Annotated in this window: 109 protein-coding genes, 3 tRNA genes, 2 pseudogenes and 1 riboswitch (2 of these 115 cut by a window edge); of the genes and pseudogenes, 54 read left to right on the top strand and 60 right to left on the bottom strand. The window is 71.2% G+C overall.

The window, feature by feature from the left end; all coding sequences use genetic code 11:
- The 3 genes from HDA32_RS29775 to HDA32_RS29765 form a co-directional block, all read left to right on the top strand.
- A protein-coding gene (locus HDA32_RS29775; protein WP_179646301.1) for a helix-turn-helix domain-containing protein crosses the window boundary here: on the top strand, positions 1–342 show its final stretch. The gene continues 495 nt to the left of window position 1, outside the view; only the last 342 of its 837 coding nucleotides appear in the window; its start codon lies beyond the left edge, outside the window; it ends in the stop codon at positions 340–342.
- A 9-nt stretch (positions 343–351) separates the two neighbouring features.
- A complete protein-coding gene (locus HDA32_RS29770) occupies positions 352–549 on the top strand; it encodes a DUF397 domain-containing protein (protein ID WP_179646300.1) in 198 nt (65 codons plus the stop codon).
- 225 nt (positions 550–774) lie between these two features.
- A complete protein-coding gene (locus HDA32_RS29765) occupies positions 775–1,737 on the top strand; it encodes a cation diffusion facilitator family transporter (RefSeq protein ID WP_179646299.1) in 963 nt (320 codons plus the stop codon).
- 144 nt (positions 1,738–1,881) lie between these two features.
- Here HDA32_RS29765 and HDA32_RS29760 read toward each other — a convergent pair whose 3' ends face one another.
- Positions 1,882–2,904, bottom strand: a complete 1,023-nt coding sequence (locus HDA32_RS29760) for a sodium:calcium antiporter (protein WP_179646298.1) — start codon at positions 2,902–2,904, stop codon at positions 1,882–1,884.
- A 487-nt stretch (positions 2,905–3,391) separates the two neighbouring features.
- On the opposite strand from HDA32_RS29760, the gene HDA32_RS29755 reads away from it, so the two are divergent.
- Entirely contained in the window at positions 3,392–3,568 is a 177-nt protein-coding gene (locus tag HDA32_RS29755) for a hypothetical protein (protein ID WP_179646297.1), read from the top strand.
- Between the two features lie 88 nt (positions 3,569–3,656).
- On the opposite strand, the gene guaD is transcribed toward HDA32_RS29755, so the two are convergent.
- Positions 3,657–5,000 (bottom strand): guanine deaminase, encoded by a 1,344-nt coding sequence (guaD, locus tag HDA32_RS29750; protein WP_179646296.1) that lies wholly within the window; start codon positions 4,998–5,000, stop codon positions 3,657–3,659.
- 284 nt (positions 5,001–5,284) lie between these two features.
- Positions 5,285–5,674, bottom strand: a complete 390-nt coding sequence (locus HDA32_RS29745) for a VOC family protein (RefSeq protein WP_179646295.1) — start codon at positions 5,672–5,674, stop codon at positions 5,285–5,287.
- Between the two features lie 94 nt (positions 5,675–5,768).
- On the opposite strand from HDA32_RS29745, the gene HDA32_RS29740 reads away from it, so the two are divergent.
- Positions 5,769–6,566, top strand: coding sequence for a TetR/AcrR family transcriptional regulator C-terminal domain-containing protein (locus tag HDA32_RS29740; RefSeq protein WP_179646294.1), 798 nt, complete (start codon positions 5,769–5,771; stop codon positions 6,564–6,566).
- Positions 6,567–6,857: 291 nt separating this feature from the next.
- Here HDA32_RS29740 and HDA32_RS29735 read toward each other — a convergent pair whose 3' ends face one another.
- A complete protein-coding gene (locus HDA32_RS29735; protein WP_179646293.1) occupies positions 6,858–7,628 on the bottom strand; it encodes an SDR family NAD(P)-dependent oxidoreductase in 771 nt (256 codons plus the stop codon).
- A 54-nt stretch (positions 7,629–7,682) separates the two neighbouring features.
- Between HDA32_RS29735 and HDA32_RS29730 the strand changes: the two genes are divergently transcribed.
- Positions 7,683–8,036, top strand: coding sequence for an ArsR/SmtB family transcription factor (locus tag HDA32_RS29730; RefSeq protein ID WP_179646292.1), 354 nt, complete (start codon positions 7,683–7,685; stop codon positions 8,034–8,036).
- Positions 8,037–8,378: 342 nt separating this feature from the next.
- Here the strand turns inward: HDA32_RS29730 and HDA32_RS29720 are convergent, their stop codons facing one another.
- The 3 genes from HDA32_RS29720 to HDA32_RS29710 form a co-directional block, all read right to left on the bottom strand.
- Positions 8,379–9,356, bottom strand: a complete 978-nt coding sequence (locus HDA32_RS29720) for an aldo/keto reductase (protein WP_179646290.1) — start codon at positions 9,354–9,356, stop codon at positions 8,379–8,381.
- 69 nt (positions 9,357–9,425) lie between these two features.
- Positions 9,426–10,208, bottom strand: a complete 783-nt coding sequence (locus HDA32_RS29715) for a DUF2182 domain-containing protein (protein WP_218882653.1) — start codon at positions 10,206–10,208, stop codon at positions 9,426–9,428.
- 28 nt (positions 10,209–10,236) lie between these two features.
- Positions 10,237–10,893 (bottom strand): DUF1326 domain-containing protein, encoded by a 657-nt coding sequence (locus tag HDA32_RS29710; RefSeq protein WP_179646288.1) that lies wholly within the window; start codon positions 10,891–10,893, stop codon positions 10,237–10,239.
- A 140-nt stretch (positions 10,894–11,033) separates the two neighbouring features.
- On the opposite strand from HDA32_RS29710, the gene HDA32_RS29705 reads away from it, so the two are divergent.
- The 3 genes from HDA32_RS29705 (at position 11,034) to HDA32_RS29695 (ending at position 13,796) form a co-directional block, all read left to right on the top strand.
- A complete protein-coding gene (locus HDA32_RS29705) occupies positions 11,034–11,573 on the top strand; it encodes a hypothetical protein (protein WP_179646287.1) in 540 nt (179 codons plus the stop codon).
- A 765-nt stretch (positions 11,574–12,338) separates the two neighbouring features.
- Positions 12,339–12,893, top strand: coding sequence for a hypothetical protein (locus tag HDA32_RS29700; RefSeq protein ID WP_179646286.1), 555 nt, complete (start codon positions 12,339–12,341; stop codon positions 12,891–12,893).
- Between the two features lie 18 nt (positions 12,894–12,911).
- Complete coding sequence (locus HDA32_RS29695; protein WP_179646285.1) at positions 12,912–13,796, top strand: TIR domain-containing protein; 885 nt, start codon at positions 12,912–12,914, stop codon at positions 13,794–13,796.
- Between the two features lie 51 nt (positions 13,797–13,847).
- Here the strand turns inward: HDA32_RS29695 and HDA32_RS29690 are convergent, their stop codons facing one another.
- On the bottom strand, positions 13,848–14,585 hold the full coding sequence (locus HDA32_RS29690; RefSeq protein WP_312863386.1) for an XRE family transcriptional regulator: 738 nt from the start codon (positions 14,583–14,585) through the stop codon (positions 13,848–13,850).
- A 154-nt stretch (positions 14,586–14,739) separates the two neighbouring features.
- Between HDA32_RS29690 and HDA32_RS29685 the strand changes: the two genes are divergently transcribed.
- The 3 genes from HDA32_RS29685 (at position 14,740) to HDA32_RS29675 (ending at position 15,587) form a co-directional block, all read left to right on the top strand.
- Positions 14,740–14,829: transfer RNA gene (locus tag HDA32_RS29685), tRNA-Ser, on the top strand.
- Between the two features lie 65 nt (positions 14,830–14,894).
- Positions 14,895–15,098 carry a hypothetical protein gene (locus HDA32_RS29680; RefSeq protein WP_312863385.1) on the top strand — a complete coding sequence of 68 codons (204 nt, stop codon included), beginning with the start codon at positions 14,895–14,897 and terminating at the stop codon, positions 15,096–15,098.
- Between the two features lie 12 nt (positions 15,099–15,110).
- The gene (locus tag HDA32_RS29675; RefSeq protein WP_179646284.1) at positions 15,111–15,587 is read left to right on the top strand and encodes an NUDIX hydrolase; all 477 of its coding nucleotides are present in this window, start codon (positions 15,111–15,113) and stop codon (positions 15,585–15,587) included.
- Positions 15,588–16,079: 492 nt separating this feature from the next.
- Here the strand turns inward: HDA32_RS29675 and HDA32_RS29670 are convergent, their stop codons facing one another.
- The 3 genes from HDA32_RS29670 to HDA32_RS29660 are packed head-to-tail and all read right to left on the bottom strand — an operon-like array spanning position 16,080 to position 20,043.
- A complete protein-coding gene (locus tag HDA32_RS29670; RefSeq protein ID WP_179646283.1) occupies positions 16,080–17,072 on the bottom strand; it encodes a nitrilase-related carbon-nitrogen hydrolase in 993 nt (330 codons plus the stop codon).
- A 36-nt stretch (positions 17,073–17,108) separates the two neighbouring features.
- A complete protein-coding gene (locus HDA32_RS29665; RefSeq protein WP_179646282.1) occupies positions 17,109–18,734 on the bottom strand; it encodes an amidohydrolase in 1,626 nt (541 codons plus the stop codon).
- Between the two features lie 10 nt (positions 18,735–18,744).
- Positions 18,745–20,043: an MFS transporter gene (locus tag HDA32_RS29660; RefSeq protein WP_179646281.1), complete on the bottom strand. Its 1,299-nt coding sequence runs from the start codon at positions 20,041–20,043 to the stop codon at positions 18,745–18,747.
- A gap of 105 nt (positions 20,044–20,148) precedes the next feature.
- Here HDA32_RS29660 and HDA32_RS29655 point away from each other — a divergent pair, with 105 nt between their 5' ends.
- The gene (locus HDA32_RS29655) at positions 20,149–21,159 is read left to right on the top strand and encodes a LacI family DNA-binding transcriptional regulator (RefSeq protein ID WP_179646280.1); all 1,011 of its coding nucleotides are present in this window, start codon (positions 20,149–20,151) and stop codon (positions 21,157–21,159) included.
- A gap of 692 nt (positions 21,160–21,851) precedes the next feature.
- Positions 21,852–22,694, top strand: coding sequence for an SAM-dependent methyltransferase (locus HDA32_RS29650; protein WP_179646279.1), 843 nt, complete (start codon positions 21,852–21,854; stop codon positions 22,692–22,694).
- Between the two features lie 41 nt (positions 22,695–22,735).
- On the opposite strand, the gene HDA32_RS29645 is transcribed toward HDA32_RS29650, so the two are convergent.
- From HDA32_RS29645 to HDA32_RS29615, 7 genes are all read right to left on the bottom strand, one after another.
- On the bottom strand, positions 22,736–23,395 hold the full coding sequence (locus HDA32_RS29645; protein ID WP_179646278.1) for a TetR/AcrR family transcriptional regulator: 660 nt from the start codon (positions 23,393–23,395) through the stop codon (positions 22,736–22,738).
- Positions 23,392–25,416: a CocE/NonD family hydrolase gene (locus HDA32_RS29640; RefSeq protein ID WP_179646277.1), complete on the bottom strand. Its 2,025-nt coding sequence runs from the start codon at positions 25,414–25,416 to the stop codon at positions 23,392–23,394. Before HDA32_RS29640 ends, HDA32_RS29645 begins: the two co-directional genes overlap by 4 nt.
- Complete coding sequence (locus HDA32_RS29635) at positions 25,413–27,224, bottom strand: dipeptide ABC transporter ATP-binding protein (protein WP_179646276.1); 1,812 nt, start codon at positions 27,222–27,224, stop codon at positions 25,413–25,415. The genes HDA32_RS29640 and HDA32_RS29635 overlap by 4 nt, the downstream gene beginning before the upstream one ends.
- A complete protein-coding gene (locus HDA32_RS29630; RefSeq protein ID WP_246334540.1) occupies positions 27,224–28,105 on the bottom strand; it encodes an ABC transporter permease in 882 nt (293 codons plus the stop codon). The genes HDA32_RS29635 and HDA32_RS29630 overlap by 1 nt, the downstream gene beginning before the upstream one ends.
- Positions 28,102–29,061, bottom strand: coding sequence for an ABC transporter permease (locus HDA32_RS29625; RefSeq protein ID WP_179646275.1), 960 nt, complete (start codon positions 29,059–29,061; stop codon positions 28,102–28,104). The genes HDA32_RS29630 and HDA32_RS29625 overlap by 4 nt, the downstream gene beginning before the upstream one ends.
- On the bottom strand, positions 29,058–30,659 hold the full coding sequence (locus tag HDA32_RS29620; RefSeq protein WP_179646274.1) for an ABC transporter substrate-binding protein: 1,602 nt from the start codon (positions 30,657–30,659) through the stop codon (positions 29,058–29,060). The genes HDA32_RS29625 and HDA32_RS29620 overlap by 4 nt, the downstream gene beginning before the upstream one ends.
- Positions 30,660–31,225: 566 nt before the next feature.
- The gene (locus tag HDA32_RS29615) at positions 31,226–32,062 is read right to left on the bottom strand and encodes a pentapeptide repeat-containing protein (protein WP_179646273.1); all 837 of its coding nucleotides are present in this window, start codon (positions 32,060–32,062) and stop codon (positions 31,226–31,228) included.
- Positions 32,063–32,085: 23 nt separating this feature from the next.
- On the opposite strand from HDA32_RS29615, the gene HDA32_RS31245 reads away from it, so the two are divergent.
- Complete coding sequence (locus HDA32_RS31245; RefSeq protein WP_179646272.1) at positions 32,086–32,271, top strand: hypothetical protein; 186 nt, start codon at positions 32,086–32,088, stop codon at positions 32,269–32,271.
- Between the two features lie 205 nt (positions 32,272–32,476).
- Here HDA32_RS31245 and HDA32_RS29605 read toward each other — a convergent pair whose 3' ends face one another.
- Positions 32,477–32,959: a hypothetical protein gene (locus tag HDA32_RS29605; RefSeq protein ID WP_179646271.1), complete on the bottom strand. Its 483-nt coding sequence runs from the start codon at positions 32,957–32,959 to the stop codon at positions 32,477–32,479.
- The gene (locus HDA32_RS29600) at positions 32,956–33,348 is read right to left on the bottom strand and encodes a hypothetical protein (protein ID WP_179646270.1); all 393 of its coding nucleotides are present in this window, start codon (positions 33,346–33,348) and stop codon (positions 32,956–32,958) included. The genes HDA32_RS29605 and HDA32_RS29600 overlap by 4 nt, the downstream gene beginning before the upstream one ends.
- A 372-nt stretch (positions 33,349–33,720) precedes the next feature.
- Here HDA32_RS29600 and HDA32_RS29595 point away from each other — a divergent pair, with 372 nt between their 5' ends.
- Positions 33,721–34,461: a GntR family transcriptional regulator gene (locus HDA32_RS29595; protein WP_246334539.1), complete on the top strand. Its 741-nt coding sequence runs from the start codon at positions 33,721–33,723 to the stop codon at positions 34,459–34,461.
- 75 nt (positions 34,462–34,536) lie between these two features.
- Here the strand turns inward: HDA32_RS29595 and HDA32_RS29590 are convergent, their stop codons facing one another.
- Complete coding sequence (locus HDA32_RS29590) at positions 34,537–34,947, bottom strand: hypothetical protein (protein ID WP_179646268.1); 411 nt, start codon at positions 34,945–34,947, stop codon at positions 34,537–34,539.
- Between the two features lie 110 nt (positions 34,948–35,057).
- On the opposite strand from HDA32_RS29590, the gene HDA32_RS29585 reads away from it, so the two are divergent.
- Positions 35,058–35,621, top strand: a complete 564-nt coding sequence (locus tag HDA32_RS29585; RefSeq protein ID WP_179646267.1) for a DUF3558 family protein — start codon at positions 35,058–35,060, stop codon at positions 35,619–35,621.
- Between the two features lie 119 nt (positions 35,622–35,740).
- Here the strand turns inward: HDA32_RS29585 and HDA32_RS29580 are convergent, their stop codons facing one another.
- The 6 genes from HDA32_RS29580 to HDA32_RS29555 all read right to left on the bottom strand — a co-directional run bounded on the left by HDA32_RS29580 (position 35,741) and on the right by HDA32_RS29555 (position 43,038).
- Complete coding sequence (locus tag HDA32_RS29580) at positions 35,741–37,375, bottom strand: BCCT family transporter (RefSeq protein ID WP_179646266.1); 1,635 nt, start codon at positions 37,373–37,375, stop codon at positions 35,741–35,743.
- 289 nt (positions 37,376–37,664) lie between these two features.
- Positions 37,665–39,218, bottom strand: coding sequence for a tripartite tricarboxylate transporter permease (locus tag HDA32_RS29575; protein WP_179646265.1), 1,554 nt, complete (start codon positions 39,216–39,218; stop codon positions 37,665–37,667).
- Between the two features lie 180 nt (positions 39,219–39,398).
- On the bottom strand, positions 39,399–39,971 hold the full coding sequence (locus HDA32_RS29570) for a tripartite tricarboxylate transporter TctB family protein (RefSeq protein ID WP_179646264.1): 573 nt from the start codon (positions 39,969–39,971) through the stop codon (positions 39,399–39,401).
- A complete protein-coding gene (locus tag HDA32_RS29565) occupies positions 39,971–40,948 on the bottom strand; it encodes a Bug family tripartite tricarboxylate transporter substrate binding protein (RefSeq protein WP_179646263.1) in 978 nt (325 codons plus the stop codon). The genes HDA32_RS29570 and HDA32_RS29565 overlap by 1 nt, the downstream gene beginning before the upstream one ends.
- An 86-nt stretch (positions 40,949–41,034) precedes the next feature.
- Positions 41,035–41,817 (bottom strand): enoyl-CoA hydratase-related protein, encoded by a 783-nt coding sequence (locus tag HDA32_RS29560; protein WP_179646262.1) that lies wholly within the window; start codon positions 41,815–41,817, stop codon positions 41,035–41,037.
- Between the two features lie 6 nt (positions 41,818–41,823).
- Positions 41,824–43,038: a CaiB/BaiF CoA transferase family protein gene (locus tag HDA32_RS29555; RefSeq protein ID WP_179646261.1), complete on the bottom strand. Its 1,215-nt coding sequence runs from the start codon at positions 43,036–43,038 to the stop codon at positions 41,824–41,826.
- Positions 43,039–43,129: 91 nt separating this feature from the next.
- Here HDA32_RS29555 and HDA32_RS29550 point away from each other — a divergent pair, with 91 nt between their 5' ends.
- A complete protein-coding gene (locus HDA32_RS29550; protein ID WP_179646260.1) occupies positions 43,130–43,996 on the top strand; it encodes an IclR family transcriptional regulator in 867 nt (288 codons plus the stop codon).
- A gap of 134 nt (positions 43,997–44,130) precedes the next feature.
- Here HDA32_RS29550 and HDA32_RS29545 read toward each other — a convergent pair whose 3' ends face one another.
- Together HDA32_RS29545 and HDA32_RS29540 are read right to left on the bottom strand one after the other, a co-directional pair.
- A complete protein-coding gene (locus tag HDA32_RS29545) occupies positions 44,131–44,982 on the bottom strand; it encodes a fumarylacetoacetate hydrolase family protein (protein ID WP_179646259.1) in 852 nt (283 codons plus the stop codon).
- A 221-nt stretch (positions 44,983–45,203) separates the two neighbouring features.
- Positions 45,204–45,953 carry an SDR family oxidoreductase gene (locus tag HDA32_RS29540; RefSeq protein WP_218882651.1) on the bottom strand — a complete coding sequence of 250 codons (750 nt, stop codon included), beginning with the start codon at positions 45,951–45,953 and terminating at the stop codon, positions 45,204–45,206.
- Between HDA32_RS29540 and HDA32_RS31645 the strand changes: the two genes are divergently transcribed.
- Entirely contained in the window at positions 45,952–46,077 is a 126-nt protein-coding gene (locus HDA32_RS31645; protein ID WP_281370420.1) for a hypothetical protein, read from the top strand. The genes HDA32_RS29540 and HDA32_RS31645 overlap by 2 nt on opposite strands.
- A 126-nt stretch (positions 46,078–46,203) precedes the next feature.
- Here HDA32_RS31645 and HDA32_RS29535 read toward each other — a convergent pair whose 3' ends face one another.
- Positions 46,204–47,373, bottom strand: a complete 1,170-nt coding sequence (locus HDA32_RS29535) for a mandelate racemase/muconate lactonizing enzyme family protein (protein WP_179646257.1) — start codon at positions 47,371–47,373, stop codon at positions 46,204–46,206.
- A gap of 146 nt (positions 47,374–47,519) precedes the next feature.
- Here HDA32_RS29535 and HDA32_RS29530 point away from each other — a divergent pair, with 146 nt between their 5' ends.
- From HDA32_RS29530 to HDA32_RS29485, 10 genes are all read left to right on the top strand, one after another.
- Positions 47,520–48,230: a GntR family transcriptional regulator gene (locus HDA32_RS29530; protein WP_179646256.1), complete on the top strand. Its 711-nt coding sequence runs from the start codon at positions 47,520–47,522 to the stop codon at positions 48,228–48,230.
- Positions 48,231–48,373: 143 nt separating this feature from the next.
- Entirely contained in the window at positions 48,374–49,387 is a 1,014-nt protein-coding gene (locus HDA32_RS29525) for a tripartite tricarboxylate transporter substrate binding protein (protein WP_179646255.1), read from the top strand.
- Positions 49,388–49,559: 172 nt separating this feature from the next.
- The gene (locus HDA32_RS29520; RefSeq protein ID WP_179646254.1) at positions 49,560–50,087 is read left to right on the top strand and encodes a tripartite tricarboxylate transporter TctB family protein; all 528 of its coding nucleotides are present in this window, start codon (positions 49,560–49,562) and stop codon (positions 50,085–50,087) included.
- A 9-nt stretch (positions 50,088–50,096) separates the two neighbouring features.
- Complete coding sequence (locus HDA32_RS29515; protein ID WP_179646253.1) at positions 50,097–51,617, top strand: tripartite tricarboxylate transporter permease; 1,521 nt, start codon at positions 50,097–50,099, stop codon at positions 51,615–51,617.
- Positions 51,614–52,870 carry a nickel pincer cofactor-dependent isomerase, group 22 gene (locus HDA32_RS29510; protein WP_179646252.1) on the top strand — a complete coding sequence of 419 codons (1,257 nt, stop codon included), beginning with the start codon at positions 51,614–51,616 and terminating at the stop codon, positions 52,868–52,870. The genes HDA32_RS29515 and HDA32_RS29510 overlap by 4 nt, the downstream gene beginning before the upstream one ends.
- 283 nt (positions 52,871–53,153) lie before the next feature.
- A complete protein-coding gene (locus tag HDA32_RS29505) occupies positions 53,154–54,341 on the top strand; it encodes an Ldh family oxidoreductase (protein WP_246335349.1) in 1,188 nt (395 codons plus the stop codon).
- Positions 54,338–55,198: an ATP-dependent sacrificial sulfur transferase LarE gene (larE, locus tag HDA32_RS29500; RefSeq protein ID WP_218882650.1), complete on the top strand. Its 861-nt coding sequence runs from the start codon at positions 54,338–54,340 to the stop codon at positions 55,196–55,198. Before HDA32_RS29505 ends, larE begins: the two co-directional genes overlap by 4 nt.
- 4 nt (positions 55,199–55,202) lie before the next feature.
- On the top strand, positions 55,203–55,922 hold the full coding sequence (gene larB, locus HDA32_RS29495) for a nickel pincer cofactor biosynthesis protein LarB (protein ID WP_179646250.1): 720 nt from the start codon (positions 55,203–55,205) through the stop codon (positions 55,920–55,922).
- Complete coding sequence (larC, locus tag HDA32_RS29490; RefSeq protein ID WP_179646249.1) at positions 55,919–57,094, top strand: nickel pincer cofactor biosynthesis protein LarC; 1,176 nt, start codon at positions 55,919–55,921, stop codon at positions 57,092–57,094. The genes larB and larC overlap by 4 nt, the downstream gene beginning before the upstream one ends.
- 83 nt (positions 57,095–57,177) lie before the next feature.
- Positions 57,178–58,110, top strand: coding sequence for a dihydrodipicolinate synthase family protein (locus HDA32_RS29485; protein ID WP_179646248.1), 933 nt, complete (start codon positions 57,178–57,180; stop codon positions 58,108–58,110).
- A gap of 432 nt (positions 58,111–58,542) precedes the next feature.
- Here the strand turns inward: HDA32_RS29485 and HDA32_RS29480 are convergent, their stop codons facing one another.
- The 7 genes from HDA32_RS29480 to HDA32_RS29450 all read right to left on the bottom strand — a co-directional run bounded on the left by HDA32_RS29480 (position 58,543) and on the right by HDA32_RS29450 (position 67,363).
- Positions 58,543–61,389 carry a bacterial transcriptional activator domain-containing protein gene (locus HDA32_RS29480; RefSeq protein WP_179646247.1) on the bottom strand — a complete coding sequence of 949 codons (2,847 nt, stop codon included), beginning with the start codon at positions 61,387–61,389 and terminating at the stop codon, positions 58,543–58,545.
- A 237-nt stretch (positions 61,390–61,626) separates the two neighbouring features.
- Positions 61,627–62,529 carry a hypothetical protein gene (locus HDA32_RS29475; protein ID WP_179646246.1) on the bottom strand — a complete coding sequence of 301 codons (903 nt, stop codon included), beginning with the start codon at positions 62,527–62,529 and terminating at the stop codon, positions 61,627–61,629.
- On the bottom strand, positions 62,526–63,425 hold the full coding sequence (locus HDA32_RS29470) for a type II secretion system F family protein (protein ID WP_246334538.1): 900 nt from the start codon (positions 63,423–63,425) through the stop codon (positions 62,526–62,528). Before HDA32_RS29470 ends, HDA32_RS29475 begins: the two co-directional genes overlap by 4 nt.
- A complete protein-coding gene (locus tag HDA32_RS29465) occupies positions 63,422–64,828 on the bottom strand; it encodes a TadA family conjugal transfer-associated ATPase (RefSeq protein WP_218882649.1) in 1,407 nt (468 codons plus the stop codon). Before HDA32_RS29465 ends, HDA32_RS29470 begins: the two co-directional genes overlap by 4 nt.
- Positions 64,815–65,672, bottom strand: a complete 858-nt coding sequence (locus tag HDA32_RS29460) for a CpaE/TadZ family protein (protein WP_179646245.1) — start codon at positions 65,670–65,672, stop codon at positions 64,815–64,817. The genes HDA32_RS29465 and HDA32_RS29460 overlap by 14 nt, the downstream gene beginning before the upstream one ends.
- Positions 65,672–66,358: an SAF domain-containing protein gene (locus tag HDA32_RS29455; RefSeq protein WP_179646244.1), complete on the bottom strand. Its 687-nt coding sequence runs from the start codon at positions 66,356–66,358 to the stop codon at positions 65,672–65,674. The genes HDA32_RS29460 and HDA32_RS29455 overlap by 1 nt, the downstream gene beginning before the upstream one ends.
- Before the next feature lie 750 nt (positions 66,359–67,108).
- Positions 67,109–67,363: a hypothetical protein gene (locus HDA32_RS29450; protein WP_179646243.1), complete on the bottom strand. Its 255-nt coding sequence runs from the start codon at positions 67,361–67,363 to the stop codon at positions 67,109–67,111.
- A gap of 277 nt (positions 67,364–67,640) precedes the next feature.
- Between HDA32_RS29450 and HDA32_RS29445 the strand changes: the two genes are divergently transcribed.
- Positions 67,641–68,669: a LacI family DNA-binding transcriptional regulator gene (locus HDA32_RS29445; protein ID WP_246334537.1), complete on the top strand. Its 1,029-nt coding sequence runs from the start codon at positions 67,641–67,643 to the stop codon at positions 68,667–68,669.
- A 66-nt stretch (positions 68,670–68,735) separates the two neighbouring features.
- Here the strand turns inward: HDA32_RS29445 and HDA32_RS29440 are convergent, their stop codons facing one another.
- Positions 68,736–70,565, bottom strand: coding sequence for a MinD/ParA family ATP-binding protein (locus HDA32_RS29440; protein ID WP_179646242.1), 1,830 nt, complete (start codon positions 70,563–70,565; stop codon positions 68,736–68,738).
- Positions 70,566–70,795: 230 nt separating this feature from the next.
- Here HDA32_RS29440 and HDA32_RS29435 point away from each other — a divergent pair, with 230 nt between their 5' ends.
- Positions 70,796–71,779, top strand: a complete 984-nt coding sequence (locus HDA32_RS29435) for an NAD(P)H-quinone oxidoreductase (RefSeq protein WP_179646241.1) — start codon at positions 70,796–70,798, stop codon at positions 71,777–71,779.
- Between the two features lie 97 nt (positions 71,780–71,876).
- Positions 71,877–72,449: a bacterial proteasome activator family protein gene (locus tag HDA32_RS29430; protein WP_179646240.1), complete on the top strand. Its 573-nt coding sequence runs from the start codon at positions 71,877–71,879 to the stop codon at positions 72,447–72,449.
- 72 nt (positions 72,450–72,521) lie between these two features.
- On the opposite strand, the gene HDA32_RS29425 is transcribed toward HDA32_RS29430, so the two are convergent.
- The 9 genes from HDA32_RS29425 to HDA32_RS29385 form a co-directional block, all read right to left on the bottom strand.
- Positions 72,522–72,734 (bottom strand): hypothetical protein, encoded by a 213-nt coding sequence (locus HDA32_RS29425; protein WP_179646239.1) that lies wholly within the window; start codon positions 72,732–72,734, stop codon positions 72,522–72,524.
- Between the two features lie 111 nt (positions 72,735–72,845).
- Positions 72,846–73,145: a hypothetical protein gene (locus tag HDA32_RS29420; RefSeq protein WP_179646238.1), complete on the bottom strand. Its 300-nt coding sequence runs from the start codon at positions 73,143–73,145 to the stop codon at positions 72,846–72,848.
- A 324-nt stretch (positions 73,146–73,469) separates the two neighbouring features.
- Positions 73,470–74,738 (bottom strand): serine--tRNA ligase, encoded by a 1,269-nt coding sequence (gene serS / locus HDA32_RS29415; RefSeq protein WP_179646237.1) that lies wholly within the window; start codon positions 74,736–74,738, stop codon positions 73,470–73,472.
- A 299-nt stretch (positions 74,739–75,037) separates the two neighbouring features.
- Positions 75,038–75,985 carry a prephenate dehydratase gene (pheA, locus tag HDA32_RS29410; RefSeq protein ID WP_179646236.1) on the bottom strand — a complete coding sequence of 316 codons (948 nt, stop codon included), beginning with the start codon at positions 75,983–75,985 and terminating at the stop codon, positions 75,038–75,040.
- A 62-nt stretch (positions 75,986–76,047) separates the two neighbouring features.
- On the bottom strand, positions 76,048–76,920 hold the full coding sequence (locus HDA32_RS31240) for a DUF4446 family protein (protein WP_312863383.1): 873 nt from the start codon (positions 76,918–76,920) through the stop codon (positions 76,048–76,050).
- A gap of 64 nt (positions 76,921–76,984) precedes the next feature.
- Positions 76,985–77,821, bottom strand: coding sequence for a glycosyltransferase (locus HDA32_RS29400; RefSeq protein WP_179646235.1), 837 nt, complete (start codon positions 77,819–77,821; stop codon positions 76,985–76,987).
- Between the two features lie 15 nt (positions 77,822–77,836).
- Positions 77,837–78,193: an STAS domain-containing protein gene (locus HDA32_RS29395; protein WP_179646234.1), complete on the bottom strand. Its 357-nt coding sequence runs from the start codon at positions 78,191–78,193 to the stop codon at positions 77,837–77,839.
- 104 nt (positions 78,194–78,297) lie between these two features.
- On the bottom strand, positions 78,298–78,867 hold the full coding sequence (locus HDA32_RS29390) for an ATP-binding protein (protein WP_179646233.1): 570 nt from the start codon (positions 78,865–78,867) through the stop codon (positions 78,298–78,300).
- Between the two features lie 212 nt (positions 78,868–79,079).
- Positions 79,080–80,999: a PAS domain-containing protein gene (locus HDA32_RS29385; protein ID WP_179646232.1), complete on the bottom strand. Its 1,920-nt coding sequence runs from the start codon at positions 80,997–80,999 to the stop codon at positions 79,080–79,082.
- 175 nt (positions 81,000–81,174) lie between these two features.
- Here HDA32_RS29385 and HDA32_RS29380 point away from each other — a divergent pair, with 175 nt between their 5' ends.
- Positions 81,175–81,849, top strand: a complete 675-nt coding sequence (locus tag HDA32_RS29380; protein ID WP_179646231.1) for a methylated-DNA--[protein]-cysteine S-methyltransferase — start codon at positions 81,175–81,177, stop codon at positions 81,847–81,849.
- Here the strand turns inward: HDA32_RS29380 and HDA32_RS29375 are convergent.
- On the bottom strand, positions 81,846–82,178 hold the full coding sequence (locus tag HDA32_RS29375; RefSeq protein WP_312863382.1) for a rhodanese-like domain-containing protein: 333 nt from the start codon (positions 82,176–82,178) through the stop codon (positions 81,846–81,848). The genes HDA32_RS29380 and HDA32_RS29375 overlap by 4 nt on opposite strands.
- A gap of 58 nt (positions 82,179–82,236) precedes the next feature.
- Here HDA32_RS29375 and HDA32_RS29370 point away from each other — a divergent pair, with 58 nt between their 5' ends.
- Positions 82,237–82,803, top strand: coding sequence for an SSI family serine proteinase inhibitor (locus HDA32_RS29370; protein WP_312863381.1), 567 nt, complete (start codon positions 82,237–82,239; stop codon positions 82,801–82,803).
- Between the two features lie 121 nt (positions 82,804–82,924).
- Here HDA32_RS29370 and HDA32_RS29365 read toward each other — a convergent pair.
- Positions 82,925–83,007, bottom strand: a tRNA-Leu gene (locus HDA32_RS29365).
- A gap of 216 nt (positions 83,008–83,223) precedes the next feature.
- Here HDA32_RS29365 and HDA32_RS29360 point away from each other — a divergent pair.
- The 8 genes from HDA32_RS29360 (at position 83,224) to HDA32_RS29325 (ending at position 92,786) form a co-directional block, all read left to right on the top strand.
- Positions 83,224–83,985 carry an FHA domain-containing protein gene (locus tag HDA32_RS29360; protein ID WP_312863380.1) on the top strand — a complete coding sequence of 254 codons (762 nt, stop codon included), beginning with the start codon at positions 83,224–83,226 and terminating at the stop codon, positions 83,983–83,985.
- A gap of 261 nt (positions 83,986–84,246) precedes the next feature.
- Positions 84,247–84,726 (top strand): FHA domain-containing protein FhaB/FipA, encoded by a 480-nt coding sequence (locus HDA32_RS29355; RefSeq protein ID WP_179646229.1) that lies wholly within the window; start codon positions 84,247–84,249, stop codon positions 84,724–84,726.
- Positions 84,723–86,099, top strand: coding sequence for a Stp1/IreP family PP2C-type Ser/Thr phosphatase (locus tag HDA32_RS29350; protein WP_179646228.1), 1,377 nt, complete (start codon positions 84,723–84,725; stop codon positions 86,097–86,099). Before HDA32_RS29355 ends, HDA32_RS29350 begins: the two co-directional genes overlap by 4 nt.
- A complete protein-coding gene (locus tag HDA32_RS29345; protein WP_179646227.1) occupies positions 86,096–87,535 on the top strand; it encodes an FtsW/RodA/SpoVE family cell cycle protein in 1,440 nt (479 codons plus the stop codon). Before HDA32_RS29350 ends, HDA32_RS29345 begins: the two co-directional genes overlap by 4 nt.
- Entirely contained in the window at positions 87,532–88,980 is a 1,449-nt protein-coding gene (locus tag HDA32_RS29340; protein ID WP_179646226.1) for a peptidoglycan D,D-transpeptidase FtsI family protein, read from the top strand. Before HDA32_RS29345 ends, HDA32_RS29340 begins: the two co-directional genes overlap by 4 nt.
- Positions 88,977–90,497 carry a serine/threonine-protein kinase gene (locus HDA32_RS29335; RefSeq protein WP_312863379.1) on the top strand — a complete coding sequence of 507 codons (1,521 nt, stop codon included), beginning with the start codon at positions 88,977–88,979 and terminating at the stop codon, positions 90,495–90,497. Before HDA32_RS29340 ends, HDA32_RS29335 begins: the two co-directional genes overlap by 4 nt.
- A 45-nt stretch (positions 90,498–90,542) precedes the next feature.
- On the top strand, positions 90,543–92,348 hold the full coding sequence (gene pknB, locus HDA32_RS29330) for a Stk1 family PASTA domain-containing Ser/Thr kinase (RefSeq protein WP_179646225.1): 1,806 nt from the start codon (positions 90,543–90,545) through the stop codon (positions 92,346–92,348).
- A gap of 183 nt (positions 92,349–92,531) precedes the next feature.
- Positions 92,532–92,786 (top strand): cell division protein CrgA, encoded by a 255-nt coding sequence (locus HDA32_RS29325; protein ID WP_179646224.1) that lies wholly within the window; start codon positions 92,532–92,534, stop codon positions 92,784–92,786.
- A gap of 331 nt (positions 92,787–93,117) precedes the next feature.
- On the opposite strand, the gene HDA32_RS29320 is transcribed toward HDA32_RS29325, so the two are convergent.
- Both HDA32_RS29320 and HDA32_RS29315 read right to left on the bottom strand, forming a co-directional pair.
- The gene (locus tag HDA32_RS29320; protein WP_179646223.1) at positions 93,118–93,990 is read right to left on the bottom strand and encodes a rhomboid family intramembrane serine protease; all 873 of its coding nucleotides are present in this window, start codon (positions 93,988–93,990) and stop codon (positions 93,118–93,120) included.
- Between the two features lie 12 nt (positions 93,991–94,002).
- Entirely contained in the window at positions 94,003–94,530 is a 528-nt protein-coding gene (locus HDA32_RS29315) for a peptidylprolyl isomerase (RefSeq protein WP_179646222.1), read from the bottom strand.
- Between the two features lie 249 nt (positions 94,531–94,779).
- Between HDA32_RS29315 and HDA32_RS29310 the strand changes: the two genes are divergently transcribed.
- A complete protein-coding gene (locus HDA32_RS29310) occupies positions 94,780–95,352 on the top strand; it encodes a hypothetical protein (RefSeq protein WP_179646221.1) in 573 nt (190 codons plus the stop codon).
- 81 nt (positions 95,353–95,433) lie between these two features.
- Here the strand turns inward: HDA32_RS29310 and HDA32_RS29305 are convergent, their stop codons facing one another.
- The 3 genes from HDA32_RS29305 to HDA32_RS29295 all read right to left on the bottom strand — a co-directional run bounded on the left by HDA32_RS29305 (position 95,434) and on the right by HDA32_RS29295 (position 99,009).
- Complete coding sequence (locus HDA32_RS29305) at positions 95,434–96,081, bottom strand: DUF1707 and DUF4870 domain-containing protein (RefSeq protein WP_312863378.1); 648 nt, start codon at positions 96,079–96,081, stop codon at positions 95,434–95,436.
- 1,138 nt (positions 96,082–97,219) lie between these two features.
- Entirely contained in the window at positions 97,220–98,194 is a 975-nt protein-coding gene (locus tag HDA32_RS29300; RefSeq protein ID WP_179646220.1) for an SUMF1/EgtB/PvdO family nonheme iron enzyme, read from the bottom strand.
- 35 nt (positions 98,195–98,229) lie between these two features.
- Entirely contained in the window at positions 98,230–99,009 is a 780-nt protein-coding gene (locus HDA32_RS29295; RefSeq protein ID WP_179646219.1) for an aminotransferase class IV family protein, read from the bottom strand.
- Positions 99,010–99,570: 561 nt separating this feature from the next.
- On the opposite strand from HDA32_RS29295, the gene HDA32_RS29290 reads away from it, so the two are divergent.
- From HDA32_RS29290 to HDA32_RS29270, 5 genes are all read left to right on the top strand, one after another.
- A complete protein-coding gene (locus HDA32_RS29290; protein WP_312863377.1) occupies positions 99,571–99,831 on the top strand; it encodes a hypothetical protein in 261 nt (86 codons plus the stop codon).
- A 226-nt stretch (positions 99,832–100,057) separates the two neighbouring features.
- Complete coding sequence (locus HDA32_RS29285) at positions 100,058–100,789, top strand: GntR family transcriptional regulator (RefSeq protein WP_179646217.1); 732 nt, start codon at positions 100,058–100,060, stop codon at positions 100,787–100,789.
- 112 nt (positions 100,790–100,901) lie between these two features.
- The gene (locus HDA32_RS29280) at positions 100,902–101,318 is read left to right on the top strand and encodes a plasmid replication, integration and excision activator (RefSeq protein ID WP_179646216.1); all 417 of its coding nucleotides are present in this window, start codon (positions 100,902–100,904) and stop codon (positions 101,316–101,318) included.
- A 98-nt stretch (positions 101,319–101,416) separates the two neighbouring features.
- Positions 101,417–101,665 carry a hypothetical protein gene (locus tag HDA32_RS29275; protein ID WP_179646215.1) on the top strand — a complete coding sequence of 83 codons (249 nt, stop codon included), beginning with the start codon at positions 101,417–101,419 and terminating at the stop codon, positions 101,663–101,665.
- The gene (locus HDA32_RS29270; RefSeq protein WP_179646214.1) at positions 101,665–103,080 is read left to right on the top strand and encodes a cell division protein FtsK; all 1,416 of its coding nucleotides are present in this window, start codon (positions 101,665–101,667) and stop codon (positions 103,078–103,080) included. The genes HDA32_RS29275 and HDA32_RS29270 overlap by 1 nt, the downstream gene beginning before the upstream one ends.
- On the opposite strand, the gene HDA32_RS29265 is transcribed toward HDA32_RS29270, so the two are convergent.
- Positions 103,077–103,310 carry a hypothetical protein gene (locus HDA32_RS29265; RefSeq protein ID WP_179646213.1) on the bottom strand — a complete coding sequence of 78 codons (234 nt, stop codon included), beginning with the start codon at positions 103,308–103,310 and terminating at the stop codon, positions 103,077–103,079. The two genes, HDA32_RS29270 and HDA32_RS29265, sit on opposite strands and share 4 nt — an antisense overlap.
- Positions 103,311–103,360: 50 nt before the next feature.
- Between HDA32_RS29265 and HDA32_RS29260 the strand changes: the two are divergent.
- The 3 genes and pseudogenes from HDA32_RS29260 to HDA32_RS31975 all read left to right on the top strand — a co-directional run.
- Positions 103,361–105,056, top strand: a pseudogene (locus tag HDA32_RS29260) (replication initiator).
- Entirely contained in the window at positions 105,053–105,289 is a 237-nt protein-coding gene (locus HDA32_RS29255) for a helix-turn-helix transcriptional regulator (protein WP_312863376.1), read from the top strand. The pseudogene HDA32_RS29260 and the gene HDA32_RS29255 overlap by 4 nt, the downstream one beginning before the upstream one ends.
- Positions 105,290–105,319: 30 nt before the next feature.
- Positions 105,320–106,396, top strand: a pseudogene (locus tag HDA32_RS31975) (tyrosine-type recombinase/integrase); the annotation flags it as partial.
- 101 nt (positions 106,397–106,497) lie between these two features.
- Here the strand turns inward: HDA32_RS31975 and HDA32_RS29245 are convergent.
- The 3 genes from HDA32_RS29245 to HDA32_RS29240 all read right to left on the bottom strand — a co-directional run bounded on the left by HDA32_RS29245 (position 106,498) and on the right by HDA32_RS29240 (position 107,893).
- Positions 106,498–106,570 (bottom strand) — tRNA-Ala (locus tag HDA32_RS29245).
- A 203-nt stretch (positions 106,571–106,773) separates the two neighbouring features.
- Positions 106,774–106,896: a DLW-39 family protein gene (locus HDA32_RS30380; RefSeq protein WP_285761418.1), complete on the bottom strand. Its 123-nt coding sequence runs from the start codon at positions 106,894–106,896 to the stop codon at positions 106,774–106,776.
- A 232-nt stretch (positions 106,897–107,128) separates the two neighbouring features.
- The gene (locus HDA32_RS29240) at positions 107,129–107,893 is read right to left on the bottom strand and encodes a helix-turn-helix domain-containing protein (protein WP_246335340.1); all 765 of its coding nucleotides are present in this window, start codon (positions 107,891–107,893) and stop codon (positions 107,129–107,131) included.
- Positions 107,894–108,162: 269 nt separating this feature from the next.
- Here HDA32_RS29240 and HDA32_RS31640 point away from each other — a divergent pair, with 269 nt between their 5' ends.
- A complete protein-coding gene (locus tag HDA32_RS31640) occupies positions 108,163–109,074 on the top strand; it encodes a CPBP family intramembrane glutamic endopeptidase (protein WP_179646211.1) in 912 nt (303 codons plus the stop codon).
- A 3-nt stretch (positions 109,075–109,077) separates the two neighbouring features.
- Here the strand turns inward: HDA32_RS31640 and HDA32_RS29230 are convergent, their stop codons facing one another.
- On the bottom strand, positions 109,078–109,392 hold the full coding sequence (locus HDA32_RS29230) for a DMT family transporter (RefSeq protein WP_179646210.1): 315 nt from the start codon (positions 109,390–109,392) through the stop codon (positions 109,078–109,080).
- 22 nt (positions 109,393–109,414) lie between these two features.
- A riboswitch (guanidine-III (ykkC-III) riboswitch) is annotated at positions 109,415–109,484 on the bottom strand.
- Between the two features lie 179 nt (positions 109,485–109,663).
- Between HDA32_RS29230 and HDA32_RS29225 the strand changes: the two genes are divergently transcribed.
- Together HDA32_RS29225 and HDA32_RS29220 are read left to right on the top strand one after the other, a co-directional pair.
- Positions 109,664–109,972, top strand: coding sequence for a hypothetical protein (locus HDA32_RS29225; RefSeq protein ID WP_179646209.1), 309 nt, complete (start codon positions 109,664–109,666; stop codon positions 109,970–109,972).
- 425 nt (positions 109,973–110,397) lie between these two features.
- A complete protein-coding gene (locus tag HDA32_RS29220; RefSeq protein ID WP_179646208.1) occupies positions 110,398–110,937 on the top strand; it encodes a hypothetical protein in 540 nt (179 codons plus the stop codon).
- A gap of 76 nt (positions 110,938–111,013) precedes the next feature.
- Here the strand turns inward: HDA32_RS29220 and HDA32_RS29215 are convergent, their stop codons facing one another.
- Positions 111,014–111,614: the 3' portion of a winged helix DNA-binding domain-containing protein gene (locus tag HDA32_RS29215; protein ID WP_179646207.1), read on the bottom strand. Its footprint extends 536 nt past the window's final position; only the last 601 of its 1,137 coding nucleotides appear in the window; its start codon lies beyond the right edge, outside the window; its stop codon occupies positions 111,014–111,016.

Below are 111,614 nucleotides of genomic sequence, written 5' to 3'. Positions count from 1 at the left end.
TGGGCTGTCATCGACGAGGCGGCGCTACTGAGGTTCCGATCTGCCGAAGAGGCGTTTCGAGAGCAGGTTCAGCATCTGATCGATGTCGCCGAAGCCGACAATACGGTGACGATTCAGGTCCTGCCCTTCGCTTCCGGGATGCATGCTGGAGTCAGAGGACCGTTCGTGGTCCTGGACTTCGCCGAATTCGTGAACCCCGTGGTCTACCTGGAAACCGACACCGATGGGCTCTACCTGGAGGAGCCGGAAGAGGTGGACCGTTACCGGCGTCTCTTCGATCATGTAAGGACATCAGCGCGTTATCCGGACGCATCACTTCAGATGCTGAAGGACCTGCTCTAGGAAGCCGAGATGACCAACCTGTTCCCAAACGACAGCCTGCAGTTCTGCAAGTCGAGCTACAGCGACCGCAACAACTGCGTCGAGGTTGCCCGCTTCGAACATGGAGCCGCTGTCCGCGACTCAAAGAAGCCTGAGTGCGGTCACCTGGCGTTCGCCGCCACAGAGTGGCAGGCGTTCATCAGCGACCTCAAAAACGGCGCCCTGTAGGCGGCTGTCCGCAAGACAGCGTGAGACCCCCGGCGACGCCGGGGGCCTCACACAACCTATTCCCGCGCTCATGCTACCCCGCTGCGGAACCGCCCACCAGGCAGCGCATCCGGCGCGCGCCCATTTGACCTGCGGCAGGCGGGCGCGTCGTCCGCGGTCCCGCACCGGAACGGGTGGGCGTAAGGTCGTTGCCGTGTTCTCGACGAAGGCGGAGGGGGACCGGCCATGAGCGCCGAGGGAAGCACGAAGGCGGTGGTGACCGCGCTGGTCGCCAACATGGGGATCGCCGTCACCAAATTCGTGGCCTACCTGCTGACGGGCTCCTCGTCCATGCTGGCCGAGTCGATCCACTCGGTCGCCGACTCCGGCAACCAGGCGCTGCTGCTGATCGGCGGCAGGCGCGCCCGGCGGCAGGCGACGCCGGAGCACCCGTTCGGCTACGGCAGGGAGCGCTACATCTACGCGTTCATCGTCTCGATCGTGCTGTTCAGCCTGGGCGGGCTGTTCGCGCTGTACGAGGCGTGGCACAAGCTCAGCGATCCGCACCCGATCACCAGTTGGCACTGGGTGCCGATCGTGGTGCTGCTGGTGGCGATCGCCCTGGAGTCGATGGCGCTGCGGACCGCGGTCAAGGAGTCCAACGCCGTGCGCGGCAACGCGAGCTGGGTGCGGTTCGTCCGCAACTCCAGGTCCCCGGAGCTTCCGGTCATCCTGCTGGAGGACACCGGTGCGCTGTTCGGCCTGGTCTTCGCGCTCATCGGCGTGAGCATGACCCTGATCACCGGCAACGGCGTCTGGGACGGTCTGGGAACCGCCGCGATCGGGATCCTGCTGGTGGTGATCGCCGTCGTGCTCGCGCTGGAGACGAAGAGCCTGCTGATCGGCGAGTCCGCCACCCGCGAGCACACCCGGCTGATCGAGCGGGCGATCGCGGCCGGTGAGCGCGGAAGCACCCTCATCCACATGCGGACCATGCACCTGGGCCCGGAGGAGCTGCTGGTGGCGGCCAAGGTCGCGATCGACCACGACGACACGGCCGCCGACGTCGCGCGGGCCGTCAACGGCGCCGAGGCGCGGATCCGTGAGGCCGTCCCGATCGCCCGGTTGATCTACCTGGAACCCGACATCCTGCGGGGCAGCCCGTCGGCGGACCCCGACGAGCCGGCGTCCGGGACGACGCCGCTGTAGGAGGCCGGCGGCCTCTCACCGGCGTTCGACGGTCGGGTTCGCACAGGGGGTCGGCTGTCGCGGTGCGCACAAGCCGCCTGCGGCACAGCGGATCCGGGCCCCGGCGTTCCCGCCTCGTCCGCGAACGCAGCGGTCAGAGTTCGATCAGCCGATCATGGCGAGGAAGACCAGCCCGATGGCGTAGACGGCGAACATCGCCACCCCCTCGAAGCCGATCCCCTCGCGCTGGCGGCGGATCAGCCCGGCGGCGACGAGCAGGTTGAGGACCACGCCGAGGCCGATGACCAGGAGGACCTCTCGGTTGACGGCGGCGTAGATAGAGCCCTCGCGGTAGACGATGTCGGAGGCCGACAGGAACAGCATGTCGAAGCCGTTGCCGCCGATGATGTCGCCGATGGCCAGGTGCAGCGCCCGGATCCGCACGGCGTAGAGCACGGTGACGAGCTCGGGCATCGAGGTGACCACACCGGTGATGACGGCGCCGACGAAGCCGCCGGACAGTCCCGTCTGCTCGGCCACGGAGAGCCCGGCCTCGCCGATGACGTAGCCGGTGACGGCCACGACCGCGGCCAGCACGGCGAACTTGAGCCACATGGCGCGCAAGGACTCGTCCGGGCGCTCGGCCGCGGGGTCCGGTTCGTCGTGCCGGGTGAAGCGGGTGGGTTCGACCCGCCACATCGGGTTGTTGCCGACGTGCCGGGACAGCCGGAGCCAGTACCAGTAGACGAAGATCAGCACCAGCGAGGCCGGGTGCACTCCGGCCACGGTGATCTGCGGGCCCGCACCGGCGATGAGCACGATGCCGAACATGGTGGACAGGCCGACCGGGGCCAGCAGGTTCGGCAGCGAGGCCGCGGCGTGTTCGAGGTTGGCGCGCCGGTAGAACAGGTCGGCGAGCGCGATGAAGGTGGTCTGCAACGCGATCCCGCCCAGCGCGTTGTTCATCGCGAAGACCGCCTCCCCGCGCACGGCGCCGAGGACGCTGGTGATGAGCCCGGGCAGCGCGGTCACGGCGCCGATGAGGATGATGCCGGCCATGGTCTCGCCCCACCCGGTCCGGTCGGCGAGCCGGTCGACGAGCCGGGTGAACGGTCCGCCGCCCACGATCAGCACCACCGCCGCGACCACGAGCGTCACGGCGCTGAGCCACACCGGCATGTCCTGCATCGCTTCTCCTCGCTTCCCGGCGCCCGCCGACGGGCATCGCCTCGCACGCGAAAGGCCGCTCCCCCTGCGATCGGGCGGCCCTCCTTTTCGCCTGCTGCCCGAGAGACGGCGCTCCATGCCCACGCGGGCACCGGCTCCGGCGGACCCCCGTACCCCGACGCCCGGCCCTCCGGCGCCGCACCGGGTGCGCCGGGTGCGCCGGGTGCGCGCCGCGCGATCACCAAGGGTGGCCGCCATCGGCCATCGGCCGGGGTCCGGCCCGCGGCGGCACGCGGGCCGACCCCCGGCTGAGCGGCGCGTCCGTCCAGGTGACGGCGTCGATGACCCAAAAGGTCGTGCCGGTTCCGGCCATCGGGATGTTTACGTCCCGTGATCCGGGGAGGCTGATGCGTGGACGCCATGGGCGCCGCGCTGCCACGGCACCCACGGCGAGTCCCTGCAGGGATGGCGGAGAGACAACCGGCCAACCGACCCCGGGGAGTGACCAATGGGCGAGTGCTCTGATGTCGACTGGACGGCATTGAGCGACGACGACCTGCTCGAACACGTGCTGTCCGTGCTCGACCAGGATCCGCACCCGAAGTGGGTGGGCGAGATGTTCCGGGCGATCCGCGCCGCGGGGATCCCGACCCAGCGCGACGGCGCGCGGGAGGCGGTGCGCTGACGCCTTCCCTCCGGCCGGGGCCGGTCCCCGACGCCCCGGCCGCTTCGCAAGGCGCGGCGGGCGGCGGCCGGGGCCGGCCCGCGCCGCGTCACCGCCCCCGCTGCCTCTCGTGGGCGAGCCGGCCGGCGACATAGGTCGCCCGGACCGCCCGGTCGTCGCCCATGATCGACAGGACGAACATCGTCTCCTCGATCGACTCCGCCCGCTGGGTGCGGAACTCCATCAGCGGGGTGGCGCGCGGGTCGAGCACGACGAAGTCGGCCTCGCGCCCCGGGGCCAGCGTGCCGATCCTGTCGTCGAGGCCCAGCGCCCTGGCGCCGCCCAGGGTGGCGAGGTAGAAGGCCCTGAGCGCCGGGACGGGGTAGCCGCCCAGCGCGGCGACCTTGTAGGCCTCGTTCATCGTGACCAGCATCGAGAAACTGGTCCCCGCCCCGATGTCGGTGCCGAGGCCGACGTACACGGGGCGCCCGGGGTCCTTGGCCGAGCTGAGGCTGAACAGGCCCGACCCGAGGAACAGGTTCGACGTGGGGCAGTGGGAGAGCGCCGTGCCGGTCTCGTGGCAGCGGGCGAACTCGTCCTCGGTGAGGTGCACGCCGTGCGCGTACATCGCGCGCGGCCCGAGCAGGCCGTGGTGGTCGTAGACGTCCAGGTAGCCCTTTCGCTCGGGGAAGAGCTCCTTGACCCACGCGATCTCGTCGGTGTTCTCCGAGACGTGGCTGTGCACGTAGGTCCCCGGGTGCTCCTTCCACAGGGTGCCCGCTGCCGCCAACTGCTCGGGGGTGCTGGTCGGGGCGAACCGCGGCGTGATCGCGTACATGGCGCGCCCGCGGCCGTGCCACTTCTCGATCAGCCCCTTGGACCGCTCGTATGCCCTCTGCGGGGTGTCGAGCAGGTCCTCGGGGGCGTTGCGGTCCATGAGCACCTTGCCGGCGATCATCCGCATCCCCCGCCGCTCGGTCTCGGCGAACAGGCAGTCCACCGACAGCGGGTAGGTCGCGCAGAAGGTCAGCGCGCTGGTGGTGCCGTTGCGCAGCAGCGCGTCGCAGAAGACCTCGGCGACCTTCCCGCAGTACTCGGGGTCGTCGAAGCGCTGCTCGGCGACGAAGGTGAACTCGTTGAGCCAGTCGATCAACTGCTCGCCGAAGGCCCCGATGATCTCGGTCTGCACGTAGTGGACGTGGGTGTCGATGAAGCCGGCGGAGATCAGGCACCCGGGGTAGTGGGCGGGCTCGACGCCGTCCGGGAGCCGGTCCCTGGTCTCGCTGTACGGGCCGACGGCGTGGATCAGCCCGTCCGAGCAGATCAGCAGCCCATCGGGTTCGTGCACGAAGGCCGCCTCGGGGCCCACCAGAAAGGGGTCGTCGCGGAAGTAGATCAGTTCCCCGCGCACGGCGGTCGTTGCGGCGCGTGCGTCACCGCTGGTTCCGGTCATCGGCCCTCCCCTTCGACCGCGGCGCGGTGATCGCGCCGCGGATCGGCGATCCCCTCGTCGGCACGGACAGTGCCGATCCACTACCAAGCGTAACGATCGGAGCCGGGAGGCGGCGGTGAACACCGGAACCGGACGGGAGCCGTTCCCCCCCGTGGCCGGACCGGGGCGGACCGGGGCGGACCGGGGCGGGTCGACCGGGCCGGGCCGAAGGTGCCGGCGGGCCGGTCGGCGGTGGTGCCCCGCTGCGGCCGCACCGGGTGGCGCGGCCGCGGCGGGGCGGGCGGTCAGCCGCCTTCGGGGGTGGCCCACTCGACGAGCTGGACGACGACGCCGTTGGGGTCGGTGACCTGGAACAGCCGCTCGCCCCACGGCTCCTCCCGCAGCGGCATGGTGATGGCGACCCCCTCGCCGCGCAGGCGGGCCTCCTCCGCGGCGAGGTCGGTGACGACGAAGGCGACGATGATCCCGTCGGCGTGCCGGTCGCGGAAGCCCTCGGGCAGGACCTCGATGCCGCGCCTGAGCAGGACGACGCTCATGGCGGCGTCGTCGCGGCCGAGGGAGGCGAAGCCGTCGGCCGCCATCACCTCGCGGAAGCCGAAGTGGGTGGTGAAGAACGCGCTGGACGCGGCGACGTCGTCGACGGTCAGCGACACGGCGGAAGAAGTGACCTGCACGGTGGGGCTCCTCGGGTGTTCGCGGGTGGGACGAGCAATCGATGTACGAAGTACAGAGTACTAGGTACAACGTTCTGTGTGCGAAAATGTTCCCGTGCCCATCGAACGCAGTAGCGCAGGCGATCCCGCCCGTACCCTGGAGCTGCTGTGGCGGGAGCCCGGCCGCGGCACGTCGGGGCGCGGCCCCAGGCAGGGGCGCACGGTCGACGAGGTCGTCGACGCGGCGATCGGGATCGCCGACGAGGCCGGCCTGGAGTCGGTGACGATGCGCAAGGTCGCCCAGGCCCTCGGCGTCGTCCCCATGTCGCTCTACACCTACGTGCCCGGCAAGGCCGAGCTCCTGGACCTCATGCTCGACACCGTCTACGGCCGGATGCCGCGCACCGACCGGACCGGCGAACCGTGGCGCGCGCGGGTCGAGGGGGTGGCGCGCGAGAACCGGGAGCTGTTCGAGCGGCACCCCTGGGCCGCTCGGGTCTCGACCGTGCGGCCGCCGCTGGGGCCCGGCGTCATGGCCAAGTACGAGCACGAGCTCGCGGCGTTCGACGGGCTGGGGCTCACCGACGTCGAGATGGACGCCGCCCTCACCTACCTGCTCGGCTTCGTCCAGACCACGGCCAGGATGGCGGCCGACGTGCGCGGCGCCCGGCACGACAGCGCCATGGACGACGAGCAGTGGTGGGAGGCCAACCAACCACTGCTCGCCCGGGTGTTCGACGAGACCAGGTACCCCGTCGCCGCGCGCGTGGGCGGCGCCGCCGGAGCCGCCCACCAGGGGGCCTACGGCCCCGACCACGCCTACGAGTTCGGGCTCCGCCGCGTCCTCGACGGCCTCGGCGCCCTCATCGACGCGCGCGCGGGCAGCGGGACCGACCAGTCCCGCCGACCTTGACCTTGAGATTCAACCTCGATCACCGGGGGTTGTGAAGGCCCGCCCCAGGAGGGATGGCGTGCGGGTGGGCGATTTCTGTCCAGGGGCCTTCGGCCACGCGAGAGGATCGCCCAGTCACCGCGGATCCCACCTGCGGCTGAGGTCACAAGACCCCCTGAGGCCGGGGACGGCGTGCACCGTCGTCCAGTCACCGCGGATCCCACCCGGGGCTGATGTCAAAGACCCCCGGTGGCCGAGGTTGAGACCCGAGTCGACCTTGTGGAGGTCAAGACCGCCGGGACGACAGCCGAGTCAGGTCAGCTCAAGTCCTCCGTCGACCGTAAGGATCTGGCCGGTCAACCAGGCCGTGTGCGCGTCGGCCAGGCGCAGGATCCAGGCGGCGACCTCGACCGGCTCGCCGCGCCGCCCCAGCGGGATGCGGTCGGCCTCGTCGCTCTTGATCCGCTCGATCGCGTCGTCGGGCAGACCTGCGGCCGCGAGGGCCTCGCTCTCGGTGGGGCCGGGGGCGACGGCGTTGACCCGGATCCGGTGCGGAGCCAGTTCCAGCGCCCAGCTGCGGGTGAGCTGCTCCAGCGCGGCCTTTGAGGCGGCGTAGTGGGCGGCGCCCGGCATGGGGCGGTGCCCGTAGGTGCTGGACACGTTCACGATCGCGCCCCGCGAGGCCCGCAGGTGCTCCAGCGCGGCGCGGGCGAGCAGGCTGGGCGCGGTGACGTTGAGGCCCATCAGGTCGGCGACGCGCGAGGCCGTGACCTCGGCCAGCGGCATCGGGGCGGTCGCCCCCGCGTTGTTCACCAGCACGTCGACCCGGCCCCACCGCTCGACCGCGGCGCCGACGACCGATTCGGCCGCGTCCTCCTCCCGGAGGTCGGCGGGGAAGGCGGTGATGCCCGGGTGCAGCCGCGCGGTGTCCGCGAGGGCCTCGGCCCGGCGCCCCACGCCGAGGACGTCGGCTCCGGCCCGGGCGAACGCGACGGCGGTGGCGCGCCCGATCCCGGATCCGGCCCCGGTCACGATCGCGGCCCGGCCGGCGAGGTCGCCGGCCGCCGGTTCTGCTGCGCTCACGGTGACTCCTTCGTTCGAAGTTCATCGAATACCGAATGAAGTTATCATGGGAACATGAAGGAGCAGCGCCACCCCGACATCGCCGAGATCACGCTGACGCGCCTGCTGACCGCACTCGGCGACCCCGTCCGGATCGGACTGGTGCGGGTGCTCTCCGACGACCGGGAGCGGGGGTGGGGGGAGCTGCGCGCGCCCGTCGCCAAGTCCACGCTGAGCCACCACCTGAAGGTGTTGCGCGACGCCGGGGTCACGCGGACCCGCCAGGAGGGCACCCGCTGCTTCGTCCGGCTGCGCCGGGCCGACCTCGACGATCGGTTCCCCGGGGTGCTGGCCGCGCTGCTGGCCGCCGCCGAGGCCGACGGGACCGGCGACGAGGTGAGCGCGGCCGACCAGTCCCGCCGATCTTGACCTTGCGGGGGTCGAAATCGCTCGAATAAGCCCGATAAGGCCAAGAAGCGCCGGCGAGAGAACCCGGGCCACGCGGCTTCCGCAGACCTCAGTACTCGCAGTGCCCGCGGGCAGCTGTGTCGCGGTCCGAGCACCGAAGTCCGGCACGGTCGATGTCCGGGACTCGCGCAGCCCCGACCTCGGACACCTCTCGTTCCCGGCCGAGAACGGCGCGCGTTCCCCGCGGACGTGGAGTCCTGTGCCAAGACATGCGGCGGCCCCTCGGAACACGGGTTTCGAGGGGCCGTTCTACGCGGCGCGGCACCGGTGGCCGACCGCCGATGCGGACCCACCCGTCCGCGGTCACCAGCGGTGGTGCACCTGGGGGCGGACCAGCTCGTCGTAGATGTCGCGCACCGCGGCGTGCACCGACTCGGGCAGCGGGGCGAACCCGGCGGCCGCGGCGTTGCCGCGCGCCTGCTCGGCGTTGCGGGCGCCCGGGATCACCGTGCTCACGCCCGGCTGGTCCAGGATCCAGCGCAGCGCGAACTGGGCCATGGTCATACCTTCGGGGATCAGCTCCCGGATGCGCTCCACCGCGGCCAGGCCGGTCTCGTAGTCCACGCCGGAGAACGTCTCGCCCACGTCGAAGGCCTCGCCGGCGCGGTTGAAGGTGCGGTGGTCGTCGTCGGCGAACGTGGTGACGGCGGTGTACCTGCCCGAGAGCAGGCCGCTGGCCAGCGGGACCCGGGCGATGATGCCGACCCCGGCCGAGCGGGCCGCGGGCAGCACCTCCTCCAGGGGCTTGTGGCGGAACGCGTTCAGGATGATCTGCACGCCGGCCACGCCCGGGCGCTCGATGGCGGCCAGGGCCTGGGCGCAGGTCTCCACGCTCACCCCGTAGGCGCGGATGCGCCCCTCGGCGACCATCGCGTCCAGGTCGTCGAACACCGCGTCGACCGAGTACACGGCCGTGGGCGGGCAGTGCAGCTGCACCAGGTCGATGGTGTCCACGCCCAGGTTGGCGCGGGAGCGGTCGTTCCAGGCCCGGAAGTTCTCCGGGTTGTAGGCGGCGGACTCCTGGTCGACGCGCCGCCCCATCTTCGTGGCCACCGTCAGTTCGGGATGCTCCTTGAGCACTCGCCCGACCAGCCGCTCGCTGCGGCCGTCGCCGTACACGTCGGCGGTGTCGATGAAGGTGACGCCGGCGTCGACCGCCGCGCGCAGCGCCGTCAGCGCGTCGTCCTCGCTGACGTCGCCCCACGAGGCGCCGATCTGCCACGCGCCGAACCCCACCGCGCCGACGTCCCTGCCGGTCCTACCGAGCTTGCGTTTCTCCATGGGGACCGATCCTACGCCCGCGCGCCGATCCGCCTGGAAGCGCTCCCATTCGATCGGCGAACGCGGCCGCTACGCCGCCGCCGTCACCAGTCCGGGCGCGACCAGCAGGAGCGCGCCCATGCCGGCCAGCAGCGCGCCGAACGCGCGGCCGAACAGCTCACCGCCGGGCAGGACCTTCTCCACCACGATCACCGCGGCGATGCCGGCCATCCAGGCCAGGCTCATCACCCCCGCGGCCAGCAGGACCGCCATCAGCGCCCAGCAGCAGCCGAGGCAGTAGCCGCCGTGGCCGACGCCGACCAGCAGCGCCCCTCTCCTGCTCCGGACGGCCTGGTCCGCGTACCTGACGACCAGCGCCAGCGGCGACCGGCAGCGCACCAGGCACCACCGCTTGAGCGGCGTGAACTGGTAGGCGCCAGCGATGAGCAGCACGGCGGCCCCCGCGCGCACGGCGATCGCGTCCCCTCCCATGGCGACGGCGTCGAATCCGCGCACGACGAGGTAACCGAGTACCCCGACCGCACCCCACACGAGCAGGTAGCCGACCGTCAACGCGGGCAGGGTGCCGGGTCTGGCGCGCGCCCTGATGAGCCGGCTGACCCCCACCATGAACGGGGCGATGCCGGGCAGCATCATCGCCGCCATCATCACGACCCAGGTGAGCAGGAACAGGCCGAAGGCGATCAGCGGCGACCGCGGATCCGGCTCCATCGGGTGCGCCCCGGTGAGGATCCCCATCCGCATGCCGGGCATGGCCAGGCCGCCGGTGAGCAGCCAGGCGGCCGCCGCCAGCGCGAGCAGGGTCCCGGCCAGGAGCAGCTCGGCCCTCGACCACGTGCGCGGCGGGGGCACGCCGCGCACCTGCGTCCGCCGGACCACCTCAGGACCCGTCCGGCCCGGACCAGTCGAACGGGATGAGCTTGCTGGAGCGGCCGGAGCGGTCCCATTGGAAGCCGAAGGCGTCGGCGCGGTCGGTGGTGGCCATGCCCCAGGTCGCGGCGCCCTGCCCCGGCCCCACCTCGGCCCCGGGGAGGTTGTGCACCTGCACCCGCGCGCCCTCCGCGGCGGTCGGGCCGGTCAGCGCCTCGACCACGGCCTCGGCCCTGCCCGGCACCCGCACGCTCCACGCGGCGAGGTCGTCGGCGATCGAGGCCTCGATCGGGGCGTACTCCATTCCCCTCATCTCGGGGTCGAACATCGCGCCGAACTGCGCCGGCCAGCCGCCGGCCTCGCCGCCGAAGATGGTCTGCAGCGCTTCGCGCTGTTTCTCGTCGGCGCGCTCGTCGATGAAGACGGCGGCGTAGCGGTCGGTGGCACCACTCCACACGTTGCCGGTGAACGAGCCGAGCATCGCGACGTTGAGGCCGTCGAGCCGGGTGCCGCCGTAGTCGCCCTCGCGGACGTGCCACAGCAGGACGCCGTCGCAGTCGCCGTAGGTCGGCGGCCGGGCGAACGAGCAGGGGCACGGGACCTCGCATTTGCACGCGTCGAACCAGTCGCCCTTGAGGTGCCATTTCTGGGCCGTGGGAGTAGTCATGGCGTCCCCCCGATGTGCGCCGAAACGGACTACCCTCCGATTGTCCTCCCGCACCCCCTCACCTGGGAATACGACCGGAGAGCTTTCCGCCGTCGAGAAAGGCGTTGCCGCGCCGGGGCCGGGCGGCGACACTGGGCCGCATGCTGTTTCCCCCGCGCGCCGTGCGCGGCGTCCGGGTCCACTACGCCCGGCCGAGCTGCCAGGGCGGCACCGCCGACGTCTCGGTGGACTTCGAGCCGCTGCCCGATGGCGCGCCCGGGTTCGAGTTCGTCGACGCCGTGGACTGGTCCCGGTCGGCCGACGATGCCGTGCCGCCGGAGGAGCTGCGGGACTGCGCCGACGCGGTCGGCGAAGGCGTCCTGCTCACCCTCTCGGGCGTGCCGTGGACGGAGATGGTGCTGAGCGCACCGGGGACCGTGCGCGGCCACCGGTTCCGCTTCCCGCCCGGCGACGCCGACGCCCCCGGGACGTTCGCCCACGCGCTCGCCCGGGGCGTCCCGCTGCTCGGCGAGGCCGACCGCCCGCTCATCGCCACCAGGGTGGTGCTCCGACGGGCCCGGCACAGCATCATCGACTCCTTCCCCGGCGTCTTCCGTCGAGCCGGACACCAGGCGGCACGCAAGGCGATCAGCCGGACCGACGGGCTCCCCTTCACCCTCGCTCCGGGCGACCGTGCGTGAGCGCAGCGACCGATCGGGGAGGCGCGGCGGCCGGTCGGGATGGACACGTCGGACGGTCAGCCGCGGACCCGCCCGGTCGGCGGGCGGAGATCGTGTTCGCCGACCGCCCTGCCCCTGGACACGCGGAAACCCCCGGCGATCCGACGTCTTGCCTGTTCGGCGGGGGTTTCCTGTGCTGGTGGCGGAGGGTGTGGGATTTGAACCCACGAGGCCCCGTAAGGACCTAGCGGTTTTCAAGACCGCCTGTCACTGAACCAGCGGACACATGCTGACCTGCGCGGACTTTGCTTTTCGGCGGTCCGGTGACTCCAACCATTCCGCACATGTTCCGCGCTCCCTGATTCCCGTTCTTCGGTCGGCTCCGCGCGGCGAGTCGGGAGGAAGCAGAGTGGGGCAACCTTCGGCACCCACGGTACGCCCCGCCCTCGGCAACCACAGCGGCGGGCAACCACGGTCCTCGGTCCGAGGTGCTCGGTCGCGCCGGCGCCTGAGCACAGACAGTCAGGGCCGCGCGACCGAGTGCCTCGGGACCTGAGGACGCCGGCAACCATGGCCTGATGCGGCCAACGGATCGCCTGCCGGAAACGTCAATTTTGGCGATGCTGGAGCGAATCACACCGTGATGGGATTCCTCCGGCACCGGCCTGCCCCACGTGCCTCCGGCCGGGTGCTCGGGACCGGGCGTCAGCCCGCAGCCCGAGCACCCGGCCGGGAGCACGCCGGCGCCTTGATCTCATATAGCCAGATTCGGCAAAGAAAACGCACATGACGCCAGTATGGGTAACTCTTACCGTCGCTGCTGCAGCGGCTTTAGCTGCCGTGGTCTCCGCTATAATCGCAGCGCTTTCCGCTCGGACCACAAAAACTAAAGAATTAGAAGCAGGCAGGGTTCGTGATCTTGAGTCTAGGATCTCAGAGAAAAAATATGATACATACAAGCCCGCTATTGATGTATTTGGAAGGATGTTAGACAAGGACGGAAGAGAAAACCTGGACCTTAAAGAGGTAAACAAGAAAATATTGGACTTTAGAACCTGGATCACCATCTACGGCTCGGACGGCGCAGTTAGAAGCTTCAATAATTTCATGCAGGCGAGCTTCAATTCGGCACCCCCGACTATACTACTTAGGTTGTTCTCTGACTTCGTGCTCGAGGCAAGGAGGGATATCGGCAATCCCGATACTGATTTAACAGTAAACGACGTTCTAGCTTCTCGAATAAAAGATCTTTACTCTGGATCGGATCTCGGCAACATCCAGGACTCCATTGAAGACCTCTCGGAGTCCTACGGCTGGACCCCTCCCTGGCTTAAACACTAACTGATTTTGGAGATTCAAATGCCAGCTAAGCTTCGAATGTCGCGAGACGATGTACACCGGGAGATTCAAGATTCTATTGATCGATATTCAAATTGGCGCTACTCTCCTCACACAAGCAAGGCCGAGCGAGAAACTTTCCTAGCAGCATATAGAACTTGGGATGAATTCAATAAACGCCTCTTGGATCGCGCTTTCACCTCTGTCTCACTCTTTGAATCCAGCCCTAGGTCTGAATACTCAACTCTTCAAGACATTAAGTTGGACACACTTGAATCTCTTGACGATGAGAACATGGCGCTTCTTCTACATAATGCAGACGAGAAGAAGAGGCGGCTTGAGTCCATCCTGTCCTCACTCTCTCTTTACGAAGAAGAGGTCCCGACTGAATCAACTAGTAACGCCGACAATGACAACGAACCAAATACGAGGGAAGAGTCCCCAGAAAAGTCCACTATATTTTTGATCCATGGGCGTGACACCTCTTCACGAGAGACTGTTCACAGATTCGTTTCCGAAATCACTTCAGCGCAAGTTGTCACCCTATCAGAGATGCCAAATAAGGGGCAGACTATTATTGAAAAGTTTTCTACACACATGAAGAAGTCTTCTTACGCAATTGTCATCGCTACAGGCGACGACGAAGGCCGCCTGAAAAGCACTGATGACTTTAATTTGCGTGCACGACAAAACGTAATATTCGAACTTGGCTTCGCTTTTGCATCTCTCGGGAGGGAGAATGTTGCCGTTCTCTATCAGGACGGCGTTGAGCTTCCTAGTGATGCATACGGGATTGCTTACACCGAGCTTGACGCGAAGGGGGCATGGAAGCTCGAGCTGATGGGAGAGCTCAAGGCCGCAGGAATAGATATTGACACCGAATCATATTTCCGCAACAAGAGGTAGAGATCACGTTTGTTTCATCTCTTCTCACAATTCCAGCTCGGCAGTGCTGACCTAGCCACTACTGTCATTGGCCACTTTCCAGGTGCGTTCGAAGCTTTGCAGGTAGGTTGCTGCCATGTCGCGGCTCGCTCGGCCGTCGATGTGGAAGACCGGGGTGGTCGATGCCGGGGCGCCGTAGACGTGTTGGTTGATGAGCAATTGGTCATCGGCGCGGTAGATCGAGTTGTACAGGACCGTTTGGTGTAGCCGGAGATCGATGCCCTCGACGCCGAGCAACGGACGGTAGAGCACGAGGGCGTTGCGGACTTTGGCCGGCATGGCGTCGCCGATAACCTCTTCCTCTCCCCATTGCCGGACGTGTGGGCTGTCCGGGTCGCCGAGGAGGATGCGCACTTTGACTCCGGCGCGTGCTTTGCGTTCGAAGAGGCGCAGGATTCCTGTGTCGTCTGCTAGGAAAAGGCCGCTGTAGACAAGTACGCCGATCTCCTCCTCGGCAGACTCGAAGAGCTCGCGCCATACTTCGTGCGGGACGGTCCAGCGGTGTGGGTAGACGCGCTGTGTCCCTGTCGCGGTTGCCGGGGGCACTTCGGCTTTCTTGGCCTCGGTCTCGGGCCAGAGCTTGCCCTCTGGGACTCCGACGAGATCGGCGATGGCCCAGCGGTGGCGGGGATAGGGCTTCTGGCCGGTGATCCAGCGGCGGACGGTCTTGGGGTCCACGCCCAGGCGGGCCGCGGCTTCGGTGTCAGTCAGGCGTGCGGCGGCCAGTGCCTGGCGTAGAACCTCGTTCACGTCGGCGACCTCCGGCGGGAACCTCCCCGGCGTCCTCTTCCACTCCACGTGAGGCAAGGCGGGCCGGCATCGATCCGGAGATCGTCGCGTGGCAGCAGGAGCCTGCATCGGTGGGCTACCATCTTGGGCGTGGGGATCCCTGCGGTCCCCCACTGGAGGGTTCGCATAGCGGCCGAGTGCGGCGCTCTTGAAAAGCGCTAGGTCGGTAGCCCCGACCTCGTGGGTTCAAATCCCACACCCTCCGCACGATCGCGCGGTAGCCCGTGCCCACTGGATCCCCAGTGGGCACGGGCTACCGCGGCTTAGAGGGTGGAGTTCCGTCTTCACGGCACGGTCCTGTACAACTCGATCTACCGCGCCGATGATCAGATGCTCGTGAACACCCACGTCTACGGGGCTCCCGCTGCCAACGCGCCGGTCTTGCACCTGCGCAAGATCGTCGGCGGCGGCATGGTCAACACCTACGCCGAGAGCTTCGAACGGGTGTGGAGCCAATCCGCACCGCTCGACTGAAGGAGAGCGACCTTGGCACGTCGCATCGACTACTACGACGACCCCCGGGCCCCGGCAGCCAACAGCCTCGTCCCCTCGGTGAACGTGATCGTGGCCAACGACCGCGACGAGATCCTGATGATCCGCCGCTCCGACAACGGCAACTGGGCCGTCCCCGGCGGAGCCGTCGACCTCGGCGAGTCCGTTCCCGAGGCCGCGATCCGCGAGACCCGCGAGGAAACCGGGATCGAGTGCGAGATCACCGGGATCTCGGGGATCTACAGCGACCCCAAACACATCATCCTGTACACGAGCGACGGCGAGGCCCGCCAGGAGTTCTCCATCGTCCTCTTCGCGCGCCCCGTCTCCGGCGAGCCCACGCCCAGCGACGAGTCCCGCGAAGTCCGCTGGGTGCCCAAGGCCGACATCGCGGACTACGACATGGACCGCTCAATGCGGCTACGCATCAGCCACCACCTGGACCGACACCAGACACCCCACATCGGCTAGCCGGCCGCGCTTACCCGTTCCTGAGACACCGCGGACGGGCCTGACCACGCCGCCAAGCAGCTGGCCCGGTCGAGGGCCCGCCACTGGTCCAGGAGAGCAGGTCCATGCGGGGCCCAGTACCCAGCCGCGGCCCGGTGCGGCGCAGCGCCATCGGCCCGCCCGTTTACGGCGGGGCCAAGGCGTGGACGAGGGCCGCTTCGACCACGCCCAGTCCACCAATAGCGAGGTGTCCTTCGTGGAGCCCAGCTCACCGGCGGCAAGGTGAACGACGCAGTTTTCTCATCGAGCTTCGACTACTGCGTTCGCGGGAGTGGGGCGGATCTCCAGAACTCAGACCTGCTGTGCCGCCGGGCTACGTGCACTGCGACAGCCAACCTCCCTGCGGGAACCCGACCGTCAAACATCAGTGAGCCGGATCCGACCCACGGTGAGGTCTTCGCCCACCTGGCCGAGGTGTACGGTGCGGAGGCGTCCAAGCGGCCGTCTTCAACATCACCGAGTCGATGATGGAGCGCACGGCCGCCTGGCAGAACCTGTCAGGCGGCCGGAGGCGGCGGTCAGCGAAGAGTACGTGTCGGGCCGACGGGTGTCGAGGAACGGGAAGAGCTCCAGCCAGTCCCGGCGCTGTTCGAGGTCGAGGGTGGCGACGAGTGCCGCGTCGCCCTCGCGGGGCGCCTGCACCAGGATCCGGCCGTAGGGGTCGGAGACGAAGGACGACCCGTAGAAGGTGACGAGGCCTTCTTCACCCCAGCGGTTGGGCACCACCATGAACAGGCCGTTCGCGATTCCGTTGGCCGCGATGACTTGGCGCCACAGCGGCTCGGTGTCGAAATCCGGATGGTTGGGCTCGGAGCCGATGGCCGTCGGGTAGGCGAGGACGTCGGCGCCGGCCAGGGCGTAGGCACGGGCCACCTCGGGGAACCACTCGTCCCAGCAGGTCGGAAGGCCGAGTCGCACCGGTTCCGGCCGGTCCGCAGCGAGGTCGATCACGGGATACGGGTTCGGCTCGGCCGGACCGGGCCGGAAGTAGTGGTCCTCGTGGTAACCCGCGGTGCGCGGGATGTGCAGTTTGCGGGTCGCGCCGAGCAGCTCCCCTCCGGGCGCCACCAGGATCGCGGTGTTGTATCCGAGCCCGTCGCCCATATCGGCCCGCTCGTACAGCGACGCGTGCACAGGGATACCCGCTTCGGCGGCGAGGTCAGCGGCCAGCTCGTGCGTCGGACCGCCCGGTAGGGCCTCCGCTCTCTCCATCGGGGTGCCGTCGGGCCGGGCATCGGCCGGATACCGGGACAAGGTCAGCTCCGGGAGGAAGACGACCTGCGCCCCGGCGTCGCGGGCGGTGAGCACGCCGTCGCGCAGCACCTCCCGGTGCTCAGCGGGGGTGTCGCGCCAGCGGATCTGGACCAATCCGACGGTCAGCGGCAGCCTGGCCGCCGAGCGGGTCCGGGCAGGGGATGGGAGGGATCTTCCGAGGATCGACTGCATCGGGGACGTCCTTGTCGCGGGTCGGGAAGCGATCGTTTAAAAATCGGAGTGCTGGAGACGGCCTTCGACGACGGTGGCCCGCACCGGGTTGGCCGCTTGCCGCTCCGGGGAGAGGAGCAAAGGGTTCTCCGCGAGCACGGTGAAATCGGCCAAGTACCCCTCTTTGATTCGGCCTTCGAAGTCCGCGTGGCCGGCCGCCCTGGCGGCGTGTGTCGTATAGCCTTCGTGCGCCATCAGCGCGGTGAGCCCCTGCCCGGGCTGTACCGGTGCGACCTGGGGTCGCTCCACGGGGCGGCGCAGCTGGGCATCGGCCATCATCGCCCGCGGATCGACCGGGGTCACCGGCCAGTCGGAGCCGAGAGCCAAGGTGACGCCGAGGTCGCGCAGGTCCCGGCAGCGCCAGCCCCGAGCGGAGCGCTCCTCGCCCAGCCGCACCGACCAGTTGTCCGTGCGGTCCGCCCGGGTGTGGTGGGTGGCGTGCACCGGCTGCATGCTCGCGACGACACCGAGTCGAGCGAACGCCTGCACGATGTCGTCCGGAGCCGTCTCGATGTGCTCGATCCGGTGCGGGGCGAGGTTCCGGGCGTCTCCGGCCCCTTCAATCGCCGTCAAGGCATGCCGAACGCCGGCGTCACCGATCGCGTGCGTCGCCGTGGGTACGCCTGCGCGGATGAAGAACTGCAGCGCCTCCGTATAGCGCAGCGGGTCTTTCCAAGCTGATTCCTGGTTCTCGCCGTAGACGTCTGGGTGTTCGAGCCACGCCGTCCCGTTGTCGACGGTCCCGTCGACGAAGAACTTGACGCCTTCCACCGTCCAGCGCCGCCCGTGCAGGCCCTGCAGCTCATGCAGGTCCCGCCGGTCCGCCTCGTCCATCTCGGGGGTGCACCATGGCGACAGCCGAAGCCGGACCGGCAGGTCCGTGCGCGCCTCGATGGCTTCGAGTATCTCCCGGCTCCCGTCCGCGAAGTCCATCACGTGTGCGCCGGTGAGGCCGCCGGCGGACATCCCGCGCAGCGCGTCGAGGACCGCGGCGACATCGTGTTCGAAGGTGAACTCCGGCAGTACCGGCTCCATCAGCCCCATCGCACCGGATTCGAGCAGAAGCCCGCTCGGCGCACCATCGTCTGCAAGCTCGACCGAGGAACGGTCGGGGAAGGTCTCCTTACCGGTGATTCCGGCGAGCGCGATCGCGCGGGGACTGGCCACAGCGGAATGGGCATCACGCAGCCGCAGATAGACGGGTCGGCCTTCCAGAGCGTGCTCGAACACCCGCCCATTCATCGGCCCATCGAACACGTTCGGATCGAGCCCCCAGCCGAGGAGCCACTGCTGCTCCCCCAGCGGTTCGGCCTCGCGCAGCATCGCGACGACGGCGTCCAGAGTCGGCACGTCGGTGAGGTCAACACCTCTCGCCATCCCGGTCACCCCCGCAACCGGGTGCATGTGCGAGTCGGTGAATCCCGGCAGGATCGCCGCCGCACCGAAGTCGACGACCTCCGTTCCGGGGCCGCGGTAGGCCGCGAGGATCTCGTTTCCGCCCACGGCGAGGACGCGGCCGTCGCGGACGGCGACGGCTCGGGCGTCGGGGCAGTGCTCGTCGAAGGTCTCGATGTGGGCGGCAAGGTAGATAGCGTCGGCGGTGGCGTTCGGGTTCCCGGTCATTGGAAGGACCTCAATTCGGGTTGGCGGCGGATTGGGGAGCGGGCACACGGTCCTGCTGACTGCCGCCGTACTCGCTCACCCCGCTGCGCCGCGAGATCAGCAGCAGGATCACGCCCGCGATGACGCTGGGCACGGCGACGGTCAGGCCGAACACGAGATAGGAGACGCTGCTGATCAGAGCGCCGCCGACGACGGGGGCGAAGGCGATCCCGACGATGTAGACGCTCTGCACGAGAATGCCGACCCGGCCGGACAGCGCCATCCGGGCTGCCAACCCGAACACCAGGGACAACACGGCTCCGTACATGACGCCCCAGATGATGAGGGCTGCGCCGTAGGCGACCGGGTCCGTCGACGTGACGATGAGGAACTTGCACACCGTGCTGACGACGAGGATGGCCAGGATCGACCATGACCGCCCGATCTTCTTGAGCGCGATCGGCGTGAGCAGGGCGCCGGCGAGCCCACCGACGATCTTCAGCGAGAGCAGCTGCGACGACGTGCCCGCACTCAGCCCGACGTGGACGGTCGCTAGGTGCTCGGTCATCGAATAGACCATGTCCTCGGTCAGCGACCACGCTCCGAAGACCAGCGCGAGGGCGATGGCCGACGCGCCGAAGGGATGATCCGCGCCCCTCACCTTAGGGGTGCTCGTGGGCAGGTTGGGGAGAGCGCCGGCCAGGCAGGTTCCGACGATTCCGAAACAGGCCAGTACGAGCAGGACGTTTCGCAGGTCGTTGCCAAGGAACGGCACGATGGCCAGGAGAAGTGCGGCGGTCAACCGATTGACGATCACCACCGTGCTGGTCGTCTTATCGGGATCGACGGTGGCGGATGACGCCGCGGTTCCCGCCGCGATCACGGTGCCGCAGCCGATCCCGCCGAGAACGATGCCGATGGTCACCGGAACGGCCTGCGATGCCATCGCCGCGAGTCCGAATCCGGCGGCGATCGTCAGCAGGCCGACCCGGGCTATTCGCGGCCGGTCGCCTGTTCCTACGAACCTGTTCGCGGTGAAGAGGGCGAGCGCCGTGCCCAGGGACATGCCGGTGGCCACGGCCCCGGCCTGAGTGACGCTCATGCCGAGGTCGGCGACCAGTCCGCCGATGATGACGGGTACCAGGTTGGCCGCGAGGTACGCGATCACCGAAGTGCCGAGGAAACTGGTGACCACACGCGGTGTCAGCGACGCAAGTGCATGGTTCATGGCACTCTCCCGTGGCTCCGGGTGTCGGGAAAGCCGGAGGCCAGCCCATGCGGGATCGATCCCGCAAAGTGGTGGAAGCGTAAAGGGCGGAGTGTGATTCACGCAACCCCTCTTCCGAGTGCCACGGGAAGACGCCCCGGAGGGGCGAGGAGCCCGCCCCGAAGCCGGCGGCGTCGACCGCTCCCCGGACGGTGTTATCTTCTCGGTATGGCTCGTCCACGCCTCATCGACGTTGCGGCTCGCGCGGGCGTATCCCGCACCGCGGCCTCAGCGGCGCTGGGCGGCTACGGACGTGTCGCCGAGTCCACCCGGGCGCGGGTCAAGGAGGCCGCCGAGGCTCTCGGCTACGAAACGAACAGGGTCGCCCGTGACCTGCGCACCCGGCGGGCCAGCGCGATCGGCCTTTACCTCCCCAACGGCTCCTCCGGGCACGCCTACTACATGGAGTTCGCCTTCGGCGCGGCCGAAAGGGCACGAGCGGCGCAGTATCCCGTGGTCCTCCTGGCCGCAGGAGAGTCGGACTCCGCCCTCGCACGCGACCTCGTCGGCGGCTACGTCATCGTCGACCCCCTCGACGATGACGACTTCGTCCATCGGATCATCGGCCAGGAAAAGCCCGTGATCAGCGGTGAGGCCCCGGAGAACCCGGAGTCCGTCACGGCGGTCGTGGCCGCCGACCACCACACCATGATGGGCCGGGTGCTCGACCACCTCGATGCTCAGGGCGCACGGCGGCCTGCTCTGATATCCCCCCCGCAGACTTCTTCCTGGGCCCGGCAGATCAACTCCGCTTACGAAAACTGGTGCCTCGCGCACGCGAGGAAGTCGGCCGTCACCGTGGCCCCCTTCATCGCGGACCCGTCCGCTATCGGTCCTCCGCTGCAGAACCTCTTCGACGGGCCGGAGAAACCGGATGCCATCGTTTGCGCGCAGGACGAAATCGCGGCGGCCGTCGCCGGGATCCTCGGCGGATGGGGGTACGTGATAGGGACGGACCTGCTGCTCGTGTCCTATGTCGACAGCCTGTCGAACCGCCTCAATTCGCCCCCCATCACAGCCGTCGATCTGCGCCCGCGTGAGCACGGCGCCCACTGCGCCGAACTCCTCCTCGACGTGCTGCGGGACGAGGCACCACGGGACGGCGCACCGGCCATCGTGGCACACGACATCGAGTTGTACGTGCGCACGTCGACCACCGGCTCGCCTCGCACATCCTGACCCGGTTCACCAGGAGAGAGTGACCCTCTACTACTGACGTTGCGGCACGCGCACCACTGACATTCGCGAGACCGTCAACACATTCAGAACAGTCCCGCCCGCAGCGACCACACAGATCAACATGCTCTTCACCGGCGTGTCGGATGAGCGTGTGCACGGTGACGGGGCTGGCCGGGTGTGGTCACGACGCATGTCGGGCCGCACCGCGAGGCCCGGCGCCACTGGCGTGTGATAGTGGCGGAGAGTCTTCTTCGATCCGTGCGAATGCCGCCTGATCTGGACCCATGGAGGCTGGCAGTCACGGCTGGCTGCCCGGTCCTGGGAAGTGACTATCGGGAAGGCGGACGGTAGCGGGCCCACTTGCCGCCAGCGATCTGCGTCCACGGCTCCGCCGTGCCCGGCGCGAGCCCGAGTAGACGCCGGTCTTTTCAAAATCGCCGCACTCGGCCGCTATGCGAACCCTCCCGGTGAGGGATCCTCGGATCCCTTCGCCTGAGAAGGTAGCTCACGTGGTCGCCGCTTCGCGGCCCGCTTTCGCCCTTCGGTCATGCGGGGACGCCGGCGTCACCTCGCGGCGGGTCCGCGCATCGAGGCCGGTCCACTCTTGTGGAAACGGCCTCTTTTCCGGTTGTCCGGGCATCAGCCTGCTATACGATTCGATTGCCCCCCTGAGGTACGGAAGAGGCTGCTATATGGCGCATGACGGCGAGGACCAGCGCGAATTCCCTCGGACGACACAGCCCAGATTCGCCGACATCGACGTGTCCACCCCCACCACGGCGCGAATCTACGACTGGATGCTGCACGGGAAGGACAACTTCGAGGCCGACCGGCAGGCCGGCCGCGCCTTTCTCGAAGTCGCCCCGCAACTCCGCCCGATCGCCCACGACAACCGGGCGTGGCTGGCACGGGTCGTCACCTGCATGAGCACGGAGATGGGCATCGACCAGTTCCTCGACATCGGGTCGGGGCTCCCCACGGCGGAGAACACCCACCAGATCGCCCAGCGCGCCAACCCCGACGCCCGCGTGGTCTACGTGGACAACGACCCCGTCGTCCTGGCGCACGGCCGCGCGATCCTCGCCGACAACGCCAACACCACCGTCACCACCGCCGACATCCTCGATCCCAAGGCCGTCACCGACAGCCCCGACACCCGACGGCTGATCGACTTCTCCCGGCCCGTCGGCGTGCTCCTCATCGCCCTGACCCACTGCCTCAAGGACGAACCCGACCCCGGCGGCCTCATCGGGCAGGTGGTCGACGCGCTCCCCTCCGGCTCCTACGTCGCCTACTCCCACATCGTCTCCACCGACGCCGAGGCCGCCGAGCAGCTCACCGGCACCGTGCTGCAGGCCACCCACGGCCGCTGGGGCCGCGTCCGGCGCCCGGAAGAGGCCGTCGCCTACATCGAACGGCACGGGCTCGAACCCGTTTCACCGGGATTCGTCGACATCCGGACCTGGCGCACCGACGACCCCGACGTTCCGGAGGAACCCATCTGGGAGATCGGCGGACTCGCCCGCAAGCCCTGACGCGCCGGTGACCGGAGCCGGGGCGGGGCGCGGGGACGCCGTCACCGGGGCCGCAGTTCGCTGGCGAGGAAGCGGTGCAGATGGCATCGGGCGGCCTCGGCGTTCAGCGGCGGGGCCCCGCGTATCCAGCGCAGGGCCAGGCCGTCCACCAGGGCGACGAACCGCACCGCCGTCTCGTCGGCGTCGTCGCACTCGAACTCTCCGGCGTCGCGTCCCCGCATGATGAGCGACCGGAGCTCCTCCGACCAGTCGAGGTAGCGTTCCGACTGCCGCCGGGCGAACTCCTCGTCCCGGTTGCCCGCGGCCCAGTAGTCGAACCACAGCCGCCAGTGGCGCTCGGTGTCCTCGGTGAACAGCGCGTCGATGAGCATGCGCAGTCCGTCCGCCGGGCTCGGCGTCTCGCGCATGGCGGAGGTCAGCGGGGCGTAGTAGCGCTCGATCTCCAGCACCATGGCCTCGGAGAGGATCTCGCGGACCCCGCTGAAGTGGTAGGTCACCGTCCCCACCGACACCCCGGCGGCCGAGGCGATGTCGCGCACCCCGACGTCGTTGACGCCCTTGGCCGCGATCAGTGGGAGCGCCGCCTCCAGCACCAGGCGCCGCCGGACCTCGGTGGGCTGGCGGGTGCGCGACTCCGGGGCGACGGCCCGCCTGGGCCGGCGCGCCCGCGTTCCCGCGCTCTTGGGGCTCTCCTCGCTCATCCGGCGGTCCTGGGGATCTCGCGCTCCCACTCCCGCTGCGCGACCACCTCGTCGCCGGAGCAGGCGGTCAGGTCGCTGCGGACGATGAAGGCGTCCGCGGTGGCCCGCAGTTCGGTCCTCGTCCGCACGGACGTCTCCCACCCCTCCCGCCGCAACCGGATGTGCCACTGCGAGTCTGCCACGGCGCTCAAGGGGTCGCCGCTGCGGATCCGGTAGGTCTCCAGGGCCTGCTCGGTGTACTCCAGCCCGTCGGGAAAGGTGCGGGAGCCGCCGTAGTTGGGGTCGACCTCCAGGGTCCACTCTCCCCTCTCCACGTCGTGGCTCACCCTCCTCTCCGGGCGGCGTTCGCCTTCGGCCACGGTCACGGGGATCGGCCGGGCCTGCTCGGGGGCTTCGAAGACGACGGGGGCGCGGCCGGCGTCGGCGGCGGGATCGCGTTCGGGAAGCGCGAGCGCACTCCGCGCGGCCCACAGGGTCAGGCGCGCGGGTTCTCCGTGCGGCCAGACCCACGGCCAGTAGGCGGTGGAGACCGCCACGCGGATCCGGTGCCCCGGCGGGAAGGCGTAGCCGGTGCCGGACAGCTCGACCGCCACCTCCTCGGGGCGGCCGGGCTCCCACGGCTCGCGGCGGTCCCGGCCGTTCCTGCCCGCGAGGTTGAGCACACCGCGCGCGACCAGGGTGGAGGCGCCGTCGGGGGCCACGTCGCACAGGCGCACGACCACGTTGGCGCGCGGCACGTCGCAGTCCATCCGCAGCCGGACGCGGGGCCGCCCGAGGACCTCCACCCGCTCCTCCAGGGGCGCGGAGTCGAAGCAGGCGGACCGGCCGTCGTCCTCGCGCTGGTCGGGAGGCAGGTCGGTGGCGTTGCCGAACGGGAAGAAGCGCCCGGCGTCGACGCCGGTGTGCTGCGGGCTCGCCACGGTGACCGTGCCGTCGTCGGCGGCGGCGTGCGGCCGCAGTGCGCCGTCGAGCGCGCGGTCGCGCCACGTCACCGACCGCGCGGGCCAGGCGTCGTCGCCGACCCAGCGCCCGGGGCGCTCGGCGTAGTGGGTGCGCGGCGGTACGGGCTCCTGGATGTAGGAGCGCAGTAGCGGGACGTCCATCGCCCCGTTGTCGGCGTCCTTCAGCCAGTGGTCCCACCAGCGCAGCGTCTCCTGCAGGAAGCCGATGGCGGGGCCGGGGGGCCGCTCGATGTCGGGGTACTGGTGCGCCCACGGCCCGATGAGGCCGCGCACGGGGCCGGGCAGGTGTTCCACCAGGCGCAGCACGGTGTCGCGGTAGGGGTCGGCCCAGCCGCCGACCGCCAGGACCGCGGCCCGGATCGAGTCGTAGTCCTCGCAGACGCTGCCGTGCCGCCAGTAGTCGTCACGCTCCTGGTGGGCCAGCCAGGTGTGCAGGAACGGCTCGATCTCCCCCAGCCGTTTGCGCCACATCGGCAGCCAGTCCTCCCCGGTGACCCGAGGGTCCGGTGGGCGCGCGGTGAAGGCCAGCATGGTCCCCGACCAGGCGGCCATGTCGATGCCGAGCACGGCGCCACCGGTGTAGTGCACGTCGTTGTCGTAGCGGTCGTCGGTCGAGCAGACGGTCACGATCGCCTTGAGCGGTTCCGGCCGCAGCGCCGCGACCTGCAGGGAGTTGAACCCTCCCCAGGAGATGCCGAACATGCCGACCCCGCCGGTGCACCAGTCCCGCGCCGCCAGCCATTCGATCACCGCAACGGCGTCGTCGAGCTCCTGGGGGGCGTACTCGTCGTGCATCACCCCTTCGGAGTCGCCGCTGCCGCGGATGTCCACCCGCACCGATGCGTAGCCGTGGCCGGCGTACCAGGCGTGCCGCTGGGAGTCGCGCGGGGCGGTCCAGTCGCCCTTGCGGTAGGGCAGGTATTCCAGCAGCGCGGGGACGGGGTCGCGGTCGGCGTCGACCGGCCGCCAGATCCGCGCGTGCAGCCGTGTCCCGTCCCGCACCGGTATCCACGTCTCCTCGACGCGCACCTCCCGGTCGAACTCCTCCCGGTACCTCACCCTTCTCCCTCGCTTTCCGTGTCCCACCGCCGGATGCGGTGGCCGCCTCCGCGGTCGATCCAGTCGTCGTCGCCGGCGGCGCCGGGATCGGCGACACCGCACGCGTCCTTCGCCGGGCCCGGGTCGGCGCGTCCGGGGCGCGCCGCCGCGGGGTCCGGCTCCAGTACGGCGTCCAGCAGCCGCCGCGTGTAGGGGTGGTTCGGCCCCGCGAACACCGCCTCGGTGGGGCCCTCCTCCACGATCCGGCCGTGGCGCAGCACGGCGACGCGGTCGGCGATCCCCCGCACCACGGCCAGGTCGTGGCTGATGAACAGGAACGCCAGGTCGCGCTCGCGCCGCAGGTCGTCGAGGAGGCGCAGCACCGCGGCCTGCACCGACACGTCCAACGCGGTGGTGATCTCGTCGGCGATCACCACGTCGGGTCCCCCGGCCAGCGCCCGCGCGATGCCGATGCGCTGGCGCTGGCCTCCCGACAGCTGCGCGGGCAGCCGGTCGGCCAGGTCCGGATCGAGCTCCACGTCCCTGATCAGGGCCCGGGTCCGCTCGTCGATGTCGTCCCGCCGCGCGCCGCCGAAGAAGCGCAACGGCCGCCGCACCGCCTCGCGGACCGCACGGCGCGGGTTGAGCGAGGTGTCGGCGTTCTGGAACACCAGTTGGACGCGGCGCCGCAGGGGCAGCGGACGCCTGCGCGCCGGCGCGGAGAGATCCCCCGATGCCGCACCGTGGCAGCGCATGCCGCCCGACATCGGCGCGTGCAGGCCCGCCAGCGACCACGCCAACGTCGACTTCCCGCTGCCGGACTCCCCGACCAGGGCGAGCGCCTCACCTCGGCGCAGCTCCAGCGTGACGCCGTCCACGGCCGGCCGCGCCGCGGAGCGGTCCCGGCGTCCGCGGCCGCCGCCGTAGCCGATGCGCACGTCGTCGAGGCTGACCACGGCAGGCGCCTCGTCCCTGGGCGGACGGGACCGGATCGTCCGGGACCCGTCCTGGGCGACCTCCACCAGGCCGCCGTCGCCGATGCGGGGAACGCTGGCGAGCAGCCGCCGCGTGTAGGGGTGCGAGGGCGAGGCGAACAGGGTCCCGGCGTCGGCCGCGTCCACGACGCGGCCCTCACGCATCACCAGGACGTGGTCGGCCATCCGCGCGACCACCCCGAGGTCGTGGCTGACCAGGACGGTCGCCAGAGCGAGTTCACTGCTCAGCGTCCGCAGCAGCTCCAGGACGCCCTTCTGGGTGATGACGTCCAGGCCGGTGGTCGGCTCGTCCAGCACCAGCACCCGGGGCCGCGCCGCGATCGCCATGGCGATGGCCACGCGCTGCTGCTGGCCGCCGGAGAGCTGGTGGGGGTAGCGCTCGGCGATGACGGCGGGGTCGGGGAGCCGCACCTGCGCGAGCAGGTCGATCACGGCGGAACGCCTGCGCGCGCGGTCCCGGCCGCGCAGGGCCTCGGCGATCTGGCGCCCCACGCGCATGGACGGCGTGAGCGCGTGCCCGGCGTTCTGACCGACCATGGCCACCGTCCGGCCGCGCAGCCCGCGCAGTTCCCCGCGGTTCAGCGCGAAGACGTCGCGCCCGGCCACCCGCACGCTTCCTCCCGTGACCCGCGACCCGTGCCGCAGATGCCCCAGGAGGGTGCCCGCCACGGTCGTCTTGCCGCTGCCGGACTCCCCGACGATCGCCAGGGTGCCTCTGGAGGCGACCTCGAAGGAGACCTCCTGGGCGACCGGCACGTCCGAACCGCCGGAGCGGTAGGCCACCGACAGCTCCCGCACCGAGACCGCGGGGGACGCGTCGCCGTTCGCGGCCATCAGGCCACCTCCTTCACGCGGTCGACGCCCCAGGCCTTGGCGAGCCCGTCGGCGGCCAGATTCAGACCGATCACCAGTGTGGCCAGGGCGGCGATGGGGGCCAGCGTCGCCATCGGCGCCACGGTGATCGCCGTGCGGTTCTCCGACACCATCAGCCCCCAGTCCGGGCTGGGCGGGTTCGCGCCGAACCCCAGGAACGACAGCGAGCTGATGAGCAGCACGACCCAGGAGGTCCGCATGGCGAACTCCACGCACACCACGTCGGCGATGTTGGGCAGCACCTCGCGCAGGAGGATCGACCGGGTGCGCTCGCCCCGCGCCCGCGCGGCGGTGACGTAGTCGGCGGGGACGACTCCCTGCGCCGCCGCCCGCACCACGCGGGTGACCTGCGGGGCGTAGATGACGGTCACCGCGAGCACGATCACCGCCGCGCCGGCCCCCAGCACCGACACCACGACCAGCAGCGCGAGGATCGGCGGGATGGCCAGCACCGCGTCGAGCAGGCGCATCACGACGCCGTCCAGCCGACCCCCGCGCAGCGCGACCACGCACCCGAGCACCGTGCCCAGGCCGACGGCGCAGACCGTCGCGGCGAAGGAGACGGTGAGCGCGTACCGTCCGCCGTGCAGCGTCCGGGACAGCACGTCGCGCCCGTACTGGTCGGTGCCGGCCCAGTGCTCCCAGCCGGGGCCGAGCAGGGCGGCGGAGGCGTCGTTGTGGACCGGCGAGTAGGGGGTGAGCAGCGGGGCCAGCAGCGCGACCAGCAGGTGCAGCGCGATCAGGGCCAGGCCGGCCGTCGCCGAGCGCGAGGAGCGCGCCGCGCGCAGGGTCCGCCGCATCGCCCCGGACCGATGCGGCCCGGTCTCCTTCGGCGTGGTCAAGACGTGCTCCTTTCCCGGGTGCGCAGCCTCGGGTTGAGCGCCATCGCGCCCAGGTCGGCCGCGAGGTTGCACACGACGTAGATCAGCGCGCTCAGCACCGCGATCGCCTGGAGCACCGGCAGGTCGCGGCTGTAGACGGCCTCCAGCATCAACTGTCCGATCCCGGGGTAGTTGAAGACGTTCTCCACCACGACGACCCCGCTGACGAGCCAGGCGATGTTCATCGCGATGACGTTCAGGGTGGGCAGGAGGGCGCTGGGCAGCGCGTGGCGCGTGACGATCCGCCAGGTGCCGAGCCCCTTCAGCCGCGCGGTCGTGACGAACTCGCCGGCCATGACGTCGATGACGCTCGTGCGCGCCATGCGGACGATGTAGGCGGTCATCACCACCGCCAGCGCCATCGCGGGCAGCCAGACGGCGGGGAGCAGGTCGGTCATGGGCGCGCCGGCCTCGTCGAGGACCACCGCGGGCAGGACCGGAACGGTGATGGACAGCAGGAGCACCAGCAGCGTGGCGACGACGAACTCGGGCACGCTCATGCCGATCAGGCTCACCCCGGAGATGAGCAGGTCGGGCCAGCGGTCGCGGTACAGGCCGGCCACGACCCCCAGAACGATGGAGGCGGTGATCGCGGTGAACACGGTGACCACGGCGATGAGCAGCGTGTTGCGCAGGTGCAGCCCCACTTGGGCCGACACCGACTCGCCGGAGGTCAGCGACGTGCCGAAGTCGCCCTGCAGGGCGTTGCCCACCCAGGCCAGGAAGCGCTGTGCGGCGGGCTGGTCGAGATCGAGTTGGGCGCGCAGAGCGGCGACCGCCTCGGGGGTGGCGTCCTGGCCGAGGACCTGGGTGGCGACGTCACCGGGCAGGGCCTGGACGGCGAGGAAGACGAGGACGGCGGAGAGGGCGATGGTGGTGGTCGCCGACAGCAGCCGACGGCCGATGAAGGCGATCATGACTGCGCCCGCAATCCGATGTTGAGGTAGTCGAATTCGAAACCGGTCTCCCGGTAGTTGAGGACGTCGCGGGAGATCCCGACCAGGCGGTCGGCGAACATCGGCGTCATCGCGCCGCCGTTGTCCACGATGTGGCGTTGGGCGTCCTGGTAGAGGGTGCGGCGTCGGCCGGTGTCCCGGGTCCGCCGCGCGTCGTCCAGCAGCGCGTCGAACCCCTCGTCGGACCAGGCGGTCTCGTTGTAGCTCGACCCGCTGCGGAAGATCTGGTTGAGCATCTGGTCCACCGGCCTGCCCGTGTACCAGTACGTCGCGCACAGCGGCTTCTTCATCCAGATCCGGGTGTAGTAGGAATCGGCCGAGGCCGTCCGCACGTCGACGGTGATACCGGCTTCGGCGGCGGACTCCTTGTAGGCCAGTGCCATCGGGGTGAACACGGGGTCGTAGCTGGAGGTGTGCAGGTCGATCCTGAGATCCTCGCGACCGGCCTCCTTGAGCAGGGCGCGCGCCCTCTCGGGGTCGCGGTCGACGCTGTAGTCGGTCCAGGAAGGGTCGTTCGGGGGAACCGGATTGTCGTGCCCTTCCACGCCGGTGCCCTGCAGGGCCGTCTTGAGCACGGCCGTGGGGTCGTAGGCGAGCTTCATCGCCTGGCGCACCCTGGGATCGGTGAACGGCTCCTGCGTACACAGCATCGGCAGCACGTACCACTGGGCGTTGGTGGACCTGGCGATGGTGGCGCGGGAGGAGGCGCTGATGACGCGTGCGGTGGCGAAGTCGAGGTTGGTCTGGGAGAGCAGGTCCACCTGGCCGGCGAGCAGGGCGTTGGTGCGCGCCTGGACGTCGGCCACCGAATAGAACTCGATGGCGTCGAGGACGGGGCGGCCCTCCCAGTGCTCGGGGAAGGCCGTCAGCCGGCCGCGGCCGGCCGGGGCGAACGACTCCAGGCGGAACGGACCGGTCCCCACGCCGCCGCGGCCGATGGAGCCGCCGCTGCCCTCGGGGATGACGTAGCAGTTGTAGCCGGTGAGAAGGCTGGGGAACTCGAAGTTGGGGGACGACAGCTCGATGACGAGCGTGCGCTCATCGGGCGCTTCGACGCTGCCGGGGTCCAGCAGGGGTCCCAGGACGCCCGCCTGGGGTGAGGCGACCTCGGGATCCACCAGTCTGCGCACGGTGTAGGCGGCGTCGGCGGAGGAGAACGGCCGCCCGTCGTGGAAGGTCACGTCCTCGCGCAGCCGGAACGTCCATGTCGTGCCGTCGGGGGAGGAGTCCCATTCGGTGGCCAGATCCGGGGCGACTTCGCCGTCGGGACCGACGCGGACCAGGCGGCTGTAGAGGGCGCCCAGGTACTCGTAGGCCGACAGGGAGCTCGCCGGGTCGAGGGTCTCGGCCTGGGAGGCGGGCGGCCGGGCGATCCGCAGCAGCCCGCCGGGGGCCGGCGTTCCCGTGGCCGCGGTGGAGGAGATCGCGGTCGCGGCGCCGCCCTGCTGGGAGCAGCCCGTGGCCAGGAAGGCCGCGCCCAGCGCTCCGAGGCCGCCGAGCAGGACTGATCGCCGCGGCGGCCCCGCGTGCCCGGGTCCCTGACCCCTCGTATCCGACATGCGTCTCCCTCACTCGCGTGGCTTCGAGCGGTCGGTGCAGTTAATCGTTCAGATGAACGATTGAGTTCGACGACGGAACGATAGTGAGGTGCGTGAACGTCTTTCAAGTGGCGGATCAGGGGAATCCCGCTTCGGGGCGGCCCGCGGGCGGCCTCCGCCGCCGACGCGCCGACGGCGGTCCGGAGCCTCCCGTATCGGCGTCGTCATCCCAGGTCAGAACGCCATAAACAGGGCCACGGCAGCGGGGCGCGCCCGCGGTGCCACCGGCCGCTCCCGGGGTCGGACGGCACGGAATTCGTGAATCGGGTCACAACGGGCTCAGATCAGACCGGTGGACCGCTGAATCGCGCGGGGCCGGAGTCCCTGCCGAGGTCTGCGGAAGTCGGGTGGTGTGGTCGACGGCCGGAGTGTCCGGGCGGCGGGCGGCCTTGGACGGAACCCGTCACCCGGCCGACCACACGGCCGCACAGCACACCTCGGCCGCCGACCACCACCCCCACGCGACCAGGAAAACCTCAGTAGGTTTCGGGGCGCCACTCGTTCCGGCATCCATCATGCGCGGGGGGCTACCAGTGCGCGGGGCGGGTGAGGGTCGGGGGCAGTCCGGTGGCCGCGTCGCCCTTGGCCGCGTTGAGCTGGGACTGGGTGAGGAAGATGCTCCCGGTCAGATCGGCGCCGCTCAGGTCGGCGTCACGGAAGTCCACCCCGATCAGGTCGGCTTCCCTCAGGTCGGCGCCGCTGAGGTCGGCCGCGATGAGGTAGGCCCCGCGGAGGTTGGCGCCCCGCAGGTCGGCGCCCCTGAGCCGGGCCCCGATGAGGTCGGCTCCCCTGCGGTTCTTCTTCCCGCGGCCAGGGACGCCCGCCCGCACCAGTTCGCTGGTGCGCAGCAGCAGGGCGTTGACGTCGTGCCGCAGCGCCGCCACGTCCAGCTCCGCGAGTGCTTCGGCGCTGCCGCGGGTGAGGCGGTCGACGTCGTCCAGCGCGCGGCGGAGGTCGCCGTGGACGGGGCGGGCCCGCGGCAGCTCCAGGGCTTCGCTCAGGTACCAGAGCAGCTCGTGGAGCTGCCGCATGACGGGAAACACCTGGAACATCGGCCCTGCGGTGTCGGGCGCCCGCCGCCAGTCCCGCCCGCCGAAGGTGACCTGGGAGACCTTCTGCCCCGCGCCGAAGCAGTCGAAGACGGCGCAGCCGGGAAAGCCCCGCTCGCGGAGGTGCGCGTGGATGCCGCAACCGAAGTCGGCCTGCAGGTTCGAACACGGCTGCCCGGCGTCCTTGTCGACCGCGAAATCGGCCGAGGCGGCGAAGGGCAGGGCGACGCAGCACAGCCCGAAGCAGTTCGCGCAGTCGGCTTGCAGATCGAGCCCGCCTCCGCCGGTGGAGGGGGTCTGGTGCTTCCGGGACAACGTGGGTGGTCTCCTGCCGCAGGGTGAGCACGACTTCCCGCCGCGCTCCGGGACGGGCCTCCATTCTCGCCGATCGGGCGGTGCCGAACGGCCCCGGACGGGTCCGGGTGCGCCCGTGGGAGGAGTGGCTGGCCGACAGCGGCGTCGGCGAGGCCGACCGGACCGACGAGCCCGGCGTCCCCGGCTCGCCGCACGGCGCCGACGCCTGACCCCGGCGTCCGCGACCGATGTTCGACGATCGCGTTCGCACAGGGGGTCGGCTGTCGCAGTGCGCGCAGCGTCGGCGGCACGCACAAAGCCGCATCCCGACCGCCGCATCACCCACACCCCCGGCCACGCCCCTCCAAGACCCGCACGGACACGTTGCCGGGCGGCACCGCGCGACCGGTGGGCGGTCCGGCCGCGCGGCGGCCCCTACTCGCCGGGCTTGAGCGGCGCCAACGGCCGCCCGTAGGCGGGCGGCGGGTCCTGGAGCTGGGCCTCCAGCAGCCCCGCGTCGTCGCCGTGCAGCGTCGGCGCCCACGGCGAGCCCGGCGTCCGGTTGGTGGCGACCCAGGCGGCCGACCGGCCCCGGTCGTCGCGGGAGCGCCAGACGCGCCAGTTCGGGTACTCGCGGTTCAGCCGCTCCAGCGTGCCGTCGTCGGCGACCCAGCCCGCCGCGTCGCGCATCGTGGCGTGGTCGGGTCCGGTCCGGCCGGGAACCGCGCCGTACCAGCGCGGGCGGCCGCTCGCGGACTCCGCTGCGCTGCGGCGGCCGACGCGGCCGAGCAGGAACCCCCGACCGGGCGTCTCGGAGGTGGTGACGAGGTGGTGCACCGGTTCGCCGCCGCGCGTCTCGGCGGCCTCGCCGGGGCCGGGGTGGATCCACACGCCCCGGGCGACGCGGACGGGGTTCACCGCGCCGCCTCCGTCCGGACCCGGGCGGCGGCGTAGGGCCGCACCACTGACGGACGCGCCCCGGTTGCGAGCACGAGCCCGAAGACCTCCAGGTCGTCGCAGGCAACCCGGTGGCCGTCGGCCCGGTGGCGGGCGCGGTAGGGCAGCGGATCACCGGCGAAGGTCACCTCCCAGCGGGAGGCGTGCCGCTCGGCCACGGCGGCGAACCCGGCGTAGTCCGGAATCCGCGGGACGGGCGCCGGGACGTAGGGCCGGGGCCGCGCCTTCGCCGAGGAAGGGGACGCCGGAGCGGCGGACCGGACGCCCCGGGCGTGCCGACCGGGCCGGTGGACGGTGAGCGTGACCGGCAGGAGCAGCAGCCACGGCAGCAGGAGCAGTGGGAATCGCATGGGACTCCTCGGATCGGGCCGGATGGGAGGTCCGGCGAACGTCATCAGGAGGTCTCGGGCACCGCGCGATCGGTGACCGCCAAGCCGCTGACCGCGCGGTGGTCCGAAGCGCGGTGTTCGGGAGGCTGGGGCAAACTAGCCATGTGACCGCCAATCGCTCTGCCAGCTTGGGCACCCCCCACAAGCCTCGACTTTAGGGGGCCTAAACACCGTGCGTGACGACAGTAACCCGCCTTTTCCGCGCGCGCAATAGGGGGTCTAAAGTTTGGGCAAAGCAATCGATAACGAGGGATCGCCTTGGACGCAAGGACGCTGCACGACATAGCCGCCCTATCGGATCCGCTGGAGAGAGCCCGGGCCGCGTCTGCGGCCATGGCCACCTTGCAGGGGCAGAGCGTCGAGCTGTCCCGTATCCGCAGGGGCGCCATCGTCGAGGCGCAGGAGAGCGGACTCCTGCAGGAGGACATCGCCCGGCACCTCGGTGTGACACCGGGCCGCGTGAGTCAGATGAAGAAGGCCGGCGCCGACCGGTCGGAGCACCAGGCTCCGACCGGCCCCGTCGGCCCGCGGCCGCGGGTGCTCGTCGAGCGCGCGCTGCCGACACCGCCGACCGTGCGCGGATCCAAGTCGCTCTATCTGACCGAGGCCGAGCGGCAGGGGCTCAAGCCCGAACGGAAGATGCTGTACGTGGGGCGCGAACCGGCGAACGAGCACGTCGCCGCAGGACTGCGCGTCGAACCCGGTGAGGACGTCATCGCACGCCGGAAGATGTTCTGGGCCAATGACGTGCCGGTCCGGATCTCGACGTCGTACTTCCGCCTCGACGTCGGGGAGAACACCCGCCTGGACGGCGAAGGGTTCGTGCTGCCGACGCTGCAGGCCGCCATCGAGGACCTGGGCCACGCGTTCGGCCACGCGACCGAGACGCTCACCGCACGTCCGCCGACGCCCTACGAGGCCGACCTGCTCGACGTGCCGGGCGAATGGGTCGTGCAGGTGCTGCGGGTGAGCGTGAGCACCGATGACGTACCGATCCACGCTTTGGAGACCATCTGTGCGGCATCGCGGCACGTCTTCCCGATCGGGCAGGTGGCAGGCTCCGACCAGTTCTGATCCCGAACACGAAACGGCCCCCGGAGTGTCTCCGGGGGCCGTTTCGACGTCCTGATGACGTTTCCCACGGCCATGCTATTCCTCTGCCAAGAACGGCGGTCGTCCTGGGTCGGTCGGCTTTCGCCACTCCCGGACCGGGCGGGCGCGGCGCAGGGCCTCGGCGAGGTCCCGGTGCGCGGCGGGGTCCACCACCGGGGGAAGGCGGTCGAAGAGGGCCGGGCGCACGTCGAGCAGCGACAGGGCGCGAGCGCCGTCGCCCATGTGCAGCAACAGCTCACAGCGCACCTGTGGCGAGATCTCGGGCCGGTGCGCCAAGACGTGCTCCAGCGCAGGGAGCAGGTGGTGGCGCCCGTCCGGCGCGATCCGAGCCGCCAGCCAATCGGGGTCCAGGCGCTGATTCAGCCCGCTGTCCCGGGCGTCGAACTCCAGCTCCAGCAGGACGGCCGTGGTCACCGACCGGAAGCGGCCGTCGATCCGTTTCGGCATGGGGACAAGCATCGCCGACCCCGATGTCCCGTTGACAGAGGAAAGGTGCGCCGAGCCCGAAACAGCCGGATCGAGGGCTTTTCGCCGTTCTGAGGAGTAGGCTCCCGCCTATGCCCCCCAACCAGACGGGACGGCGCTTCAACCTGGTGGCGATCCTGTCCTCCATGCTGGTCGTGCTGGCCGGATGCTCCTCGGCCCAGCCCTCTTCCTCGCCCTCGCCGTCACCCTCGGCCTCGCCGTCACCGGATCCGACCGAACTCGCCCCCGGCCTGTCCAGGTATGCGGGGTTCCCGTGCCAACTGCTCGACGAGCAGGAACTCGCCGACTTCGGGATCGTCTACGCCCCCCGCGAGATCGACCTGTCCGAAGGGCCCGCCACGTCGTGTTACTGGGTGACCTCGACCGATATCCAGCTCGGCTTCATTCCGTATCCCTCGGACGAGGCACGGAAGAACAAAACGGGTGATCCGGACGCCCGGCAGATCGAGATCGCCGGCTACTCCGCGGTCCAGACCGCCGACGAGGAGTCCTGCTACCAGAACATTGCACTCGGCCCCGACGACTCGTTCAGCACCTTGGTCAGCCGGGTCGAAACCGATGCCCCGGAGGACACGTGCGGAATCGCCACCTCGTTCACCGAGCTGGTCATCCTCAAGCTCCGCCGGATCTCCTAGCCCCGTCGCCAAAACGGTCGGGTGGCCGGTTCCGTCATCGCCGATCTTGAAGTTGTGCACCCTGAAACCGCCGAAATAACGTGCACGACTTCGAGATCGGCGGAGGTGCGCCTGATGGGTCATTCCCGACCTGCGGGTACGGGCACGGGCTCCTCTTCCTTCTCCTTCTTCGGGGCGCGGACCGCGGGATCGGAGCGCAGGTCCTTCCAGAAGGCGGCCAGGAGACCGGCGAGCACGATCAGGAACGGCGCGGAGGAGACGATGACCATCTGCTGCAGGGCTGCCAGCCCGCCGGAGAGCAGCAGGATGATCGCCAGCAGGCCCGTCATCGCCCCCCAGATGACCAGCACGCGGCGGCGGGGGCGCTGATCGCCGTCGGAGGTGAGCATGCCGAGCACGAACGTGTTGGCGTCGGCCCCGGAGACGAAGAACATCGCGGCGATCAGCACCAGCAGCGCCGTCGTCACCTCCGGCAGGGGCAGTGTGGCGAGCAGAGCGGGGAAGGCGTCATTGAGGTCCGCGGCGGCCGCCGCGCCGATGGCGCCCCCTTGGTGCAGGTCGGTGACGATCGCCGAACCGCCGAACACGGTGAACCAGGCGAAGAAGGCCAGGCTGGGGACGAGCAGCACCACGCCGATGAACTCGCGGATGGTCCGGCCCCTGGAGATCCGGGCGAGGAAGACGCCGACGAACGCGCCCCACGCGACCCACCAGGCCATCATGAAGTACGTCCAGGACTGCATCCAGCCGAGGTCGCCGAAGGCCGCTCCGCGCGTGCTCATGCGCACGAAGTCGCTGATGTAGGTGCCCACCGACTCGAGGAACAGGCTGGCGAGGAGCACGGTGGACCCGGCGGCGGCGACGAAGACGAACAGGACCACGGCCAGGGAGAGGCTGGTCTCGCTGAGGAAGCGGATGCCCCGGTGCAGCCCCGACACCGCCGACGCGGTGAACAGCAGGGTCGTGACGATGATGATCGCGATCTGGACGGTGGAACCGGACGCCGACCCGGTCACCCCGGCCAGGCCGCTGTCGATCTGCATCGCGCCCAGCCCCAGCGACGTGGTGGTGCCGAACAGCGTCGCGAACACGGTGAAGACGTCGATCGCCTTGCCCGCCGGGCCGTGGACCCGGCGGCCGAGCAGCGGGGTGAACAGGGAGCTGATCAGCCCCGGCCGCCCCTTCCGGTGCGTCGAGTAGCCGATGGCCAGGCCGAACACGGCGAAGACGGCCCAGGCGTGCAGTCCCCAGTCGTAGAAGGAGTACTGCAGCGCGAGCACCGCGGCGTCGTCGCCGCCCGGCTCGGCGAGGCCGTGCGGTGGCGTCGTGAAGTGGGAGATCGGTTCAGCGACGCCGTAGGAGACCAGGCCGATCCCCATGACCGCGCACAGGATCATCGCGATCCACGTGTGCGTCGTGAACTCGGGGCGGTCGGTGTCCGAGCCCAGCCGTATCCGGCCGTAGCGGCTGAACGCGAGGAACACGAGGAACACGAGCAGGAGCAGCGGGACGGTCAGGTAGACCCAGCCGAACTTCGCGGTGATCCAGTTCATGGCCGTGCTCATGGCGGTCGTCTGCGAGCCGGGGGAGAGAACGCCCCACAGCACGAACAGGGCCGACAGCGCCACGGAGAGCCAGAACACCGGGCCCAGCCGATTCAGCCGGTTCGTTAACGGGGGACCCGTCTGCGGTTGCACGATGCTGACCTCCGGAGGGCACTCGTGAAGGCACGGACCGGGAAGGTCGGCGCACATGGAAAAAGCACGGCCCACTACGCCGTGCGAGGAGAAACGCGGGGGTGAGGGAAGCCGGGCGCGCGGTCGGATGCGGCGGACCGCGCCGGTCGACGGGCCTGGACTCCGAGGAACCGCGTTGAAGGTCCCCGGTGACGTGCGGTGGCCATCGGCCCGTTATCAGCCATCCAATCTACCAGCGGTTTCGCGGAAGTGACGCGCCGGCGGAGCCGAACGCGTCACACACCGCGGCCGGAGGGGCGGAGGCGAAGAGCCGGTGGGGCACCTCGCCTCCGGGACGCTCCGGCGCTCAGTCGCGCGTCGCCTCCTGGGAGTCCTTCTTCCGGAGGGACGGGGACAGGCGGGTGAAGGCGCGTTTGGACGCCGGGCCGATGGCCGGGGCGGCCAGGAGCAGGGCCATGATCGCGAGCAGGATGAGCGAGGGGGTGCGCTCCAGGAAGATCCCCAATCCGCCGCCGGAGACCAGCAGGCTCTGGCGCAGGGTCTCCTCGGCGATCGGCCCCAGGACCAGGGCGATCACCGTGGCCGCCGGGGACAGTCCGTACATGCGCATGAAGAAGCCGAGGACGCCGCAGACGAACATGATGCCGACCTCGACGACGCTGGCGTTGACCGCGAAGGTGCCGAACGCGCAGAGGACGATGATCAGCGGGGCCAGCGTGCGGAAGGGCACCCTGGTGACGGATGCGAACAGCGGGATGCAGAAGATGTTCACCACCAGCAGCATCACGTTGCCGAGATACATGCTGGCGATCAGCCCCCAGGCGAAGTCGGGGTTGTCGCGCATCAGCAGCGGCCCCGGCTGCAGCCCCCACATCAGGAAGCCGCCCAGCAGCACCGCCGTGGAGGCCGAGCCGGGGATGCCCAGCGTCAGCAGCGGAACCATCGCGCCCGTGGACGCCGAGTTGTTGGCGGCCTCGGGCCCGGCCAGCCCCTCCATGGCGCCCTTGCCGAACCGGTCGGGACGCTTGGACAGCCCCTTCTCCATGCTGTAGGAGATCAGCGACGCCACCGTCGCGCCGGCGCCGGGGATCACGCCGAGCACGAAGCCGAGCGGGGTGCCGCGCAGGATCGGCCCGCGCGACTCGCGCCACTCCTGCCTGGTCGGCCAGAAGGGGCCCGAGCGGCGGCTCAGGGTGATGTCGGCGGCGCCCTCCCTGTGCCCGCCGCGGTACAGCGTCCACAGGATCTCACCGAGGCCGAACAGGCCGATGGCCACCGGAATGAAGTCGACGCCGTTGATGAGCTCGGTCGAGCCGAACGTGTAGCGCTGCTGGCCGCCGCCGACGTCGATCCCCACCGTGCCGATGGCGAACCCGAGCACGACCGACAGCAGGCCGCGCAGCCAGTTCCTGCCGACGAGGACGACGAGGGTGAGCAGGCCGATGACGATGAGCAGGAAGAGCTCGGGCGGCCCGAACGACGAGGCCAGCCCGGCCATCAGCGGGGCCGCGATCGTCAGGATGACGACGGCGATCGTCCCGGCGACGAAGGAGCCGACCGCCGCGATGATCAGGGCAGGGCCGGCGCGCCCTTGGCGGGCGAGCGGATAGCCCTCCAGGGTCGCCGGCACGCTCGCCGAGTCGCCCGGGGTGTTGATCAGCACCGACGTGATCGTCCCGCCGTACATCGCGCCGTAGTAGACGGCCGCCAGCATGATGATCGCGGTGGTCGGGTCCAGGCCGAACGTCAGCGGGAGCAGGATCGCCAGCCCCGCCGACGGCCCGAGGCCGGGGATGGCGCCGACGAACATCCCCACGAGCACGCCGACGCAGAGGAACAGCAGGTTCGTGGGGGTGAGCACGCCGGCGATGCCGTTCACCAGGTTGCCGAAAATGTCCATGGCGGGCTCCGTGGGCTCTGATCGAACTTCGACCGCCGCATTCGCGGGGTGAGGTGGAGTGGGATGAGGTGGGGTTTCCAGGGCTCGGATCTGCCATGCCGCCGGCGCTGCGCGCACTGCGCCGACCGACCCCCTGTGCGAACGCGGCCGCCGAACATCGGTGGGGGTTCGCCGGCTTCGCTAGAAGAGGGGGAGCAGGCCGGATGGCAGGGGGGCGTTGAGCCAGAGGACGAACACCGCGTACAGCGCCGCGGGGAACACCGCTCCAAGGACGACCGCGCGCACCGGGTGCCCCCGGTCGCACAGCATCAGCACCGCGATCAGGAAGAGCGATCCCGTGACGACCGCGCCCACCGGGACCAGCACGGTGACGAACGCCGCCAGCGCCAGGCACACGGCGACGACCGTCCAGGGGTGGCGCCGCTCCGCCTCCGCGGGCGTGCGGGCCGCGGTCTTGGGCAGCGCGCTGCCCACCGCGGCGAGCAGGCAGATGGCGAGGCCGAGGAGGCCGAGGACCCGCGGGAAGAACCCGGGGCCCACCCGCCCGGCGGCCGTGCGCCACTCCATCCCGAACGCCATGACCGTGTAGGCGCCCAGGACCAGGGCGAGGACGAGGTAGAAGACGGTCGCCCCGGAGACCCGGGGGCGGGCGCCCGCCGCGCGCCCGCCGCCGGCCGCCCCGCCGGCGTCCCGGTCCTCCGGAGCCGTGCGCTGGAACGGGATGCGCACCCAGGTGGCGGATGTCTTCGCCATCAGATGGCCCCCTGCTCCCGCAGCGCCTTCTCGAACTCGGTCCCGGTGGTCTCCAGGTAGGCGGTGAAGTCGTCGCCCCACCGGACGTCCTCGGTGAGGTGGTTCTTGTCCAGGTACTCCTGCCACTCGTCGGTCTCGACGACCTGCCGCATCGTCTCGATCCACCAGTCGCGCGCGTGGTCGGGGGCGTCGGGCGGCAGGATCAGCCCGCGGGGCATCGAGACCAGCCCCTCGTAGCCGAGCTCCTTCCCGGTCGGCACGTCGGGCAGGGCGTCGAGCCGCTGCTGCCCGGTGAAGAGCAGGGCGTTGACGTCGCCGCTCTCGACCTGGCCCATGATCGACCCCGGGTTGGAGACGATGGCGTCGACCGCGCCGGAGGACATCGCCGTCTGCAGTTGCCCTTCGTCGTTGAAGGGCACGTACTCGATCTCGTATCCGGCCTGGTCGGCCAGTGCGGCCTGCACGATGAAGTCGACGTTGACGGTGCCGATGCCGCCCACAGCGACGGTGCCGGCGTCCTCGGCGTGCTCGACCCAGGCGTCCCAGGTCTCGGCGCCGTCGGACCCCGGGGTCAGGAACAGGCAGTCGTCGGTGGCGAACAGGCCGACGTGGGTGAAGTCGGCGTAGGTCCACCCGGTCTCGGCCTGCAGCGGGGTGGTGATGAAGGAACCGGACGTCGTGGAGATGACGTAGGGGTCCCCGGCGTTGCTGAGGAGGTGCCCCCACCCGGTGGCCCCGCTGCCGCCCTCGCGGTTCTCCACGGCGATGTCCTGCGGGTAGAGCTCGTGCTGGTTGAGGATGTCGACCATGGTCCTGGCCATGATGTCGTTGCCGCCCCCGGGGCCGAAGGCGATCGTCCAGTCGAGTTCGCGGCTCGGGTAGTCGTCGGGGTTCTCCTGCACCGACGTTCCCGCGCCGCAGGCGGTCACGGTGGCGAGCAGCGTCACTGCCGCCAGCAGTCGTCGTTTCTTCGGCATTGCATTGCCTCCTCGGCCGCACGGTGCGCGTGGTGAGCTCGTCGTGGGAGGTGCGGAAAAGGGCCGGGTGCGCCCGGACGGGCGCGTCACGACCAGGTGAAGCGGGGCGGGCGCTTCTCGAGGAAGGCGCGCACGCCTTCGGCGTAGTCCTCGGTGTCGAACGAGGAGTTGCGCAGGTCCGTGGTCTCCTCGTCGTCGGCGCGCTGCCCGGCGACGATGCGGCGGACGATCTCCTTGGCCGCGCGGACGCTGAACTGGGCGCGGGTGCCCACGAGTTCGGCGAAGCCGTAGGTCTGCTCGGCCAGCTCATCGGGCTCGGCGACCACGTCGGCCAGCCCTGTGCGCAGCGCGTGCCCGGCGTCGACCTGCCCGCCCGAGAACAGGATCCACTTCGCCTGCGCCGGCCCCACGAGGTCCACCAGGCGCCTGGTGGATTCGAGGCTGTAGACGAGGCCGAGCTTGGCGGGGGTGATGGCGAACCGCGCGGCGGTGTCGCAGAACCGCAGGTCGCACGCTAACGCCAGGCCGCACCCTCCGCCGACGCAGTACCCGTGCACCATGGCGACGGTCGGTTTGGCCATGTCCTCCAGCGCGTGCTCCGCTGCGGCCACCTGCTCGTTGTAGGAGCGCGCGCTCTCGGCGTCGGCCCGAACGTCGCGGAACTCGCTGATGTCGGCGCCCGCCGCGAAGGCCTTCGTACCCGCGCCTCGCACGACCAGGACCTTGACCAGCGGGTCCTCGTCGATGCCGCGCAGGATCGCGGGGAGGTCGCGGTACATCTCCAACCGGATGGCGTTGCGGCTCTCCGGCCGGTTGAGCGTCAGCGTCGCCACGGAGCCCGAGCGCTCGACCTGAAGATCATCGGACATGGGTGCCTACCTCCCGTGCATTTCGGGGTGTTCGTCGAATGCGACGCCGTCGGCGTAGAGCGACGCGATCTCCTCACCGCTCAGGCCCGCGTCGGCGAGGACGTCGCTGGTGTGCTGGCCGAGCCAGGGCGCGGGGCCCCGGACGTCGAACTCCAGGGAGCCGAACTTGGCCGGCGGGGCGATGGTGCGCATCGGCCCGATGATCGGGTGCTCGACCTCTGTGATCATCCCCCTGGCGATGACGTGCGGGTCGGCGAGCGCCTCCTCGTAGGTGAGGACCGGTCCGCCGGGCACGCCGGCCTTGTCCAGGACCTCGATCCATTCGGCGGTCGGTCGGGTCGTCGTGATCGCCTCGATCTCGGATTCGAGCTCGTCGATGTGGTCCATGCGGGCCTGGAGCGTGGCGAACCGGTCGTCGTCCAGCCAGGCGGGCCGGTCCAGGGCGTCCAGGACGAGCCGGCGCCACAGGCGGTCGTTGTTGGCCCCGATCGTGACGTAGCCGTCGGCGGTCCGGTAGGCCTGGTAGGGGGTGGAGCGCCGGTGGCGGGTGCCGGTGGGCGCGGGCGCCTCGCCGCTGCCGAAGTAGGCGCCCGACTCCCACACCGTCCAGGCCAGGCCGGCGTCGACGAGCGAGATGTCGATGTACTCGCCCTCGCGGGTCGCGCGGCGCTTGAGCTCGGCGGCCAGGATCGAGTAGATCGCCGTCGCCCCCGCGGCGATGTCGTTGACGGCGATCCCGACCTTGGCGGGGCGGCCGTCGGGGTGGCCGGTCATGCGCAGGAGGCCGACCGCGCCCTGCGCCATGATGTCGAAGCCCGGGCGGTCGCGGTAGGGACCGGTCTGGCCGAACCCGCTGATGGAGCAGTACAGGACGGCCGGGTTGACCTCGCGGACGGATTCGTAGTCGATCCCGAGCCGCCCGACCACGCCCGGCCGGAAGTTCTCGATGACCAGGTCGGCCCGGGCGGCCATGCGCAGGAAGGCGTCCCTGCCCCGCGGGTCCTTGAGGTCCAGCGACACGCTGCGCTTGCTCCGGTTGGGCATCCCGAACGGGTAGCTCTCCCCGTTGACCTTCGGTGCCAGTCGGCGCGAGTCGTCGCCGGTCCCGGGCTGCTCCACCTTGACGACGTCGGCCCCCAACTCGGCGAGCACCATCGTGCAGTAGGGACCGGAGAGGAAACGGGTGAGGTCGAGGACCCGGAATCCGTCGAGCGGCTTCATCCGCACACCAACTTCCCGTAATGTGGGATAACATCCTGTATATTAGGAAAATACGATTGACGAGACGGCACCGTCAATGGGTCGGGAGAAGATGAGCGAGAAAACGGAACGCGGAACCGCGCGCGGCGCGCGCCAGGAACCTCGGGAAGGGGCCGCCGCGCGGTCGAGGGTGCAGTCGATCGACCGCGCCGTGCTGATCCTGCGGTGCTTCAGTCCACGCAGGCCCGAGATGGGCATCAGCGACCTCGCCCGCGCCACCGGGCTGTCGACCAGCACGACCCACCGCATCCTCGCGTCGATGCAGCACAACGGGCTGGTCCGGCAGACGCGGCAGCGTCAGTACGCCCTGGGGCCGCTGCTCGTCCAGCTCGCCAGGAGCGGGGCCTTCCCCACCACCCTGCGCGACGCGGCCCTGGGCGCGATGCGCGAGCTGCGCGCGCTCGTCGACGAGACCGTCGGGCTGCACGAGCTGCTGCCGGGCAACGAACGCGCAGTGGTCGACCAGGTCGAGAGCCACCACGCGCTGCGCCGCACCTACACCGAACTGGGGGTGCCGATCCCCCTGGTCTACGGCGCGCCGGGCAAGGCCATGCTCGCCTTCCTGGACCCCGCGGCGGCCGAGCGCGTCCTGGCCGGGCCGATCGATCCCGTGACGCCGACGACCATCACCGACCCGGAGCGGCTGCGGTCGGAGCTGGAGGAGGTGCGCGGCGAGGGGTACGCACTGTCCTTCTCCGAACGCACGCCGGGCATCCGCACCGTGGCCGCCCCCGTCTTCGACCACGAGGGCGGCGTGGTGGGCAGCATCAGCGTCAGCGCCCCGGAGGCGCGGATGCCCACGGAGCGCATGCGGGAGATGGGGCCGCAGGTGCGGCGGGTCGCCTGGTCGGTGTCGGAGGTGCTGGGCTGCGCGCGCGAGGCCGTGGCCCGGCGCGCGCAGTCCGCATGGCCGGTGTGAGACCGCCTCACTGATGTTCGACCATCGGTTCGCAGAGGGGGTCGGCTGCCGCAGTGCGCGCAGCGCAGGCGGCACAGCGGATCCGGACCCTGAAAATCCCACCTCGCCCCGCGAACGCGGCGGTCAAAGTCCGCTCAGGATCCCTGGACCACGGGGTTGGCCAGTTCCCCGACGCCGGGGATGCGGCAGCCTGCGACGTCGCCCGGCTTGAGCGGGACGGCGCCGGGGGTGCCGGTGGAGAGGATGTCGCCGGGGAACAGCGGCATGACCTGACTGTGGAACCCCACCAGGAACGCCGGCGAGTAGCGCATGTGCGCCACCGTGTTGGTGCGGTGCTCCGCGCCGTTGATCAGGGTCGTGACCGTGAGGTCGGCGATCCTCCCCGCCTGCGCCAGCGCCTCGGAGAGGGGAACGATCGCCGGCCCGAAGGAGAAGAAACCGGGGAAGTTCTTGCTCCGGGTGAGGAAGCGCGGGTTGCGGGCGAGGATGTCCTCCGCTGTCTGGTCGAGGACGGTGCACACGCCCCAGACGTGCTCCAACGCGTCCTCCTCGGCGGCGTCGCGGCACTCGCTGCCGATCACCAGCCCGAGCTCGGCCTCGGCGGTCACCCGCTCGCTCTGCCGCGGGAGGGGGATGGGATCGCCCGGCCCGATGACGGTGTGGTCGCCCTTCATGAAGGAGGCGGGCTCCTCCGGGACGGACTCGGTGAGGTCGGAGGCGTGCTCGACGTAGTTGAGGCCGATGCCCCAGATCTTGCGCGGCCGGCGGTAGGGCGCGCCGAAGACCGCGTCGCCCACGGGGGCGAACGCCGCGTCGGGCGCGGAGCGGACCGCGGCGGCGAAGTCCCGCTCCGGCACGTGCTCGATGATCCCCATCGTGGTGGCGGGCGCGTCCGGGAACAGGTCCCGGACCGCGGCCATGCCGCGCTTCTCGTCGACGGCGACGGGCGTCTCACCGTCAGCGCCCTTGATGGTCGCGAGGTACATGGTTCTCCTTCTCAGGTCCAACTCAGGTCCAAAGGGGTCTGTGATCTCAGCTCAAGGTCGGAGTCCGCGGTGACTGGGCGATCCCTGTGGGGGCCTTCGGCCGCACGAGAGGATCGCCCACCCGCACGCCCTCCCTCCTGGGGCCGGCCTTCACGACCCCCAATGGTCAAGGGTTGAAACTCAGGTTCGAAATCTACGGTGATAAACGTGTCGAAATACCGCTAGGGCAGGGTCGGGACGAGGCCGCCGTCGACCAGGAGGCTCTGGCCGGTGACGTAGCCGGCCTGCTCGCCGGCGAGGAAGCCGACCATGGCGGCCAGCTCCTCCGGTCGGCCGTAGCGGCCCGCGGGGATCGCCGCCTCCGAGGCGCTGCGGACCGCTTCGGCGGTGCCGCCCTCGCGGTCGGCCCTGCGCTCGTCGAGCAGGCGCACGCGCTCGGTGTCGATCCGGCCGGGGGAGACCATGTTGACGGTGATCCCGTCCGGCGCCAGGTCGGTGGCCAGCGACTTCACCAGCCCCGCGAGGGCGGGGCGGAACACGTTGGACAGCACGAGCCCGCCCAGGGGGCGGCGCACGCTCGACGAGCCGATGACCAGGACGCGGCCGAAGCCGCCCCTTCGCATGGCGGGGACCGCCGCCCGGATGGCGGTCACCGCGCTGCGCAGCGTCAGCGCGTAGGCGGTGTCCCAGTCGTCCATGTCCACGTCGCCGAAGTCGCCGGCCGGCGGCCCGCCGGCGTTCACGACCAGGACGTCGAGGCCGCCGAACCGGTCGACGGCCCCGTTGACCAGCCGGTCGACGTCCTCGGCTGCGGCGACGTCGGCGCGTTCGCCGGTGACGGGCCCCAGCCCGCCCAGTTCGGTCACCGCCGCGTCCAGCCGTTCGGGGTCGCGGCCGCAGACGGTCACCGCGTGTCCGGTCCGCAGCAGTTCGCCGGCGCAGGCCAGTCCCAGCCCGCGGGTGCCGGCCATGACGACCGCCGACCGGCGGGCGGTGTTGGCGGCGTTGGCGGCGTTGGCGGCGTTCACCATCGTGGTCCTCTCTCTCGTCCTCGTCGTCCTCGTCGTCGCCGAAAAAGCCCTCATCGGGTTGTGACCGCTGCGTTCGCGGGGCGACGTGGGACTTTCAGGGCCGGATCCGCGCTGGATCCGCTGTGCCGCCGGTGCGCTGCGCGCACTGCGACGGCCGACCCCCTGCGCGAATCCGGTCGTCGAACATCGGTCAGGCGGCGCTGACGGCGGCCGGTGTCCCGGGCACCGTGTAGCGCTCCACGGCCTCGGGGTCGAACCCGAACCCGAGCCCGGGGGTGCGCGGCAGCACCAGCTCGCCGTCGCGCACGGCGAGCTGGGTGTCGATGAGCGCGCGGAAGTTGAGGACCCGGTCATCGGGGAAGAACTCGACGAACGTGCAGTTGGGGGTGGCCGCGACCAGGTGGGCGTGCAGGTCGTGGAACCAGTGCGGGGCCACCGGGACGCCGTGGGCCGACGCGGTCGCGGCGATCCTCCTGAACTCGGTGATCCCGCCGCAGACGGCGGCGTCGGTCTGCAGGATCGCCGCGGCCTCCCGCTGCAGCAGCTCCTTGTGCCGCCAGCGCCCGGCCTCGATCTCGCCCGTGGCCACCGGCACGCGGGTGGAGCGCGCCAGGCGCGCGTGGTTGTCGATGTCGTCGGGGCTGAAGGGCTCCTCGATCCAGTACGGGTCGTAGGGCGCGAGGCGTTCGACGGCCCTGAGCGCGCCGGGCAGGTCGGACCAGGCGTTGTTGGCGTCGAGCATGAGCAGGACGTCGTCGCCGACCGCGGCGCGCGCCGCGGCCACCCGCGCCTCCTCCTCGGCCGGTGACAGCCGCCCGACCTTCATCTTCACGGCGCGGAACCCGCTCTTGACGTAGCCGGCCAGCTCCTCGCCCAGGTCCTCGGGCGTCTTGCCCTCCAGGTAGTAGCCGCCGCTGGCGTAGGCGGGAACGGTCTCGGCGTGGAACCCGCCGAGCAGGCGGTGCAGCGGCAGGCCGACGGCGCGGGCGTTGCGGTCCCACAGGGCGATGTCGAGGGCGCTCAGCGCCCGCATGACCGAACCCGTGCGGCCGTGCAGCAGCGCCTCCTGGTACATGTCCTGCCAGATCCGCTCCACCAGGAACGGGTCCCGGCCCACCACGGCGGCGGCGAGCAGTTCGGTGACGGCGGCGCGGACCACCTCCCCGCCACTGCTGCCGGCGTAGCAGAAGCCGTGGCCCCGCACGCCGTCGTCACCGGTGACGGTGACGAGGACGTAGTCCCTGGCGGTCACCTGGCGCGTGGCGAACGACGTCGCCTGCTCCAACGGCACCCTGGCCACGCGCGCTTCGACGGTCGAGACCGTGGCGGCCCCGTGACCGCCGGACCCGTGATCGGACATCGGCATTTCCTCCGTATCGCCTGGTCAGCGGCTGATCTTCGGACGCGGTGCCGGGGACTTCCCCCTCCCCATCCGGCGACCTCTTTTGGAATTTGGTATTCCAAATGCCCTTGTTGGTATCCGGAACGCAATGTACCGTGCATCACATGGACGCGCTAGCCCCGATGCGTGCACACGGGCCACTGAAGAACCTGCGGATGAGCGAGACCGCCTACGAGGCGATCGAGGGCGCGATCGTGCGCTGCGAGCTGCCGCCGGGCACACCGCTGGTGGACCGGCAGCTCTCGGAGGCGCTCGGCGTCAGCCGGACGCCCATCCGCGACGCGATGCAGAGCCTGGAGGCCGCCGGCCTCGTGGTGCGCGTGCGGGGCAGGTACTCCGTCGCCGGCTTCGACCTCGACGACGTTCGGGAGCTCTACCAGGTGCGGCGGCTGCTGGAGCCGCTGGGCCTGGAGCACCTGGCCGAGACCTGGGACGAGGAGGTCGTCGACGAACTCGCCGGGTTCTTCGACGCGGCCCCCGCGCCGGGACCGCCGGGGCCCTACGAGGAGTACCTCGCGCGCGACCACGCCTTCCACAAGCGCATCGTCGCCCTGGCCGGGAACTCCAGGCTGACCCGCTTCTACGCGGTCAACGAGAAGCAGATCAACCGGATCCGGCACTACCTGGCCCCCGGATACGAGGGCCGGATGACGGAAGTCGTCGACGAGCACAAGGACGTCTGCGGCGCCATCGGAAGAAAGGACCTCGCGGCGGCCCGCGCGGCGCTCATCGGCCATCTCGAAGCCGGTGAGGCCACGATGATCAAATTCCTCGCGCAGCAGCAGGAGCGGACCGGGAACGACGGGAACGACTAGCCCGGCACCGGGCTGCGGCCCGGCCCTCTCCCGCTGAACGCGCCGCCTTTCGCACGGCTCCCAGAAGAGGCGTGCCTTTCCCCAAGGAGGCGAGATTTGGCGTGCCCGAAAAACGGACGAAAGCGGAATCGGGACCCCCGGCGATGAACCGCCGGCGGTTCCTGCGGATCGGCGGACTCGGCCTCGCCGGGGCCGCGGCCGGAGGGGGCCTCCTCACCGGCTGCGGGTCGGCGGGCGGCGCGGGGAAGTACCCGGAGCGCCCCATTCAGATGATCATCGCCTACGCGCCCGGCGGCGGGACCGACGTGGGCGCCCGGATCCTGCAGCCCTACCTGGAGGAGGAACTGGGCGGCGAGATCCAGATCGTCAACCGCCCCGGCGGCGGCGGTTGGGCCGGCTGGAACGAGATCGCCCGCGCCGATCCGAACGGCTACACGCTCGGGTTCATCAACTCCCCGAACTTCATGACCGGCTACCTCGACCCGCGGCTGGGCCGCCAGGACCTGGGACTCGACTCGTTCACCCCGATCGCCAACCAGGTCACCGACTACGGGGCCGTCGCGGTCCACCCCGACGACGACCGGTTCGACGACATCGGCGGGTTCATCCGCCACGCCACTGAGAACCCGCTGGTCGTCACGTCGACCGGGGTGGGCAGCGACGACCACTTCGCCTCCCTCGCCCTGAGCGACCGCTACGAGGCGAGGTTCGACGTCCTGCACAACGAGGGTTCCTCCGACAGCCTCTCCGACCTGCTCGGGCGCAACACCGACGCGGTCTTCGCCAACGTCGGCGAACTCATGTCCCACCACCAGGACGGCAAGGTCAGGGTGATCGCGGTGATGAAGGACGGCGAGCAGCGCTCCCCCTACCTGCCGGACGTGCCGACGCTGGCCGAGGCCGGCTTCGGCGGCGTCGAGTCGTGGTCCTCCCGGGGCATCGCGGGACCGGCGGGCCTGGACCCGACGGTCACCGAGAAGCTGAGCGCGGCCTGCCGCAGGGCGATCGACAACCCCGAGCACATCGAGCAGCTCGGCGCGCAGGGCCTGGAGGTCGACTACCGCGCGCCCGAGGAGTACGCCGAGATGCTCGAGGAGGACGACGCGTTCACCCGCCGCCTCGGCGAGAAGTACATCTGGGGCCCCGAAGGGCTCTGACCGCCGCGCCCGCCGCGCCCGCCGACGCACCGGACGACCCGAACGTCGGCCTCCCGCTGTCCCGCCCGGGACGGCCGGACCCGGGGACGCCGGTCCCCGATCCATCCGGCCACGATCCGCCGCCCGCTTCCGGCCCGCAGCCACGGGGCCGATGTGAGGAGCTGACCCAGCCATGTCGACCGAATCGACGACCCGGCCGCGCCCACTGCGGTCGCCCACCCCCGACACGATCCTCGGCCTGGTCCTGACGGCCATCGCCGCCTTCTTCCTCGTCTACACCTTCGAACTCTCGGCGCAGGCCGCGGCCTGGCCCCGCGCCGTGCTCGCGCTGCTCGCAGTGCTCGGCGTCGCGATCGCGGTGCGCGGGATCCGCTCGGGCTCCGCGCCCGCGGCCGGGGACGGCGCCGCGCCCGCGCGGGACGACGACGGCGCCGCACCGTCCGAGCAGGGCGAATGGGAGCGCGGCGTCCTGCGCCGCCCGGCGCTGACCCTGGGCGTCGTCGTGGTGTACGTGGGGCTGCTGGAGGTGATCGGCTTCCTGCCCGCGACGGCCCTGTACCTGCTCGGCCACCTCTGGTTCGGCGGGGTGCGCGACTGGCGGGTGTTCGCGGGCGTGGTGGTCGGCCTCATCGCCTTCATCCACCTGCTGTTCGCCTACGAGCTCAACGTCCCGCTGCCCACCGGTCTGCTGTTCGAGTAGGGGGCTGACATGGACTCGACACTGCTCATGGCCGCGCTGGCCAACCTCTTCACCCCCGAGGTCCTGTTCGCGATCGTCGCCGGGGTCGTCGGCGGCATCGTGATCGGCGCGCTCCCCGGCCTGAGCGGGACGATGGGGATCGCCCTGCTCGTGCCGATCACCTTCGGGATGGACCCGGTCGCCGGCATCTCGATGCTGGTGAGCATCTACGCCGCCGCCACCTACGGCGGCTCCGTCTCGGCCATCCTGATCAACACGCCGGGCACCCCGGCCGGTGCGGCCACCGCCCTCGACGGCTACCAGATGACCCGCCAGGGCAAGGGCGCGAAGGCCCTGGCCGTCTCGGCGATCGCGTCGATGATCGGCGGGCTGGTCAGCGCCTTCGCGCTGCTGCTGGTCGCCCCGCCCCTGGCCGAGATCTCCCTCGCCTTCTCCGCCTCCGAGTACTTCCTGATCGCGGTCTTCGGACTGCTGATCATCGGCAGCCTCTCGGCCGGCTCCCTGCTGAAGGGGTTCGCCGCCGGAACCCTCGGGCTGCTGACGGCGACGGTCGGGATCGACATCCTGACGGGATACCCGCGCTTCACCTTCGGGACGACGTCGCTGCAGTCGGGGATCGAGCTGGTGCCCGCACTGATCGGCCTGTTCTCGCTCTCCCAGGTGCTGGTGATCGCCGAGGGCCGGGACGGCGGCCCCTCCGCGATGGCCGAGGCCCTGCGGGGCCGGGCGCTGCCCACGCTGCGGGAGCTGAAGCGGATCGGCGGCACGGTCCTGCGCTCCTCCGGCATCGGCGTCTTCGTCGGCATCCTGCCGGGCGCCGGCGGCGACATCGGCTCGTGGGTCGGCTACAACGAGGCCAAGCGGTTCTCCCGCGGCGCCGACAAGGAGGAGTTCGGCAAGGGCTCGATCAAGGGCGTGGCCGCGGCGGAGAGCGCCAACAACGCGGTCACCGGCGGGGCGATGATCCCGCTGCTCACCCTGGGCATCCCGGGCGGCTCGGCGACGGCGGTGATCCTCGGCGGCCTCCTCATCCACGGGATGCAGCCCGGCGGCGGCCTGTTCACCGATCAGGCCGACATCACCTACGCGATCATGCTCGGCTTCCTGCTCGCCAACATCCTCATGGGCGTGATCGCGATCGCCGGGGCCAGGTACTTCGTGCACGCCACGCGGGTGCCGATGCGCGTCCTGGTGCCCGTCATCGTCGCGCTGTGCGTAGTGGGCACCTACGCGGTCAACAACAGCGTCGCCGACGTCTGGGTGATGCTGTTCTTCGGGGCCGCGGGATACCTGCTGCGCAAGGTCGGCGTGCCGCCGGCGCCGGTGGTCCTGGGGCTCATCCTCGGCGCCATCGCGGAGAAGGGGCTGCGCCAGTCGGTGGTGATGGCCCAGGGCGACGTGCTGGCCTACTACCTGTCCCGGCCGCTGTCCGTGGTGCTCATGGCCCTGATCCTGATCTCCCTGCTGACCCCGGTGCTGGCGCGGCGGCTGCGCCGGCGCATCCCCGAGTCCGAGGAGGTCAGGGCGTGAGGAACGTCCCCATGTGCCGGATCCGCCGGAACCTGCCTTCGGCGGCCCTGCCCGATCCGCGGGCGCGGGCCTACGACGAGGTGTCGGCGCTGCTGCGGCGGTGCGGCACGCCCGCCGGGGCGCGCGTGGCGATCACGGCGGGCAGCCGGGGGATCGACGGCGTCGTCGGCGTCCTGCGCGCGACCGTCCGGGCGGTGGCCGACGCCGGCGGCCACCCGTTCCTGTTCTCCGCGATGGGCAGCCACGGCGGCGGCACGCCGGAGGGGCAGCGCGACGTGCTCGCCGGCCTCGGCATCACCGAGGACGCGGTGGGCGCACCCGTGAGCTGCTCCGACCGGGTCGTGGAGCTCGGGGAGACCGGCGCCCCGCTGCCCGGCCTGCCCGTGTTCTTCGCCGAAGAGGCCGCGGCGGCCGACGCGGTCATCGCCGTCAACCGGATCAAGCCGCACACCTCGTTCCACGGCCCGCACGAGAGCGGCCTGCTGAAGATGCTGACGGTCGGCTCCGGCCGCGCGCGCGGCGCCGCCATGGTGCACCGGCTCGGCTGGTCGAACATGGTGGCGGCCATCGAGGCGATCGGCGCCGTGGTCCTGGACCGGCTCCCGGTCATCGGCGGGCTCGGGCTGGTCCAGGACCCCTACGAGCGCCTGGCCGCCGTCGAGGCGATGGCGGCCGACGACATCGCGGAGCGGGAGTCCCGACTCCTGGAAAGGGCGCGCGCGCTGCTGCCCCGCCTCCCGGTCGACGACCTCGACGCGCTCGTCGTCCGCGAGATGGGCAAGGCCTACAGCGGCTGCGGCATGGACACCAACGTGATCGGGCGGCTGCGCCTGGAGGGGATGCCCGAGCCCGAGCGGCCGCGCGTCCGCTGCCTCGGCGTCCTCGACCTGGCCGAGGACTCGCACGGCAACGCGACCGGGGTGGGGCTCGCCGACTTCACCACCGAGCGCCTGGTGCGCGCGATCGACCGATCGGCGACCTACCTGAACTGCCTGACCAGCGGCGGTCCGCAGCGGGCCGCCGTACCGATGGCGTTCCCCGACGACGCGGCCCTGCTGGACGCGATGGGGCAGATGCTGCGGCCGCAGCGGGAGGCCGACGTCCGCATGGCGGTCATCGACAACACCCTCAGCCTCGACTCCCTCTGGGTGTCGGAGGCGGTGCTGCCCGAGGTGGCCGCGGTGGAGGAGATCGAGGTCACGGACCGGCGCCCGGGCCCGGCCTTCGACGCGGCCGGAAGGCTGCTCCCGTGATGGGCGCACTCTCATCGATCTCGGACTTGAGTCGCGACCTCGGCCCCAGGGGGCCGGTGAGGTCCGCCCGAGGCCGCTTTCGGTACGGGCCGACACCGTGGTTCCGGTCTGGCACGCACGGTGGCGGCGTGGGTGGCGCGGCGCCGGGGCGATCCCTATGGGGGCCTGGCGGCCACGCGAGAGGATCGCCCAGTCACCGCGAATCCTCCTACGGCCGAGGTCGAAGACCCCTATGGCCAAGATTGAAATTCAGAGTGAGAAATCCAGGAAAGCGAGTGTGAGCATGTCGGTCGGACGGGAACGAGGAGCGGCCGCCGGGGCCGGGACTGCGGCGGCCGACGCACTGCCGGGTGTCGAGCCCGCCGGGCTGGAGGAGCTGGTCCGGCGGATCTTCGTCGCCGCGGGGCTGTCCGAGCAGGACGCCCGGGCGGTCGCCGGCCACCTCGTGCTGGCCGACCTCAGGGGCGTCGACTCCCACGGCGTCAGCCGGACCGCCATCTACGTCACCCGGCTCCGGCAGGGGCTGGTCAATCCCCGCCCCCGGCATCGGACGCTCACCGAGACCCCGGTGAGCGCGCTGCTGGACGCCGACAACGGCTCCGGGATCGTGGCGGCCGAGCAGGCGATGCGGGCCGCCGTCGGCAAGGCCGCGGAGACCGGGATCGGGATGGCGAGCGTGCGCAACTCCAACCACTGCGGGATGCTCGCCCACTACACCGGCATGGCCGCGCGGGAGGGGCTCATCGGCTTCGCGACCACCAGCGCCCCGCCCGCCATGGCCCCCTGGGGCGCCAAGGAGGCCTTCTTCGGGACCAACCCGCTCTCCTACGCGGTCCCCACGCCCGCCGGGCGCCCCGACATCGTCTTCGACATGGCGACCAGCCACGTCGCCAAGGGCAAGATCATTCTCGCCGGCAAGAACGGCGAGCGGATCCCGCTGGGCTGGGCGCTCGACTCCGAGGGCCGCCCGACGCACGACCCCGCCTCGGCGCTGCGGGGCACCATGCTGCCCCTGGGCGGGGCCAAGGGGTCCGGGCTGGCGCTGCTCGTGGACGTCCTGTCGTCGCTGCTCTCCGGCGCCCACCACGGCCCGCACATCCCGCCGCTCTACGACAACCCCGACCGCGCGCAGGGGATCGGGCACTTCTTCCTGGCGCTGCGGCCCGGCGTCTTCGTCCCGCCCGAGGAGTTCACCGCGCGGGTGGCCGGGCTGGCCGACGAGTTGAAGGCGCTGCCCGCGGCCGAGGGCCACGACCGGGTGTACCTGCCGGGCGAGCCGGAGGCCGAGCGCGAGGCGCTGCGCCGCGAGCACGGGATCCCGCTCTCCGCCGAGGTGCGCGCGGAGCTGCGCGAGGTCGCCTCGGGGCTCGGCGTCGCGCGCTCCAGCGTCGACGCGCTCGACGGCGCCCGCCCGCCGGGCGGTCCCGACCGCGGGAGCGCGTCCGACCGGGAGAGGGGGGCCGCGCGGTGAGCGACGCGATGAACGACACGGTGGACGACGCGGGCGGCGCGCTCGCACGGCTGCGCGAGCGGCTCGCCGGGGAGCACAGGGTCGTCGTGGCGTTCTCGGGCGGAGCGGACTCGGCCCTGCTCGCGTTCGCGGCGGCCGACGCGCTCGGACCCGGCGCGCTGGCCGTCACGGCCGTCTCCCCCAGCCTCGCCGCCGCGGAGCGCCGCGCGGCCCGGGAGTTCGCCGCCGAGCACCGGATCCGACACCTGGAGGTCTGCACCGACGAGGGGACCCGCCCGGAGTACGTCGCCAACGGCGGCGACCGGTGCTTCCACTGCAAGTCGGCGCTGTTCGACGCCGTGGGGCCGCTGGCCGGCCTGCTGGACGCCTCGGTGGCCGTGGGGACCAACCTCGACGACCTCGGCGACCACCGCCCGGGGCAGCGGGCGGCCGCGCTGCGCGGTGTCATCACCCCGCTGGCCGACGCCGGATTCACCAAGCGGATGGTCCGCGAAGCGAGCGCGCGCCTGGGCCTGCGGACGGCCGAGAAGCCGGCCGCGCCCTGCCTGGCCTCGCGCGTCGCCTACGGCGAGTCCGTCACGCCCGAGGTGCTGGCGCGGGTCGAGGCCGCCGAGGAGGCCGTGCGGGCGCTCGGCTTCGCCACCGTGCGGGTGCGCGCGCACTCCGGCGGGACCGTCGCGCGGATCGAGGTGCCCGACGCCGAGGCCGCGCGCGCCGTGGAGCTGCGCCACCGGATCGACCCGGCCGTGCGCTCCTGCGGCTTCACCTTCTGCTCCCTGGATCTGGCGGGCTTCGCGACCGGCCGGTTGAACGCCCTGCTCCCGCTGGTCGGGACCGGCCGGCCGACGGAGGGATGAGCGGATGGACCCGAACCGCAACGGACAGGCTCCCGGCCCCGGTCCCGGAGAAGGGTTCGTCGACCTGGGCTTCGCCCGCGTCGACACGCAGCGGGAGTCGCGGCAGGGCGTGGCGGAGTGCGTGTACGCGCCGGGCAAGCGGCCCGAGGAGGTCACCGCGATCGTGGCCGAGCTGCTCGCCCACGGCGAGGGGCCGGTCCTCGTCACGCGCGCCGATGAGGTGACCGCCCGCACGGTGCTGCGGGAGCACCCGCACGGCGACTACGACCCCGAAGCCCGGCTGCTGTCCTGGCGCCGGTCGGCGCGGCGGCCGTTCCGGCTGGCCGTGCTGACGGCGGGGACCTCCGACGGGCCGGTGGCGGCCGAGGCCGCCGCCGTGGCCCGCGCCGTCGGCCTGCGCGTCGACCTCCACCGCGACGTCGGGGTGGCCGGCCTGCACCGGCTCCTCGACTGCGTCGACCAGGTGGGCGAGCACGACGCGGTGATCGTGGTCGCGGGCATGGAGGGCGCGCTGGCCAGCGTCGTCGGCGGCCTCGTGGCCCAGCCGGTCATCGCCGTGCCGACGTCGACCGGCTACGGGGCCGGACTGGAGGGTGTCACGGCCCTGCTCGCCATGTTGAGCTCGTGCGCGGCCGGGCTCACCGTCGTCAACATCGACTCCGGGTTCGGCGCCGCGATGGCGGCGCACCGGCTGTGCGCGGCCATGGAGAGGAGCCGGCCGTGATCCTGTGGCTGCACCCCTTCGCCGGGATCTCGGGCGACATGCTGCTCGGCGCCCTGATCGACCTGGGCGCACCCGTCGCCGACGTCACCGCGTCGATCGAGGCCACGGGCCTGACCGGGTGGCGGTTGGAGGCGCGGCGCGTGCAGAAGGAGGGGATCGCCGCGACAAAGGCCGACGTGCGCGTCGAGGATGCGGCGACGTCCCGGCGGGCCGGGGAACTCATCGAGCGCGCCGAGCTGGCCCGGCCCGAACCCGTCGCCCGGATCGCCGCCGAGGCGATCGCGTCGATCGCGCGGGTGGAGGCGCGGCTGCACGGCGCCGAGCCCGAGGAGGTGCACCTGCACGAGATCGGCGGCCTCGACACCGTGGTCGACACCGTCGGGGTCGCGGCGGCGCTGCACCTGCTCGGCGTCGACGAGGTCGTCTCCGCGCCCCTCGTCCTGGGCCGGACCACGATCGGCACCGCGCACGGCCGGCTGCCCGCCCCGGCGCCGGCGACGCTGGCCCTGCTGCGCGGGGTGCCGGTGACGGGTGAGGAGATCGAGGCCGAGACCGTCACCCCGACCGGGGCGGCGCTCCTGGCGGCCACGGCCGCGGAGTACGGTCCGCCACCGCCGATGCTGCTGCACGGCACCGGGTACGGCGCGGGCGACCGGACACTCCCCGACCGGCCCAACGTCCTCCAGGCCACGCTCGGCGAGCGCATCGGCGCGGGGCACGCGGGGCACGGCCCGACCGCCGAGGAGCGGTACGTGGTTCTGGAGACCAATGTGGACGACGCCACCGGCGAGACGCTCGGCCACGTCGTCGAGCGCGCGCTGGAGGCCGGCGCGGCCGACGCGTGGGTGGCGCCCATCGTCATGAAGAAGGGCCGCCCCGCCCACACCGTGCACGTGCTGTGCCGACCGGAGCGGGTGCCCGAACTGGAGGCGCTGCTGCTGCGCGAGAGCGGCAGCCTGGGCGCGCGCCGCACGCCCACGGGCAGGGTCGCGCTCCCCAGGCGCACGACGACGGTCGTCCTCGACGGCTGCGAGATCCGCGTCAAGCACGGCCCGTGGCGCGCCAAACCCGAGCACGACGACGCCGTCAGGGCCGCGAAGGCGCTCGGCGTCCCGCTCCGCGAGGTCGCCGAGCGCGCGCTGCGGGCGCTGCCGCCCGAGCCCGGTCGGTGACCGGCCGGGCGAGACGGAACCGGCGAAGCCCCAGCCCCCGACACACGAACGAAGCACCGCGAGGCACCACCGGGAGGAGACCCGTGAAGATCAGCAACGACGCGCGCGGCGTGTACGCGATCGCGCCGACCCCGTTCCACGACGACGGCGCGGTCGACGAGAAGTCGCTCGACCGGCTCACCGACTTCTACCTGGAGTCGGGCGTCACCGGCATCACCGTGCTGGGCCAGCTCGGCGAGGCGCCCAAGCTGGAGCACTCCGAGGCGCTGGCCGTGGCCTCCAGGGTGATCTCCCGGGCCGGCGTGCCGGTCGTCGTGGGCGTCTCGGCGCCCGGCTTCGCCGCGATGCGCGCCCTGTCCGACGCCGTCATGGACGCCGGTGCCGCCGGCGTCATGATCGCGCCGCCCGCCTCGCTGCGGACCGACGACCAGATCATCGGCTACTACCGCAACGCGGCGAAGGCGATCGGCCCCGACGTGCCCTTCGTCATCCAGGACTACCCCCTGACCTTCTCGGTCGTGATGGCGCCGAAGGTGATCCGGGCGATCGTCGCCGAGAACCCCGGCTGCGTCATGCTCAAGCACGAGGACTGGCCCGGCCTGGAGAAGATCTCCGCGCTGCGCGGCTTCGAGGCCGACGGCTCCATGCGGCGGCTGTCCATCCTGTGCGGCAACGGCGGCCTGTTCCTGGACTTCGAGACCGAGCGCGGCGCCGACGGCGCCATGACCGGGTACTGCTTCCCCGACATGCTGGTCGAACTCGTCGAGCTGGCCGCCCGGGGCGAGCGGAACGCCGCGCACGACCTCTTCGACGCCCACCTCCCGCTGCTGCGCTACGAGCAGCAGCCGGGGGTGGGATTGGCGGTGCGCAAGTACGTCTTCATGCGCCGGGGCATCCTCGCCTCCGAGGCCCAGCGCGCCCCGGCGGGCTCGCTGTCCGCGGCCGCGCGCGGCGAGGTCGACCTGCTGCTCTCCCGCCTGGCCGCCAAGGACCCCCGCGCCCGCATGGACGGATAGCGGCGCTTCGCCATGGGCGCGCATCGACGTTCATGGCGTCCTCGCTCCGGGGCGTGAAACCTCGGCCCCAGACCGGAGCTCCGCGGTGACCAGGCGATCCTCTCGCGTGGCCGAAGACCCCCGAGGGATCGCCCCGGCGCCGCGCGACTCACGCCGACACCGTGCGCACCAGGACGCGACCGCGGTTTCGGCACGCGGTGAAAGCACGGGCCGCCGTGCCCACCCGCCCCGGCCGTCAAGCGCTTGAAACACCGACCACGGGAGGTCTGGACCGAAGGCGGCGGGACTGCTTCGCGCGCGGGTGGTCGATTTCTTTCAGGGACCTTCGGCCACGCGAGAGAACGGCCCACCCGCACGCCTGCTCCGGCCTGGAGTGGGCCTTAGAAACCCCCTGAGGCCGAGGTCTCGAGACCCCCGATGGCCAGGCCTCCTTCACCCCCACCTGGGGCGGAGCCGCTCCACGAGGCGCCGGGTCTCCGGGTCAGGGGCCAGGGCGAGCCGGTCGAGGGCCGCGGTGAGCCCCTGGACCGCGCGGTCGACGGCCCCGGGGTCGCCGGCCCGGTGTTCGAGGCGGACGAGGTCGCGGTGCAGGAGTTCAGCGGCCGGATCGTTCTCCAGCGCCGCGGTCAGGACCTCGCGGGCGGCGTCGAACTCGCCGCGGGCCGTGTGGCGGGTCGCGAGGACGTGGGCGACGTCGGCGACCGCGGCGGTGATCGCCGGTTTGAGCGGTTCGGCCCAGGCGTAGCGCTCGGGGGCCGCATCGGCGAACGGCGCGCCGCGAACCAGGTCGAGGGCCTGGTGGAGGGCCGCGGTACCGGCCGGACCGGCGTTGTCGACACCGTAGCGGGCGAGCGCCTGGAAGTCGGTCCAGTCGCAGCCGATGGTGTCGGCCAGGGCGTAGACGCCGCCGGTGAGGTTGGGGAAGTACGGGCGCTCGTCCCCGTCGCGGCCGAGCCACGAGCGCAGCCGGCTGAGGCCGGCGGCGCGGGTGGAGGCCGACCACGGCCCGCGCGGCCCGCCCAGGGTCCGGGAGATCTGGTCGGGGGTCCGGCCGGGCTTGAGCTTGAGCAGGCAGGCGAGCTCGACGAGGGCCCGGCGCTTGCCGGCTTCGAGCTTGCGGGTGTCGACGCCCGTGATGCCGATGGGGCCGAGGATGCGGATGCAGGGCGCGGCGGGGTCGGCGAGCGCGGGGAGCGGGGGAGCCGGTTCGCCGGGGTCGGTCCGCTCCTCCTCCGGGTCCGCCGGGTCGGCGGGGTCGTGCGGACGCTCCTCTTCGGCGTCGGCGTCGGCGCCGTCGGGCTCGGGCGGGACCGCCTCCCACCCCTCGGCCGGGGCGCTGCGGGTCCGGGCCGCGGCGCCGAGCACCGCGGCCACCTGGTCGCTCTGCTCGGCCGTCATGCGCTGCAGCAGGACGGTCCGTTCGGTCCCGGGCAGCGTCACCACCGCCTCGGGGGCCGCGTCGAGCGTCCAGTCGGTGGGCAGGTGCCGGTCGTCGCCCGCTGCGGCGACGATGCCGAGTGGCAGGTCGGGCGCTGCCGAGGCGATGTCGCGCAGGCGCCGCAGGTCCCCGCGGGCGATCGGCCGGGCGGAGAGGATGATCTCGGTCGGGCGCTCCTCCCCCTGCTCGGCGCCGTCGTGGAGGTCGCGGGCGAGGAGTTCGATCCGGTCCAGGCAGGCGCTGACGGTGCCGGTGTGGCGCAGCCGGTCGGGCCGGTCGGTGCGCAGGAGGGCGGGCAGTTCGTCGCCGAAGCCGACGGCGGTGACGCCGATGCGCCCGGCCCACGCCGATGCGGCGAGCTCCAGCGCCAGGGCGGTCAGCACTTCGCGGACGTGCTCCGGCGCACCGGTCAGGTTGACGGCGGCCGCCCGGGTGAGGTCGACGAACAGGTGCGCGCCCGCGGCGTCGCGGCCCAGGGTGACCAGGCCGGGGCAGGGGCCCGGCACGGCGGCGGCCTCCCCCCGCCCGAGGAGCGCCTCGTCGCCCGGGTCGAGCCGCCAGGTGCAGCCGTCCACCGCCTGGAACGGGGCCAGGGGCTCGGCCCCGGTCTCGTCCTCGTCCTCGGCGGCGAGCAGGAGCTCGCAGTCGCGCGGGGTGACGCGCGCGCCCAGCAGCGGGGGCAGCGGACGCCCGGTCCTCGCCGCCCGGGCGGCGAGGGAGCGCAGGGCCTGGTCGAGCAGGCCGACGCCCGCCGGGTCGGCGGCGTGGCGCATGGTCTCCTCCGCGGCGACGAGCGCGTCGTCGGTGGGCTGGACGATGCGGTGGCCGGGGCGGCGGCGCCGCTGCTGGAGCAGCCTCCGCGCGTCGAGGAGGCCCAGGAGCCCGACGGCGAGCGGCGCGCTGTAGCCGGCGACCTTCACGGCCGGAACGGCCTGGTCGGTCTTTTCCCCGGTCGGCTCGGTGCGCCTCCTCCTGTTCCCGCGGCGGTCGGGCGCCGCGTTCGCGCCCGTCCCCGCTGCGGCGGGGGACGCGGGGGCGGGAGCGCCGGCGCCGGTCCGCCGGGCGCCGTCGGGGGCGGGCGGTTCGGCCCCGTCCGGGTCGCCGTCCTCGTCGCCCTCCTCCGCCGGGTCGTCCTCGTCCCGGTCGTCGGTGGGCAGCAGCAGCGGCCAGCCCGGTTCGAGGAACTCCTCGCCGGTGAGGACCGTGCCGTCGGGCATCTCCCTGCCGACGTTGAGGTCGATGATCTCGGAGTAGCGGGCGCGGTCGCCGAGCTGCTCCTGGGCGATGCCGATGTAGGTGTCGTGCCGCCGGGTCGTGTAGGTCCCGGGGTCGTCGGCCGGCTCCCCCGCGTCGGCCGCGGCAGCGGGGGCGCCGGTGCGCGCTCCGGTCGCGGCGGCCTCGACCGGTGTCGCGGCCAGGATGGCCTCCGAGGCGGGGACGACGTCGGCCAGGCCGGCGCCCCTGCCGAGGCCGACCGCGACGGCGGGGACCAGCTTGGCCGCCGCGACCTGCCCCCACCGCAGCCCGGGGAGGCGCGGCGTGGGCCGGTTGCGCGCCTGCGCGGCGATCTCGGCGGCGACGCACGCGGTGAAGGCCGCCCAGGCCGCCCAGGCCGCGAGTACGGGGAGCAGCCGGACGAGGGCGCCGGCGTCCGGCGACGTCAGGGCCGCGGCCACGGCGTCCCCGGCCGGGACGCCCGCGGGCAGGAGCGGGCCGGTGAGGGCCGGAAGCGCCCAGGGAACGCCGATCAGGAGCGCGGCCAGTACGGACAGTGCCGCGCCTGCGCGCAGAAGGTCGCCCGCGCTTCGGCGCGCGCGCGGACGCTCGGGTGCTGTGGTCATGGCCATTCCTGGAAGGTGCCGGGGACGATGCGGACGGCCGCCCGCCGTGGGCGGCGGTCGGCCCGGATCACGGTGCTCTCCAGCGGAACGCGCCCACGGGGCCGCGGGGGGCGGGGTCCGCGGCCGTGGCCCCGGGCGGCCCCGGCGGGACGCACCCGCAGGGCCGGGTCCGGGCGCACGGGGGCGGCGGTGTCGGTGCGGCGTTCACGAGGTCTCCTCCTTGACGGGGCGGCTCTTTCAGGCGGCGAGCAGTCCGGCGACGGCCGGGTAGACCAGCAGCGCGGCGAAGCACAGGCCGAGTGCGGCGACGGGGACGGCCATGCGCTCGCTGGCCTTGTCGGCCCGGCCGCGCCGGTGGCTGAGGGCCTCGCCCCGCAGCCCGCGGGCCCTGGCGAGCAGGGCGTCGGCGACGGCGCCGCCGTCGGCCGAGGTCGCCATGATGTCGGCGCAGTCGGCGAGCTCGCCCACCTCCACCTGCTCGGCGAGGTCGCGCAGCCCCTCCCAGGCGGGGCGCCGCTGCAGCCGGGCGCGGTCCAGCGCGGAGCGGATGCGCCGAAACATCCAGGTGTCGGCGACCCGGGCCGCCTGGTTGAAGGCCTGCTGGGACGCCGGGCCCGCGCGGTACTCCAGCGCCACGAGCACCAGGTAGGCGTTGACCGCGTGCCGGAGCCGGGAGCGGGCGTCCTCCACCCTGGCGCGGGCGTCGACGTCGGGCAGCACGAATCCGGTGGCCCCGGCGGCCAGCACCGCCCCCGCGGTGACCGCGAACGGCACGGCGACGCCGAGCAGCGCGAGCAGGGCGACCGCCGCACTGGGCAGGAGCAGCCCGATCGAGGCCCAGACGAGCTTGCGCACACCGTGGGCGGCCGGGGTGCGCCCGAGGAGTTCGAGGTCCCGGTGGGGCAGCCGCGTCAGGGCCGCGGCCCGGTCGCCGTCGAAGCGCGGCATCCGCGCGGCCAGCCGCGACCACGCCCGCCGTTCGCCCCGGTCCTCCTCCGCGGTGCGGCCGTGCTGCCGGGAGGCCCGGTCGGTGTCGAGCGCGGCGCGCAGGTCGGGGCGCTTGGGGGCCAGGGCGACGAGGACGCAGGTGATCCCGGCTCCCGCGCCCAGCCCGGCGAGGGTCATCATGGGCAGGCTCACCGGAGCACCGCCGTCGCGTCCGACTGCGGGACGGGCGCGTCGAAGAGCCGGGGCTCGGGGGGCGTGGCGGTGATGCGCCGCATCCACACCAGCGCCCCGGCGGACGCGCACAGGACCACGGCCAGGACGAGCTGCCCGGACGCGGTCGCGTAGGGCTCCATGTAGCCGCCGGTCATGGCGAGCACCGCGAAGGCGCCGAAGGCGACCACGGTGACGGCCCGGACCCTGGACCTGGGGCGCGCCCGCTCGGCCTCGACGGCGCGCAGGGCCGCGACCTCTTCGGCGACCCATTCGGCGAGTTGCCCGAGCGCCTCGGCCACGCCCGGCCCGCGCCGCCGGTGGGCCAGCAGCAACTGGGCGACGACCTGGTCGCCGGTGAACCCGGCGAGCTCGTCGGCCAGGGCGCGCAGCGCGACCGGGGTCGTCTGCCCCTGGCGCAGCCGCGCGGCGAGGCGCTGCAGCTCCGGCCGGATCGGGGCCGGAACACCGGCGGCGCCGGCTTCGAGTGCCTGCTCCAGGGTGGCGCCCGCGGTGAGGCGGCCGGCCAGGCCGCGCACCCACTCCTCGATCGCCGCGAGGCGGTCGACGCGTTCGCGCGCCTCGCGCTCCCCGCCGAGCAGGAACGGCAGGCCCAGCACGGCGAGCGGCAGCGCGGGGAGCAGGACCGGCCAGCCCGTCACCATCCAGGCGAGCGCCCCGGCGAGGACGCCCGCGAGGGCACCGACCGTGATCCGCGACGGGCGCGCGCTGCGCCGGTCCGGTGCGGGCCCGGCCGGATCGCCGGCCTCGCCCGGCCGCGGCGGCGCGGTGACCTGGCCCAGGCAACCGACGATGACCAGGCCGATCCCTCCGGCGACCCCGATGCCGATCACCGCGGCGACGGTCTCGGGGGTCATGACGACGCCGCCGGGCTCACCCGCGCGGCGGGGGCGCTCTTCCACTGGTCGTTGCCCGGCCGCAGCCATTTGGGGGGCAGTCCGGCCCGCACCAGGTCGCCCTCCAGCGGGCCCGGGTCGCCGGTGGCCACCGCCCGGCCCTCGTCATCGGGCAGGTACACCTCGGTGATCGCCGGACGCCCGTCCGCGCCCGGCTCCAGCGCGACGACCTCGCGCACGAACCGGTGCCGGCAGCCGCCGGCGCGCCAGGTGTCGTCGACCAGGTGGACGTGCACGATGAGGTCGACGGCGTCGGCGATGACCCGGTAGGCGATGTCGGGGGCGAGACCGTGCCGCCCGCACAGCGCGACGAGGCGCTCGACGGCGCCGCGGGCGGAGTGGGCGTGCATGGTCGCCATGGACCCGCCGTCGCCGGTGGTCATCGCGTCGAGCATCGGCAGCGCCTCGGGGCCGCGGACCTCGCCGACGATGATGCGGCTCAGGTTCATCCTGAGGCTGTCGCGGATGATCCGGTCCAGGCCGATCTCGCCCGCCGGCCTGCCGTCGGGGCCGAGCTCCGAGCCGCCCTCGCGGGCCTGCATCGCCACGACGTGGGGGTGCAGGCCGAGCCGGTCGAGGTGGAGCTCGTACTCCTGCTCGATCGAGGCGAAGCGCTGGTCCGCGGGGATCTCCGTGGCCATGGCGCGGACCAGCGTGGTCTTGCCGGAGTTCTGCGGGCCGGTGACCAGGATGTTCTTGCGGGCGCGGACCGCTGCGGCCAGGACGTGGCGCAGGCCGGTGGACAGCGTGGCCCTGCCGACCAGGTCGCCGAGGGTCATCCCGGTGAGGCGGTGGCGGCGGAGCACGACGTGCGGGCGGCGGGTGGTCTCGATCATCGCCGCCAGCCGGCTGCCGTCGGCCAGCTCCAGGTGCAGGCTCGGCCTCGCCGTCGAGAGGCTTCGGCCCGACTGGGAGGCGAGGAACCGCAGTTCCGCGACCAGGTCCTCGTCGCTGTCGGCCACCGGCTCGGCGCGGGCGACCTCGCCCGAGGCCATCCGCAGCCACACCTCGTCGTAGCCGTTGATCTCGACGTTCTCCACGTCCTCCGTGAGCAGCGGCTGCAGCCGCCCCAGCCCGAACAGGGCGTCCCAGAGCCGGGTCCGCAACCGCTGCTCCTGGGCGAGCGTGGGCGCGGGCTCGCCGGCGCTCACCCGCCGGTTGCCCCATTCCTGCACCTCCTCGGCGATGAACTCCCGCCCGAGGTGGCGCCGGTACTCCTCGTCGGCGTGCCGGCCGCCCAGCTCGCCGGTGAGGCGCTCGACCACCGCCGCGCGCAGGTGGCGCACGTCCTCCCAGCTGACCGCGGCCTCACCGTCGTCGTTCGCCGAGGCCTCCCGGCGGGTGCGGAATTCAAAGACCGACATGTGCGACCTCCTGTTCCTCTTCCTCATGGGGACCGACCGCTTCGGCGCGCCGCGCGGCGGCGTCCCGCTCCTCCTCCGCCGGCTCCGGACCGCGGGCCCGCAGCGCCTCGGCGGCCGAGCGGGCGCTGCGGACGAACTGGGACCGGTGGAAGCCGCGCGGCACGTGCGTCCGCTCGGTGAGCACCCGGGCCGCGGCGGGGTCGTGGGGCAGCGTGGCGACCACGTCGATGCCGGTGCGGCGGATCTCCGCCGCCGAGTAGGACCCCTCGGTGATCACCAGCCCGGCCAGCGCATCGGGCCGCCCGTCCGCCTGTTCGAGGCGGCCGCGCACATGGTCGGCCCAGGGCTTGGCGACCGTGATCGAGGTCAGCGTGGAGCGGAACACCAGCACCACGAGGTCGGCGGCCTCGACCAGCCGCCACGGCATGTGCGGGTGGTCGAGGCGCCCGCAGTCCACGACGACGTCCACCGGCGTCGACCAGATCGGGTTCCTGACCCAGAACTGCGAGGCCGCCTCCAGCAGCGGGTCCCACATCGGGGCCAGACTCGCCCCCTGGAACGGGCTGGGCAGCCCGGGGAGCACGAGGTGCGTCGTCTCGGGCGGGTCCAGGGACAGGCACTGCCGGGCGATGTCCACGGCGGTGATCCCGTGCCGGACCGTCCTGGCCAGTTGCAGGAGGTTGCGCTGCCCGACGTCGACGCCCTGCAGGAAGCCCGACTGCAGGTCGCCGCCCGCAGGGTCCGCCTCGATCATCAGCACCGGGCGGGGCCAGGTCATCGACATCGCCAGCGTCGAGGTCGTGGCCCCCGGCGCGCCCTTCGCCGTCACCATGCAGATGAGCATCAGTCCTCCACCGCTGCGGCCGGGTTGATGACCAGGGCGATGTCGCCGCCGGCGGCCAGGGCCGCCAGTTCGGCGCCGTCGGTCGCGGCCGTCTCGACGTCGACCACCCGGACGCCTTCGGCGCCGGGCGCTCCCACCTGCACGATTCGGCCGGTGATCGTGGGCGGCGGGGAGTCCGGGTCGCCGTCGCCGTCGCCGGACGTGGCGACGATGTCCACCAGGTCGCCGGAGTGCAGCCCGCGGGCCGGCACCTGGCCCGGCCGCAGCGGCATCGCGACGAGTTGGGAGTCGCGGGCCGGGACCACGTCGGACCGGGTGTTCGCCGGAACCAGGAGCTGTCCCTCCTGCAGGTCCGCCGACACCCGCTGACCGACCACCCGCGACAGGTTCTCGGCGGGGACCGAATCCACCGCCGGGTCCAGCGCCACCTGCGCCCTGACCAGGTCCCGGGCGGCCAGCTCCTGCCCGTAGGACACGTCCCTGGCCACGACCAGCACCTCCGTCCGGTCATCGGCCGCGAGGTAGAGCGCCGACGCGGCCGCGCCGGAGACCGCGGTCAGCACCACCCCGGCGAGCACCACCCAGGGGCGGCGCCGCGAACGGAGCGACTGCACCGCGGGCATCGCCTCGATCTCGTCATCGACGGCGCGGATGTCCGTCTCGTCCAAATCCGTCTTAACCGACACGAAAACCTGCCTTTTCTCAGTGGATGAACGCAGATTTCACCGTTCGCGCGCACTCCTCCTCAGGATGTTGCTCGGGACGTCGGAGGACCTGCCGGCGAGGGCGGCCGGAGCGGCGGGGACCGGCGCGGCCGGGGACGGGGAGACGGCGGCCGCGCGCCGGCGCCCGGGGGCGCCGCCATGAGGCGGAAAGAGCCGAGAAAAGCCAGGTGAGAACCGTCGCGAGCTGAAATCGAACGCTCTCGCCGATCCGAGTGAAACCGCACTGCGCACCCCCAGACGTCGAGTCCGCCAAAGCAAAAACGAATTCCGCTAAGTGATCGCATCGTAACGCTTCGTAACGATGACCCAAAGGATATGCAGTGGTGATTTACTTTTTAATCTCTGCATCTGGCGGCCGCTTTTTCATGGCATCCGACCGCCAATAAAAGCTTATGCGCACGACGTGCGGCAGCACGGCCCTTGCCCGGATATGCACGGTTTGGCCGCCCGCCGGCGACCGGGGGCCGCGCATGCAAACCGGCCTAAATCATGCTGCCCGAAATCCCCGACGATAACGCTGAGTGAGGGGAGTGGAAACAATGGAGATGCCCGGCAATGCGGGACGGGAAAAGCATTTCCGGCGATCCGCCGCGCCACCGGGGCTTTCGGAAGCCGGGCGCGGTTCCGCCGATCTCGGCCTTATGGGCGATGAAACCGCGCTTTCCGGGGCCACAAGGTCGAGATCGGCGCAGAAGGGACGCGCGGGTCGTTTCAGAGTTCGCGCGCCCCGTCACCCTCGGCCGGGACCGACGGCCAGATGCCCGCCGGGATGGTCTCGTAGGACGGCCACTCCACCGTGGCCCCGTCGGAGTCCCGGCGCACGGCGTAGCGGTAGCCGCCGTCGGGGCCGGCCTGGGCGTCGACCACACTGCCCGCCCCTCGGGCGAAGACCCGGTGGTCCTGCTCGGTGATGTGGTGGACCCGCGTCTGCGGGGAGTACGGGTGCGTCGGCACCGAATAGGACATGTGGACCCCTCTCTCTCGCCCACGCCATCGCCGTGGTGATCGTCGGCCCCTCGTCGACCGCGGCGCGACGGCGCCACCGGGGGCCGGTTCCCCGCTACCCCACGAAGCCCCCGATAACATTACAAATCGGAAAAGACGTCACGCGCCTCCCTGAACGCGTGCGTCGACCCCGGTCACGGAGGTAGGGGCCCCGGCCCCGCGCCCCGGTGCCCGCGGCCCGCGGCGATCCGGAGCGCGGGGCGTCGCCGTTCCGGCCGGGTTGTCTACCATCGTGGGCATGGCGGTCTCCGACCATCCCCGCATGAGCGACGTCGCCGAGCGCGCGGGAGTCTCCCTGTCGACGGTGTCGCGCGCCCTGCGCGGCGCCACCGGCGTCGCCCCGTCCGTCCGCGAGAACGTGGAGCGCGCAGCGGCCGAGCTGGGCTACGTGGTCTCCCGCGGCGCGTCGGGCCTGGTCACCGGGCGCACCGGCCGGATCGCGGTGCTCGTCCCGTTCCTGCAGCCCTGGTTCTTCGGCGTCGCGCTCGCCGGCATGAGCACCGAGATGCGCTCCAGCGGGCGCGACATGCTCGTCTACCAGGTGGGCGACGTCACCGAGCTCAACGCCTACATCCGTTCCCTGCCTCTGCGCAGCAACGTCGACGCCGTCATCGCGGTGGCGCTGGACCTCGAGGAGGGCGAGGCCGCGCGGTTCGACGAGATCGGCGTGCCCGTCGTCTTCTGCAGCCAGCGCGTCAAGGACCGGGCCAGCGTGTTCATCGACAACACCGAGGCCGCGGCCGACGCCGCGCGGCACCTGCTCAACCTGGGGCACGCGCGGATCGCCTACATCCAGTCCAGCGACGAGACCGGCTTCTCGTGGGCCTCCCACGACCGGTTGAGAGGCTACGAGGCGGCCATGGCCGAGGCCGGAGCCGCCCCGCTCGTCGTCACCGAACGGCCGGGCCACGAGGGCGGCGCACTGGGGATGGGGCGGCTGCTGTCGATGGCCGACCCCCCCACCGCGGTGTTCGCCGAATCCGACGACGTCGCCATGGGAGCGCTTCAGGTCGTGCGGCGCTCCCGGCTGGAGGTGCCCGACGTCGTGTCGGTGATGGGGTTCGACGACAGCGACATGGCGGCCCTGGCCGACCTCACGACCGTCGCCCAGCCGGTCTTCGACATGGGCGTCCAGGCCGCGCGGCTGGCCGCCGAGACCATCGACGCCTCCGAGCCGTGCAGCGAGCACGTCCGGTTGGACACCCGGCTGGTCGTCCGCCGCTCGACGGCCGTCCCCAGGCCGACCCGGAGCCTGACGGGCCGGTGACGTCCCGGGCGCGCTCCGCCGTCGCGGCGGGGACGCGCCCGGCTCATCAGGGCCGCGGGCCCGGACTCACCTGGGCCAGGCGAAGGCCTCTCCGACGGTGGCGGCGAGGTGCAGGTAGGAGTCGCGGGTCTCGGGGTTGAGCTGGTCGAGGTCGACCTCGGCCCCCTCCTCCAGGTGGGAGTCCCACGGCACGCGCACCACCGAGCGGCAGCGGGAGTTGAAATGCTCCTCCAGCCGGTCCAGGTCCACCGTGCTCTTGCCCACCCGGACCATGGACAGCACCACCACAGCGCCGCGCACCAGGTAGCCGTACTCGTGGGCCTCCAGCCAGTCCAGGGTCGCGCTGGCGCTGCGCGCGCCGTCGACCGAGGCGGTGGAGACCAGCACGATCTGGTCGGCCAGCCCCAGCACGCCGCGCATCGCCGAGTGCAGCAGGCCGGTGCCGCAGTCGGTCAGGCAGATGGAGTAGAAGTGCTCCAGGATCCGCGACACCTCGCGGTAGTCGGCCTCGGAGAACGCCTCGGAGACGGCGGGGTCGCGGTCGGAGGCCAGGATCTCCAACCGTGAGGCCGCCTGGGAGGTGAACCCGCGGATGTCGGCGTAGCGCTGGATCAGCTCCTTCTCGTTGAGCAGGTCCCGGATCGTGGCCGCGGTCTCCAGCCGCACCTTGTCCGACAGCGTGCCGCGGTCGGGGTTGGCGTCCACCGCCAGCACCCGGTCGCCGCGCAGGCTGGCCAGCGTGGAGCCCAGCGCGACGGTCGTGGTGGTCTTGCCCACCCCGCCCTTCAGCGACAGCACCGCAACCCGGTGGTGACCGCCCGCCACGTGCGTGCGCGCCCGCGCCACCAGCTCGCGCCGGCGCAGCTCCGCGGGCGCCTCGCCCGGGTGAACCAGTCCCATCGTCGCCGAGTGCACCAGCTTGCGCCATCCCGACGACGGCGGCGTGCGGCGGCCGCGCACCAGCGTCTCGGCCTTCAGCGACTCCGCTGTCTGCCCGACCTCCTGGCGGGGATCGTACCCGCCCTGCTCCGGGCGGCCGTGGCCGGCGGGGGCGTACCCGGCGGCCGGGAACGGGTCGCCGCCGGTCCGCGGCGGGGCCGGGGGGAACGGCGGCTGCGGCCGCTGCGGTCCGGGGCCGGGCGGGTACTGCGGGCCCGAGGCGGGCTCCCGGTAGTGCGGTCCGGGCGGGTACTGCGGGCCCGAAGCGGGCTCCCGGTAGTGCGGACCGGGAGCCGGCTGCGGGGCCGACGGGTACTCGTACCGTGGGCCGGGCGGGTGGTGCGGACCGGGCGGGTACTGCGGACCCGACGGCTCGCGGCCGTGCGTCCGCCCCTGGTCATCCGCTGACGGAGCCCTGGGGACGCGGTAGGGCGAGCCCTCGGGGAGGTCCAGCGGGGGCAGCGGCTCGGGCTCGGGCAGGTCGTCGTCGACCGGAGGCTCCTGGACCGGCGGAGGCTGCGCCGGTGGCGCGGGCGGCGGCGCCGGCCGCGGTCCGGGGTCGTGGGCGGAGGGCGGCTCGTTCCACTCCTCGGGCCCGGACTCCGGCGGAGCCGGGGGCGGCGGGGGCATCGGCGCGAGCGGCGGAGGCCGATGGTCGGAGAACGCCGGCGGGTAGCCCGCGGACGGTGCGGACCCGTGCGGCTGGGCATAGGGCGGCGGGGGCGGGATCGGCGTGTCCCCGAAGTCGTCGCCGAACCACTGGTCCGCGGGCGAGGACACCGGACCGTTCTCCTCCCGCTCGGGCTCGTCGGGCTGATCGGGCCGGTCCGGCCGACCGTGTTGGCCATAGGAGTCCCCGCCGTGTCCGTTCTCGGTCACCGCCGCGTCGCGATCGTGCTCCTGACGCAGCGAACGCGCGCCGGGGTGCTCCGAACCGTCGTGCTCTCCATATGTCACCGCGGTTCTCCTCAAGGCGCATCAGTGACCAACAACATCAACAGGCCGGGCTCCGGTCAACAGGGGAAAGACGTATCCATGCCGGACATCCCAGCCTCCTGACTTCCTTCACCCGAGTCAACAACGATAAAACTACCGTTCAAGAAAATAGGCGCCACGGCCATGCGCCGTTCGCCGTCCCGCACGCCGCGCCCGCGAGGACCGCCCGCCGCCTGGGTAGCGTCATGTCCATGCGAGCGATTGTCATCAACGAACCCGGCGGCCCCGACGCACTCACCTGGACCGAGGTGCCCGACCTCGAACCCGGTCCGGACGAGGTGCTGGTCGAGGTGGCCGCCACAGCCGTCAACAGGGCCGACGTCAACCAGCGGCAGGGCGACTACCCGCCTCCCCCCGGCGCCTCGCAGTACCCCGGCCTGGAGTGCTCCGGCCGGATCGTCTCCCTCGGCCCGGGAGGCAGGGACCACGCGTGGAACGTGGGCGACGAGGTGTGCGCGCTGCTCAGCGGCGGCGGGTACGCCGAGCGCGTGGTGGTCCCCGTCGGCCAGCTCCTGCCGGTGCCCAAGGGCGTCGAGCTGGTCGAGGCCGCGGCGCTGCCCGAGGTGGCGTGCACGGTGTGGTCCAACGTCTTCATGGTCGGGCGGCTGCGGCCCGAGGAGACCCTGCTGGTGCACGGCGGCGGCAGCGGCATCGGCACCTTCGCGATCCAGCTCGCGCACGCCCGCGGCGCCCGCGTGCTCACCACGGCCGGCAGCCCGGACAAGCTGCAGCGATGCGGGGAGCTCGGCGCCGACGTGGGCATCAACTACCGCGAGGAGGACTTCGCCGCGCGGGTCAAGGAGGAGACCGGGGGCGCCGGGGTCGACGTCATCCTGGACATCATGGGCGGCTCCTACCTCGACGCCAACCTCCGGTCGCTGGCCGTCAACGGCAGATTGACCGTCATCGGCCTCATGGGCGGGCGCAAGGCCGAGCTGGACCTCGGCAGAATGTTGGTCAAGCGCCTGTCCGTACACGCGACGACGCTGCGCTCCCGGCCGGTGGAGGAGAAGGCCGCGATCGTCTCGGAGGTCACCGAGCACGTGTGGCCCCTGGTCGAGGAGGGAACCCTCCGCCCCATCGTGGACCGGACGCTGCCCCTGCCGCAGGCGGCCGAGGCACACCGCATCATGGAATCGAGTGCGCACGTCGGAAAGATCGTGCTCACCAACTGACAGGCACCGGCCCCGCCGCGCGACGCCCCCAGGGACGCGCGCGGCGGGGCCGGGAACCCGCAGATCCACATCCCGAAGCCGCTAGGTGACATTCTTGATGAGCAACGGATTCAACGAAGAAGAGCAGCACCCGCACATCCTCGTCGTCGGGCCCGGCGGTTCGGCCGGGGCCTCCGGCGATGCGGCGGAGGCCGCCGACGGCGACGAGGAGCAGGGGCAGGAGGAGCGCCCCGTGACCGAGATGGTGGAGCAGCCGGCGAAGGTCATGCGCATCGGCAGCATGATCCGCCAGCTTCTCGACGAGGTGAAGGCCGCGCCGCTGGACGAGGCCAGCCGCGCGCGCCTCAAGGAGATCCACTCCAGCTCCATCAAGGAGCTGGAGGACGGCCTGGCCCCGGAGCTCGTCAGCGAGCTGGAGCGGCTCTCTCTGCCGTTCACCGAGGGCGAGACCCCCAGCGACGCCGAGCTCCGGATCGCCCAGGCCCAGTTGGTCGGCTGGCTGGAGGGCCTGTTCCACGGCATCCAGACCACCCTGTTCGCCCAGCAGATGGCCGCCAGGGCGCAGTTGGAGAACATGCGCAAGGCCCTCCCGGCCGGCATGCCGCAGGCCCAGGAGGGCGAGGGCCCCGGCCAGCACCTGCCCGGTCCCGGCTCCGGGCCGTACCTGTAGGCGGTGCGGCGGGGCGGGACGGGCACCGGCGTGCCCGCCGCCCGCCCCGCGTTGGATCGGTCACCGGCGGGGTCAGAGCAGGTCGAGGTTGATGACGCCGATATTGAGGCCGAGACCGACCAGCGACGACTCTCCGGCGCTGCTGACGATGCTGGAGGATTCGGCGCCGCCGGGGCCGACGCTGCTGGAGCGCTCCTCGTAGGAGGCGGCCGAGGCCATGGCCGGGGCGGCCAGGGCGACGGCCGGGGCGGCGAGCAGGACGGTGGCGATACGGCGGGTCGTCATGGGGGCGTCCTTTCGGTGGCGTGCGAGGTCGTGCGCCTTCGCACCGTGGTCGGCACGAAGGCGGCCCGGCGGGGATGCCCCCGCCGGGCCGTCGTCATTGCGGGGCGGCCGTTAGAGGATGCCGCCCAGCCCCAGGCCTCCCAGCAGGCCCTCGTCGCCGGAACCGCCGGCGTTGCTGCTGGTGGAGGAGGAGCCGGCGCCGTCAGGGCCCGCCCACTGGTGCGACTCCTCGTAAGAGGCGCCACCGCCGCCGGTACCGCCGGAGGAGGCGCTGACGCTGTGGGAGCTCGCGCCGTCGGGGCCGGCCATGTTCCCCGACTGCTCGAAGGAGTCGGCCATGGCCAGGCCCGGAGCGGCCAGGGCGATGGCCGGGGCGATGGCTCCGACGGTGGCGATGCGACGCACGTTCATGGTTGTTCCCTTTCTGTCGATCCCACCGAGGGGGTGGGGGTTTCCAGTTCGGGCTCACCCGCCGCATCGTTTTGCGGAACGGTGCTGCGGGCTTGGTCTCTGGCTGCCCGAGCACAGAAGCGAAATAACAGGGAGCGAATGTGTCATAACGCATCCAAACCATTCGGCGAATCGCACCGAATCGGAACGTCTCACCGTCAAGCCGGACCAGCGCGACGAAAAGTCGACAAAGATGTCCTTTCCCAGGTCAGCGGCTTTTCAAATACGGAAACGCCCGGCCTCCGCGCACTGCTGGGCGCGGGGACCGGGCGTCGGTGGCGCGAATTACTTCTTGTCGACCGGCTCCAGGACGTCGCGGCCGACGAAGGGGCGCAGGGCCTCGGGGACGATGACGGACCCGTCCTCCTGCTGGTGGTTCTCCAGGATGGCGACGATCCAGCGCGTGGTCGCCAGGGTGCCGTTGAGGGTGGCGGCGAAGCGCGGCCTGCCCTCGCCGTCGCGGTAGCGGATGTTGAGGCGGCGGGCCTGGAAATCGGTGCAGTTGGAGGTCGAGGTCAGCTCGCGGTAGCGGCCCTGCGTGGGGATCCACGCCTCGCAGTCGTACTTGCGCGCGGCGCTGGTGCCGAGGTCGCCGCCCGCGATGTCGACCACGCGGTAGGGCAGCTCCAGGTCGTCGAGCATCCGCCGCTCCCACGCCAGCAGCCGCAGGTGCTCCTCGTGCGCCTGCTCGGGGTGGGTGTAGACGAACATCTCGACCTTGTTGAACTGGTGCACCCGGATGATGCCGCGGGTGTCCTTGCCGTAGGAGCCGGCCTCCCTGCGGAAGCAGGACGACCAGCCGATGTAGCGGTTGGGCAGCGCGTCGGCCGGCAGGATCTCGCCGGCGTGGTAGCCGGCCAGCGGCACCTCGGAGGTGCCCACGAGGTACAGGTCGTCGGCCGGCAGGTGGTAGACCTCGGCGGAGTGCTCGCCGAGGAAGCCGGTGCCCTCCATCGTCTCGGACTTGACCAGCACCGGCGGGACCATCGGCGTGAAGCCGTCGGCCACGGCCCGCTGCATGGCCATGGTGAGCAGGCCGAGCTCCAGCATGGCGCCCACACCGGTGAGGAAGTAGAAGCGCGCGCCCGAGACCTTGGCGCCGCGGTCCATGTCGATGGCGCCGAGCATCTCGCCCAGCTCCAGGTGGTCGCGCGGGGCGAAGTCGAACGCGCGGGGTGTCCCGCTCTCCTCGACGACCGTGAAGTCGTCGACCCCGCCCTCGGGCGCGCCCTCCTCGACGAGGTTGGGCACGGAGGCGAGCAGCGAGTCGAGCTCGCCGGCCAGCCGCTCGGCCTCGGCCTCGGCCTCCTTGACGTTGGCCGCCAGGCTCTTCGCCCGGACCAGGAGCTCCTCGCGCTCCTCGGGAGAGGCCTTGGACACCGACTTGCCGACGGTCTTCTGTTCGGCGCGCAGCGATTCGAAGCGCGTCAGCGCGGCGCGGCGGCGAGAGTCGAGGTCGAGCAGCCGGTCGACGACGGACTCGTCCTCGCCGCGGGCCCGCTGCGAAACACGAAGGCGGTCAGGGTCATCCCGTAGAGCACGCAGGTCGATCACGTGAGCAGGTTACCGGGGATACCGCACGGCCACACACCGCTTTACCGGCGACGTGCGCACGCTGTGCGCGGGTGCTCTCGGCGATCTTGGCCTTGTCGGGGTCATCGCAGCGTTTTCAGGCCCCATAAGGTCGACGTGAGTTTTAACCTCGCCCCCAAGGGGTCTTCAAGGCCGGCCCCAGGAGGGACGGCGCGCACCATCACCCAACCACCGCGGATCCCACCTTCGGCCGAGGCTTCACGACCCCCGATGGCCAAGGTCAGAACTCAAGGTCAAGATCGGCGGGGAAGAGGGGTACTTCAGGCCACGGCGCCCGATCGGATGCGGGCCAGCCACTCCTCGGCCTCGTGGAATGCGGCGTTCGTGGTCCCCCTGGCGGGTATGAACGGGGTGAGCTCGGTCTCGGCGTCGGCGCGCGGGTAGCTGCCGAGGAAGCGGATGTCGGTGCAGATCCGGCGCAGCCCCATCAGGGCCTCGCCCACGCGGGCCTCGGCCACGTGGCCGTCGGCGTCGATGCAGAAGCAGTACCGGCCCAGCCCGTCGCCCGTCGGCCGGGACTCCAGCCGGGTCAGGTTCACTCCGCGCACCGCGAACTGGTTCAGCAGCTCCACCAGCGCGCCGGGGTGGTCGTCGGCGATGAACGCCACCAGCGACGTGCGGTCGGCGCCCGTCGGCTCGGGCAGCGCCCCCGGACGGGTCAGGTAGACGAACCTGGTCGCGGCCTCCGACCGGTCGCCCACGCCCTCGGCGACGGCGGCCAGCCCGTAGCGCTCGCCCGCGATGCGCGCCGAGATCGCCGCGTCGTAGGGCGCCCCCGGCTCGGCGACCGCCTGCGCCGCCGCTGCCGTCGACGACATCGTGAACGTCTCGGCGTCGGGCAGGTGGCGGGCCAGCCACCCGCGGCACTGCGCGAGCGCGTGCGGGTGGGTCGCCACCCGCTTGACGTCGGAGAGCGCGACGCCCGAGCGGGCGAACAGGGTGAACTCCACCGGGATCGCGGTCTCGGCCGCGATCAGCAGTGGGTCCCCGTTGATGAGCTCGGCGATCGTGGCGGTCACCCCGCCCTCCACCGAGTTCTCCAGCGGGGCGACGCCGCCGGCGACCTCGCCGTCGCGGACCGCGGCGAACACCGCGTCGACCCCCGTGCACGGGACGAACGCCCCCGCGTCCTCGCCGGGCACGAGCGCACGCAGCGCGGCCTCGGTGAAGGTGCCCTCTGGTCCCAGGTAGGCGTAACGCTTCGGCATATCCTGCAGGTTACTCGGCCCGGCCGCAGGCCCGTGCGCCGAAGGCCCGGTCACGGCCCTGCTCAGCCCTTGCCGACCGAGGACGACTCCGTCCGCCGGTGCCGGCCGTCGCCGCGGGACCTGGCCTCCACCTGATCGGGGATGTCGATCATCGGCTCCCCTTCCCCGGCGGGCTCGGGTTCGGGTTCCGGCCGCCGGTAGGGCCCGGGTTCGGGTTCCGGCTCCCACGCGGGCTCCGGTTCCGGCACGGGCTCGGGCCGCCGGTAGGGCTCGGGCTCCGGTTTCCGCTGCCGCACCGGTTCGGGCACCGGTTCCGGTTCGGGTTCCGGCTCCCACGCGGGCTCGGCCGCGCCCGCGCTCCCCGCGGCCTCGGGTCCCGGCGAGGCGACCGGCTCCCGCACCTTGACGAGCCGGGGCGCCTCGGCCTCGGGTTCCCGCTGCACCGCCTCGGGTCCGGGAGTCCTCCCCCCGGACCCGGGCCCCGTCCTCGTGGTCACCGAGACCATCGCCCCGCCCTCGTCGTCGTCCGTGGGGACGGCGGAGCCGACCCCGTGGCCGAGGCGGGCGGCGCGGACCGCGCGGTACTCCTCGGGGGAGAGCGCGTCGGTGGCGTTGCCGCCCTCGACGATCTTGGCGTAGGTGCGGGTCTCGGTGCGCCCGTTGATCGAGGTCAGCACCACACCGTCCCCGGCGACGTTGAGCATCGCCAGCGAGAACGAACGCGCGCCCGACATCTCCTCCAGCGCGTCGTAGCGCACCAGGGCGACGTCGCGCATCGCCAGGACGTCGACGTTTCCGGAGTCGCGCAGGAGCCTGCCGACGAGGGACCGGCACTCCTCGGCCGCCTCCCTCACTCTGAGGTATGCGATTGCTGCGAAGGCCAGTCCGCCCAGTCCCAACGACGCACCGCAGACGGCCAGGATCGTAGATAGCACAATCCGAGACTAATAGTTACCGTACGTTCCCATACAGATACGCGCCGTGCTCGGCGCGTCAAGGTCACTTCCGGTTGATCCTGCGCGAAACGGACCGCGAGGCCTCGCGCAGCCCCTCGCGGAGGCGCCACATCCGGCGCACCGCCGCCGGGCGCAGTTCGCGCGCCGCCAGCGCGCGGCCGACATCGGTGAACTGCCGGGCCCGGTGCACCTGCGCCCGCAGATCGGTGCCGGTGGCCCGGTGCTCCATCGGCACCTCCACCTCCAGCACCCGGAAACCGCGGTGCAGCAGGTCGATGGTCATCCCGGTCTCCACGCCGAACCCGTGGGCCAGCGGGCGCACCGCCTCGAACGCGGCGCGGGTCAGGCAGCGCTGCCCGTTGAGCGGCTGCTCGGCCTCCCAGCCGGTCGCGCGCTTGATCCCTTCGCGGGCCAGCCGCACCACGAACCCGTGGCCGCCGAGGCGCGTCCGGGTGGCGGGGAAGAGCGCGATGGTCATATCGGTCACGCCGTCGAGCACCGGTTCCACCAGCGGCCCGGCGTCGGCCGCGGTGCCGGCCAGGTCGGCGTCGAGGAACAGCAGGTGCCGCGGTGCCGCGACGGTCCCGGTGGCGGTCTCGTGCTCCTCGATCAGCCGGACGCCCTCGGCTCCGGTCTCCATGGCGGCGCCCTTGCCGCGGTTGCGGCTGTGCCGGAGCACCCGCGCGCCGGCGTCGACGGCCGCGGCGGCGGTGCCGTCGGCCGAGCCGTCGTCGACGACGACCACGAGGTCGACGCCGGGCAGCGTCCGGGCGGCCCGGACGGTGGCCGCGATGCGGTCACCCTCGTCCTTGGCCGGGACGACGACGGCGACGCCGCCGCGGTCGCCGTCCCCCCGGCCACCGGCGCTGCCAGAACTCATGATCGGGTCCCCGGGCTACTTCGCGGCGCTGCTGCCCGCGGCGACGGGGACGGCGTCGGTGGACTCGTGGATCGTGAAGACACCGTCGAGGCCGGTGATCTGCAGAATCTTCATGACCGCCGGGCGCGGGGCCACGAGTTCGAGGTCGCCCTCCTTCTCCCGCGACCGCTTCATGGCCGACAACAGGACGTTCATGCCGGTGGAATCGCAGAATTCCACCCCGGACATGTCGACGAGGAGCCGGGAGGCCCCGTCGTCCAACGCGTCGACGAGCTCGCTGTGCAAATGCGGTGCCGTGTAAAGATCAATCTCACCGCGGACGGCAACAATCGCGTAATCCGCCTGAGACTGACTTGAGATCTTCAACTCCACAGTCGTGACTGTAGCGGTCGCGTGCAGCCCTGGCCACCTCGTTCGCGGTGTTTCGCGACACCGTCCGGAATCGGGTGGTTAAAACCCCGTGAACCGGGGAAACGTCAGGCCCTGGACGCCTCGGAGGCGGCCAGGGCCCCGGTCGTCACCATGGGTCCGCTCCCCGCCGGCGGCGCAGCGGCCGTGCCCGGCGCGGCGGAGGACTCGGCCCGCGGCGACCCGCTCTCGGGCACCTCCAGCACCGCCCAGACCGTGGTGGTGGCGTCGTCGACCTCGGTGCCCCACTTGGTCGCGAGGTGCTGCACGATCCCCAGCCCCCGGCCGCCGAGCGCGGAGAGCGAGGGGCGGGCGATCCTCGGCAGGGTCTCGGCCCCGCCGTCGCACACCGAGATCTCGATCCACCCTCCGGAGGAGGCGCCGTCGGCGCCGTCGGCACTGTCGGCGCCGTCGGTATCGAGAACGACGTTCCAGGACACCCGCACGGAGTCGGGCGGGAAGGGCGGCGGCAGGGGGGAGGCGTGGCGCAGCGCGTTGCTCAGCAGTTCGCTGATGATGAGCGCGGCGTCGTCGACCTCGGGCGCTCCGACACCGAAGTCGTGCAGGTCGGAACAGAGGTGCTGACGTGCGGCGGTGACACTCGACGGCACATGTGGCAGCAGTACGGCCCTCGACACGTCCTTCTCCTGTTCATCGGCGCACCGGTCCCCTCGCCGGTCGCTGGCCCGGCGTCGGGGGGATGGTCCGGCGGGTGCGCCCTCGCTGGTGTTGCGCCTTGCGCTCGTTCTGCCGGTGAGCGGCACTGTTTCGTCTTTGAACCCCGCCACGGCCGAAATGCCCCGTTCAGTTCCCCCGGAAACCCATCATCCCCGGTGGATCCGTGGCCACATCACGGCGCCGCGCCGTCCTCCGTGTCGTCCGCAACCGGAATGCTCGATTCGGCGCCGGATCCCGGACCGCGGTTCCCGGCGCGCTGTAGCGTGAATCTCATCCGCGTCCCGCTCGGGTCGTTGGGGTGGGCCGTGACGTCGCCGCCCTGCACCCTGGCCAGCCTGCGCGCGATGTAGAGCCCCAGGCCGATGCCGCCGAACCTGCGGCGATCCCCGGCCTCGCCCTGCACGAACCGCTCGAAGATCCGCTCCTCGTCACCGGACGCGATCCCGATCCCCTCGTCCTCGACGGCGACGACGACGCGGTCCCGGCGCACCTCGGCGCGCACGACCACCGAGCCGCCGTCAGGGGAGTACTTGAACGCGTTCTCCAGGAGCTGGCCGACGATGACATCGGTGGCGACCGGATCACCGACCACCTCGGGCAGGCATTCGGGCAGCGCCAATGTGAGCCCGTGCCGGCCCGAAAGCGGCCGGAACGCCGCCGTGGTGGACTTCAGCAGCTTCCGGAGGTCGAAGGGAGCGTTGGAGACGGCGAGGTCGCCGCTTCCCGCGCGCGACCCCAGCCCGAGGTTCTCCACCAGGTGCGCCAGCGTCGCGGAGCGCTCGGCGATCGTGGTGACGGCGGAGCGGCGCGCGGCGTCGTCGAGCTTCTCCCAGCGCTGCACCAGGGTGTTGGCGAACCCCTGCACGACCGTGATGGGGGTGCGCAGCTCGTGGCTGGCCGTCGCGAGGAACAGGTCCTTCTCCTCCTCCAGCGCCTTGGCCTGCGTGACGTCGCGGAAGTCGACCACCCGCTCCTCGGTCCCGGGGATGTCGGCGATGAGGATCTCCAGCCAGCAGCCGTTGTCCAGCAGGTGCTTGATCGGCTCGCCCTGCTCCCGGGGCAGGGGGAACGGCGGCGGGCGGCCGACCACGTCGCCGAACGCGCGCCCGGTCAGCTCGGCCGCGGACCGGTTCCACTTGCGCACCCGGCCGGCGCGGTCCAGCACCGCGATCCCGTCGGCGCTGGCGTCGACCACCGCGTGCTCGTGCGCGCGCTGGCGGACCATCTCCTGGTAGGCCATCGCGTTGCCGAGCGCCACCCCGGCGTGCGCGGCCAGCAGCTCCAGGAGTTCGAGCTCGATGTGGCCGACCTTGCGCCTGCTGTACAGCGCGTACAGCGCCCCGTAGGGCCTGCCCTGCACGTTGGACACGCCCAGCGCGATGGTGTGCAGGCCGTCCAGGTCGGCCCAGATCAGGTCGCCGAGGGACCGGGTGTCGTCGGTGGCCAGCAGCACCGTCTTGCCGCTGCGCAGCAGCTCCCCGAACAGGCTGGACTCCAGCGACGCGCTGTAGCCGCGCAGGTGGTCGGAGAGCTGGGTGAGGCTCACCAGCCGCAGCCGGTCGTCCTCGATGAGCACGAACCCGCCGGCGTCGGCGCCGGTGAGCTCGGTGAGGCTGTGCGCGATGCGGTCGAGGACCGCGGAGAGGTCGAGGTCGGCGTTGACGTCGGCCACGACGTCGGTGAGCCGGCGCACCAGCCGGGCGCGCTCGGCCATGTGGGACTGCAGGGCGCCGGCGTCCTCGTAGGTGTGGAAGACGCTCACCCAGCCGATGGGTCGGCCCGCGGCGTCGAAGAGGCCGTTGGTGTCGACGCGGACGTCGACGACCTGGCCGTCGCGCCGCATGCGTCTGCTCACGATGGAGAGCGGTCCGCCGGCGCGCACCCGCTCCAGCACGGCGTGGTGCTCGGCCGTCAGCTCCTCGGGCACGATCGGGACCGGCTCGCCCATGACCTCCTCGGCCCGCCAGCCGAACAGGCGCTCCGCCGCCGGATTCCACCCCGTGACCCGGAGCTCGGCGTCGACCACGACGATCGCATCGGCCGCACACGCCAACACGGCGTCGGCGTTGAGGGCTGCAGGCTCGGAGCTCACGACGTCATAGTGCCATTCAGGGGCCTGTCTACGGCATACGAATGCCGAGGTTGGTCCAATTTGGTGGGTATGGCACCCCGCCACGCGCCTTTCGGTTCCACTGCGGAAGGAGCACCCCGTGTCATCCTTCATTCATCGTCGGGCCGACATGATGAAGGCGACACGAGGGGCGAACGTGACGAAAACCTGGCGCGGGAAGCGACGCGACCGGCTCGGCGGCATCGATCAGCCGGACGACGACGACCTGGACGCGCTGATCCGGGCGACGACCTCGGGGCAGCGGTGGGCCGATCCGCCGCGGCGGCCCGAGCCGCCCGCCGAGGACGCCCGGTTCGACGTCGTCACCGGGACCGCCGAGACGCCGGTGGGCTTCCTGTCCCTGGCGCTGACCCAGCGGGGACTGGTGTGCTGCTCGTTCGACCCCGAGGAGACGCTGCTGCCGCGGCTGGCGCGCGCGGTCTCGTCCAGGATCGGCACGCACGAGGCCCGGCTGGACCCCGTGCGCCGTGAGCTCAACGCCTACTTCGAGGGCAGGCTGACGTCCTTCTCCGTCCCGCTCGACCTGCGCCTGACCAGTGACTTCGGCCGCGTGGTACTGCGCTCGCTGCTGAGGGTCCCCTACGGCTCGACGGCGACCTACCAGGGGCTGGCCGAGGGGGTCGGGCGCGGCAACGCCGTCCGTGCGGTGGTGAACACGCTGGCCACCAACCCGATCTGCGTGCTGCTGCCGTGCCATCGGGTGATCCCCGACGGCTACCCCCACGAGACCGGCCCCTACGCCGGCGGCCCGGACGCCAAGCGTTACCTGCTCACCCTCGAAGAGTTCAAGAAGAGGAGCCGGAGCGGCTAGACGACCTTCGGGTCGGTCCCGGTCTCGCTGGCCATGCCGCGGCCGGCCAGGGCCCAGGCGCTCATTCCGCCGGCGACGTTGGCCGCCTGCCACCCGGCGTCGTTGAGCGCCTGCACGGCCTGGGCCGAGCGGCCGCCCACCCGGCAGATGACGTAGACCTGGCGGTCCTGGGGGACCTCACCGGCCCGCTGGGAGAGCTCGTGCAGGGGGATGTGCACGGCCTGCGGCGCGTGCCCGGCCCGCCACTCGTCGTCCTCGCGGACGTCCAGCAGGTAGCCGTCGTCCGGAACCGTTCCGACCTCGACGACCGGAACATTCGCACCAAACACCTGGAAACCTCTCATATCACTTTCCGTGCCACCGGCACTACCAAACGGGAACCCCGCGGTGACCGCACGCGTCGAACAGGGTATGCGCAAGCACATCCCGGCGACCGCGCCGGTCCGCCTCGCCGCACTCACGGCCCTGGGGTTCCTGGTCGTGGGCTGCGGCGGCGGCACCGACCAGGTCGCCCCCGCAGACGATTCACCGGCCCCCTCCGACTCCGCCTCCCCGGGCTCACCCGGCCCGGACGGCGGCGCGTCACCGCCCTCCGCCGCCCCCGGGGGCGGCGACGCCGAAACCGAGCTCGTCATCGAGGTCGCCCTCGACCCCGACGCCGACACCGCGCAGAGCCCCGACGACATCGAGACCGGCACCTGGACCCTCACCTGCTCCCCCGTCGGCGGCGACCACCCCGACCCCGAGGCGGCGTGCGCGGACCTGGAGGAAGCCGGGGCCGAGGCGTTCGAGCCCGTTCCCCGCGATCAGCCCTGCACCCACATCTACGGCGGACCGGAGACCGCCACCGTCACCGGCCACGTCGGCGGCACCGAGATCGACGCAGGCCTCTCCAAGGCCGGCGGCTGCGAACTGAACCGCTGGGAGAACCTCGGCGCCGTGCTGTCGCCCTGAGCGGCGCGCCGGCGCGACTTTCGCGGCCCCGCCCGGCGCGTTCACGCGGCCGACGGGCCCGGAATCGGCGAGGATGGCGAGGAAAAAGAAAAAGCCCCGCTTCCGCGGGGCTTGTTCACCGTGGGCGAGGAGGGATTTGAACCCTCACATCCTTTCGGACACACGGACCTGAACCGTGCGCGTCTACCGTTCCGCCACCCGCCCGAGTGACATATACCTATTGGTACCGCCTTGACCCGGCAACCGGCGTTTCGACCGGTTCGCCTGGCGACAGACACAAGGCTAGCACGGTCGCGACACCGGTCGTGCACTATTGGGAGCCGACACATCAACAGCGACGCAGGGGCGAGTGTGAAGCAGAGGGCACGTTTGCACGGCTACGATCGTCATACATCGGGAGTGGAGTAAGGGAGGTACCTCGTGGGAGTGCTCCAACGCTTCGAGCGCAGGCTCGAAGGCATGATCGAAGGCACCTTCGCGCGGGCCTTCAAGTCGGAACTCCAGCCCGTCGAGGTCGCCAGTGCCGTGCAACGCGAGATGGACGAACGCGCAGCGATCGTCGCGCAAGGCCGCACTCTGGTCCCCAACGACTTCGTCGTGGAGCTGTCCGGCTCTGACAAGGAACGCCTGGAGGTCTATTCCGACAGCCTGGGCCAGGAGCTTTCCAAGCTCGCGCGCGAGTACGCCACGGAGCAGGGCTATTCGTTCGTCGGACCGGTGCGCGTGCGCTTCGACGCGGCCGACGACCTGCAGACCGGCCGGTTCCGCATCCGCTCCGGCGTCATCCGCGGCTCGACGGTGGAGAGCGGTGAGATCCGCCAGCCGGTGAGCGACCACCCCCGCGGCGGCGGCGCCGTCCAGGGCCGGCCGCGGCTGCTGTTGTCGCCGGGAGGCGCAACCATCGAGGGCGCCCCCGCGTCTCAGGGGATGCAGCAGTCCTACGAACTCAACACCCAGGTGACGCTCCTGGGTCGCGGGACGGACTGTGATCTGCGGCTGGTGGACAACGGCGTCTCCCGCCACCACGCCGAGATCCGCGTGGAGGACGACGACGCCGTTCTCGTCGACCTCGGCTCCACCAACGGCACGTTCGTCAACGGCCAGCAGGTCAAACGGGCGCGCCTGGTGGACGGAACCCGGGTCAGCCTCGGCAGGACGACCATGACGTTCCGCCGCGACTGACCGCGGCACCGACGGCGAGGTTCGCCCCCGGTGGAGGGGCGGACCGAGCCGCCACCGTGCCGACCCACCCGACCAGCGACGAATCCGGGCCAGGAGGACCCTCTCCCCGAATCCTTGACCAATCGGGCACAATAACCGGGTCCATTGGGTTTACTTGGCTTTTCGACGCGGTTTGGCACGGTTCAGCACGAACACGACGCACTGGCGGCGCCGAGGTCCGCCAACCCAGCCGGAGCACGACAGGGGCTAAAGAGCACTTCAATGTCCGATCTGACCCTCATGCTGATCAAGCTCGCGTTCCTCGCGGTGCTGTGGCTGTTCGTGATCATGGCGGTCGGAGTGATCCGCACCGACCTGTTCGGCACCGCCGCAAGCAAGACCAAGACGAAGCGAACCGCGAAATCCGAGCCTCGGCGCTCCAAGCCCGCCGCCCCCCGCGGCCGGCGCAACGAGCCCCGGGCCCTGGTCGTCACCAAGGGCCCCCTGGCCGGCACCACCCTCAACCTCACAGCGAACCCGATCGTCATCGGCCGCGCCAAGGACGCGACGCTGGTCATCAATGACGACTACGCCTCCGGCAGGCACGCGCGCATCTTCTCCGACAACGGCCGCTGGGTCGTGGAAGATCTCGGTTCGACGAACGGCACCTACCTCGGTCAGCAGCGGCTGACCCGCCCGCAGCCGATCACCGTCGGACAGCCCATCCGCATCGGCAAAACCGTCCTGGAACTGCGCAAATGACAATCGCTCTCCGATACGCGGCGTACTCCGACGTAGGATGCCTCCGCGAAGGCAACGAAGACTCCGCCTACGCCGGCCCCTACCTGCTCGCGGTCGCCGACGGGATGGGCGGACACGCCGGCGGCGAGATCGCCAGCGCGGTCGCGGTCTCCTCCCTGATGCCGCTCGACGACGACGTGCCCGGCAACGAGATGGTGGGCTCCCTCGAAGAGGCCGTCGACCTGGCCAACAGCGCCCTCGCCCAGAAGGTCCGGGAGGAGCCCCGGCTGGAGAACATGGGCACGACGCTGACCGCCATGCTGTGGTCCGGCGCGCGCGTGGCCCTCGTCCACGTCGGCGACTCCCGCGCCTACCTGCTGCGCGACGGCGAGTTCAACCAGATCACCCACGACCACACGCTGGTGCAGACCCTCGTCGACGAGGGCAAGATCACAGAGGACGAGGTCGCCACCCACCCGCAGCGCTCCCTGCTGCTGCGGGCGATCCAGGGCCAGGGGCAGGTCGAGCCCGACGTCTCGGTGCGCGAGGCCAAGGTCGGCGACCGCTACCTGCTGTGCTCCGACGGGCTGTCCGGCGTGGTCAGCAAGGAGACCATCCACGAGACGCTGGCCTCGGAGCCCGGCGTCGACGCGGCCGCGCGCCGGCTCATCGACCTCGCCAACCGGGGCGGCGGTCCCGACAACATCACCGCGGTCGTGGCCGACGTCATCGACACCGCCACCGACCCGCAGGGGCCGACCTCGGTTCCCGCGGTCGTGGGAGCGGCCGACCAGCGGCGCGAGCCCGTCATGACGCCCGACACGCCCGCGGGGCGCGCCCAGGGGCTGACCAGGGGCAGCGGCGACACCGCCGAGATGGACCGCATCCCGGCCTTCGATCCGGCCGACGGCCCCGAGCCGGAGCGCCCCACCAAGCGCTGGTGGCCCATGGTGGTCACGTTCCTGGTGATCGTCGCGGTCGTGGCCGGGGCCGGGTTCTACTTCGGTCAGCAATACCTCAACAGCCAGTACTTCATCGGTCCGACCGAGGACGAGACCAGCGTGGCGGTCTACCGCGGCATCAACACCGATGTGGCGGGCTACAGCCTGGCCGAACAGGTGGAGGACACCGGCGTCCCGATGGAGTTCCTGCCGCAGAACGAGCGCAACGCGGTCACCGACACGATCGCGCTGGAGAGCCGCGAGCAGGCCGACAGCAGGATCGAGGAGCTGCGCGGCAAGGCCGAGGAGTGCCGGGCCGACCCCGGATCCTGCGGCATGGACGCCCCGGCCGACAGCGGGCCCTCTCCGGACGCCGGCACCGCGGAGGGCTCCGACCAGGCTCCGACCGCCCCCGAGGGCGCGGCCGACGAGCAGGGAGGAGGACGGCGATGAGCGAGGCACTGTCCACAGCTCTCCCACCGATCAAGCGGCGCAACGCCGAACTCGTCATGCTGCTGCTCGCGATCGGCATCACGCTGTTCGCGTTCGCCGAGGCCGGCCTGACCCGCAACGGCACGATGCCGGCGGGCTTCTTCGCCTACGCCGTGCCCTTCGGCGGCCTGGCGATCCTGGCCCACGTCTTCATCCGGTTCTTCGCGCCGTGGTCGGACCCCCTGATGCTGCCGCTGGCCACCGTGCTGAACGGGCTGGGCCTGGCGATGATCTGGCGGCTGCTCGACGCCACCGGCAACACCGATGACGGCAGCGCGATGGGTCAGCTCCTCTGGACCGGGCTGAGCATGGTGGTGTTCGCGGTCATCGTGTTCTTCCTCAAGGAGCCGCGGACGCTGCAGCGCTACCCCTACATCATGGCGCTGGGCGCGGTCATCCTGCTGCTGCTGCCGCTCGTCCCCGGACTCGGCAGGACGGTCAACGGCGCCACGCAGTGGATCGCCGTCCCGGGGCTCGGCACCATGCAGCCCTCGGAGTTCGCCAAGATCGCCCTGGTCATCTTCCTGTCCGGGTACATGGTGATGAAGCGCGACGTGCTGTCGCTGGCCAGCAAGCGGATCAAGGTCGGCCCGATCAAGGTCATCGACCTGCCGCGGATGCGCGACACCGCGCCGATGGCGGTCGCCTGGGGCTTCTGCATCGTGGTCCTGGTCATCCTGATGAACGACCTGGGCACCTCGCTGCTGCTGTTCGGCACCTTCCTGGCGATGATCTACGTCGCCACCCAGCGCCCCTCGTGGATCGTCATCGGGCTGACCGCGTTCTTCGGCGCCTGCGCCGCGCTCTACCCGTTCGTCCCGCACTTCCGGGTGCGCATGATCACCTGGCTCGACGCGTTCGCCCCCGATGTGTACTGCGACGCGGCCGCCATGGCCGACCCCAGTTCGTTCTGCAACACCTCCGGCAACAGCCAGCAGCTCGTGCAGGGCATGTTCGCCCTGGCCGAGGGCGGTATCCTCGGCACCGGTCTTGGCGGCGGCAAGCCGGGCTACGTCCCCGAGGTCCAGAACGACTTCATCTTCACCGCGTTCGGTGAGGAGCTCGGGCTCACCGGCATCATGGTGATGCTGATCGCCCTGGCGCTGCTGGTCCAGCGCGGGATGCGCGTCGCGCTGGCCTCCAAGGAGCTCTTCATCAAGATGTTCGCCTCGGGCATCTCCTTCCTGCTGGCGTTCCAGACCTTCGTCGTCATCGGCGGCGTCACCCGCGTCATCCCGATGACCGGCGCCACCATCCCCTTCGTCGCAAAGGGCGGATCGGCGCTCCTGGCGAGCTGGTTCATGCTCGCGCTGCTGATCCGCATGAGCAACAACGCGCGCAAACCGGCCCCGCAGGCCATCCAGGACGAGGGCGCTACCCAGGTGATATCCCGATGAACAAGCCCATCCGCAGACTCGCGGTCTTCGCCATGGCGCTGTTCGGCGTGCTGCTGCTCAACGCCACCTGGATCCAGGCGATCCAGGCCGACTCGCTGCGCGAGCACGAGTACAACCGTCGGCAGTTCGCCGAGCGGCTGACCGTGCCCCGCGGCCCCATCGTCGCCGGCAACGAGCAGGTCGCCTACTCCGAGCCGATCGAGGACAGCGAGAACTACCAGCGCGTCTACGAGTACGGCGACCTCTACGCCCACCCCGTCGGCGTGTTCCGCAGCGGCAGCGCCAACGGCATCGAGCTGACCGAGAACTCCTTCCTCGACGGCTCCGACAGCCGGCTGCTGGTCCGCAACTTCCTGGACATGCTCACCGGTGAGCAGAGCCAGGGCGCCACCGTCAACCTCACGCTCGACCCCGAGGCCCAGCAGGCGGCGATGGAGGGGCTGCGCTCGGTCGCCCCCGACAAGAACGGCGCGGCCGTGGCCCTCGACCCCGAGACCGGCGCCATCCTGGCCTCCGTCTCGGTGCCCACCTACGACCCCAACGAGGTCGCCAGCGTCGGGAACTCGATCGGCGCGGCGGAGAACTGGGTCGAGCTGGAGAGCAAGGAGGACAAGCCGCTGCTGAACCGGGGGTTCAACGAGCGCTATCCCCCGGGCTCGACGTTCAAGGTCGTGACCGCGGCGACGGCGCTGGAGAACGGCGCGAGCCCCGACTCCACCATGGAGGCCCCCGACCGGCTGCCCATCGGCGGCAGCACGCTGCCCAACGCCACCCCCAACGGGACCTGCAACGGCGGGGCCCCCGACACCCTGGCCCACTCGATCATGATCTCCTGCAACACCTCCATGGCGAACTGGGCCAAGGAACTGGGCGCGGAGAAGATGGGCGAGCAGGCCGAGGCGTTCGGGTTCAACACCGGCCCGATGGAGGTGCCGGTCGACGTCACCGAGAGCCTGTACCCCACCGACATCGACCAGAACGCCCTCGCCACGTCCGGCATCGGGCAGGGCCAGGTCCAGGCGACCCCGCTGCAGATGGCCATGGTCGCCGCCGGCATCGCCAACGACGGCGACGTCATGAAGCCCTACCTGGTCGACTCGGTGCAGGGCCCCGACCTCTCCGAGATCGTCTCCGCCGACCCCGATGTCTACAGCGAGGCCGTCAGCTCCAGCACGGCCGACGAGCTCACCGAGATGATGATCGGCGTGACCGAGGGCGCCGAAGGCAGCGGCACCACCGGCGCCATCCCCGGCATGCAGGTGGCCGGCAAGACCGGAACCGCGGAGACCGGCAGAAACACCACCCACAACTGGTTCATCTCCTTCGCCCCCGCCGACGACCCCCAGGTCGCGGTGGCCGTCGTGGTCGAGGACGGCAACCAGAGCGGCGGCGCCCTGGCCGCCCCGGTGGCCAAACAGATCATGGAGGCAGTGATCAACGAGTGAGCGGGTACGACGCGGACGGCCCCGGCCCCGGCGGGTCCGGTGACCGGAGCGGGACACTACTCAGCGGCCGCTACGAACTCCAGGAGCGGATCGGCGCGGGCGGCATGGGTGAGGTGTGGCGGGCGACCGACGTCCTGCTCAACCGCCCCGTCGCGGTGAAGATGCTGCACACCGCCCAGATGGCCGAGCCGACGTCGCGCGAGCGGTTCCGCACCGAGGCGCGCATCACCGCGGCCCTGGCGCACCCGGGCATCGCGCAGGTCTACGACTACGGCGAGCAGGACGACCACGCCTTCCTCGTCATGGAACTGGTGCCGGGCGAGCCGCTCTCGTCGATCCTCAAGCGCAACGACGGCCTGGAGCCCGGCGTCACGCTCGACATCCTGAACCAGGCCGCCCAGGCGCTGGGCGCCGCGCACGCGCACGACATCGTGCACCGCGACATCAAACCGGGCAACCTGCTGGTCACCGGGGACGGCGCGGTCAAGCTGACCGACTTCGGAATCGCCAGGGGCAACGAGTCGGTGACGCTGACCCAGACCGGCATGGTCATGGGGACGGCCCAGTACATCTCGCCGGAGCAGGCGTCGGGCCGGCCCGCCTCGCACGCCTCCGACATCTACTCGCTGGGCGTGGTGGCCTACGAGTGCCTGGCCGGACGGCCGCCGTTCACCTCCGACACCCCGCTGGCGCTGGCGCTGGCCCACACCAGGGAGCCCCCGCCGCCGCTGCCCCCGAGCGTGCCCGCGCAGGTGCGCGCGCTCGTGGAGCGGATGCTGGAGAAGGAGCCCGAGGACCGCCCCGGCTCGGCCGGCGAGGTCGCGCGGCTCGCGCACGGGCTGCTCACCGGCGCGGGAGCGGCGGTGGACGGCGCGACGACGGCCATGGACCTGGCCGATCCGGACCAGACGACGGTGGCCGATGTCACCGGTCAGCAGACCGGACGCCGGGCAACGCGACCGTCCGGGCGGGAGACCCCGGCCGCGTGGCCGGCCGCCGCCGCTGCCGGCTCCTCGGATAGGCTTGCCGGGGAATCCGCACCGGGCCGAGGCGTCAACCGGCCGCTCCTGCTCGCCGCGGTCGGCGCACTCGCGGTCCTCGTGCTGGGGATCGTGCTGGTCGGCCGACTGTGGGACGCCCCGGAGAGCAACGGCCGGCCCGCGGGCAACACGGAGCCGGACGTCTCGCACAGCCCCACTCCGTCACAACAGGAGACGGTCGAGGACACCGACCCCCAACCCCCCGTGGAGCAAGGCAACACCGACCCGCGGCCTCCAACAGGTGAAGAGCAGACGCAGGCACCGTCGGGCACCCCGTCCGAGCCCGCCACCGATCCGTCGGCCTCGACTCCCCCGGTCGACTCGGGCGAAGAGAGCGAGGAGCCCGGCGGCGGCGAGGACACCCCGGGCGACGGTGAGGGGGAGACCGGGGACGACGGGCCGCCCGATCAGGAGGACCGGCCAGAGGGCGGCGACGAGGGAGACCAGTCCAGAGGCCCGCAATCCACCGTTCACTAGCGGCGCACACGCGCTCGCTTGGAGATACGAGGAACAGTTCACGACATGTCTCAGCCCCGGCTACTCGGTGGCCGCTACGAGCTCGACGGAGTCGTCGGGCGCGGTGGCATGGCCGAGGTCTTCCGCGCTCGCGACCTCCGCCTTGACCGCCTGGTGGCCGTTAAAACGCTCCGCTCCGACCTCGCGCGCGACCACACGTTCCAGGCCAGGTTCCGGCGTGAGGCGCAGTCAGCGGCCTCGTTGAACCACCCGTCGATCATCGCCGTGTACGACACCGGCGACGACGTCGTCGACGGCATATCGATCCCCTACATCATCATGGAGTACGTCGACGGGCGGACGCTCAAGGAGCTGCTCGACGACGACCGCCGGCTGCTGCCCGAGCGCACGCTGGAGATCACCGACGGCATCCTGCGGGCCCTGGAGTACAGCCACCGCAACGGCATCGTGCACCGCGACATCAAGCCGGCCAACGTGATGCTCACCCGGCAGGCCGAGGTCAAGGTGATGGACTTCGGCATCGCGCGGGCGATGAACGACTCGCAGGCCACGATGACGCAGACCTCCCAGGTCATCGGCACCGCGCAGTACCTGTCGCCGGAGCAGGCCCGCGGCGAGCGCGTGGACGCGCGCAGCGACATCTACTCGACCGGGTGCGTGCTCTACGAGCTGCTGACCGGCCGCCCCCCGTTCATCGGCGACTCCCCCGTCTCCATCGCCTACCAGCACGTCCGGGAGAACCCGATCCCGCCCTCGGATCTGGACCCGGAGGTCCCCGAGTGGATCGAGGCGATCGTGTTCCGGTCGATGGCCAAGGACCGGGAGCAGCGCTACCAGAGCGCCGCCGAGATGCGCGTCGACATCCAGCGCGGACTGCAGGGCATGCCCACCGAGGCCGGCACCATGGCCATCCCCCCGGCCGGTGCGACCACGACGCTGCCGCCGGTCCAGTCCCGGGATGACGACTACGACGATTACGACGACTACGACGACCGGCGCGGCGACGGCAGCAAGCGGGCACTGTGGGCCGTGCTGGCGGTCGCCGTCCTGGCCTCCCTGGTCTTCGTCGGATGGCTGTTCCTGCGGGACGGCGCCGAAGGCACGGTGATCCCCGAGGTCGCGGGGGGCACGGTGGAGGAGGCCGAGGCCGAGCTGGCGGAGGACGGCTTCACCAACACCACCACCGAGGAGCAGAACAGCGACGACGTCGAGGAGGGCACGGTCATCGACACCGATCCCCCGGGCGGCGAGACCGCGCTGACCGACCGGGAGATCACGATCCTGGTCTCCAGCGGCCCCGGTGAGGTGGAGGTGCCCGCGGTCGCGGGGTCGAGCCAGAACGAGGCGATCCAGACGCTGCAGGACGCCAACCTGAACTTCGGCGGGACCGAGACCCGGGAGAACGGCGACGTCGAGCCCGGGACGGTGCTGGCGACCGATCCCGAGGAGGGCTCCTCGGTGGAGCCCGGATCCGAGGTCACCCTGATCGTCGCCGAAGGGCCCAGCACGGTCGAGGTGCCCAACGTGGTCGGCCAGAACCGCGAGCAGGCCGAGGCCGCGCTCACCGAGCAGGACTTCACCCCCGACTTCACCGAGGAGGAGAACGCCGAGACCCCGCCGGGGACCGTGATCCGCCAGGACCCGGGCGCGGGACAGCAGGCCGAACCCGGCACCACGGTCAACGTGGTCCTGGCCGAGGCTCCGGAGCAGACGCAGTCGCCGGACCCGAGCGAGGACGACGACGGTGAGGACGACGGCGACGGCGACACCCCCGGCCCCGGCGACTTCCCGACCGGCTTCCCCTTCAGCCGTGACGGTGAAAACGACGCGAGCCGGCACGCCCGCGATTGAGGGGACGGCGGCTAACCTGAGAGGGGGCGTCACCCGGCTGACGCCAGATGGCGCCCCTTTTCGCTGGTCACGTCCTCGGCGTGCGCCACGACACCATTGAACCGTCCAGGCGACTCCTGGTGGGACCTAGACTGGGTTACTCACTCTGGAGAAGTCCGGCCCACTCGTTTTGGAGCAGCGACCGTGCCCAAGTCCCGCAACGATCGCAAGAAGAAGGCCGTCTACACTCCGCCGCCCACGTCGGAGAAGCCGAAGATCAGCCCGCGCTGGCTGGCGCCGGCGATGGTGGCGTTCGGTGTTCTGGGCATCTTGTGGATCGGGGTGTACTACCTCGCCGGTGGGATGGTTCCGTACATGCGGGATCTCGAAGACTGGAACCTGGCCATCGGGTTCGGCGGGATCATCATTGCCGTTATTTTGTCCACACGCTGGCACTGATCCGATTTTCCCTGCTCAGTAGGGGTTCCACAGACTTTATCCACAGCCGGTCACCTAGCTGTCCACATGGTTATCCACAGCCTGTGGGGAGTTCTGCTCGGCGTACCCGTTCGGTCTGATCGGCCGGTCGCTGACCGATGACCGACGGTCGGGCCCGCGCAAGGTCGGCTGCCGCAGTGCGCGCAAGCGTCGGCGGCGCAGCGGATCCGGGCCCCGGAAGCCCCGCCTCGCCCCGCGAGCGCAGCGATCAGAGCCCGACGGGAACCGAAGACGAGAGAGGGCCCGAAAGACCGCGTTCGGTCTTTCGGGCCCTTCCCCGTTCGCGTCCGGATCAGCCCATGAGCACGAACGTCCAGCCGACGACCGCCGCGGCCAGCAGCGCCGCGTACCCCAGCGTGACGCTGGCGTGCACGATCGTGCGGGTCTGTCTCCTGCGGTCGGACTGGCCGGCGCCGCGCGGCAGGTAGGCGTAGGCCGCGCTCAGGGCCAGCCCGGTCACCAGGCCGCCGATGTGCGCGGTCCAGGAGATGCCGGGGACCAGGAAGGTGATCAGCAGGTTGATCGCCAGCAGGCCGATGATGAAGCGGGTGTCCAGCCGCAGTCGGCGGCCGATCACGAAGATCGCGCCGAACAGCCCGAAGATGGCGCCCGACGCGCCGACCGAGAGCTGCAGCGGGTCGACGACGTAACTGAGCACCGAACCGCCGACGGCGCTGAGCACCCACAGGGCCAGGAACCGCGCATGGCCGAGCCAGCGCTCCAACTGCGGGCCGACCACGTACATCGCGAACCCGTTGAACAGCAGGTGCATCAGCCCGCCGTGCAGGAACGCGGCCGTCAGCAGGCGGTACCACGCGCCGTGGAAGACGCTCTGCCCGAACATGCCGAACTGCGAGGTGAGGAACGGGTTCACCTGCTGGGCCAGGAACCCCAGCAGCATGAGCCCGAGCAGGACCCACGTGACGTACGGGCGCTCGGTGACCCTGCCGCCGAACGCGGTGCGCGCCTCCCGCACCCCCCGGCTGCCCTCCGCGACGCATTCGACGCAGTGGAAGCCCACCGAGGCCTCGCGCATGCAGTCGGGGCAGATCGGCCGATCGCACCGGGTGCAACGGACATAGGTCTCGCGGTCGGGATGCCGGAAGCAGGTCGGGACCGCGTGGGCCTCCGACTCGGAGGGCTGGGGAGGCGGGGAGGCGCTCATGACCGTGCGGCCCTACTCGCGCTCGATCGAGACGGACTCGATGACGATGTCGTCGACCGGCTTGTCCAACTGGTCGGTCTGCACCGTGGCGATGCCGTCGACGACGTCGCGGCCCTCGACGACCTCACCGAAGATCGTGTGCTTGCCGTTGAGCCAGTTGGGCTCGACCACCGTGATGAAGAACTGCGAGCCGTTGGTGTTGGCGCCCGCGTTCGCCATGGCCAGCAGGTAGGGGCGGTCGAACTTCAGGGACGGGTGGATCTCGTCCTTGAAGCGGTAGCCGGGACCGCCGCGGCCGTTGCCCAGCGGGTCGCCGCCCTGGATCATGAAGTCCTTGATGACACGGTGGAAGATCGTGCCGTCGTAGAGCTTGGCGCTGGTGGTCTGGCCCGTGCGCGGGTCCACCCACTGCTTCGTGCCCTCGGCGAGGCCGATGAAGTTCTCCACCGTCTCGGGCGCCTCGTCGGGGAAGAGCTTGACGACGATCGCGCCCTTGTTGGTGTTCAGCCGCGCGAGCGGCTGACCGTTGGCGTCAGACACCTGGGTGCCCTTCTGTTGTGTGTGCTTACGGCTCCCACGTTACCGGCCCTGCTCCCGCCCGGGCCTGCCCCGCGGCACACCGGCGGCCGCCGCGTGTCATGACGTGAGCCGATTAACACCGAACACCTATATTGAGGTAACACGCCCATAACGGTGTCATCTCGGGCCCTGTGGCGCGGGCCCTGCGAATAGGTGCCGCGGGAACGGGCAGGGGGCCATCTAGCACTCTTAGGAACAAAGGAGGTCAACGTGTCGATCGCGTTGAAGCGCCGCAAGGCCAATGCGGAGACCGAGGCGGCACTGATCCGCCTTCAGGAGCTCGCCCGCGAGCAGGCCGAGCGGCTGGGCCCCTACGCGGAACAGGCCCGTGACAACGCAGCCCTGCGCCTCACCCAGGCCCGCGGCTGGACCGCCCCCCGCCTGGAGACGGCCGCCCAGCGGGTCGAGGACACCGTCGCGCCGCGCGTGGCCGACCTCCTGAACGCCGCGGCCCACAGGGTGGACCCGAAGCCCGCCAGGCGCTTCGGGCGGATCCCCCGCTCGGTGATCGTCATCGGCGTCGGCGCGCTCGGCGCCGCGGCCGTGTACGGCGCGCTGCGGGTGCGCCGGGTCTCCCAGGACGCCGAGTGGCAGGAGAACCTGGACAGCGCGCGCGAGCAGGTGCGCGAGACCAAGGACCAGCTCACGGCCAAGGCCAAGGAGACCAAGGGCAAGGTCAAGGGCGCGGCGCAGGAGACCGCCTCCGACACCAAGGAGGCCAAGGACATCGCCGCCAAGGGGACGAAGGAGTCCGCTCAGGAGCTGAACGGCCGCGTCAAGTAGCGGCCGCGGCACCGCACGAACGACGGCGGCGGCCCCGCGATCGATCGCGGGGCCGCCGCCGTCGTTCGGGGCGCGGGGAGCCTACCGGACCCCGCGCCGCTCGTTCTTGATCATGCGCCAGGTCAGCGGGTAGCGCCAGTTCGCGCCGAGCGCCGAGGCCAGGCCGGCGATCAGCGGCAGCACCATCCAGCCCAGGACCATGAAGAGGTACACGACGAGGCCGAGCCCGAGCGTGACGATCGCGATGACCGGCAGCAGGATGGAGAAGATCAGGAAGTTGAGCTGGTAGTTCAGCGCCTCCGTCGCCTGGCGGCGGACGTAGGGCGAGGTCCCGCCCTTGAGCAGCAGGACCACCAGCGGACCGAGCGCGAGGGTGAAGTAGCCCGAGAGGTGCCCGCCGAGCGCCCAGACGCGCTCCTCCTTGTCGGGCTCCGGCCCCCCGGCGGTGGGGACCGCCACGGAGGGCGCCGAGGTCCGGGGCCGATCGATGTTGAGGTCGCTGAGCAGCGGTTCGAGGTCGGCCCGCACCTTCGCGCCCATGGCGAGGTCGAGCCGCTCCTCGAACTCGTCGTGGTCGAGTTGCCCGTCGGCGTAGGCGTCCTTCAGCCGGTCGGCCACCGCGTCGCGGTCGGCGTGGGTGAGGCGCAGGTGGGCGTTTGCCGCGGGGGCGTTCGGGCGCGCCTTCGGCCCCGAAGACCAGGGCGGAGGGGACGGGTTGTACACAGCCACACTCACTCCTTGCCTCGTCACCGGTGACGGGCCCCTTCAATCGGGGCGGTCCGCGTGGTGCTCGAATCTCCATCATGCGCGATCTCGCCGTGCCGCGCATGAGGGACGGACCCTGAATCCACCCTGATTTCGAGCTCCGGCACGAAAAAAGCCGTCGGGCGTCATCCCGTGTGACGACCGCGGAGCCCCGTTCGTTCCCGGCGCGCCGGCCGGGCCCTCGCCCACTTCGGCCTTCAAACACTGCGGTAACGCCCGCAGGGCCGTCCGGAACGAGGAACGGGGATCCGAAGGGACCCCTGCCGGTAGCGCGTCCTCCCATGGAGGTCTCGAGAGGAGGCCCCGACATGCCCCCGCTGGCAAAGGCGTTGGGCGGGGACGCTTCCACGGCCTCTGAAGCGATCTCGAAGCGGGGGCTGCCGGAGCTCGGGCGGCGTCTCCAGATGCAGGCGCGCAGCACAGCGATTGTGCAACGGCCGCCCGCTCGATCGAGCGGGCGGCCGTCGGTGTCTCTGCTGACCTGCTTATTCGCTTGTGGAGCCAAGGGGAGTCGAACCCCTGACCTCCGGTATGCAAATCGTTTGAGCGGCAGTGGGCCACCTGCGGAGATGGGAACGGATAACCGGTGACCTGCACGGGGGCATCCCGCCGTTTCTCGCCCGTTCCCCGCGTTCCCCGCGACGGTGTGCACCGAATGTGCATCGCCCCCCGCTCCTCCCCTGCCGCCTATGGGATGAGGGAGGCGGCCGCGGCGGGCTACATTTCCACCCACGCTACGCCCCTTCCCGGCAACCGCGGCGGCGAGTAACCACGGTTTCCGGTCCGAGGTGCTCGATCGCGCCGAGTGCTCAGCCGCAGACGGTCAGGGTTGCGCGATCGAGTGCCTCGGGACCGAGAACGCCGGATAGTTGAGGGCGCATGATCGAGTCGGCGTGTGGCGCTTCGGTGTCCTGTCCGTGGGCGACGGCGCAACCCCGTGGGGCGGATGAGGTTCAGGCGATGCTCGCCTCTGCTGGCCCCGGCCGTCGGGCGCGCGCTCGGGACCGGGCGGCAGCCCGCAGCCCGAGCGAGGGGCCGGCGTGCCGGTGCGACGGCGCGAAGCGCCGTCGCCTTGATCTCACATAGCCCAATTCGGCAGTGATCACGTGTTGAGCTTCAAGAGGGCCTGCATGGTTTCAGATGGGGTGACGCAGCGGAACCCGGTGTCGTCGTCGAGCATCTCGGTTGATGCGTCGTTGAAGTTCGACGGCGTCGCCCGGAAGAACGGGCTTGTGAACGCGCTGCCCTTGAGTTCGTAGCGGCCTGGTTCGGACTCTGTGGAGCACCATTCCCAGATGTTGCCGCACATGTCGTAGACGCCGTACGGGCTCACTCCGCTGTGGTAGCGGCTGACGGGTGTTGTGCTGCGGAGCTGGCTCTCACGCACGTTGCACTTGGCCGGTGTGCGCTGGCTCCCCCATGGATAGACGTCGCCCCGGGTACCTCGTGCCGCCTTCTCCCATTGCCTGCTCGCCGGTAGGGACTTCGCGGCCCAGCTCGCGTAGGCTGCGGCGTCCTTCCAGGTGACGAATACGACCGGGTGGTCGTAGAGGTCGGCGGGAGGTGTGGCGTTCTCCCAGTGCTGCGGGGCGGGGTGGCCGGTTGCCGCGAGGAAGCGGGAGTAGTCGGCGTTGGTCGTCGGAAAGACGTCGATGTAGAACGCGGGGAGGTAGACCGACTCGTTGCCCTCGCCGGAGAGGTAGACCCCGGCCTCGACGAGGGTCATCAGCTTGCCGTCCACGGGGTGGCGCACCTGGTGCGGTTCGTTGAGGGACGGTGGAGCGGGCTCCTGTTTCGCCGCCTGCTCGGGATGCTCCTCACGCGCGGTCGCCGTTGCCGGGCCGACGAGGTTTTCGAACCGGGCCTGAACGTCGGCGCTTGATGCGGCCAAGGACGAGTCCAACGCCTGCTGGTTCACCGGGCGGGGGTGAATGTCCTCGCCGTTCTTCTCCCATTTTGACACCATTCGCTCGCTCACTCCGAGGTGGGCGGCGAACGCGCGGATGCTCATTCGCTTGGCCTCACGGAGCGCGCGGACCTCGCGCCCGGACCAGAGCTGAATGGTCGGTGCAGACATCGGTTCTCCTGGGGGTAAGGGAGACGTGTAAAGCCTTAGATCTGTTCCGCGGGGATCTCTTCGTACTCCTTGCGCAGGGAATCGAAGATCTCGTGGTCGGCGGGGAACTCGATGCCGTCGATGGCGGTGATGGGGCGCACGCCGACCGTTGTATTGGTTGCGAACGCCGCCTGCATTTGGTGCAGGTCGTGGAGGCTGACGGGGGCGGTCACCGTTTTCTCGTGAACCTGCTGCAGAAGACGCATCGTCACCCCGGGAAGGACCTCCGCGTCCGGCCAGACGACCTGTTCGCCATCGAAGAAGGCGATGTTCCAGGTGGCGCCTTCGGAAATGAAAGAGGCGGTGTCGATGAACACGGCATCGTCAAAGCCGTTGAGTTGGGCGTTGCGGCGGTGCCTGATCGCGCCGAACAGGCCGATGTGTTTCACCAACGGCATGTCGCGCGTGTAGACGGCCGACTGGGCCCGCATCGGGGCCGGCGGCCATGCCGCCGCTGATCGGGTGGTGACCAACACGTGCGGATCGGCCGAAACGCCGGGGTGCCCCAACTCAAGCGCGGGGTCGAATACGGTCACGCGCACGACGCATGATCCGGTCTGGTTCCCAACCGCGTGGCGGACGAGTTCGCGCGCTCGGTCCCTGTCGAGTCCTGCGCCGAAGACCTCGCGGCAGTCCTTGACGAGTCGGTCCATGTGGTGGGAAAGTCCGCGAATGTGCTGGTCGTCCACCCGCATGGATGTGAAGTGACCGTAGTTGACCAGCGCGAGCGTTTGAAGCTCACCGGCTGTGACCGGTACGCCGTTGAGTTCTGCCATGGCCCCAGTCTGGCATTGGCTCCGGTCCGCAAAAAGGCCCAAGTGCAGTGAAAGTTCAGCGCTGAGGCGGTATCAGGACATGGGAAAGGCCCTTGCTTCTCTTGGAACCTTGATGCATGAGTGATGCGCGAGCCGCTGAGAAGTGCCGGTCCTGCCGAGGACGAGGACGCAAGAGCGTGCGACCGCGCAAGGTTGTCGTGCTGCGCCCTAAACCGGGCGTGTCCTCCGGACTCCGTTCCATCCGGTGCCCCGTCTGCGCGGGGACCGGTGCGGCTGCCGCATGACGTCTGACAAGTGACCCCCGCGAGTGCTGCGAACACTCCGGGGGCGTGGTCCCAACCTGATCGAAGCAGGTGGAACGATGACAAGGCTAGTCTTTTCCCCTTCACGGCGGTACCGGCCCCGGCGTTCCTACGTCCGCCCCTACGTTCTCGTCCATGAGCGCCGCGTCCAGGAGCGCGAAGCCGCCGAACGGATGCGCCGCGAACAGCGGTACCGCGCTGTCCCTGCCGCGTTCGCTGTCCTTGGGGCAGCCGGATGAGCGGCGGGAACGATCCCCTGTTGAAGCTGCTCCGCAGGCGCTACGCCGAACGCTGGACGATCCGGCGCACCGAGCATCTCTGGATCGCCACCGCCGTCGACCGCGGCGCCGATCACGCACCCACGCTCATCGAGCCCGACGTTGACGCCTTCGTCCGCCAGCTCGAAGACCCGCCTCCACGGGCGGGCCGTGGCTCGCTGCTGTCGGCCCCGTGGATCGCGGAACGGCTCACCGATGTGGGAGACGGCGTGTTCTGGAACGACACTCCCCCGATGGCCTAGGAAGCCGCGCGGTCGGGTGCCTCGGTAACGGCCTTCCCACCGGCCGCGCTTCACGGGTGGTGACCTCGGCAGCGCACTGACCGAGGCCGGGGTCACCGCCCTCTCGATGCGCTTCCGCCTCCCCGGGGAGTCGTGTGCAGCAAGGTTGCACCCTGATCATGACAGGTCACGGCAACAGAAGTATGCTGCTTGACCAGACGAGTACTAGAGTCACCGGACGGTTGTCATGTCGAATCTGGAGTTCGCTCCTCCTAAATACGTGCAGATCGTCCAGGCGGTCCAAGAGCGCATCGAAGACGGCACTTACCCGGTGGGGGAGATGCTGCCCTCCGAGTCGCGCATGGTGCGCGAGTTCGGGGCCGGCCGCAGCACGGTGGTCCGGGCCTTGCAGATCCTCAGCATGCGTGGCTGGATCGAGCGCGAGCACGGGCGCGGCTCCTTCGTCAAGGGAGTGCCCGAGCAGTCGGCCGAACGCTCCCACGCGGGGGCGAGCGCCTTCGACGCGGCGGAGAACCCCAAGGGCAGCAGGATCACCGGCGTTGGGCGCGCGAGCACACCGGCGACGGTCGCGGACGCTCTGAAGCTGCCGGAGAACTCCCCGGCGATCATGCGGCAACGGGTCATCCTCGACGACGGCTCTCCGAGTGAACTCGTCACCCTGTGGTTCCCACTGGATGTGGCTTCGGGAACCGACCTCGCAGAAGAGCACGTCATCAGCATCGGAGTCAGGGAACACCTCCAGGCGGTCAAGCAGCTGCGCCCGGCGCGCATCTCCGAGCGCCTGTCGGCCCGGCTGGCCACGGAGCAGGAAAGGGAGCTTCTCCAGCTCGACTCGGGGACCCCGGTGCTCGGCGTCATCGCCAGCATTCTCGACGCCTCCGAGGGCGTCATCGCGGTCGCGGACGTCGTCCTCCCCGGTGACCTGCACGAACTGGAAGACAACTACCCGGCTTCCTGAGAAGACCCAAGAGAACTCCTCTTAATCACTTGTCCGAACAAGTTGGATCGGCTATTTTGTAATAACTCGACCGGACGAGTGGTCGATTAGTCGAATGTTGAGGAGTGTTCCGATGGCGATTCAGGGTGCGTTGCCGGTGGCGTTCGGGACGGTGTTCCCGGCGGGGGCGTATGCGCTGGGGGTTGAGGCGATCACCGATTTTGAGACCAAGCGGCCGCAGTTGGACAGGGACTCGGGGTTGCCGCTGTGGGCGGTGGATGTGATCGACGCCGATCCGGAGGCGCGGGGCAAGGCCAAGAGCGTGAAGGTCAAGGTTGCCGCCGAGGTCTGCCCGACGCTGCCCGATGAGGTTCCGGGGCTGCCGTTCCGACCCGTGGAGTTCGAGGGGATGGCGGTGATGCCCTATGTGGATGACAACGGGCGCCGTCCCCGGGTGGCCTACTCGCTGCGGGCGCGCGGGGTGAAGGCTCCCGGCGGCGCGGGGCGCAAGTCGGCTCCGGCTTCGGCTGCCGCGAAGGACGCGGCTTAGCTCCTGATGCAGACGGGGCGGCCTGGTGCTGCAACACCGTTGGCCGCCCCTTTCTCTCCCTCCAACTGCGAATCCTTTGGAAGAGGTGTGTCCAGGTTATGTCTGAACAGCCAGAACGCGTGACCGCCCGGGATGTGGCGGACTTCCTGTCCGAGGTCCTGGGCCGTTTCGGCGGGGCCTCGCCCACGACTGCGGCCGAGGATGTGGCGTTTTTCGAACGCAAGGCCGAGTTGCTGGGCCGCATCGCCGCCGAATCCGACGATCCGGAAACCCACGCGGTCGCCGAGAACGCGCGCGCCCAGCTTGAGGAGACTCGCGCCTTCTACGGCTTTGGCGGTGAGGTGTGATGCTGCGTTCCAGGAACGCCGGGGCCGCGGTGCAGCCCACCGCGCCGGTTCCGGCCCAGACCGTGCGGTTCTCCACCCCGGTGGTGGAGACCCCGGGGATTTTCGTCCTCGCCCGCTGGATCGCCCGGCTCGTGGGCCTGCTGGTGCGGCTACCGGTCCGCTTTCCCGTCGCGGTGGGCACGGCGGCCGTTTCGGTGGCGGTGTGGCACGCCTTCGGCTGGGTGGCGCTAGCCGTGGTCTGGACGGTCGCGGACGTGGGGCTGCTGGTGTGGTGGCGGCGCTGGCCGTCCTCGTTTCGGCGGCTGGTGGCGCTGCGGGCGCTGGCGGCCTGGCGGTGGGTGTGGGTGTATCGGCGGCACTGGCAACCGGTGCTGGTCGTGGCGGGGTTGGCGGAGTCCTACCAGGAGCGCCAGTACCTGCCGCGCATCCGGCGGGTGACCTGCTCTGCGTGGTCGGATCGGGTGCGGGTGCGCCTGGTGGCCGGCACCGCCCCGGCCGACGTGGAGCAGCGGGTCACGGAGTTGGCGCACGGCTTCGGCGCGCCGTCGTGCCGGGTGACGGTGAACGGGCCGCGGGATGTGGTGCTGGAGTTCCCGCGCTTCGACACCCTGGCCGAGCCGATCGGCGCTTTGCCGGTACCGCGCCATGTCGACTTGGCGGCACTGCCGGCCGGCAAGCGCGAGGACGGCGCACCGTGGCGGCTGCGGTTGCACGGCACCCATGTCCTGACGGTGGGGGTGACCGGGGCGGGGAAGGGTTCGGTGATCTGGTCGGCCGTGCGTGCGATGCTGCCCGCGATCGAGGACGGTACGGCGCAGGTGTGGGCGGTCGATCCCAAGCGGATGGAGCTGTCCTACGGCCGATCCCTGTTCGCCGAGTATGCCGACACCGGAGAAGCCGCGGTGGGCCTGCTCGAAGCGGCGGTCTCGATGATGCAGGACCGGGCCGCGCGCTACGCCGGTAAACAGCGCGTCCACACGCCCACCGAAGCGGATCCGTTCGTGGCCGTGGTGGTCGACGAGGTCGCGTTTGTGACCGCCTACCACCCCGACCGCGACATCCGCCGCCGCGCCGAGAACGCGCTGGCCACCCTCACCTCCCAAGGCCGCTCGGTCGGGGTGTCGGTGCTGGCCGCGCTGCAGGATCCGCGCAAGGAGGTGCTGAACCTGCGCAACCTCTTCCCCGACAAGATCGCGCTACGCCTGGACGAAGCAAGCCAGGTGGACATGGTGCTCGGCGACGGCGCACGCGAGAGGGGCGCCAACGCCCACCTGATCGACCCGGACCTCCCCGGCGTGGCCTTCGTCCGCCTGGAGGGCTCCCCGGCCCCGGTCCGCGTCCGGGCCGCGTTCGTCAGCGATGCCGACATCGACGCCATGGCGGGCGGCTGTGGGCGTGGCGGTGGTGCGGTCTAATGCGTGCTCTTTTGGGGCTGCCTGGGTCCTCTGGCCGCTCTGACGATGTCGCGGACTCCCAGTACCAGAGCTCCGCCGCCGAACACCAGAGCAAACAGCAGCGGCAGATGCGAGAGCGGCCAGTACATGACGAACATGAACGCCGCGCTCACGAACCAGACGGCAGCGGAGTAGGTATGGACCGCGCGGTAGAACTTCGGGGACACCGTGCGATAGAACTTCGGGGACATGGGCGCCTCCGTGGACTCGTGGGGTCGTCCGCCTGCGGGGTGAAGTGCTGATGCCCACCCCGACCGGCAAGACCACCCGCACCGAGCGCCTGGCCCAGCCGCTGGCGCGGGAGGTCGCCGAAACCATCGCGGCGGAGAAGGGCGTCTGCATCCGCCCGGTCTCTCTCCGACGCACCGACCTGGCCACCGGTGCCACCGAGATCATCGATGTGCCGTGCGGCTCCACGCTCGAATCCCGCTGCCCGGCGTGTGCGCGCCGTAAGCGCTCGATCCGGCGCACCCAGTGCGAAGAGGGCTGGCACCTCACCGAGGAACCCACCGTGGTTCCCGACGCCCCCTCCGAGGTGCAGCGGGCCTGGGTGGAGCAGCGCGCGATGGTGACCGCCGAACGCGACGCGCTGGCCTCCTCCGGCCGTGCCGATCTGGATGCATTGGCGGCGCTGGATGCGGCCATTGCCGACCTGGATGAGGAGATCACCGCATCCGGGCTGCGGGGCAGGGCCGCTGCCTCCCCGGATCCGGGCCCGTCCAAGCCGCGGCGGGTGCGCTCCACCCGCAGGCGCCAGGACGCTCCGGAGTTGCCGAAGCGGCCGATGGTGCGGCGCACCGTGGGCCAGGCCTTCCAAGACCCGGCCTCGGGCAAGGTGTTCCGTCCCTCGCTGTTCGTCACCCTGACCTGTGACAGCTACGGGCGGATGCGCTCTGATGGGACCCCGGTGGATCCCTCGGCGTATGACTACCGGCGGGCGGCGCGCGATGCGCTGCACTTCTCCAAGCTGATCGACCGGTTCGTGCAGAACCTGCGCCGGGTGGCCGGCTTCGAGGTGCAGTACTTCGCCGCCGTCGAACCCCAGCGCCGCCTGGCGCCGCACCTGCACATGGCCACCCGGGGCACCATCCCGCGCGCCGAGCTGCGCCAGATCGCGGCGGCCACCTACCACCAGGTGTGGTGGCCTCCAGCCGACGAGGTGGTCTACGACGGCGCGGATTTGCCGGTGTGGGACGAGGAGGCAAACACCTATGTCGACACGACGACCGGTGAACTCCTGCCCACCTGGGATGAGGCACTGGACGCCCTCGACGCCGAACCCGGACGCCGAACCGATGCACGTGGTGCGCTTCGGGCCGCAGGTCGACGCCAAGGGCGTGCTCGCGGGTTCGGCCGACGCGGACCGGTGCGTGCGCTACCTGGCCAAGTACCTGACCAAGGACATCGCCGACTGCCACACGATCAACACCGACGCCCAACAGCGCCACGTTGACCGGCTCGTGGAAGCGCTGCGGTTCGAACCCTGCTCGCCGCGCTGCGCCAACTGGCTCCGATACGGCATCCAACCCCAAGACGCCAAAGCGGGCCTGCGCCCCGGCTACTGCCGCTCCAAAGCCCACAAGCGCGAACACCTCGGCTACGCCGGACGCCGCGTGCTGGTCTCGCGCAAATGGTCCGGCAAGACCCTGGCCGACCACAAGGCCGACCGACTCGCCTGGGTCCTCGACGCCCTCGGCGTCGACCCCGACGCTGGCCCCGACGACGACACCGGGCAACCCGGCTCGCCGATCCGGCTGGCCGTGGCCGGTAACGACATCGCCTGGGAACTCGCCCGACCCACCGACCCCGACGTACCCCCACGCGAACACCGGCTCCTGCGCGCGGTGGGGGAGTCGCTCAAACGCCGCGCCCAACTCGACGCGGCACGGCAGACACAACAAACCGATCTTTCGGCAACCGGAGAGAGGGCGGCATGAACAGCGCGACCGTTCCCCGTGTCCTCGACAGCGGGCAGGAACACACCGTGCCGCAGCCGCGGCACATGCAGTCCCTGTGGTCGGTGCAGGATGCCGCCGCGTTCCTCGGCCTGCCCGTGAAGACGCCCTACCAGTGGCGGTATCTGGAGACCGGCCCCCCGTCACACCGCATCGGCCGTCACATCCGGTACGACCCCGCAGAAGTCCATTCCTGGGTCTTGCAACAGCCCTGACCGCGTGCCCGATGGAAAGGAGGCGCCCCGATGGCCAGGGCGTGGATCTACGACCGGACCAAGGACAAGGCCTACCGCGACGCGGTGGCCCGAGCGAAGAAGGCCAAGCGGACTCCTCCGGCTCGGTGGCAGGTCCGCTACTACGACCCCGCAGGGAAGATCCGAAGCGAGACGTTCGCCAAGAAACCGAAGGCGGAGAAGCGGCAAACCGAGATCGAGGGCCAGCTCGACACGGGAACCTTCCGGGATCCGGCTGCCGGAAAGGTGTCGGTCGCCGAGCTCGCGGAGAAGTGGTTGGCCGCACAGCACCATCTGAAGCGCTCGACCCGGCGCGACTACCGCGAACACCTGGATAACTACGTGCTCCCCGAGTGGGGGACGGTCCCGGTGAACCGGGTGCGGTTCGAAGCTGTGGCCGACTGGGTGAACCGGCTCGTCACGGAACCGGGCAAACGCGGGGGCAGACTGAGCGCGTCCTACGTCCGGAAGGTCTACTACACGCTGTTCCAGGTACTCGCCTGGGCCGTGAAGGCGAACCGGATCATGACGAATCCGGCCCTCGGTGTGAGCCTGCCGCTGATCGTGCCGACCGAGCACGTCTACCTTGACCATGTGCAGGTCGAAAAGCTCGCTTCCAAGGCGGGTGACTACCGGGTGCTGGTGCTGCTCCTGGCCTACACCGGGCTCCGCTGGGGCGAACTGTCGGCGCTGAAGGTCGGCCGGATCGACCTGCGGCGCAAGCGGATCCAGATCGTCGAGACCTACGGCCGCGAATCCGGCAAGCTCTACCTTGAAACGCCCAAGAACCACGAACAGCGCGCGGTGCCCATCCCAGCCTTCCTGGTGAAGGAGCTTCGCCCGCTGATCAAGGACAAGGACGGCGGCGGCCTCGTGTTCACCGCTCCCCAAGGCGGCCCGCTGTACTACGACAACTTCCGACGGCGGGTCTTCACTCCCGCGGTGGCGGGGGCCGGCCTCGCCGAGTTGAAGGTGACCGCGCACAAGCTCCGGCACACCGCGGCGTCCCTGGCGATCGCCTCCGGCGCGGACGTGAAGGTCGTACAGACCATGCTCGGGCACAAGACCGCGACCATGACCCTGGACACTTACGGACACCTGCCACCGGCATGTGCACTGAATGTGCAACGGCCGCCCGCTCGATCGAGCGGGCGGCCGTCGGTGTCTCTGCTGACCTGCTTATTCGCTTGTGGAGCCAAGGGGAGTCGAACCCCTGACCTCCGGTATGCAAAACCGGCGCTCTGCCATCTGAGCTATGGCCCCTCGACGGGTGTGCCGCACCTCGGCCGGGCGAGGACACGGACAACGAGAGCATACCGCCCCGGCGGACGGCGAAGTCCGCCGAACCGAGAGACCGGGGGCGCCGGACGCGCGCGGCGGCCGACGACAGGACCCCGGATCCCTCGCGGCACGACAGCGACCGACGGCACGTCGGGGACGTGCCGCGGCCGACTGCGTTGCTGAACCTAGTTGTCGCTGGCCGCCGTGGCTTCCGTCCACAGGTCGAGCTCGGCGCGGTCGGCCTGGATCTTGCGGTAGACGGCGAACGCCCCGAGGGCCACCAGCACCAGGACGATGATCTTCTTCACGGTGAGGACCCCTTACTTCCTTCACGGATCTTGATCAGAACTGACCGTGCAGCTCGGGGGTTCAGGGTCGCGGCCGGGCCGCCCTGCCCGTACGACCGAGCGTGCGGTGTCAGTAGGGAACTTTACGGGTTTGTCCCCAAGCAGACTAGCAACCCGAGAGGGTTCTTCCCCGGCCACTCGGGGTGTTTCCGCCCTCCGGTCCCCCGATGGCCGGAGGCGGACCGGCGAGCGCTCACGCGAGCAGGGCGAACCGCCTCAGCGCGACGAGCGTGGCGTCCGGGGCCGCCGCGGCGCCGGTGAGGCGCCGCCACACCTCCTGGCAGCGGGCGACGGCCTCCTCCGACTCCACGATCGCGCCGCCGTGCGTGGCGTCGACGAAGGCCAGCGCGCTCTCGCCCTCGTCGAACCCCAGGACCGCGAACGGGCCGGCGGCACCGGCGTGCAGCCCGACCGAGGTGGGCAGAAGCTGGACGGTGATCCGGTTGTCGGCCTCGGCGAGCTCGACGATGCGGCACAGTTGCGCGCGCAGCAGAGCGGGATCGGAGGCGATGCGGTGCAGGGCGTCCTCCTCGACCACCGCGTGGTAGCGCTCCAGGTTGTCGCGGTCGAGCACGTCCTGGCGCTTGAGGAAGGCGGCCACCATCCGCTCGACCGCGTGGGGGGAGCGCCCCTGGGAGCGGGCCAGCGCGGCGGTGTACTCCGGGGCCTGCAGGAGATCGGGAACGAGCATGCCGGTGTAGGTGTCGATGACCACGGCGCCGGCCTCGTTGCCGACGTAGGCCGAGGAGAGCACGTCCTCGTACTCGGTCCACCACGGCCGCAGCCGCGACTCGCGGACCAGTGTGAGGATCGCCTCACGCTGACCTCCCGTGACCCCGTACAGCTTGAGCAGCGCGGAGACCTCCATGACCGAGGGCCATTTGCGGATACCGGTCTCGATGTGCCCGAGTTTGGCGGGGGACCATTCGAGCTCGAAGGCGACGTCGCTGAGTGTCATTCCCGCTTGTACGCGCCGCCTGCGCAGCTCGGCGGAAAGACGTCGACGGCGGACTGTGGGGCTGGTCATGGCGTCATTTCCGTACACGCGGAGTACTGGTGCTGTGACACCAGAGAAGCACTCGACCTAGCCTCTAGCAATGAGTTTCTAGAAATCGGACGGCGAATCGCGGATTTTCGTCACCCGTGGACGCCGAAATGTGTTTCGTTGTACGCCTTCCGGGACGAAACGATATTAATGTTACGGATGGCCGCATTACGGGAGGCGGAATGGGGAAGGACGCGCGCGGCGGCCACGAGGGACCGGGAGCCGGAGCCGGGCGGCGCCTCCTCGGCGCCGCCGAAGCGGTGGCCGTCTACTGCGCGGTGGGCGCCGCGGCCCTGGGCGGCGCGGTGCTCATCTCGCTGCCCGTGCGATCGGTGCTGCGGCTCGGGGACGACGCGCAGTCCTGGACCGCCCCGCACGGGGCCGTGCACCTGCTCGTCCAGGTGGCGACGCTCGCCATCACGACGATCCTGCTCGGCGTCTACCTGCGCAGACGCCTGCGGCTGCGGATCCGCGACATCGGGCTGACCGCGAAGGTGCCGTGGCGGAAGGTGCTGCGCGGGCTGCTGGTCGGCGCGGGGCTGGGCGGCTGCGGCACGGCCCTCGCGTGGGCGGCGGGGGCCGCCGAGCCCACCGCCGCCGCAGCGGCACCGCGGGGAGTCGCGGGAGCGGTGCTGCTGGGGCTGGTGTACCTGGTGGCGTCACTGGCCAAGGGCGTCGGCGCGGAACTGCTCGCCCGCGGCTGGCTGCTGCACGCACTCGCCCGGCAGCTGGGCGTGCCCCTCGCGATCCTCGGCCAGGCGGTCCTCTTCGCCGCCTGGCGCCCGGGCGGCGGGCCGGCGTCGGCGCTCCACCCGGTCCTGCTGTTCGCCTTCGGCGTCTTCGCCGCCCTCTACGTGCTGTGGGACCGGACCCTGTGGGGTGCCTGCGCGCTGCACGGGGCCTTCGACGCCGTGGTGTTCCCCCTGGCGGCCGGCGGCCTCGGCCTGCGCGACGCCCAGGGCCGGCCCGACGCGGCCGCCGTCGCCGCGATCCCGGTGATCCTGATGGGGATCCTGGTGCTGACGGCACTCCTGCGCCGCCGGGGGCTGCCCGGCGGCGCCGAACGAGCCCGCGGCGGCCCCGGCCGGCCGTAGCGGCTAGTGCAGCAGCTTCAGGCCGACGATGCCGGCGATGATGAGGAGCAGGCAGAGGATCTTGGCGACGCTGACCGCCTCGCCCAACCAGAGCATGCCGACGACCGCGGTTCCGACCGCGCCGATGCCCACCCAGATCGCGTAGCCGGTGCCGACCGGGATCGAGCGCAGGGCCAGCGCCAGACCGCCCATGCTCAGGGTCAGGGTGATCAGGAAGGTGACCGTCGGCCACAACCGGGTGAAGCCCTTTGACGCCGCCAGCGCGGTCGCCCATGCGGTTTCGAGGAAGCCCGAGATGACGAGCAGAACCCAAGCCATTGTTTCGCCTCCGAATTCAGGGTCCGCGCCGTCTTGTCATGACCGGGTACGGTGCACCTCGTCCGGGGGCGGGCGCATGGTCGCGCCCTCTCTCGATCATAACCGTCCCGTGATCGGCGGGATTCCCGCCCCGCACCTCCCGCCGGCCCCCGCAGCGCGGGCCGGGCGCCGCGATCTGCGCCGGTCCGCGCGGGTCCGCCGCCGGACGACAGCGCGTACGATGCAGGATGGACGATCGGGGGACCGTCCCCGTGGCCACGCTAGGAAACCGATGAGCCAACCCATTGACGACGCAGAGAAGCTGATCGCAACAGCGGAGGAGGAGATCCCACCGCCCACGCGGTCGCGGCTGATCGCGAAACTGCGCACGGGGGTCCACATCGACGACGCAGCCCGCGACCTGGGCGTGAGCCCTCAACGCGTGTTCGCCGCCGCGCGCATCCTGAGCGCCTTCGGCGACCAGCTCGACGCCACCCTCACGGCCGAGCGCGATCCCGGTCTTCCGCACGGAACGGTCACCGGTTACAACAAGCGCTGCCGGTGCCCGCAATGCCGCGCGGCGGTGAACCGGCGCATCTGAGCCGCGTCGCCCGCCGGTCCACGGAATCCCACGTCAAAGCGGCCGCGTCGGCACGGAAACCCCGGTGGAGCGCTGAATTTACTCAGATTTCCCGGCCGATTGGCCGCCTTTGAGGCTTATTGATCTTGAAGCCGGGGAAATCGCTCAACATGAACGAGCGTGTGGACTGGGCCGCGATGAGCGACGAAGAGTTCATGGCGCTGGTGCGCCAGCTGATGGAAACACCGGTGGGGGTGGACTCCGAAGAGGAGTGACACCCCCGTCGTCCTGTCCCGGGAGGCCACAGGCCTTCCGCGGGTGAAGGCGTCCCCGGCCGCCGCGCCCCTCCTCGCGGCGCGGCGAGGCCGCCGCCTGCCCGCCGCCCCGGCGCCCGAGCCGTGAAAACCGGGTGCCGGCCCGCTCCGGTCGGCAGCACAATGAACGGCATGAGGCAGCAGATCACGGTGCAGCGGATCACCGTCTCGTGGCCGAAGGAGCGCCGCGGCGCCGAAGCGGCGAACGCACGCGCCGGACTGGCCGGGGCCTTCCCGCTGCCGCACGGGACCACCGGCGCCGGGCCGGTCCTGGTGCACCGGGTTCGGATGCGCGACGAGGACGGCTACCGCGTCGAGGAGACGTTCGACCCGTTCGCCGAGCGCGTGCCGCGCGAGTTCGGCCTGCGGTTCGAGGAGCACGACGGCCTGCTCGTCGTCCACCGCACCTCCGTCGACGACGCGTTCCCCCGACGGCGGCCGCGCGAACTGTTCCGGATCCACCCCGGCGCGTTCGCCCGCTACCGGGCGAACCACCGGTTCATCACCTCCTCGGGGCGCTGGTGGTACGCGCTGTGGACGTTCAACATCGGCTACGGCCCCCTGCCGGCCGGTGCTTTTGTCGACATGGAGTCGAGCACGCACGTCGACGAACAGGTTTCGCTCTACGGCGACGCCCGTCGCCGCCGCCGCGCGAAGCCGGACACGCGCTGACGAGACCGGAGGAGCGGCCAAGCGGACCGCCCTCGTGGCCTGCCCCGCCCCCTTCCCCTGTTTCGGTCCAGCCGAATCATGAGTCAGCAACCTGTAGATTTGTCGACATTTCGAGGAAGCGTCCAAGGTCCGCCACCTCCTTCTCCAGCTCCGTGAGGACCGCGGGGGCAAGCCGGGTGAACGGCTCCACGGCCACGGCACCGGCGCGCCGCTCCCGCCGCCACTTGGCGACCACCTCCCCGTCCACCAGGAGCACCGGGTGGACGACCCCGCCGCCCGCCTGGATCCGCCGGGCGTACCCGGGCGGCAGGACCAGGTCACGGCCGCGGTGCCCGAGCAGGTAGGTGTCGTAGGCGCCCAGGAGGCGGACCCGCGGCCCGCCGCCGACCGGTTCGCCGACCGGTTCACCATCGGCCTGGTCGGGGATCCGCGTCCCGCCGAGCATCCACGCGGCACCGGCCGAGGTCGCGACCTCGGCCAGCTCTCCCGAGACCGAATCCCAGCCCTGCCGCACCGCCCGGGCGGGCAACCCCGACCAGGCCCTGAAGTCGGCGGGCGTCGCGGGACCGTACGCGGCCAGATAACGGCGGACCAGCTCCGCCTGCGCGGACTCCGGACTGCGCGGCTCCCAGGGCCCGACCCAGTCGCGCAGCAGCACGTAAGTGGGTTCCTCGTCC

Source organism: Spinactinospora alkalitolerans (genome assembly GCF_013408795.1).
GTDB lineage: Bacteria > Actinomycetota > Actinomycetes > Streptosporangiales > Streptosporangiaceae > Spinactinospora > Spinactinospora alkalitolerans.
Note: the sequence above shows the minus strand (reverse complement) of the source record. Positions and strands in the feature narration are given on the sequence as shown.

Excerpts from the sequence above, each read along its gene's own strand:
- HDA32_RS29450 (WP_179646243.1), bottom strand. The coding sequence starts at position 67,363 with ATGTCCTATTCGGTGCCGACGCACCCGTACTCCCCGCAGACGCGGGTC.
- HDA32_RS29350 (WP_179646228.1), top strand. The coding sequence starts at position 84,723 with ATGACAATCGCTCTCCGATACGCGGCGTACTCCGACGTAGGATGCCTC.
- HDA32_RS29355 (WP_179646229.1), top strand. The coding sequence starts at position 84,247 with ATGTCCGATCTGACCCTCATGCTGATCAAGCTCGCGTTCCTCGCGGTG.
- HDA32_RS29580 (WP_179646266.1), bottom strand. The coding sequence starts at position 37,375 with ATGTGCGCCGACCTTCCCGGTCCGTGCCTTCACGAGTGCCCTCCGGAG.
- HDA32_RS29655 (WP_179646280.1), top strand. The coding sequence starts at position 20,149 with ATGGCTCGTCCACGCCTCATCGACGTTGCGGCTCGCGCGGGCGTATCC.
- HDA32_RS29550 (WP_179646260.1), top strand. The coding sequence starts at position 43,130 with ATGAGCGAGAAAACGGAACGCGGAACCGCGCGCGGCGCGCGCCAGGAA.
- HDA32_RS29345 (WP_179646227.1), top strand. The coding sequence starts at position 86,096 with ATGAGCGAGGCACTGTCCACAGCTCTCCCACCGATCAAGCGGCGCAAC.
- HDA32_RS29575 (WP_179646265.1), bottom strand. The coding sequence starts at position 39,218 with ATGGACATTTTCGGCAACCTGGTGAACGGCATCGCCGGCGTGCTCACC.
- HDA32_RS29635 (WP_179646276.1), bottom strand. The coding sequence starts at position 27,224 with ATGGCCGCGAACGGCGACGCGTCCCCCGCGGTCTCGGTGCGGGAGCTG.
- HDA32_RS29705 (WP_179646287.1), top strand. The coding sequence starts at position 11,034 with ATGCTGTTTCCCCCGCGCGCCGTGCGCGGCGTCCGGGTCCACTACGCC.
- HDA32_RS29225 (WP_179646209.1), top strand. The coding sequence starts at position 109,664 with ATGAGCCAACCCATTGACGACGCAGAGAAGCTGATCGCAACAGCGGAG.
- HDA32_RS29340 (WP_179646226.1), top strand. The coding sequence starts at position 87,532 with ATGAACAAGCCCATCCGCAGACTCGCGGTCTTCGCCATGGCGCTGTTC.
- HDA32_RS29565 (WP_179646263.1), bottom strand. The coding sequence starts at position 40,948 with ATGCCGAAGAAACGACGACTGCTGGCGGCAGTGACGCTGCTCGCCACC.
- HDA32_RS29230 (WP_179646210.1), bottom strand. The coding sequence starts at position 109,392 with ATGGCTTGGGTTCTGCTCGTCATCTCGGGCTTCCTCGAAACCGCATGG.
- HDA32_RS29265 (WP_179646213.1), bottom strand. The coding sequence starts at position 103,310 with ATGTCCCCGAAGTTCTATCGCACGGTGTCCCCGAAGTTCTACCGCGCG.
- HDA32_RS29275 (WP_179646215.1), top strand. The coding sequence starts at position 101,417 with ATGTCTGAACAGCCAGAACGCGTGACCGCCCGGGATGTGGCGGACTTC.
- HDA32_RS29300 (WP_179646220.1), bottom strand. The coding sequence starts at position 98,194 with ATGTCTGCACCGACCATTCAGCTCTGGTCCGGGCGCGAGGTCCGCGCG.
- HDA32_RS29700 (WP_179646286.1), top strand. The coding sequence starts at position 12,339 with ATGACGCCAGTATGGGTAACTCTTACCGTCGCTGCTGCAGCGGCTTTA.
- HDA32_RS29320 (WP_179646223.1), bottom strand. The coding sequence starts at position 93,990 with ATGAGCGCCTCCCCGCCTCCCCAGCCCTCCGAGTCGGAGGCCCACGCG.
- HDA32_RS29535 (WP_179646257.1), bottom strand. The coding sequence starts at position 47,373 with ATGTCCGATCACGGGTCCGGCGGTCACGGGGCCGCCACGGTCTCGACC.
- HDA32_RS29600 (WP_179646270.1), bottom strand. The coding sequence starts at position 33,348 with ATGCGATTCCCACTGCTCCTGCTGCCGTGGCTGCTGCTCCTGCCGGTC.
- HDA32_RS29570 (WP_179646264.1), bottom strand. The coding sequence starts at position 39,971 with ATGGCGAAGACATCCGCCACCTGGGTGCGCATCCCGTTCCAGCGCACG.
- HDA32_RS29650 (WP_179646279.1), top strand. The coding sequence starts at position 21,852 with ATGGCGCATGACGGCGAGGACCAGCGCGAATTCCCTCGGACGACACAG.
- larB (WP_179646250.1), top strand. The coding sequence starts at position 55,203 with ATGGACCCGAACCGCAACGGACAGGCTCCCGGCCCCGGTCCCGGAGAA.
- HDA32_RS29770 (WP_179646300.1), top strand. The coding sequence starts at position 352 with ATGACCAACCTGTTCCCAAACGACAGCCTGCAGTTCTGCAAGTCGAGC.
- HDA32_RS29270 (WP_179646214.1), top strand. The coding sequence starts at position 101,665 with ATGCTGCGTTCCAGGAACGCCGGGGCCGCGGTGCAGCCCACCGCGCCG.
- HDA32_RS29625 (WP_179646275.1), bottom strand. The coding sequence starts at position 29,061 with ATGATCGCCTTCATCGGCCGTCGGCTGCTGTCGGCGACCACCACCATC.
- HDA32_RS29255 (WP_312863376.1), top strand. The coding sequence starts at position 105,053 with ATGAACAGCGCGACCGTTCCCCGTGTCCTCGACAGCGGGCAGGAACAC.
- HDA32_RS31640 (WP_179646211.1), top strand. The coding sequence starts at position 108,163 with ATGGGGAAGGACGCGCGCGGCGGCCACGAGGGACCGGGAGCCGGAGCC.
- pheA (WP_179646236.1), bottom strand. The coding sequence starts at position 75,985 with ATGCCGAAGCGTTACGCCTACCTGGGACCAGAGGGCACCTTCACCGAG.
- HDA32_RS29710 (WP_179646288.1), bottom strand. The coding sequence starts at position 10,893 with ATGACTACTCCCACGGCCCAGAAATGGCACCTCAAGGGCGACTGGTTC.
- HDA32_RS29645 (WP_179646278.1), bottom strand. The coding sequence starts at position 23,395 with ATGAGCGAGGAGAGCCCCAAGAGCGCGGGAACGCGGGCGCGCCGGCCC.
- HDA32_RS29540 (WP_218882651.1), bottom strand. The coding sequence starts at position 45,953 with ATGGCCGGCACCCGCGGGCTGGGACTGGCCTGCGCCGGCGAACTGCTG.
- HDA32_RS29620 (WP_179646274.1), bottom strand. The coding sequence starts at position 30,659 with ATGTCGGATACGAGGGGTCAGGGACCCGGGCACGCGGGGCCGCCGCGG.
- HDA32_RS29695 (WP_179646285.1), top strand. The coding sequence starts at position 12,912 with ATGCCAGCTAAGCTTCGAATGTCGCGAGACGATGTACACCGGGAGATT.
- HDA32_RS29730 (WP_179646292.1), top strand. The coding sequence starts at position 7,683 with ATGAAGGAGCAGCGCCACCCCGACATCGCCGAGATCACGCTGACGCGC.
- HDA32_RS29445 (WP_246334537.1), top strand. The coding sequence starts at position 67,641 with ATGGCGGTCTCCGACCATCCCCGCATGAGCGACGTCGCCGAGCGCGCG.
- HDA32_RS29460 (WP_179646245.1), bottom strand. The coding sequence starts at position 65,672 with ATGCTCATCTGCATGGTGACGGCGAAGGGCGCGCCGGGGGCCACGACC.
- HDA32_RS29430 (WP_179646240.1), top strand. The coding sequence starts at position 71,877 with ATGAGCAACGGATTCAACGAAGAAGAGCAGCACCCGCACATCCTCGTC.
- HDA32_RS29435 (WP_179646241.1), top strand. The coding sequence starts at position 70,796 with ATGCGAGCGATTGTCATCAACGAACCCGGCGGCCCCGACGCACTCACC.
- HDA32_RS29555 (WP_179646261.1), bottom strand. The coding sequence starts at position 43,038 with ATGAAGCCGCTCGACGGATTCCGGGTCCTCGACCTCACCCGTTTCCTC.
- HDA32_RS29480 (WP_179646247.1), bottom strand. The coding sequence starts at position 61,389 with ATGACCACAGCACCCGAGCGTCCGCGCGCGCGCCGAAGCGCGGGCGAC.
- HDA32_RS29285 (WP_179646217.1), top strand. The coding sequence starts at position 100,058 with ATGTCGAATCTGGAGTTCGCTCCTCCTAAATACGTGCAGATCGTCCAG.
- HDA32_RS29515 (WP_179646253.1), top strand. The coding sequence starts at position 50,097 with ATGGACTCGACACTGCTCATGGCCGCGCTGGCCAACCTCTTCACCCCC.
- HDA32_RS29590 (WP_179646268.1), bottom strand. The coding sequence starts at position 34,947 with ATGCCGAAACGGATCGACGGCCGCTTCCGGTCGGTGACCACGGCCGTC.
- HDA32_RS29595 (WP_246334539.1), top strand. The coding sequence starts at position 33,721 with ATGGCCACCTTGCAGGGGCAGAGCGTCGAGCTGTCCCGTATCCGCAGG.
- HDA32_RS29765 (WP_179646299.1), top strand. The coding sequence starts at position 775 with ATGAGCGCCGAGGGAAGCACGAAGGCGGTGGTGACCGCGCTGGTCGCC.
- HDA32_RS29760 (WP_179646298.1), bottom strand. The coding sequence starts at position 2,904 with ATGCAGGACATGCCGGTGTGGCTCAGCGCCGTGACGCTCGTGGTCGCG.
- HDA32_RS29545 (WP_179646259.1), bottom strand. The coding sequence starts at position 44,982 with ATGTACCTCGCGACCATCAAGGGCGCTGACGGTGAGACGCCCGTCGCC.
- HDA32_RS29755 (WP_179646297.1), top strand. The coding sequence starts at position 3,392 with ATGGGCGAGTGCTCTGATGTCGACTGGACGGCATTGAGCGACGACGAC.
- HDA32_RS29280 (WP_179646216.1), top strand. The coding sequence starts at position 100,902 with ATGGCGATTCAGGGTGCGTTGCCGGTGGCGTTCGGGACGGTGTTCCCG.
- HDA32_RS31645 (WP_281370420.1), top strand. The coding sequence starts at position 45,952 with ATGACGACCGCCGACCGGCGGGCGGTGTTGGCGGCGTTGGCGGCGTTG.
- HDA32_RS29220 (WP_179646208.1), top strand. The coding sequence starts at position 110,398 with ATGAGGCAGCAGATCACGGTGCAGCGGATCACCGTCTCGTGGCCGAAG.
- HDA32_RS29530 (WP_179646256.1), top strand. The coding sequence starts at position 47,520 with ATGGACGCGCTAGCCCCGATGCGTGCACACGGGCCACTGAAGAACCTG.
- HDA32_RS29240 (WP_246335340.1), bottom strand. The coding sequence starts at position 107,893 with ATGACACTCAGCGACGTCGCCTTCGAGCTCGAATGGTCCCCCGCCAAA.
- HDA32_RS29665 (WP_179646282.1), bottom strand. The coding sequence starts at position 18,734 with ATGACCGGGAACCCGAACGCCACCGCCGACGCTATCTACCTTGCCGCC.
- HDA32_RS29295 (WP_179646219.1), bottom strand. The coding sequence starts at position 99,009 with ATGGCAGAACTCAACGGCGTACCGGTCACAGCCGGTGAGCTTCAAACG.
- HDA32_RS29720 (WP_179646290.1), bottom strand. The coding sequence starts at position 9,356 with ATGGAGAAACGCAAGCTCGGTAGGACCGGCAGGGACGTCGGCGCGGTG.
- HDA32_RS29520 (WP_179646254.1), top strand. The coding sequence starts at position 49,560 with ATGTCGACCGAATCGACGACCCGGCCGCGCCCACTGCGGTCGCCCACC.
- HDA32_RS29525 (WP_179646255.1), top strand. The coding sequence starts at position 48,374 with ATGAACCGCCGGCGGTTCCTGCGGATCGGCGGACTCGGCCTCGCCGGG.
- HDA32_RS29420 (WP_179646238.1), bottom strand. The coding sequence starts at position 73,145 with ATGAACGTGCGTCGCATCGCCACCGTCGGAGCCATCGCCCCGGCCATC.
- HDA32_RS29465 (WP_218882649.1), bottom strand. The coding sequence starts at position 64,828 with ATGTCGGTCTTTGAATTCCGCACCCGCCGGGAGGCCTCGGCGAACGAC.
- HDA32_RS29505 (WP_246335349.1), top strand. The coding sequence starts at position 53,154 with ATGTCGGTCGGACGGGAACGAGGAGCGGCCGCCGGGGCCGGGACTGCG.
- HDA32_RS29425 (WP_179646239.1), bottom strand. The coding sequence starts at position 72,734 with ATGACGACCCGCCGTATCGCCACCGTCCTGCTCGCCGCCCCGGCCGTC.
- guaD (WP_179646296.1), bottom strand. The coding sequence starts at position 5,000 with ATGACCGGAACCAGCGGTGACGCACGCGCCGCAACGACCGCCGTGCGC.
- HDA32_RS29670 (WP_179646283.1), bottom strand. The coding sequence starts at position 17,072 with ATGCAGTCGATCCTCGGAAGATCCCTCCCATCCCCTGCCCGGACCCGC.
- pknB (WP_179646225.1), top strand. The coding sequence starts at position 90,543 with ATGTCTCAGCCCCGGCTACTCGGTGGCCGCTACGAGCTCGACGGAGTC.
- HDA32_RS29560 (WP_179646262.1), bottom strand. The coding sequence starts at position 41,817 with ATGTCCGATGATCTTCAGGTCGAGCGCTCGGGCTCCGTGGCGACGCTG.
- HDA32_RS29585 (WP_179646267.1), top strand. The coding sequence starts at position 35,058 with ATGCCCCCCAACCAGACGGGACGGCGCTTCAACCTGGTGGCGATCCTG.
- HDA32_RS29470 (WP_246334538.1), bottom strand. The coding sequence starts at position 63,425 with ATGACCCCCGAGACCGTCGCCGCGGTGATCGGCATCGGGGTCGCCGGA.
- HDA32_RS29400 (WP_179646235.1), bottom strand. The coding sequence starts at position 77,821 with ATGAGTTCTGGCAGCGCCGGTGGCCGGGGGGACGGCGACCGCGGCGGC.